This window comes from Streptomyces sp. NPDC001604 (genome assembly GCF_042893475.1).
GTDB lineage: Bacteria > Actinomycetota > Actinomycetes > Streptomycetales > Streptomycetaceae > Streptomyces.
In genome coordinates this window covers 266,285-377,480 of record NZ_JBIAUY010000001.1, presented here as the reverse complement: position 1 = coordinate 377,480, position 111,196 = coordinate 266,285, and the positions used below count along the sequence as shown (strand labels likewise).

Sequence of the window (111,196 nt, the reverse complement as noted above, 5' to 3'; positions counted from 1 at the left end):
GCGGCGACCGACATCCCGTGCCCGTAGATCGGGTTGAGCGCGCACAGGGCGTCCCCGACCACGGCGAAGTTCTCGGGCCAGGCCGGCATCCGCTCGTGGTGGTGGCGGCGGTTGGCGGTCGTCCGCGTGTAGGCCACGTCCGTCAACGGCTCGGCGTGCGTGAGCAGTTCGGCGATCAGGGGATGGCGCAGGTCCTCACGGGCGTACCGCAGGAAGTCCTCGGCCCCGGTGGGTGGTTCGGCGCCCCGGGAGCCGAACAGCGTGACGATCCACCGTCCGTCCTCGACGGGCAGCAGCACGCCCCCGCGTCCGGGTTCTCCGGTACGCGGGTCCGGCTGGACGTTGACGACCGGGAAGCCCTCCCGCGCCCCGGCAGGGGCCAGGAACACCCGGCTCGCGTACGCCACCCCGGAGTCGACCTCGCGCCGCTCGACCTCCGGCAGCCCGAGCCCCGTCAGCCAGTGCGCCGCGCGCGAGCCGCGTCCGGTGGCGTCGACGACGAGGCCGGCCGGCAGAGTCCGTTCGGCGGCGCCGGAGCGGTGCGGCCGGATCCGTACGCCGGTCACCGCCGCGGCGCTGCCGACCGGCCCGAGCACCTCGGTGCCGTCGACGAGTGAGATGCGCTCGTCGGCGAGGACGGCCGCCCGTACCGTCGCGTCCAGCAGGTCCCGGCTGCACAGCAGCATGTGGTGCGACTCGGCCCACCGCCGGTACCAGCCGTACGGCGACAGCGCCACCATGTCCTCGGTCACCGGCAGCCGGTGCGCTCCGGCGTCGTGCAGCCGCCCGACGATGCCCGGCAGCAGCTCCTCCAGCGCGTGCGCCCCGCCCGACCACAGCTGGTGGACGTGCCGGGCCTGGGGCAGGCCCCTGCGGGGCTCGGGGCCGGCTGGCAGCACGTCGCGTTCCACGACGGTGACGTGGTCGGCGACGTCGGCCAGCGCGCGGGCGGCGAGCATACCGGCGAGGGAGCCGCCGAGGACGACGGCGGTGGCGGGGCGTTCAGTCATGTACGGGCGTGTCCTGTGCCGGGGCGGCCGTGCGGGCACGGACCGCGTCGAGGTCGTCGGGGTTGCGGAGGGCTCGGGAGACGGCCCCGATCTCCTGCAGCAGAACGGTCGTGTCGGGGCCGCCGGCGTCGTTCTCGTCCGGGGCCCGGCTCCGACGGCCGACGGCGTCCTGGATGGTCACGGCGGCGGCCAGCGCCTTCGCCCGTCCGGGCGGGAAGCCGAGGGCGAGCGCGGCGTCGTACGAGCGCCTGCGCAGGTCCTCGTCGATGTGCCGGGCCAGCGGCAGCAGTACGTCGCGGATGAAGGTCTCGCGACGGATCAGCCGCAGATCCGGGGAGGCGCGCAGGACGAACGGCACGCCGGAGCCGTTGACGGACTTCATCAGCAGGTACAGGGGCCGCAGTTCGTGGTGGACCAGGCGCACCCGCCAGCGTTCGTGCAGAAACTGGCCGACGTGCGGGAGGATGAAGCCCACGGCGATCAGGATGGCGGACAGACAGGCGACCGGCGGTGCGAGATCGGTGCTCAGCCAGTCCAGGTCGTGGCCCGTCCAGCGGGCGCCGACGGCGGTCAGCTTGGCGGCGTCGAAGATGAGGTTGAGGGCGTAGCCGACGCCCAGGCACACCAGCCCCCAGCGCAGCCAGGCGTCCAGTCCGTCGGTGCGCACCCAGTTCCAGATCAGCCGGGACGTGATGAGGACGGCCGTGCAGTGCGCGAGGAGATAGAGCAGGGTCTCCTCGCGCATGAACGGAGTGTTGGCGTAGTACGTGTCCAGGTCACGCACCCGCTCCACCGGCGCGTGGGCGAGGGCGAACAGCACCCACAGCGCGACGATCACGCCCGAGTAGGCCCAGATGACCAGGCGCATGGCGCGGCGGGTCCCGGTGGAGCGGTCGGACAGGCCGTTGCGCCAGGCGATGATCAGCAGCAGACAGGAGCCGCAGAACGCGGTGAGCAGGGAGTACACCAGGGGCGCCGCGAAGTTCGGCACGCCCGTGATGCGGTTGACCCGTGCGATCGTCGCCGGAGCCGCGAAGACGAACACGGCGCAGGCGAGCAGCAGCAGCCCGCCGACCGAGCGCAGCAGCGGGTCCCGCCAGAGCCGGATGATGGTGGGCAGCTTGATCGCAAGGGCGGCGGTCAGGACGACGGTGGGGATCCAGAACGAGATGTACAGCTGGCCGAGGAGGCCGGAGGGGTCGAGCGCCAGCAGAGTGCTCACCCCGTCCTCCGGCCGCTGCGGTAGCCCAGCGAACGCTGCACGGGGCCGGGCTGCGGGTCCTGGCCGTGCCCCGTCAGCAGTGGCCGGAAGGCGCCCGCGAGCCGATGCCCGAAGTCGTCGGCCTCCGCCTCGTCGGCGACGCGGGAACCGTCGCGCGCGGCCACCGACATGGCCGCGTCCTTGAAGGCGCTCCACTTGCGGCGGTCGGCCAGCGCCGCCCCCGCCACATGGTGATGGCTGTGCCCGGCGTGCAGATGCCACAACTCATGGCCGAGGATGACCAGTTGCTGCACCGCCTCGGCCCGCTCCTCGACGATCACCAGGTCGAAGTCGGAGAACTCCACCCACAGCCCGGTGACTTCGATCTCGTCGGGAAACCGCTCGAAGCGCAGCTCCACCGGCCGGCCGCCGCGCAGCACGCTCATCTCCTCGCACAGCGCCCGGCACAGCTCCCGCGCATCGGCCGGCGGGCGCGGTCTGGCCCGCACCGCCGCCCCGAGGCGGTCCGTCAGCTTCCGCATCCCGGACACCCTCCGCGAGCGCCGCAGCCAGGCGGCGATGTCCATTGCTCCCCCTTCTGACGCCTACACGACAGGCCGTTCGAGCCTACGCCGTCGTTCAACCCCGAACCGTCGCCCTGGCCGAAAGTCCTGTCCAAACCATTGACTGGCAAACGCTTCCTCTCTACGGTCCCGTTCGAAGTTACGAGCGAATGCCGAAATACCGAACAGAGATACCACCCTTTGGAAAGGCGCACAGTGCAGAACACGGCCCGTTTCACACTCGACCCCGCCTTCACCGTCGGCAAGGTCAACCCCCGTCTCTTCGGCTCGTTCGTGGAACACCTCGGGCGCTGCGTCTACACCGGCATCTTGGAACCGGGCCACCCCGCGGCGGACGAGGCCGGGCTCCGCCAGGACGTCCTGGACCTCGTCCGGGAACTCGGCGTCACCGCCATCCGCTACCCCGGCGGCAACTTCGTCTCCGGCTACAAGTGGGAGGACTCGGTCGGCCCCGCCGAGGACCGCCCCCGCCGACTCGACCTCGCCTGGCGCTCCACGGAGACCAACCGCTTCGGCCTCTCCGAGTACATCGCCTTCCTGAGGAAGATCGGCCCCCAGGCCGAGCCCATGATGGCCCTCAACCTCGGCACCCGGGGCGTCGCCGAGGCCCTCGAACTCCAGGAGTACGCCAACCACCCCGCCGGCACGGCCCTGTCCGACCTCCGTGTCGCGCACGGCGACAAGGATCCCTTCGGCATCAGGCTCTGGTGCCTGGGCAACGAGATGGACGGCCCCTGGCAGACCGGCCACAAGACCGCCCAGGAGTACGGCCGGACCGCCGCCGAGACCGCCCGCGCGATGCGCCAGATCGACCCGGGTGTCGAACTCGTCGCCTGCGGCTCCTCCAGCCAGTCCATGCCGACCTTCGCCGCCTGGGAGGCGACGGTCCTGGAGGAGACGTACGACCTCGTCGACTACATCTCCCTGCACGCCTACTACCAGCCCGAGGACGGTGACGTCGACTCCTTCCTGGCCTCCGCCGTCGACATGGAGTCCTTCATCGAGAACGTGGTCGCCACCGCCGACCACATCGGTGCGAAGCTGAAGTCGAAGAAGAAGATCAACCTCTCCTTCGACGAGTGGAACGTCTGGTACATCTCGAAGTGGCACGAGATCGAGAACTCCGGCGCGCGGGACTGGGCGGAGGCCCCCCGCCTGCTGGAGGACAACTACAGCGTCCTGGACGCCGTCGTCTTCGGCTCGCTCCTCATCGCACTCCTCCGGCACGCGGACCGCGTCACCGTCGCCTGTCTCGCCCAGCTCGTCAACGTCATCGCGCCGATCATGACCGAGCCCGGCGGCCCGGCCTGGCGCCAGACGACCTTCTTCCCCTTCGCGCAGGCCTCGAAGTACGGCCGCGGCCAGGTCCTCGACGTCCGGGTCGACTCGCCGACGTACGAGACGAAGAAGTACGGCGAGACGGACCTCCTGCACGCCACCGCCGTGCGCGCGGAGGACGGCACCGTCACCGTCTTCGCCGTCAACCGCAGCCGCACCGGGGCGCTGCCCCTCGAAGCCGCCCTGAACGGCCTGGACCTGACGGAGGTCGTCGAGCACAGCGCCCTCGCCGACGCCGATCCGGACGCCCGCAACACCCTCGACGACCCCGAGCGGGTCGCCCCGCACACGGTCGAGGGCACCGTCCTGCGGGACGGCACCCTCACCGCCGTACTGGAACCGCTGTCCTGGAACGTGATCAGGCTGGCCTAGCACCTCATGTCGACCGGCCGGGGGAGGGCACAGGGATCACCGGTACTCCTCCGGCCGCCGCGCCCAGCAGCGTCAGCCGTACGTCCGACGGACCCGACGGTGTGGTGCCGTCGGACAGGACGGCCAGGGCGAGTGTGTTGGCGCCACGTGTGCGCAGGATCCCGTTCGGGAGCGGGAAAGTGTGCTGGGGGCCCACGTCGTTGATGTACTGGCCCATGTTCCAGCCGTTCAGGAAGATCTGGACACGGTAGGCGCGGGCCGGGTCGTCGTCGAGGACCAGACCGACGGAGGCGTCCGTGCCGGCGTCGACCGCGAGCCGGAAGGACGTCCGGTACCAGGTCACCCCCTGCCGCCGGTCCGCCCGCGGCAGCTGCACCGGCTCCCAGCCGCCGTCGCCGTACCCCGGCAGATGCCAGCCGTTGCGCTCCCCGTACAGCCCGCCGTTGTTCTGCGGACCGCGCACGGGGTCCGGTGCCGCCTCGCCCTGTAGCCGCCAGCTGATCTGCGGGGCGGCCCCCGCGAAGGTGACCGCGGTCAGCCCGCGCGCCACCTTGTGCGTGTCCTGCGACTTGCCGTCCTGGTCGTGCTGCATACGGCGGACGAGGACCGACAGCACATGCGGCTCGTCCGTGCGCAGCTCCTGCGGTACGGAGAAGACGGCCCTGGCGGTCCAACTGCCCTTCCGCACCGTCTTGTCGTTCGGGACGGGCATCCGGTGCGTGCCCAGCGGCCGCCCGTCCAGCCAGGCCATCAGCAGCCCCTGCGTGCCCGTGCTGTAGGCCAGCGACACGGACTCGGCGCCGGTCGCGTCGGTGAAGCGCCCGCGGTACCAGACGTCGCCGTAGTGGAAGGAGTAGTCGTCGGCGAAGAGGACCGGCTGCCCGGCGGGGACCGGTGTGGTGCTGTGAGTGGTCGTCTTGTCGGCGGGTGTCCAGGAGGAGTCGTCGAAGGCGGGCGCCGACTCGGGGTTCTCCGTCTTCCGCAGCCAGCCGTTGCTCAGCGCGGGCAGCGCCACAGCCCCGACACCGGCCAGCGGCTGCGCGGCGCGCAGGCTGCCGGAGGAGGTCACGTGGGCCTTCAACGCCCTTTCGTTCCAGGTGAGTTCGTGAATGCCGCGCGGCCCCCACGCCTCCAGGTCCGCGGCTTCGATGGTGTCCCCGGTCAGCCGGACCGTCGTTCCGTCGACGGCCGCGGTCCGCAGCAGGGCGGGCCCGTACACGAGGACCGGGCCGGACGGGGTGTCGTGCGGCCACAGGCGTACGGAGGTCTCGTCGTCGGCGAGGAGCACGAGGAGGGGGGTGGAGGTCCCGCCGCCGCTCACCAACACCCTTGTCAGGCCGTCCAGTTGGGCTTCGACCCGCAACAGCCCGTCCGCGTACGAGTGCTCGGCCTCCCCTTCCAGCACGGTGACCGCCGGCTCGCTCGCGCACTCCAGTGCGGTCACCGTGCCCTCTCCCGAGCGACCGGTGAGCACGGCGATCTGCTGTCGCCCGGCGGTGAGGGCCAGCATGGGCTGGGCGTTGGAGTAGCGCAGCTTCCGCAGACCCAGCCTGATCCCGGCGGCCAGCAGCCGCGCGTCCTGCGCCGGGACCGCCACCGGGAGGGGGAGTCCGGCGCCGTGCAGCGGAAGCTCGGAGGCCACCGGCACCTCGCCGTCGTTGCGCAGGACGTACACATGGGCGCCGGTGTCGGGGTTGGTCAGGTGGTACACCTTCAGCCCGTCCGCCGCGGCGTCCGTCTCGACGTCCGCCGCGCGGTCCAGCTTGGCGAAGTCGGGGAAGTGCCGCAGCAGATGTCCGAACTGGTGCATGGGGATCAGCTTGGCGGTCGGCCGGCGGCCCTCGTCGATGGCCGCCCCGTAGTCGTACGACGTGTAGACGACCGGCGCGGGCAGCCAGCCCCACGAGGTGCCGCCGAAGGTCATGTAGACGCTGTGCAGGGTGATGCCGTTGGCGAGGTTGGTGAGGTAGAAGCGCCGCTCGTACGCCGCGTCCCGCAGCCGCCGCGACTCCTCGTACCCTTTCCCGCCGAACCAGGCACCGCCCCACGGATCGAACCAGCCACCCCCGAACTCCGGTACGAAACCAGGGGTTCGGGGGCTCGCGGTCGCGCCGCCCCTGACCCCGCCGGCCCCGAAGTGCCCCCAGTCGGGCGGGGCCAGGGTCGGCGACGGATAGCCGTCGAAGCCGTACAGCCAGCGCCCCTTCTCGCCGCCCGTGTCGAAGGAGCCGGGGATCCAGTACCCGTTGCGGCCCTTGTCGTTGTGGAAGAGCGGTACGTCGATGCCGTCGGAGCGGACCTTCCGGTACAGGTGGGCCATGTAGTCGCGGCCGGCGGGCTCGTCGACGAAGGCGTCGTACTCGTTCTCGATCTGGTAGAGCAGGACCGTCCCGCCGCCCCTGGTGTACAGATGCCGGGCGACGATCGCGTTCACCCGGGTCAGCCACTCGTCGACGTACGACAGATATGTCGGGTCGGAGGTCCGTGCCCGGCCCTCGGTGGCCGTCAGCCAGCCGGGGAAGCCGCCACCGTCGATCTCGGCGTTGATGTAGGGGCCGGGGCGCAGGATGACGTACAGGCCGGTCTCGCTCGCCGTCCGCAGGAACAGGTCCAGGTCGCGGATGCCGGTGAAGTCGTACTGCCCCGGGGCGGGGGAGTGGTAGTTCCACGACACATAGATGCTGACCGTGTTGTAGCCGTGGGCGCGCATCTTCTGCAGGACGTCGCGCCACAGGGACGGGCTCGGCAGCCGGAAGGGGTGCATCTCGCCCGACCAGACGACCAGCCGTCTGCCGTCGACGAGGAGCGAGTAGCGGTCGAAGCCGATCGTGTGCCGCCGCCCGTCCGCGCCCGGCGTGCCGGGCGGCGGGCCCGTGGGGGCGGTCTGGGCGGCGTAGGCGCAGGTCATGGCGCCGCTGCCGCCCAGGGCCAGACCGAGGGCCGTGGTGCCGGCGAGGGCGTTGAAGGTACGTCTGCTGAGCCCCAAGGGAGCCTCCCGTCGGGCCGGCCGGTCGGCGGCGCGTGTGAGGTCATTGTGCGAGGTCATTGTGTACGGCCGCACCCAGCACAATGGTCGTATGAGGATCTCGGCACGGGCGGATTACGCGGTACGGGCGGTTCTTGAACTTGCGGTCCGGCAGGACGACGGGCCCGTGAAGGCGGAGGCCATCGCCGGCACGCAGGAGATCCCGCACAAGTTCCTTGAGGGGATCCTCGGCGATCTGCGGCGCGGCGGCATCGTCGACAGCCGGCGCGGCGGAGGCGGCGGCTACCGGCTGGCCCGGGAGGCCGCGCGGATCACGGTCGCGGATGTGATCCGGGCGGTCGACGGCCCGATCGTGTCCGTGCGCGGGGAGCGGCCCACGGGCCTGGAGTACACGGGCTCCGCACAGCCGCTGCTGCCGCTGTGGATCGCGCTGCGCGCCAACGTCCGCCGCATCCTGGAGGGCGTCACCATCGCGGACATCGCGGCGGACGCCCTGCCCGAGCCGGTACGGGAACTGGCGGCGGAGCCGGCGGCCTGGGAGAACCCCTAGCAGGTCAGTTGCGTTTGATGCAGTGGGAGGTTTGCTTGACCGAGGCGACGGTCCGGGAGAGGTCGATCAGGGCCGCGTCGGTCTGGCTCGGACCGTCGAAGACGACCTGGGTCGCCGGGTCGCGGCCGTAGGTGACGATCACCTTCCTGGTGTCGGTGGACTGCGCCAGGTCCATGACCCAGTCCACGCCGTCGACCGCGAAGCACGGGTCACTGGTCACTCCCGGAGGTGTGACCCCGCAGCGCAGCACGATGTCCCTGTCCCCCCAGACGGCGATCCCGGGAAGGCTGCTGTCCCGGCGGGACAGGCCGCCGAGGGAGGCCGGGGCGCTGTCGGCGATGCGGTGGCAGTGCGGTGCGCCGGAGAACCTGGCCGGGCGTACGCCGGCGTCGGCATCGGTGCAGGCGAAGCCGTAGGCGGCGAGGGCGGCGCCGCCGGCGAGGACGCAGGCGCCCACGGCCAGGGTGAGGCGGGTCGGGCGCAGACGTATCGACGGCATGGGCAGAACGGTAGGACAGTCCGTCGCCGACCCCGGACCGGGCCCCCGCAGTGCAGGGGCGCACAATGACCTTGTGGCGGGCCGCAGTTGGGGCCCGCCGGTGAAAGGGGGAGTGACGTGACTGTCACTTGGCGGGGCGCCGTCTCGTACGCGCTCACCGTCGTTGTCCTGTCCTGGTTGGTCGGGGCAGGCGTGGACCTGGCCTGGCAGGCCGCGCCCGGCGGCAGCGTCGGGGGGTGGGCCGATTTCTGGTGGAAGAACCCGTGGCACGCGGTCTTCGTGGGCGCCGCGACCGCCTCCCTGGTGCTGGCCCGGCGGCTGCTGGCGCCCCTGCCGCGCTGGCGCGTCACGCTGGTCGACGGGGCCGTCTACCTGGCGGCGCTGCTGGTCTGCTGGGGCGTGGCGGCGTGGGCCGAAGGTGACGGCGCGCCGGCGGACTGGGCGTTCGTCATGGCGATCGTGGCGCTGTACACGCTCCAACTGCCCGCCGCGTGGCTGCTGTGCGTCTGGCGGTCGGGAAGCCTGGAGGTGGTCCTCAGCGGGACGGGGACGGACGAACTGCACGGGGGAGTGGTCGGCCGATGACGAGGACCCGACACAGGTACGCGGTGGTGGCGGCGGCTTGCGCGGTGGTCCTCGCCGGCTGCTCCTCCCCGGCGCCGATCAGCGACACCAGTCCCGGGGATCCGCTGATCAGAACCTGGAAGGAGGGCGAGCGGCCCGCTGTTCCGAACCTTTCCGGGCCCTCGCTGGAGGGTGACACGGTCAGCCTGTCCGACTACCGGGGCAAGGTCGTCCTGATCAACGCGTGGGCCTCCTACTGCGGTCCCTGCCGGGCGGAGGCACCCGAACTCAAGAAGATCCAGCAGAAGTACGGCGCCCGCGGGCTGCGCGTACTGGGTCTCGACAACGACGGCGGCCGGGGCGCCGGTCTCGCCTTCCAGAAGCAGTACCGGCTGGGATACCCCTCCCTGCACGACCCGTCGGGCAAGCAGCTCCTGAGGCTGCCGCGGGGCGTGGTGACCACGCAGGGGCTGCCGTTCACCATCGTCGTCGACTCGTCCGGGAAGGTGGCGGCGGTGCGGATGGGGGCGGTGACGGAAGCGAAGCTGGCGGACATCATCGAGCCGCTGTTGTGAAATCCCCGTCTGTGAATGGCTTGAGTTCGCCCTGACGGGTTCGCGTGCGCCTCCCTACGATGCGATCGCCTCGCGCCTTCACAGGATCCCCACGGTTTCTTCAAAGGGCTCCGGGCCGGCCGGGGTGAGCCACCCCCCACTCACAGAACCGGAGAAGACCATGCCTGGTGCACTCCTTCTGGGCGGCGCGGTAGCCGCTCTGCTCACCACCGCGATACCCGCGCACAACTCGTCCGGAGTGTTCGACAACCCGCCCCCGGACAAGATCGTCATCGACGTGGCGACGGTGAACGGCTCCGGCTGTCCCCAGGGCACGGCGGCCGTCGCCGTCTCCCCGGACAACACCGCCTTCACGGTGACCTACAGCCAGTACCTCGCCCAGGCCGGCGGCAACTCGGACCCCACGGCGTTCCGCAAGAACTGCCAGCTCAACCTGATCGTGCACGTCCCTCAGGGCTTCACCTACGCGATCGCCAGCGCCGACTACCGGGGCTTCCTCTCGCTCCAGCCCGGCGCGTCCGCGACGCAGAAGGCCTCGTACTACTTCCAGGGCTCCTCCAGCACGGTGCCCAAGACCCACCCGTTCAGCGGCTCGTACAACGACGACTGGCAGGCCACCGACTCCACCGACTGGGCCCAACTGGTCTGGGCGCCCTGCGGAGTTGAGCGCAACTTCAACATCAACACCGAACTCAGAGTGAACGCGGGGACCGCGAACCCGGGCAAGGTCAGCTTCATGACCATGGACTCGACCGACGGCAACATCAGCACGACTTACCACATGGCGTGGAAGGAGTGCCCGGCGTCCTGACGCGAGGGGACAGGGGCGGCCCGCTCGCTCCGCGGGCCACCCCTGTCCACATGGGTTGGCGACGGCACGATCATCCAGTGGCGTGCATCATCGGTCGCGGGAGGCGAGACCATCGATAGCTTCCCCGTCACAGGCAAGGGAAAGAAGGTGCACCTGCCGTCATGAGCACGGAGTTCATCATCGGCGAGCTGCTGGAGGAAGGGCTGGACGACTGGGTGCCCATCGACCGCCTGATCGGGCTCGCACAGGAGACGGCCGAACAGTCCGGCCGCGACTTCCGGGTCGTGGCCGTGGAAGTACTCACCGAGTTGCTGAGCGATGGGCTGATGGCCGTGGGAGACCTGGGCCACAGCGGTTTCGAGGCGTGGAGCGGGAGCCCCGAGGCTCTGGTGCGGCGGGTCGTCGCCATGCTCGACGGATTCGACTGGCGACCCCAGGGCGGTGCCTGCTGGCTCGCCGCCACCAGACACGGCACCAGCGAAGGGCCCGCCGGCGCGTGTCACCTTGACGGGCCGGCCAGTTGACCGCATGTGCCTGTCCGAGCGCGCGGAGGTCGATCTGCCCCTGCGGGTGAGTCGTGGCTTGTCGCGCAGTTCCCCGCGCCCCTGTGGGGGCTGTTGCTGACCACGGTGATCTGCGCCCCTTCAGCGGTGCGGGGCCGCACCCGGCCACGCACCGCACTCCTACGACGATCAGCCCGCCTGTCCCATGCCTGCAGCGTTCGGCCAGCTCTGGGCGTTCGGCCAGCCCGTTGCCGGGGCCGGGGTGAGGCCCGGGGCGGGACCGGTCGTACCCCGTACCTGGGCGGCCGTCAGGCCACCCCGGGCAGGGACGCCCGGTGGGGTCGGGCCGGGGGCCGGAGTGGGAACCGGCGTGGGCATCGGTGTCGGGGCCGGCACCGGAGCGGGCGCCGGCACCGGCTGCTGCATCGGCGCCGGGACGGGCTGCATCTGCGCCGGGACGGGTTGCATCTGCGTGGGGGCCGGGGCCGGGTAGCCGAGCGGCTGGGGCCCCGCCTGGGCCACCGCCGGCATGGGGGCCTGTGCCGCCGCCGGCATCGGCATGGGCAACGGCACCCCACCCCCCACCGAACCGCCGGAGGCCATCGCAGCGAGTGGCATGCCAGACCCGTTGGTGGCGCTGACCAGGCGGTCCACGGCCGCCGTACCAGAGCTGTAGCTGGTCCCGGTGCCCAGCTCAGGTACGGCGGCTCCCCTCCTGGTCCCGTAGAGCACCTGTTCCAGGCCGGACACCAGGCGACGCACATCCACCTGGGGGCGCACCACGAGTCGCAGGAAGCGGCTGGACGAACCGATCTTGTTGCCGCACTCGCGGACCAGGATCCGGTGCTCGGTGAGCATCCGGTCCCGGACCACGGTGCCCTCGGCGCCCACGGGGAGGCGCACGAAGAGGAAGTTGCCCTGCGAGGGGTAGACCGTGAGACCGGGAAGGGCCGAGAGCTGGCTGGCCATGTCGAGGCGGTCGCGCCGCACCTGGTGGAGGCTCTGCGCGTACTCGGCGCCGTGCTCCTTGAGCATGAACACCACGTACTCGGCGAAGGAGTTGAGGTTCCACTTCGGGAGCATGGCGCGGACCCGGCCGGCCAGCGCAGGGTTGGCGACCAGGTAGCCGAAACGTATGCCGTGCAGACCGAAGTTCTTGCCGAGGCTGCGCAGCACGACGACATTCGGGCGGATCATCGCCTCCTGGACGACCGACGGTTCGGCCTCGGCGTCCGCGAACTCCAGGAACGACTCGTCGATGACGATCAGGTCCAGGTCGGCCATCGTGTCCATGAACTGCACGAGGGACTGCCGGGGCAGAAAGCCGCCGTCGGGGTTGTTCGGGTTGCAGACGACCGCGACGCGGGTGCCGCGCTTGCGTATGAACTCGGCGTACTGGGCGAGGTCGAGCGCGAAGCCGCTGGACTCCTGCAGCGGGAACATGTCGACCCGCTTGCCGGTCTCCATCGGCTGGTCGGTCCAGCGGCCGAAGGTGGGGACGGGGATGGCGAGGGACTCGCGGACCATCAGATGGTCGATCCAGGTGATCAGCTCGGTCGAGCCGTTGCCCATCGCCACGCACTGCGGCGGGAGCTGCAGCAGGTTGCACAGCTCTGCGGTGATCGTGTCGGCGCTGCTCGGGTAGTACGTGACGATGTCGCGCAGCCGCGCCGACATCTCCTCGAACATGGCCGGGGTGGGGAAGTACGGATTGCAGGGGATGCAGAAGTCCACGGGGCCGGTCCCGTCGCCGCCCTGCCGCGTCAGCGCCGCCATCGACGGGCTGTGTGCCGCGTCGCTGCGGAACAGCGAGGTGACGTTGTCGGCCATGGAACCTCCGTATGAGGCGGGCCCGGCAGGGACGACCGGGCCCGTCGCGTTTGGGTGGCCCGCGCGGGGGAGCACGGGCCGCCCTTAGATACGGAGGTAGGGGTGGCGTCGTTCAACGCATGTGAAAGGAGTGTGAGTTCGGGAACCAAGCCCACACCATGCACGTCCCGGGCGCCGGTCGCGCCCCAAAGGGGCGCGAGGAACTGCGCGACCAGCCACGACCGGCCCGCAGCTCCCCACGGCCTCAGAAGCTCACAAGCGGAGCGCTACGCGCTGAACGTGTGCACCGTCCGGGTGCGATACGTCTGCCCCGGCCGCAGCACCGTCGACGGGAAGTCCGCATGGTTCGGCGAGTCCGGGAAGTGCTGTGTCTCCAGGCACAGCGCGTCACCCTGGCGGTAGGTCCTGCCGCCGGTGCCGGTGAGCGTGCCGTCGAGGAAGTTGCCGGAGTAGAACTGCAGACCCGGCTGGTCGGTGGCGATCTTCAGGGTGCGGCCGGAGCGCGGGTCGCGCAGGGTGGCGACGTGCTCGGGCTCGGACGTGACGCCCTTGTCCAGGACCCAGTTGTGGTCGTAGCCCTTGGCCTGCACCTGCTGGACGTGGCCGTCGCGGATGCCGCGGCCGATCGGCTTGGCCTTGCGGAAGTCGAAGGGGGTGCCGGCCACCGTCGCCAGTTCGCCCGTGGGGATCAGGCCCGAGTCGGTGGGCGTGTAGCGGGACGCCTCGATCGTGAGCTCGTGGTCCTCGATGGTGCCGCTGCCCTCGCCGGCCAGGTTCCAGTAGACGTGGCTGGTCAGGTTGACGACCGTGGCCTTGTCGGTGGTGGCCTCGTAGTCGATGATCCAGTCGCCGTGCTCGGTGAGGGTGTACGTCACCTTCGCCTCGAGGGTGCCCGGGTAGCCCAGCTCGCCGTCGACGCTGGTGTGGTGCAGCACCAGGCCGACGTCGGAGCCCTCGGCGAACGGCTCGACGTCCCAGATGTGCTTGTCGAAGCCCTGCTCGCCGCCGTGCAGGCTGTTGACGCCGTCGTTCACGGACAGCTGGTAGGTCCTGCCGTCCAGGGTGAACCGGCCCTTGGCCACCCGGTTGCCGTAACGGCCGATCAGGGCGCCGAAGTACGGGCTCTCGGCGACGTAGTCGTCGATGTTGTCGAAGCCCAGGGAGACGTTGGCGTACTGGCCGTGGCGGTCCGGGATCTCCAGGCCCTGGACCACTCCGCCCCAGTTCAGGACCTTCAGCCGGGTGCCGCCGTTCTCCAGCGACCAGCGGTGGACCTTCCTGCCGTCGGCGAGCTTGCCGAAGAGCGATTTCACCGGTCGTGCCTCTCCTCCCATGGGAAGGGCCCCGCCGTGCGGCGGGGCCCGATCCGGTCACTCCGGTCTACGAGCCGGACTTGCGCTTGTTCCACACGTCGAAGCCGACCGCGGCCAGCAGGGCGAGGCCCTTGATGACCTGCTGCCAGTCGGTGCCGACGCTGAGGAGGTTCATGCCGTTGTTCAGCACGCCGAGGACGAGACCACCGATGATCGCGCCGAGGACGGTACCGACACCGCCGCTCATCGATGCGCCACCGATGAACGACGAGGCGATCGCCTCCAGTTCGAAGTTCAGGCCCGCCTTCGGAGACGCCGCGTTCAGACGGGCGGCGACCACCAGACCCGCCAGGGCCGCGAGCACGCCCATGTTCAGGAAGACGAGGAAGGTGACCTTCTTGTCCTTGACGCCGGACAGCTTCGCCGCCGGCAGGTTGCCGCCGATCGCGTAGATGTGCCGGCCGAAGACCGCGTTGCGCATGACATAGCCGTAGCCGACCACCAGCACACCGAGGACGATCAGGATGATCGGCGCGCCCTGGTAGCTGGCGAGCAGCATCGTCACCGCGAGAACCGCGGCGGCGATCGCGACCAGCTTCAGCAGGAAGGCGTTGCGCGGCAGCACCTCCAGGGAGAACTCCTGCTCGCGCTTGCGGTCACGGACCTCCTGGAAGACCACGAAGGCCAGCAGGACGAAGCCCAGCAGCAGCGTGAGGTTGTGGTAGTTGGTGTTCGGGCCGACCTCGGGCAGGAAGCCGTTGCCGATCTTCTGCAGACCGTTCGGGAACGGGCCGAGGGTCTGGCCCTGCAGGAAGATCTCCGTCAGACCGCGGAAGAGCAGCATGCCCGCGAGGGTGACGATGAACGACGGTATGCCGAAGTACGCGATCAGGAACCCCTGCACCGCTCCCGCGGCGGCGCCCACCAGCAGGCACAGCACCAGGGCGAGGGGCCACGCCACATGATGGTTGACCGTCAGCACGGCCGCGAACGCGCCCACGAACGCCGTCAGCGAGCCGACCGAAAGGTCGATGTGGCCCGCGATGATCACCAGCATCATGCCGATCGCGAGGATCAGGATGTAGCTGTTCTGCAGCACCAGGTTGGAGACGTTGCGCGGCAGCAGCAGGTCGCCGCCGGTCCACACCTGGAACAGCACCACGATCAGACCGAGCGCGATCAGCATGCCGTACTGGCGCATGTTGCGGCGCAGGCCGCCCAGCATCAGCTGCAGCAGGTTCTCGCCGGAGCCCGACCCCCCGCTCTTCCCGGGCGGCGCCGAGGCCGGGACCTTGTCCGTCACATCCGTGCTCATCGGGTTACCTCTTTGTCCTTCGTCATCTGGCGCATCAGCACTTCCTGCGTGGCCTCGGCCCGCGGGACCTCACCCGTGAGCCGCCCGGCGGCCATGGTGTAGATGCGGTCGCACATCCCGAGCAGCTCCGGCAGCTCGGAGGAGATGAAGACGACCGCCTTGCCCTCCGCGGCCAGCTGGTCGATGACCGTGTAGATCTCGTACTTGGCGCCCACGTCGATGCCGCGCGTCGGCTCGTCCAGGATCAGCACCTCGGGACCCGCGAAGATCCACTTGCTGAGGACGACCTTCTGCTGGTTGCCGCCGGAGAGCCTGCCCACCGTCTCGAAGACGGTCGGCGCCTTGATGTTCATGGACTTGCGGAAGCGCTCGGAGACCTTCCGCTCCTCGTGCTCGTCGACCACACCGCGCCTCGCGACCTTGCCCAGGGCGGTCAGCGAGATGTTCCGGTTGATGTTGTCGATGAGGTTGAGGCCGTAGTGCTTGCGGTCCTCGGTGACGTACGCGATGCCGTGCTCGACCGCCTCGGCGACGGTCTTCGTACGGATCTCCTTGCCGTCCTTGAGGACCGTGCCGCCCGCGTACCGGCCGTAGGAGCGTCCGAAGACGCTCATGGCCAGCTCCGTGCGGCCCGCGCCCATCAGACCCGCGATGCCGACGATCTCCCCGCGCCGCACGCTGATCGACACGTCGTCGACCACCTTGCGCTGCTGGTCGATCGGGTGGTGCACCGTCCAGTTGCGGATCTCCAGCGCCGGTGCCGCGTCCACCTCGCCCTCGTACGCGGTGCGTTCGGGGAAGCGGTGGTCGAGGTCGCGGCCGACCATGCCGGAGATGATGCGGTCCTCGGTGGTCTCCGCCGACTTCACATCGAGGGTCTCGATCGACCTGCCGTCACGGATGATCGTCACCGAGTCGGCGACCCGGCGGATCTCGTTCAGCTTGTGGGAGATGATGATCGAGGTGATGCCCTGCTTCTTCAACTCCAGGATGAGATCCAGGAGTTTGCCGCTGTCCTCGTCGTTGAGAGCCGCGGTCGGCTCGTCGAGGATCAGCAGCTTCACCTTCTTGGACAGCGCCTTGGCGATCTCCACCAGCTGCTGCTTGCCCACGCCGATGTCGGCGATCCGGGTCTCCGGGTGGTCGGTCAGACCCACCCGGCGCAGCAGCTCCGTGGCGTGCTTGAGCGTCTCGTTCCAGTCGATGAACCCGCCCGAGGCGTGTTCGTTGCCGAGGAAGATGTTCTCCGCGATCGACAGGAACGGCACGAGCGCCAGCTCCTGATGGATGATCACGATGCCGCGCTGCTCGCTCGCCCGGATGTCCTTGAACTCACAGGGCTCACCCTCGAAGAGGATGTCGCCCTCGTAGCTGCCGTGCGGATGGACGCCGGAGAGCACCTTCATCAAGGTGGACTTGCCGGCGCCGTTCTCACCGCAGATGGCGTGGACCTCGCCCTGACGGACGGTCAGCGTGACGTCCGACAGCGCTTTGACCCCGGGAAAGGTCTTGACGATCGAGCGCATTTCCAGGACGGGTCCCGCCATGGTGTGCCCTTTCAATCCGTAGGAATGGCCGGTCCGTGTGTCGGCATGCGGCTCCGCCGCGTGGCCGACTCCACCGACAGGGGGACTACTTCAGCTGGTCAGCCGTGTAGTAGCCGGTGTCGACCAGTTCCTTGGTGTAGTTGGTCTTGTCGACGCTCACCGGCTGCAGCAGGTAGGCCGGGACGGTCTTGACACCGTTGCCGTACGACTTGGTGTCGTTGATCTCGGGCTTCTTGCCGTTGAGGACGTCGTCGATCATGTTCGAGGCGACCTTGGCCAGCTTGCGGATGTCCTTGTAGACGGTCTGCGTCTGCTGGCCCGCGATGATCGACTTCACCGAGGCGAGCTCGGCGTCCTGGCCGGTGATGACGGGCAGCGGCTTGCTGGCCGAGCCGTAACCGTCCGACTTCAGGGCGGCGATGATGCCGATGGAGATGCCGTCGTACGGCGACAGGACCGCGTCGACCTTGCCGCTGGTGTACGTGGAGGTGAGGATGTCCTCCATGCGCTTCTGCGCGGTGGCACCGTCCCAGCGCAGCGTGGTGACCTTGTTGAGCGCCGTCTGCTTGGACTTGACGACCAGCTGCTTCTTGTCGATGTACGGCTGGAGCACGCTCATCGCGCCGTTGAAGAAGTACTTGGTGTTGTTGTCGTCGTTGGAGCCGGCGAACAGCTCGATGTTGAACGGGCCCTTCTTGCCGCTGTCCAGGCCGAGCTTGTGCACGATGTACGAGCCCTGGAGCTTGCCGACCTTCTCGTTGTCGAACGAGGCGTAGTAGTCGACGTTCTTCGTGCCGAGGATCAGGCGGTCGTAGGAGATCACCGGGATCTTGGCGTCCGCGGCCTGCTGCAGCACGTTGTTCAGCGACTTGTTGTCGATGGCCGCGATGATCAGGCCCTTGACGCCCTGCGTGATCAGGTTCTCGATCTGCGACACCTGCTGGTCGGGGTCGTCCTCGCCGTAGACCAGCTTGGTCTTGTAGCCCTTGGCCTGCAGGTCCTTGACGACGTTCTTGCCGTCGGCGATCCAGCGCTCGGAGGACTTGGTGGGCATCGCGATACCGATGGTGCCCCCCTTGGCGCTGCCCTTGTCCTCCTTGCTGCCGCCCTCGCTGCTCTGACCGCAGGCGGACAGGGTCAGGGCGAGGGAAGCGGCTCCGGCGACGGCGGCGAGTGCGGCTCTGCGAGTGCGCATGATCATCATCCTTGATGTCTGTGGGGCAGGCTCGGTCTGGTGGTGCAAGGACGCTTGGACGGCGGGTGCGGAGACCGAGTGGTATGTGGGATTCTGTTTGAGCCCGTCTTCTTCTGTGAAGGGGCGTTGTTTGAACGTTATACGGACGTGCCGAACCGCTTGAGCGTGCCGGGCAGGCGCGACCCGAGGGGTGCCATGTCGCCGTCGGCTCCGTGCCGTGCGAGCAGGTCGAGGGCCAGGCGGCCGCGCCGGACGCGCTCCTTGGCGGTGGCCAGCGTCAGGTCCCGCATGTGGTTGCCGTACGGGTAGATGCCGGGCGCCTTGGACAGCCCGAACTTCAGGTACAGCGGCGCCCCGCGTCTGATCAGCTCGGCGACCTCATACATCCGGACATATCCCCCCAGGTCGTCGGGGGCCTCGATGTACATGTCCATGGGAGCGGCGGAGACCCGCCGGATCTCGGTGAGGTGATCCAGTGTCAGGTCGCTGGGCACGTTGATGGAGTCGCCGCCCAGCTGCTCGTACACCGCGTACGCGGCCGGGTTGACCGGACCGATCAGCGCCGAGACCTTCAGGGTCGTGTCGGCCGGGATGATCCCGGCGACGCGTGCGCGGTGCAGCGTCCACAGCACGCCCTCGTCGGCGACCAGGAGGCACTTGACGCCCAACTCCGTGGCGCGGACGGCGTCTTCCACGCACCCCGCGACGGCGTCGTACCCGCGGGCACGCAGACCGGCCCCCCGAGAGTCGGTGCGCGTGGAACCGCCGATGTCCCAGGTGCCGCGCGGCCCGGTGAACAGGCAGAGTTCGATGTCGCGTTCGCCGGTCGCCTCGACCATCTCGGTGATCTCGGCATCGGTCAGCATCCATACGCCGCTGCCCTGGCTGATCCGGTGGATCGGCACATCGAGCCGCGAGGCCTCCTTCAGGACGACGGCCAGCGCTTCGGGACCCTCGCACGAGGGGATCTCGGTGCGCCAGCGGCCGCCACCCGGGAAGGTGTGGGGCGAGGCGTCGGCGGGGGAGAGGTCGGGCGCGCCCAGACCGAGGGCGGCGAGCGCCTGCTCGCCGGGTCGACGGGCTGCCGGGGCGGAAGCGTCGGTCACAAGGTGTCCTTAGTGTTCGAAATTTCGGACGAAGTTCGCGGCTCAAACCGTGCGGGGCTTGGGTGTACGCCGGTGCGGGTCGTCAGGTCCCCCCGCACCGGCGTACTGCTAGGGGCGAAGGAGGACCTTGCCGACCTTCGGATCACCGGACCCGACGAGCTCGATGGCCTGCGGGAACTCGGCGAGCGGCAGCTCGTGCGTGACCAGCGGCAGCGGGTCGAGCAACCCGGCCCCGAACACCCGCACGGTGTGCGCCCACGCGTCCGGCGGCGCCCCGAAGACGGAGTGCACCTCCAGCTGCCGTACGACGAGATCCGTGGGGTCGAGCCCGTTCGCGCCCGGCGCCGGGATCCCCGTGAGGACCAGGCGCCCGCCACGCCGCAGCAGAGCGGCGGAGGTCCGCGCGGCGTCGGCGGACCCGGCGGTCTCGATGACGACGTCGAAGTCGTCCGGGAGCGGCTCGTCCTTCGTACGGAAGTCGGTCGCGCCGTACTGCCGCGACAGCGTCTCGCGGTCCCGGCGGGTGCCGACGACCAGCAGCTCCACCGGCGAGACGGCCTTGAGGAACTGCACCGCGAACATCCCGAGGGTGCCGGTGCCGACCACGGCGACCTTCTCGCCGGGCTGCGCGTTCGCCTTGAGAGCGGCGGCCGCGATGCAGGCGGCCGGCTCCAGCAGGGCCGCCGCCGTCAGGTCGGCGTCGTCGGGCAGCACGTGCAGCAGCCGCGCCGGGAGGGTCAGCGTGGGCGCCATCGCGCCCGGCTGGGTGAACCCGGTCTCCTCGTACCCGGCGCTGCACAGCGTGGTCTCACCCGCGTGGCAGCGGTCGCACACCTGGCAGTTCCGGAAGCCCTCGCCGACCACCTTGCGGCCGACCAGCGTCCCGGTGACCCCGGCGCCGACCTGCTCCACCGTTCCGGACCACTCGTGGCCGGGCGTGAGCGGATAGCGCACGTATCCCTCGGGCCGGTTGCCCTGGAACAGCTCCCGGTCGCTGCCGCAGATCCCGCTCGCGTGCACCCGTACCAGCGCCTCGCCCGGACCGGGGTCACGGGGGGTGTGCTCGGCCAGGTGGAAGGTGCCCGGGGCGTCGACGACGACAGCGGCGGAGCTCACTGGTCGCCCTTCGGGTTCCGCTTCTCCCAGCCCTCGGCCCACAGATCGAAGTGTGCCCGCTGCTGGGGGAACTCGGCAGCGGCGTCCACGTCCAGCTCCACGCCCAGACCGGGCGCGTCGGAGATGTGGAAGCAGCCGTCCTCCGGGTTCACCTGCGGCGCGCCCTTGATCACCTTCTTGATCTCGGCGTCCGCGAAGTCGTTGAAGTGCTCGAGGATCTTGAAGTTCGGGGAGGTGAAGCCGACCTGGAGGGAGGCGGCGGTGAGCACGGAGCCACCGACGTTGTGCGGGGCGACCAGCATGTAGTGGGTCTCGGCGGTCGCGGCCAGCTTGCGCGTCTCCCAGATGCCGCCGATGTGGCCGACGTCGGGCTGGATGATGTCGACGGCCTGGCTCTCGAAGAGCTCCCGGAACTCGATCCGGTCGTGGATGCGCTCACCCGTGGCCACCGGCATGTCCACCTTCGCGGCGACCTTCTCCAGCGCCTTGAGGTTCTCCGGCGGCACCGGCTCCTCCAGCCAGGCGGGCTTGAAGGGCGCGAGCTCCTTGGCCAGGCGGACGGCGGTGGCGGGGGAGAAGCGGCCGTGCATCTCCAGCATCAGCTCGGACTCGGGGCCGATGGCGTCCCGGACGGCCTCGATCAGCGAGACCGCGTACATGGTCTGCTCGTGGTCGAGCTCGAAGTGCCCGGTGCCGAAGGGGTCGATCTTCAGCGCCCGGTAACCGCGCTCCATGACGCCCTGAGCGGCCTTGTGGTACGCCTCGGGCGTCCGCTCGGTGGTGTACCAGCCGTTGGCGTAGGCCTTGACCTTGTCGGTCACCTTGCCGCCGAGCAGCTGCCACACCGGCACGCCGAGGGCCTTGCCCTTGATGTCCCAGCAGGCCATCTCGACGACGGCGATGCCCGACATCACGATCTCGCCGGCGCGGCCGTAGTCGCCGTACTTCATACGGCGGGTCAGGTCCTCGACGGCGAACGGGTCCGAGCCGAGAATATGGTTCTGTTCGGCCTCTCTCAGGTATCCGATCAGCGCGTCGGTGTGACCCAGCATGCGGGTCTCGCCCACACCCGTGATGCCTTCGTCGGTGTGCACCAGGACGTAGGTCAGGTTGCGCCACGGTGTCCCGACCACGTGCGTGCTGATTCCGGTGATGCGCACGGAAGTTACCCTTCGGCTGTTCGAGATTTCGGCTCATGTTCGAAATGCTGGGCAGACAGTAAGGACGGTGTGAGCGGGGTGTCAATGGGTAGGACGCCCAACGGTTTCGCCAGTTTCGACGCCTCTTGCCCAGGTGGCCCCTCCCCGGTGTGTGCCAGTTCACTCGGACGGTCGCGTCGATTTGGCCGGTTTCCCACACAACCTTCACAGCCGTGCCTAGGAACGTGACCCTCCGGGAACTTAATCTTCCCGCGTCATGGACTACTGCCACCCGTGCCAACGGCACCTCAACGGCGCCCTCGCCTGTCCGGGGTGCGGGACGCGCGTCGAGCAGATGCGCGGGTACTGGGATGCCGATGCCTATGAGCCGGAGCCCTACGAATCCGCCGTCGCTCCCGTCGATCATGAAGCACCGGTGGCTCCCGACGACCCGGCCGCCCACCCCGACGACGAGGGGCACGGCGGTCACGAAGGCGAGAGCGACGAGCCGCACGGGCGCGCCGCGCGCCGCCGCGAGCAGGGCCGTGGCGGCCGTCGGGGTCCTGCCGGCGCGGACGGCGTGACGGACGCGAGCCGTCGCGACCGCAAGGCCGCACTCCACCGCCGGCGCCGCAAGCGCACGCTGCTCGTCGCCGCGGGTTTCGTCCTGGCGGCGGGTGGGTTGAGTCTGGCCGAAGTCGGCATGGACGCGCCGGTGTTCTCCTCGTCCCCGGATCCGTCCGCGGCCGGGGACGCGTCGTCCGAGGTCGACCACTCGAAGGCGGAGCCGAGCGAGGCCGCAGGGCAGCGGGGCGGCGGGAGGGGTGCCTCCGACGGCAAGCCCTCGGCCTCCCCGGACACCTCCGCCTCGCCGTCGGCGTCCAAGTCAGCCGATGGCAAAGCCGACGCGTCCCCGACCCCCGGCAAGCCGACCCGGTCGGCAGCCGTCACCGGTTCCTCCGGCTCGACGCCGCCGCCCGCCTCGGGCTCGACCCCGACCTCGGACCCGACGACCTCCAACCCGTCCCCGCAGCCGTCGCCGTCGGAGACGTGCAAACGCTTCCTGTGGTGGTGTACGTAAGACTGCTGGTCGGCGTCAACTTGGCCTGATGCGGCGGCGGTTGAGGAGCGGCCTGAGCGGCCGCGCGACCGGGCCTTTCCTGGCCTCCTCCGGTTGACGCCCCGCCGGCCCCGGACTCGACGACCTCCGATCCGTCCCCGTCGGCGTCTCCGCCTTCGTGGCCGGCGTGCGGGGGTTTCCGGCGGTGGTGGTGTGTGCAGGACTGCTGGTCGGCGTCAACTGCGTGTGATGTGGTGGCGGTTGAGGCGCCCCTGGGTGGCCGCTCGGCGGGGCGTTTCCGGTGTCCTGCGGCTCGACGTGGCCGCCTTGTTCGGGCTGGATCCCCTGCCCGGCTCGGGCGTGTCTTCGCGGCCGTCTCCGTCGCTGTCGCGGGCGTGCGCGGGTTTCCGGTGGTGGTGTGGGCAGTGCTGCGGTCGGCGTCAACTGCGGGTGATGGGTGGCGGTTGAGGCATGGCTTGAGCGGGCGCTCGGCGGGGCGTTTCCCGTGTCCTGCGGCTCGACGTGGCCGCCTTGTTCGGGCTGGATCCCCTGCCCGGCTCGGGCGTGTCTTCGTGGCCGTCTCCGTCGCTGTCGCGGGTGTGCGCGGGTTTCCGGTGGTGGTGTGGGTAGCGCCGCGGTCGGCCTCAACTGTGCCTGATGTGATGGCGGTTGAGGCACCCCCTCGGTGGCCGTTCGGCCAGGCCTTTTCCGGCCGCGTTATTCAACCGTGACGGCCTTCCGCCTGCAGCCCTCTTGACCGCCGTGATTTGTTAGCGCTCACAATGACCTCCGCATTCACCGGTCAGCGTCCAACGTCAGCGTGGGAGATATGAGCGTCGTGCCCGCAGTGTCCCGACCAGTCGATCCCGCCAGTGCTGTTGGGTCTTCCCGGTGACCTGGGTGGAGCCGCAGGGCGGGACCGTCCGCCCACAACCCGGGCTTTGCCGGCAGACGAGCGCCAAGGAGGTGCGGCCGTGACCAACGCGCAGCTTCGGCCGCCCACCATGGCCGATGTGGCACGCCTGGCAGGCGTGTCCCACCAGACGGTGTCCCGCGTGCTGGGGAACCATCCCAACGTGCGGGACGAGACACGGGCCAGGGTGCTGCGTGTGATCGAGGAGACGGGCTACCGCCGCAACTCCTCCGCACGGGCCCTGGTGACCCGGCGCACCCGGACGCTGGGGGTGGTGGCCTCCGACACCACCCTCTACGGTCCGGCCAGCACCTTGTTCGCGCTGGAGGAGGCGGCACGGGCCGAGGGGTACCTCGTCTCGACGGTCACGTTGCGCAAGCTGACCGTGGAGACGCTGTCCGAGGCCCTGGACCACCTCAGTGAGGGCGGGGTGGAAGGCGTGGTCGCGATCGCCCCGCAGCGGTCCGCCGTGGTCGCACTGGCCGAACTGCGCTGCCCCTTCCCGGTGGTGGTCGTGGGCAGCGGTCCGGGCGTGGAGATTCCCAGCGTCAGCGTGGACCAGCACCTCGGTGCCGCGCTGGCCACCGGCCACCTGCTGGCCGCCGGCCACCGCAACGTCTGGCACCTCGCCGGGCCCGAGGAGTGGCAGGAGGCGGCCGACCGGGCGGCCGGCTGGCGGGCGACCCTCGAAGCGGCGGGGGCGGAGCCGCCCGTGCTGCTGCGCGGGGACTGGAGTCCGCTGTCGGGTTACCGCGCCGGCCAGGAACTGGCCGGCTGGGTGGGCCGGGGGCTGACCGCCGTCTTCGTCGCCAACGACCAGATGGCGCTGGGGGTGTTGCGGGCGCTGCGCGAGGCCGGGGTCCGGACGCCCCAGGACGTGGCGGTGGTGGGCTTCGACGACATCCCGGAGTCGGAGTACTTCGCACCTCCCCTCACCACCGTCCGGCAGGACTTCTCGACGGTGGGAAAGCGCGGCATCGCGATGCTCCTGGAGCTGATCGAGGGGCGGCCACCCGCCACCGCGCGCAGGATCGCCATCGAACCCCAACTGGTCGTCCGGGCCAGTACCTTCCCGCACGCCGTCCAACCGGAGGGCGTACCTCTCTGACGTACCGACCAACCACACACGCGGTTGTGTGTGGCCGAAATTCCGAACAATGATCGACAGGCTGGACGTAGTGCGGCCGGTCCCATCGAGTACCAGCGGGTCCGTCCACGGGCCGGCTCTTCAAAGGAGAAGAACATGCTCAACAGAAGGAACTTCCTCACCGCGGCGGTCGGCGTGGCAGCCGCGGGTGGCCTGGCCGCCTGCGCCAAGAAGGACGACTCCGGCTCCGGCTCCGGCTCCGGAGGCGGCGGCAAGGCGATCACGCTCGGCTTCTCCCAGGTCGGCGCGGAGAGCGGCTGGCGCGCCGCCAACACCACCTCGGTGAAGTCCGCGGCCAAGGATGCGGGCATCAACCTCAAGTTCTCCGACGCCCAGCAGAAGCAGGAGAACCAGATCTCCGCGATCCGCAGCTACATCGCGCAGAAGGTGGACGTCATCGCCTTCTCGCCGGTGGTCGTCACCGGCTGGGACGCGGTGCTCAAGGAGGCCAAGGCCGCGAAGATCCCGGTGGTCCTCACCGACCGCTCGGTGGAGACCTCCGACAGCTCCCTGTACGTCACGCTGGTCGGCTCCGACTTCACCGACGAGGGCCGGCGTGCCGCCCGGATGCTGGAGAAGGTCATCGCCAAGGCCGGCCTCAAGGGCCCGGTGAAGATCGCCCAGCTGGAGGGCACCACCGGCGCCGCTCCCGCGATCGAGCGCGGCAAGGGCTTCAAGGAGATCATGGACGCGGAGCACAAGTCCGACTGGAAGATCGTCGTCAGCCAGAGCGGTGACTTCACCCGGGCCGGTGGCAAGCAGGTCATGGCGGCCTTCCTGCAGTCCCACTCGGACATCAACGTGCTCTTCGCGCACAACGACGACATGGCCATCGGCGCCATCCAGTCGATCGAGGCGGCCGGCAAGAAGCCCGGCAAGGACATCCTGATCGTCTCGGTCGACGGCGTCCACGACGGCTTCGTCGCCATGTCCCAGGGCAAGATCAACGGCATCGTCGAGTGCAACCCGCTGCTCGGCCCCCAGCTGATGGAGGTCGTGAAGAAGGTCCACGAAGGCCAGAAGGTCGAGCGCTGGATCAAGACCAAGGAGGGCGACTACACGCAGGACCAGGCCAAGGCCGCGCTCCCGACCCGGAAGTACTGACCCACCGCACCCACCGGCAGGGAGCCTCCGGCCGACCGAGCCCTCGGTCCGACGGGGCTCCCTGCGGGAGTGAACCGATCCCACAAGGAGCGCTGCCATGGCAGAGCCGCGGCCCGTGCTGCAGATGACGGGCATAGTCAAAGAGTTCCCGGGGGTACGGGCTCTGTCGGACGTCGACTTCCGGCTCTTCCCCGGCGAGATCCACGCCCTGATGGGCGAGAACGGCGCGGGCAAGTCCACCCTGATCAAGGTGCTGACGGGGGTCTACTCCCTGGACGGCGGCACCATCACCCTGGACGGCAGGTCCGTGCGGTTCGGCAGCCCGCTGCAGGCGCAGCAGGCCGGCATCAGCACGGTGTACCAGGAGGTGAACCTCTGCCCCAACCTGTCGGTGGCGGAGAACATCTTCATCGGGCGTGAGCCCACCCGCATGGGCCGCATCCAGTGGAAGCGGATGCGCAAGGAGGCGGCGGAGCTGGTGGACCGGCTCGGCCTCGACATCGACGTGACCGCGCCCCTGTCCTCGTACCCGCTGGCCGTGCAGCAACTGGTCGCGATCGTACGGTCGGTGGGCACGGGCGACAGCGACGGCCAGGGATCGGGCACCAAGGTGCTGGTCCTGGACGAGCCGACCTCCAGCCTCGACCGCGACGAGGTCCAGGAGCTGTTCCGCCTGATGCGGCGGCTCAAGGACGAGGGCGTGGCGATCCTGTTCGTCTCGCACTTCCTCGACCAGATCTACGAGATCTGCGACCGGATGACCGTCCTGCGCAACGGCACCCTCGTCGGCGAGCACATGGTCGCCGACCTCGACCAGGTCGGGCTGATCCAGCTGATGATCGGCAAGGCCCTGGACCAGCTGGAGGAGCTGCACGACCAGCAGCTGCACTCCGACGTCGGCGAGACACTGCTGAAGGCGGAGGGCCTCGGCAGGACCGGCGGTATCGCCCCCTTCGATCTGGAGATCAAGAAGGGCGAGGTGCTCGGACTCGCCGGCCTGCTGGGATCGGGCCGGACCGAACTCGCCCGGCTGCTCTTCGGCGCCGACCAGCCGGACAGCGGCAAGGTGACCATCGGCGGCAAGCAGGTGTCGATGAGCGCCCCGAACGCCGCGATCGGCGCCGGAGTCGCCTTCTGCTCCGAGAACCGCAAGACCGAGGGCCTGGTGCCCGATCTGACGGTGCGGGAGAACATCATCCTGGCCCTGCAGGCCTCCCGCGGCTGGACGCGGCCCATCCCGGTCGCCCAGCGCGACGAACTCGTCGCCAAGTACATCAAGGCGCTGGACATCCGGCCCGCCAACCCCGAGGCAAGGGTCGGCCGGCTCAGCGGCGGCAACCAGCAGAAGGTGCTGCTGGCCCGCTGGCTGATCACCCAGCCGAAGCTGCTGATCCTGGACGAGCCGACGCGCGGCATCGACGTCGGCGCCAAGGCGGAGATCCAGAAACTCGTGGTCTCGCTCTCCGAGGAGGGCATGTCCGTGCTGTACATCGCGGCCGAGCTGGAGGAGGTACTCCGGCTCAGTCACACCATCGGAGTGCTGCGCGACCGTCGGCTGGTGGCGCAGCTCGCCAACGGACCTGAGATCACCAGCAGCCGGATCATGGAGACCATCGCGAGCGGAGAACACCAGTGAGCACCAACTCCCGATGGCGAGCACTGACACACCACCACCTGTTCTGGCCGGTCGCGGTCCTTGTCTTCCTGCTGCTCGTCAACGTGCCTTTCACCCCTGACTTCTTCTCGGTCAAGATGACGGACGGTCACCTCTACGGCAGCCTCGTCTCGATCGTGCTGTTCGGATCGCCCCTCATCCTGGTGGCGGTCGGCATGACCGTGGTCATCGCCACCGGCGGCATCGACCTCTCCGTCGGCGCCGTGGTCGCCATCACCGGGGCACTCGCCTGCTCGTACATCAGCCACCAGGCCGACCAGAACGCCCTGTCCGGGGTGCTGCTCGCCATGGGCCTGGGGCTGCTGGCCGCGGTCGTCTGCGGTCTGTGGAACGGCTTCCTGGTCGCCAGGATGGGCATTCAGCCGATCATCGCCACGCTGATCATCATGGTCGCCGGACGCGGTGTCGCCCAGCTGATCACCAACGGCCAGATCATCACCATCGACAGCGACCCGTACAAGCTCATCGGCGGCGGCTACTGGCTGACGCTGCCGTTCTCCATCTTCGTGGTGGCCGTGGTCGTCGCCGCCACCGTGGTGCTGACCCGCCGCACGGCGCTCGGCCTGCTGATCGAGTCGGTCGGCGGCAACGCCGAGGCCAGCCGCCTGGTGGGCATCAGGTCCCGGCGCATCAAGATCATGGTCTATGTGTTCTGCGCGCTGTGCGCCGCCATCGCGGGCCTGATGATCAGTTCCAACACCTCGGCGGCGGACGGCAACAACGCCGGTCTGTGGATCGAGCTCGACGCGATCCTCGCGGTGGTGATCGGCGGCACCTCGCTGCTGGGCGGCCGGTTCTCCATCGGCGGCACGGTGGTCGGCGCCCTCGTCATCCAGACCCTGACGACCACGATCTACACCATCGGTGTGCCGACCCAGACCACCCTGGTCTTCAAGGCCGTCGTCGTCATCGTCGTCTGCCTGCTCCAGTCCCCGAAGTTCCGCGCCAAGGTCTTCGGTGCCAAGCTCGGCGCCCGGTTCGGCGCGAAGGGCGGCGCCAAGCCGGCCGCGGCCGGGGCGGGCACCGCCGCGGCGACCGACGCCGCTCCGAAGATGGAGGTGTCGTGATGAGCGCGACCACCCAGAGCCCCACGGCCGTGGACAGCCGCACCCCGTCCAAGGCCCAGCGTCTGCTGGGCGACCGGCGTCTGCCCGTCGCGGCGACCGCCCTGCTCTTCCTCGTGATGTACGGGGTGGGCCTGGGCCGGTACCAGTACTACGGGTTCGACGACCCGCAGGTCTTCCTGAATCTGTTCATCGACAACAGCTACCTGCTGGTCGCCGCGGTCGGTGCCACCTTCGTCATCCTGTCCGGCGGCATCGACCTGTCCGTCGGCTCGGTGATCGGCTTCACCACGATGCTGACGGCCTGGCTGGTGGAGCGCGAGGGGCTGCCCCTCCTGGTGGTGATCCCCATCGCGCTGGCGGTGGGCGCCTTCGGCGGCTTCCTGATGGGCTATGTGATCCACAACTTCGAGATCCAGCCCTTCATCGTGACCCTCGCCGGCCTCTTCCTCTTCCGCGGTCTGTGCCTGGTCATCAGCAAGGAGTCGATCTCCATCAGCGACTCCTCGGTGAGCAGCATGGCCTCGGCGCAGGTGTCGCTGGGGATGGGGTTCCTGTCGATCGGCGCGGTCGTCTCGCTGGTCGTCCTCGCCGTGGCGTTCTACGTCCTGCACTACACCCGCTTCGGGCGGCGCGTGTACGCCATCGGCGGCAACGAGCAGTCGGCCCTGCTGATGGGTCTCCCGCAGGGCGGCACCAAGATCGCCGTGTACACCGTGAGCGGCTTCTGCTCGGCGCTCGCCGGCCTGTTGTTCACCCTCTACATCCAGTCCGGTGACCCGCTGCACGCGACCGGCATGGAACTGGACGCGATCGCCGCGGTCGTCATCGGCGGCACGCTCCTGACGGGCGGGTCAGGCTATGTGGTGGGCACCCTGTTCGGTGTGCTGGTGCTGGGCCTGATCAAGAGCATCATCCAGTTCGAGGGCACGCTCAGCTCCTGGTGGACGAAGATCGCCACCGGCGTGCTGCTGTGCGCCTTCATCCTGGTCCAGCGCGTCATGACGGCCCGCAGGAAGACATGACGCCCCGTGGCAGGAGCTGAGCCGCCCGGCCCGCTCCCTGTTCGTAGAGGTCCGGCGTACGCATCCCGTGCGCCGGACCTCTGGCATGTCGGGCCCTGCCGGCCTCAGCTCTCGGGCTGGCCCAGCATCCGCTGCAGCAGGCCCCTCAGTGCCAGCCGTTCCTCCCTGCCGAGCCCCGCCAGCGGTTCGCGCGCGAAACGCAGGGACTCGCGCAGGTCCTTGGCCACCCGTCGGCCCTCCTGCGTCGCCGCGGCCAGCTTCACGCGCCGGTCGGCCGGGTCGGGGCGGCGTTCCACCAGGCCACGGGACTCCAGGCGGTCGACGATGCCGGTCACGTTGGACGGCTCGCACTTCAGTTTCTGGGCCAGCTTGCGCATGGGCAGCGGTTCCAGGGAGAGCAGACTCAGCAGACGGGCCTGGGCGCCGGTCAGCGAGTGCTCGGCGGCGGCGTTCTCGTAGTCCTCGTGATAGCGGGCCACGATGTCGCCGATGAGCTCGACGACCTCCAGGGTCAGTTCATCGGGACGACGGGTGTGCGGTGGAGTGGCCATGGGTTCAGGGTACCCCGTTACTTGACAACCTGAAATATTCAGGAGCATGGTTGTTTCAGGTACTGAAGTATTTGGTACCGGCAGCATCTGGAGTACTTCCCGCACGCTTGAAAGGCACTCGTCATGATCAACCGCGAATGGCACCTGCTCAGCCGTCCCGTCGGCTGGCCGAAGCCCGAGGACTTCGCCCTGGTCGAGACGGAGGTCGGGGCCCCGGGTGAGGGTCAGGTGCTGGTCCGCAACAAGTACCTCTCGGTCGATCCGTACATGCGCGGCCGCATGAGCGACGCGAAGTCGTACGTCGCGCCGTACGAGCTGGGCAAGGTCATGCAGGGCGGAGCGGTCGGCGAGGTCCTCGAGTCCAACGCCGAGGGCATCGCCGTCGGCGACCACGTTTTGCACTTCCTCGGCTGGCGCGAGTACGCGGTCGTGGACGCGAAGACCGCGGTCAAGGTCGACCCCGAGGCCGCGCCGCTGAGCACGTACCTCGGTGTGCTCGGAATGACGGGTCTGACGGCGTACGCGGGCCTGCTGCGGGTCGGCGCGTTCAAGGAGGGCGATGCGGTCTTCGTGTCCGGCGCCGCGGGTGCCGTCGGCAGCCAGGTCGGCCAGATCGCCAAGCTCAAGGGGGCCTCGCGGGTCATCGGGTCCGCCGGCTCCGACGAGAAGGTCAAGCTCCTCGTCGAGGAGTACGGCTTCGACGCCGCCTTCAACTACAAGAACGGCCCGGTCTGGGAGCAGCTCAAGGAGGCCGCCCCGGACGGCATCGACGTCTACTTCGACAACGTCGGCGGCGAGCACCTCGAGGCCGCGATCGGCGCGCTCAACCTCAAGGGCCGGGCCGTGATCTGCGGCATGATCTCGCAGTACAACTCGACCGAGCCGACCCCCGGCCCGCGCAACATGGTCAAGATCCTGCAGAACCGGCTCCGCGTCGAGGGCGTCCTGGTCGGCGACCACTACGACCTGCAGCCCGAGTTCGTCCGGGAGGTCGGCCCCTGGGTCGCCTCGGGGCAGCTGAAGTACCGCGAGACGGTCGTCGAGGGCATCGAGAACAACCTGGAGGCCTTCCTCGGGGTCCTGCGCGGCGACAACACCGGAAAGATGATCGTCAAGCTGTAGGCCTTCCGGCCTTTCCCGCTGTTTCCGGCATGCGGTAACTTCTTTCCGAAACCGTCGTCGATCGTGGGCGCGAGTCGCGGCGGACCGAGGAGGAAGACAACCGCATGTCCATCCAGCAGACCGACGTCCTCTACACCGCCGTCGCCACCGCCGAGAACGGTCGCGACGGCCGGGTCGCCACCGACGACGGCAAGCTCGACGTCGTCGTGAACCCGCCCGAGGAGCTGGGCGGCAGCGGCGCCGGCACCAACCCGGAGCAGCTGTTCGCGGCCGGCTACAGCGCCTGCTTCCAGGGCGCGCTGGGCGTAGTGGCCCGCCAGGAGAAGGCCGACATCTCCGGCTCGACGGTCACCGCGAAGGTCGGCATCGGCAAGAACGACGACGGCTTCGGGATCATCGTCGAGATCTCGGCCCACATCCCGAACGTCGACGCGGGAACGGCCGCGGCCCTCCTGGAGAAGGCCCACCAGGTCTGCCCGTACTCGAAGGCAACCCGCGGCAATATCACCGTGACGCTGGTCTGACGCACTCGTTGCTACGACGGAGGCCGCACCCTTGGACGTGGGGTGCGGCCTCCATCTTTTGGCTTCGTTCGCCTCCGGGGGCGCTTTGTGTCGGTGTCGAGAGACCGATCGTGCTCAGCGCTTCGCGCCTCCGCGCGTTCGGCCTCTCGACACCGACGCGCCCCCTACGGCTCTCTTCGCGGCCGGTGTCCGGCGGTGCAGTGGGCGTCAGAGGGCCTGTGCCCCTTGGTGCAGCGCCGTCAGCTTGCCAGGGCGGCGGTGTGCACCGCTTTGACCAGCCGCTCGTTCTCCGGCGCCGCCCCGCCCGGGAAGGCGATGCGCCGCCGGGTGTAGCCGTACGCCAGCCCGCTGCGCGGGTCCGCGAAGGCCTGGGAGCCGCCCGCTCCGGCGTGCCCGAAGGCCCCGGCGCCCAGGAACAGGTACCAGGCCTCGCCCGTCGCCTGGAAGCCGAGGCCGAACGCGCGGTGGCCGCGGGCCACCAGGTCGTATCCGACGGAGTGGACCTGCCCGACCTCGGCGACCGTGTCCGGCTTCAGCAACGGCGGCCGGCCCGCCACCTCGCTGATCGCCGCCGCGTACATCCCGGCGAGCCCGCGCGCCGCGGCCACGCCGCCCGCCGACGCAGGGCCCTTGGCCCGCACAGTACGGGAGTTGGCGTGGGCGATCAGGTCCCCCGCCCCGGGCACATGGGAGTTGGACGCGATCGAGCCGAGCGTGTGCGGCCCCCTCGGTGCCGCGTCCAGCACGGCCTGCTCCTTCGCCGTCGGGGTCATCGGCTGCACGGACCGGAAACGGGGCTCCAGCGCCTCGGGCAGCCCCAGGAAGAAGTCCAGCCCGTACGGGGCCCGCACCCGTTCCTCGTAGATCTCCTGGAGGGTGTGGCCCGTGGCCCGCCGCACCACCTCTCCGGTGAGCGCGCCGATGACCAGCGCGTGGTAGCCGAACGCCGTGCCCGGGCGCCAGAACGGCCGTTGGTCGGCGAGCCGTTCGGCGATCACGCGGTCGTCGGCCAGCTCGTCCTCGCTGAACCCGGCGTCGAGCCCGATCAGCCCGGCGCGATGCGTGACCAGGTCCCGCAGGGTCAGCCCCGCCTTGCCCTCGGTCCCGAACTCCGGCCAGTAGTACGTCACCTTGCGGTCCAGCTCCAGCGTGCCGTCCTGCACCAGGAGCGCGACGACCAGATGGGCGGCGCCCTTGGTCGACGAGAACACGCCGTAGAGGGACCCGGCGTCATTGCCGTCCCCGGCCCACAGGTCGACCACCTTCCGGCCGTGCACATACGCGCACAACTGGCCCTCGTAGTCGGGCCGTTCCCCCGCCACGAACGCGGCGAACTCCTCACGCACTGCCTCGAAGCCGTCCGCGACGATGCCGTGGATCTGCTGCTGCACGCGTACCTCCTCCTGGGCTTCCTGAGATCGATACGGCGAGATGTACCTGTCCGACTCAACCCCGACAACAGGCGGTTCATGCCATGGATACCCCCTATGGCGTAGCGCGGGTGGGCCGGAGGGGGCGACGGCGTCCGTCGGATGGAGGCATGCTGAGGGGCGACCGTCGGCACCGAGGCTCCATCCGAGGAGAGCCCATGGCAACGATCCCTTCGCTCCCCAGCAGGGACGACGTGCTGCGCATGGCACGCAACACCACCGACATCACCGGCCAGCTCCTGGACACGGCCGGGAACATCACCCGGATCGCGATCAACACCTTCGACCCGCGGGACGGCTCGGGCGCGGAGGTGCTGCGCGTGCTGCGCGAGACCACCGCGGAACTGGCCGAGGCGAGCGCGTCTCCGCAGGCGCAGGAGGCGTTCTACAGGATCGTCGACACCCTGACCCGGCTGGGCACGAGCGGGGCGCCGCTCGCCGTGCACCCCGTGAGCGAACCGGCGCAGGCCCTGCTGACGGCGATCGGCGACAGCCTCCTGCCGGTGCTGGACGCGGTCGAGCCGGCCGTGGAGGAGTTCGCGGACGCCCTCGGCGACCTGGTCGAGGCGACGTCCCCCGTGCTGCCCGCGGCGGCGGGCGTGGCCGCGGGAGCGCTTCTCGCGGTGACACCGGTACTCCGGGCGGCAGCGGACGTCCTGCGCGAGTCGTCCCCCGAACTCCGCCGCGTCGCCGACGCACTGACCGCCGCCCTCGCCCCCCTGATGCCACTCCAGGTCGCCCTCGCAGCACGCGCCGCGGCCGCCGGAGCAGGCGTCGTCCGGGCAACCCTGCCCCCGCTGGCCGACCTCGCGGAGGCGGCGGCGGCCACGACGAAGGCGGCCCGACCGGTGCTGGTCGCGAGCGAGGAGCTGCTGGTGACCGGTCTGGAACAACTCCAGCCCCTGCTGCTGTCCGCGGCTTCCCGAGCGGGACGGGTGGCCCGGGCGGCGGCGACAAGGGTGTCGGCGGCGGTGTCACCGGCGGCGGAGAAGGGGGTCGTGGTGGCCGTCACCCCGGTGTAGTGCCAGGTGTTCGGCGGTGCCGTCGGAGAAATCGGGGCCCGATAGGGTTCCCATATGCGCGATCTAGGGGCGGGCTTCACCTACCTACTCAAGGGCCAGCGATGGGTGGCCAGGCACGGCAAGCAGTACGGCTTCGGCCTGCTGCCAGGCCTGATCACCCTCGTCCTCTACACGGCGGCGCTGGCCGGCCTGGCCCTCTGGGGCGAAGACGCCGTGACCTGGGCGACGCCCTTCGCCGGCGCCTGGTCCAGCCCCTGGCGAGGCCTCTTCCGCGGCTTCCTCACGGTAGTGCTCTTCGCCCTCGCCCTGCTCCTCGCCGTCCTCACCTTCACGGCCGTAACGCTCCTCATAGGCCAGCCCTTCTACGAGAACCTCTCCGAAAAGGTCGACGCCGACGTCGACCCGAACGGCACGGTCCCCGAGTCCGGCCTCCCCCTCTGGCGCGAGCTGTGGATCTCGGCCCGCGACAGCCTCCGTATCCTCGTGCGCGCACTGCTCTGGGGCGTCCTGCTCTTCGCCCTCGGCTTCCTCCCGCTCGTCGGCCAGACCGTCGTCCCGGTGATCGGCTTCTTCGTCACCGGCTTCTTCCTCACGGAGGAACTCACCGCGGTGGCCCTCCAGCGCCGCGGTGTCGAACTGCGCGACCGCCTCACCCTGCTCCGCGCCCGCAAGACCCTGGTGTGGGGCTTCGGCACCCCGCTGGGCCTGGCCTTCCTGGTGCCGTTCGTCGCGGTGTTCCTGATGCCGGGCGCGGTCGCGGGCGCGACGCTGCTGGCGCGGGAGCTGCTGGGCGAGGAGAGCGACGACGGTGCCGACGACACCGCCGAGGACCCCGACGGGGAGGACGTCACCCAGCGGTCGTGGCGTTGACCGCCACGGTCAGGATCGCCCGTACCTGCCTGATGATGTCCTGCCGGTTCTGCAGGAACTGCGGGTCCGTGACCGTCCCGGTCGCCGGGTCGGTGTTGCCCGTGCCGAACTGCAGCACCGGCGTGTGCACATGGCCGCCGGGCAGGGTGTCGTGCAGCCCGAGACGGTCCCGCAGCAGGGTGGCCCGGTAGGCGATCTCGTTGGAGAGGTAGTCGCCACCGCCGCCTGCCCGCGCGGTCGAGCCGGGAGTGGGCCCGTCCGGCCGTACCACCGCATCCGTGCCGCCCGCCGGGATCTCGGTCACCTCCGTGTGGTCGTACACCGGGAAGCGTCCCGTGTCCGCGGCCACGATCTCCTTGTACGGCAGGGTGGTCGTCGTCCACTGCGGCTGCGAGGCGGGATCGGTGACGGGGATGGTCTCCGTCCGGCTGATGTTGTCGTTGTCGGGGAACCCGCCCCGCCAGGCCCCGTTGGTCCGCTCCACGTCGAACCGCCCGACCCGCCCCTGGCTCACGGTCGTGAACATGTCCACCTGCTTCAGATACGGCCGCAGCGTCCGCTCCACCGTCCCCTCCGCGAAGTCCTGCCAGCGCACCGGGAACACGACCGTCTCGACCCGCGCGGGCCCCTTCGCCGTCTGGATCACCGTTCCGTCGAGCGCGAGCGCGGTGGCCCCGGAGGGATTGGAGATCCGGATGTCCCGGTCCAGCGTGAACGGGTCGAAGCCGGTGACGAGCACGCGCTTGAGGCCCTTGCCGTGCTGCGGGTAGCGGACGTCGGTCTGACCGCGCGAGGTGCGCTCCAAGGCATCGACCAGCGCGGCCCGTTGCTGGTCGCTCAGCCCGAACTCCGGCTCCCAGGTGCGCACTTCACGGGTCATCCCGAGCCGCGCCCAGTACAGCGGCCGGTCGTCGTCCCGGGCCAGGTCCCCGCCCACCGGACCACGCCCCTGCGCCCGGTCCACGGCCCGCCGCCACAGCGCCGACCCCTCGTGTACGACGATGCGGTGGGCCTGCGCATAGGAACGGGCCTTCTCCAGCGCGCGGGTGAGCCGTGGGGCCACGTCGTCGAAACCGGACCGTTCGAGGATCTCCTGTGGTATGGCCTTGTCGAGCCGCTGCTCCTCCACAGTGGGGGAGGGGACGGTCGCGGCGGCGGTCGCCGTGGTGGGGGCGGCGAACCCGGCCAGCAGTGCCAGTCCGAATACGCCGATCCGAACGCGTATGGAGTTCAAGGGAGTTCAGGTCCTTCCGTCGCCGTCGTGGGGGAGCGTGGTGCGGACGGCCGCAGTATCGCCCGACGGAAGTGGTCTACGCCATGGTGCGGGTGTTTCGGGTGTGCATCGAGTACACGCACCTACCCGGGGACGGGGATACGAGCCACCGCCTCCCGCAGTGCCCCGACGAACGCCTCCACGGCCGGCGTCAGCTCCCGCCCCCGCGCCGTCGCCGCGTAGACCGCGCGGGCCGGGGCTCCTTCGTCGAGGACCGGCAGCAGTGCGATGTCCGGGCGTACGGACTCGGCGGCCAGGGCGGGGACCAGAGTGACTCCGAGCCCTGCGGCGACGTACCCCTGCTTGGCGGTCCACTCGCCGACGACGTGCGTCACGCGCGGGCGGAATCCCTGGCGCAGGGCGGCGTCCAGCAGGGTGCCCTCGGGGCGGGAGCTGCCGGAGATCCAGTCGGCGTCGGCGAGCTGACCGAGCCGTACCGGGCCCGCGCGGCCGGCCAGCGGGTGGTCGGCCGGGACGGCGACGTACAGCGACTCGTCGAGGAGGTGGCGGAGTTCGTACGACTCCAGGGGCGCACGGCCGGTCGTCGAGACGACCGCCAGGTCCAGGTGGCCCGCGGCCAGCCGGTCCAGGAGGCCGGGCGTGAGGCCCTCCTCGCGGGAGAGCCGGACCCTCGGGTGGCGGACCCGGAACGCGGCCAGGGCGTGCGGCACCAGCGCCGCGTCGGCCGTCGCGAACGCCCCGAACCGCAGCCGTCCGCCCGCCACTTCACGCAGGTCCGCCAGTGCGCGCGCGGCACCGTGCAGCGTCTCGGCGACCGTCTCCGCGTGCGGGACGAGCAGCCGTCCGGCCTCCGTGAGCCGTACGCCGCGCGGCAGCCGGTCGAAGAGCGCGGCCCCGCCCAGCGCCGCCTCCAGCGAGGAGATCTGCCGCGACACCGCCGACTGCGTCCACCCGAGCGCCCGCGCGGCCACGGTGAACGAGCCGTGCCGGGCGACCACCAGGAACACCCGCAGCCAGACGGTGGAGAGGTCCGGTACGGGTGTGCCTGCTGAGGGATGCTGTTTCGGCATGGCAGCCATGCTAGACATTCGCTTGTCGCATCACAGGTGGCGGACCTAGCGTCGACGGCATGCCGCAGATGGATCAGATCGCCTTCCTGGGCCTGGGGCACATGGGCGCCCCCATGGCCCGCCGACTCCTCGCCGCCGGGCACCCGTTGACGGTCTGGAACCGCACCGCCGCCAAGGCCGCACCGCTGGTCGCCGAGGGAGCCGTGCTCGCCGCGTCCCCCGCCGACGCCGTGCGGGACGCGGACGTGGTGATCACGATGGTCGCCGACCCGGCCGCGCTCGACGCGGTGGCCGACGAGATCGTGCCCGCACTGCGCCCCGGCACCCGGTGGATCGAGATGTCGACCGTCGGCCCGGACGCCGTGCACGAACTCGCCGCCAGGGCAGGGGAGTCGGCCACCGTCATCGACGCCCCCGCCATGGGCAGCACCGACCGGGCCTCGGCCGGTGAGCTCGGCATCCTTGCCGGCGGCGACACGGCAGGCGTCGAGCACGTTCTGGCCCACCTGGGCACCGTGACCCGCACCGGCGGCCCCGGCTCCGCCGCCGCCCTCAAACTCGTCCTCAACTCGGCCGTCATCGGCGGTGTCGCCCTGGTCGCCGAGGCACTGCGCCTGGCCGACGCCCTGGGCGTGGACGGCGACACCGCCCGCACCGCCCTTGCGGGGAGCCCGCTCGGCGGAGCCGTCACCCGCGCCTTCGCCGAAGACGTGCACTTCGGTACCACCCTGGCGGTGAAGGATCTGGCTCTGGCGACAAAGGCGGCCGAACTGCCCATCACGGAAGCCGTGTTGGGGCAGTACCGCCGGGCCGCCGCCGACCCCGCCCTCGCGGACGCGGACCTCTCCCGCGCCGCCGCCCGCATCCGCACCTCCTGAAGGAGCCCCATGAAGGTCATCCTCGACAACCCGGCCGGCGCCCCGCGGCCCGCCAGCCCCTACTACTCCCAGGTCGCCCGAGTCGAACACGCCGATGGCAGCGCCCTGTTGTTCGTCTCCGGGCAGATCGCCGAGGGTGCCACCCTCGCAGATCAGACGCGCGGCATCTTCGAGGGGCTGGACGCGCTGCTGAGGGCGCACGGGGCGACCCTGGCCGACGTCATCAACATCCGTTCGTATCTGACCGACATCGGCAAGCTGCAGGAATACGGCGCTGTACGGCGGGAGTTCCTCACCGGGACACCGCCGACGAGCATGACCTTCGAGGCTTCGCGGCTGTTCCGGCCCGAGGCACAGATCGAGATCGAGGTCGTCGCCGCCGTACCCGCACCGGAGTGATCGCTTCCGGGTGATACTGCCGCCCATGAAGGCAATCAAGGCAGTGAACCTCGGCGTCCTGTTCCTCATCGAACTCGGCGCCCTCGCTGCCGTCTCCTACTGGGGCTTCACCAGGGATGTGGCGACCCCGCTCGCCTGGCTGCTCGGACTCGGTGCCCCGGCCGTACTGATCGTGCTGTGGGCGCTGTTCGGCTCCCAGAAGGCGTCGTACAAGACGCGCGGCGCGGTCCGCGTCGGATTCGAACTGCTCTGGTTCGGGGCCGGCGTGGCCGCGCTGGTCGCCGCCGGGGCAGTGGGCTGGGCAATCGCCTTCGCCGCCGTGTGCGCGGTGAGCAAGGCGCTCGCCGTGATCTGGCGTCAGTAGAGGGGGAGTTCAGACCTTCTCGCCCAGCAGCGCCAGAAAATCCCGGAACGCCCCCGGCATGTCCACCGACTCGGGGTCCAGCAGCCACTGGTACTGCAGACCGTCCATCACGGCCACCAGCAGCGGAGCCGTCCGCTCCGGGGTCAGTCCGTTCGGCAACCGCTCCCCGTACTCCGCCCGCAGCACCGCCGCCATGCTCTCCCGCACCTGCCGGTACCGCCCGGTGAAGTACCCCCGCGCCGGATGCCCCTCCGTCACGCTCTCGCCCAGCAGCGCCGAGAAGGTCTGGATGATGCCGGGCCGCATCGCGTTGTACTCGACCAGCGAGGCCAGCAGATCCACCCGCCACTGCGTGGCCGGTACGGCATCCCACTGGTCCCGGTCCTTCAACACCGCGACCAGCAGCGCGTCCTTGGTCGGGAAGTAGTGCAGCAGCCCCTGCTGGGTGAGTCCGACGCGCTCGGCCACCGCGGCCAGGGACGCGCCCCGGTACCCGCGCTCGGCGATCACCTCCAGCGCCGCCCGCACGATCTCCGCGCGCCGCTCCTCGCTTCTGACCCTGGCGTTCATGGCGTCACCGTACGACATCCCCGTACAGTCAATGTTACGGCACGATAACGAAACCTACCGCGTTACAGGGAGCGGGTGCACGATGGGGCCCACGACGACATGACTCGATGAGGAGGCACCGCCATGGCGGGAACCCCTGGAACCTCTCCGGCCGACCGGGCGCGCGAGGCCGCCGTCGACGCGGCGCTCGGCAAGCTGGACCTGGACGCCAAGGCCCGGCTGCTGTCCGGCCAGGACATGTGGTCCCTGCCCGCCCTGCCGGAGATCGGCCTGAAGTCCCTCGTCATGTCCGACGGACCGATCGGCGTCCGGGGTGTGCGCTGGACCGCCGACGACCCCTCCATCGCCCTGCCGTCCCCGACCGCCCTGGCCGCCACCTGGGACCCGGAACTCGCCCGCCGCGCCGGCACCCTGCTCGCGCAGGAGGCCCGCCGCAAGGGCGTGCACGTGCTGCTCGCCCCCACGGTCAATCTCCACCGCTCCCCGCTCGGCGGACGGCACTTCGAGGCCTACAGCGAGGACCCGTACCTGACCGGGCTGATCGGTGCGGGCTATGTGCAGGGCGTCCAGTCGGGCGGCGTCGGCACCACCGTCAAGCACTTCGTCGCCAACGACGCCGAGACCGACCGCTTCACCGTCGACAACCTGGTCTCCCCGCGCGCCCTGCGCGAGCTCTACCTGGCGCCCTTCGAGCTCATCGTCGAGAACGCCCACCCCTGGGGCATCATGACCGCCTACAACACGGTCAACGGCACGACGATGACCGAGCACCGCCACCTGGTGAACGAGGTCCTGCGCGGTGAGTGGGGCTTCGACGGCTACAACGTCTCCGACTGGATGGCAGCCCGCTCGACGGTCGGCGCCATCGAGGGCGGCCTGGACGTCGCCATGCCCGGCCCGCAGACCGTGTACGGCGCCCCGCTCGCCCAGGCGGTGCGCGACGGCAAGGTCGAGGAGGCCGTCGTCGACGAGGCCGTACGCAACGTCCTGCGGCTCGCCGCCCGCGTCGGCGCCCTGGAGAGCGCCGAGCCGGCCGTCACCGCGCTGCCCGAGCCCGTCGACGGCATCGCACTGGCCCGTGAGATCGCCCGCCGCGCCTTCGTCCTGGTGAAGAACGACAACGACGCCCTGCCCCTCAAGCCCGGCAGGGTGGCGCTGATCGGCGCCGCCGCCCGCGACGCCCGCGTCCTCGGCGGGGGCTCGGCCACGGTCTTCCCGGCCCGGATCGTCTCCCCGCTCGACGGCCTCACCGCCGCCCTCCCCGAGGGCTCTCTCGGCTACGCCGTCGGCGCCGACCCCACCACCGAACTCGCCGTCGCCGACAAGGGCTTCGAGCTGCGGGCGGTGTGCCGGGACGCGGACGGGAACGTCATCGGGACGGGCTCCGCACCCAATGGCCAGATCCAGTGGATGGGTTCCGACCTCCCCGAGGGCGTCACCCACGACCGCCTGCACACCGTCGAGCTGACCGGCACCTTCACCCCGCGCGAGACCGGCCTGCACACCTTCGGCGCCAAGGGCACCGGCCACTTCACCCTCACCGTCGACGGCACGACGTACTACGACGACGTCCAGCGCCCCGCCGACGACAGCGACCCCTTCGAGGCGTTCTTCGGCGCCCCGGTGCCCCGCGCCCAGGCCGAACTGACCGCGGGCCGACCGGTCGAGGTCTCGCTCACCTACGTCTACGCCCTCCCCGAGGAGATCCCCTTCAAGGTCGTCGCCTTCGCGCTCGCCCACCAGGAGCCGCAGCGCGACGCCGACGAGCTGATCGCCGAGGCCGTCGAGGCCGCCCGCGCCGCCGACACCGCCGTCGTCGTGGTCGCCACCACCGACCGCGTCGAGTCCGAGGGCTTCGACCGCAAGGACCTCGACCTCCCCGGCCGCCAGGACGACCTGGTCCGCGCCGTCGCCGCCGCCAACCCGAACACCGTCGTGGTCGTCAACTCCGGCTCCCCGGTCGAGCTGCCCTGGCGGGACGAGGTCGCCGCGGTGCTGCTCAGCTGGTTCCCCGGCCAGGAGGGCGGTGCGGCCCTCGCCGACGTGCTGACCGGCGCGTACGAGCCGGGCGGCCGCCTGCCCACCACCTGGGGCTCCCTGTCCGACGCCCCGGTCACCCAGGTGGTGCCCGAGGGCGGCGAACTCGCGTACACGGAGGACGTCTTCATCGGCTACCGGGCCTGGGAGAAGCAGGGCCGCACCCCCTCGTACCCCTTCGGTCACGGCCTCGGCTACACCGACTGGACCTACGAGTCCGTCGAGGTCGACGGCACCACCGCCACGATCCGCGTCCGCAACTCCGGCGAGCGCCCGGGCCGGGAGGTCGTGCAGGTCTACCTGGCGCCGGCCGAGCCCGGCCCCGACCGCCCCGCACGCCGGCTGGCGGGCTTCGCGGGCGTCGAGGCGGCCCCCGGCGAGACGGTGGAAGCCGTCGTCGAGATCCCCCGCCGCGCCTTCGAGGTCTGGGACGAGGAAACGGATTCATGGTCACTTGTGAAGGGTTCGTACGAGATCCAGGTGAGCCGCTCGATCGCCGACTGTCGCCTCACCGCGACGATTAACGTCTGATCCGGGACAAGTCTCCCCACGAACAGCCCCGGCCCGGGACCTGACCCCTGGGCCGGGGCTCGTGCGTTCCGCTGCCGCTAGCGGGTGGTGAAGCCGTACACCGTCTCCGACCGGAACACCCCGCCCGGCCGCAGCACCGTGCTCGGGAAGTCCGGGTGGTTCGGGGAGTCGGGGAAGTGCTGGGTCTCCAGTGCGATGCCGTCGCCGGGGGCGAAGGGCGCGGACAGGTGGTCCGCCGTGTAGAGCTGGAGGCCGGGCTCGGTGGTGGCCACGGTCAGCACCCTGCCGGTCGCCGGGTCGTGCAGTTCGGCCACCTCACGGGCCCTCTCGGTCACTCCGCCGTCGAGCACGAAGTTGTGGTCGTATCCGGCGCCGACCTTCCGCGCCTGACGGAAGTCGAAGCGCGTGCCCGTCACGTCGGCGAGCTCGCCGGTCGGGATCAGGTCGGCGTCGACCGGGGTGTAGCGGGAGGCGGCGAGCCGCAGTTCGTGGCCGCCCGCGCTGCCCGAGCCGCCGAGGTTGAAGTAGCTGTGGTTCGTCAGGTTCACCACGGTCGGCGCGTCCGTCACCGCCTCGTACCCGATGCGCAGGGCGCCGGACTCGTCGAGCGTGAACGTCGCCGAGACCTCAAGCCGCCCCGGGAAGCCCTCCTCGCCATGCGCACTGACCCGGCTCAGCCGCACCCCGTACTCGCCGGCCGGCGTCACCTCCCACACCCGCTTGTCGAAGCCGCGCTCGCCGCCGTGCAGGGAGTTGGGCGGCGTGTTCTGCTCCAGCGCGCACGTCACCCCGTCCAGCGGGAAGCGGCCGCCCGCGATCCGGTTGGCGTACCGGCCGATCAGCGCGCCGAGGTACGGCTCCGGGTGCGTGAGATAGCCGTCCAGGTCCGCGAACCCCAGCACCACGTTCCCGGCGCGCCCGTCCCGGTCCGGGACCTCCAGGGTCTGCACGATCCCGCCGTACGACAGGATCCGCACCCGCACGCCGGCCCGCTCCAGGGTCCAGCGGTGAACCGGGGTGCCGTCGGGAAGTGTGCCGAAGAGTTCGTTCATGTGCGGAACTTTAAAACACGGCCCTCCGACCCCGGATCACAGCACCTCACGCCTGCTTCCCCGTCACCTTCCGGTAGGCGATCTCCGCGAGCCGCGCCTGCCCGTTCACACTCGGATGGAACCAGTCCCACTGGCTCAACTGGGCCGTGCCGAACCGGTAGTCGTACACCGCGCCCCCGTCGAACCGGCACCGCCGGTCCTTCGCGCAGACCTCCTCCAGCACCTTGTTGTACGCCTCCACGCGCTTCTGCACGGTGTCCCGCCGCAGCGTCGCCGCCGAGTCCAGGGCGTCCGCGTCGCCCAGCATGGAGGGGCAGATGCCGAGCTTCCACACCTGCTTGCCCAGCGGGTTGGTGCGCCCCTCGGACCACAGCCGCTTCAGGTTCGGCACGCTCGCCACGTACACCTGCGTCTTCGGCAGCGACCTGCGCAGGGTGCTCAGCGCGTCCTCGAAGTCGGCGCGGAAGCTCTCCACCGAGGTCATGGCGGCGGTGCTGGCCCGGCAGGCGTCGTTCGCCCCCGCCATCACCGTCACCAACTGGGGCCTGCGCGTCACCGCCTGCGCCATCTGACCCGGCAGGTCCGCCATCCGCGCCCCGGTCACCGCGTAGTTCCAGCTGCGCTCGGCGGCCTGCGCCTTCCCCAGCAGCCGTACGGCGAGGCTGTCGACCTTGGCGCTGCTGCCGGTCGCCCAGGACACCTCGGGGCAGTCCGACAGGACCGTACAGGCGTCGAAGCCGCGGGTGATGGAGTCACCGACCGCGGCGATCGAACGGGGGCTCACGTCCCACGCCGGCGCGGGCTTCGCGCTGTGCGCCTTCGTGCCCGTCGGCCCGGCGGAGTTGCCACCGACGGCGTCACACCCGGCGACGCCCAGGACGGTCACCGCCACGGCGGCGAGAACGGTCCGTGAACGGTGGCTTGGCTTCCGCATACGCCGGTGATCCCCTCGGTGCGTCCGTCTGTGTACGGATGTGTCACCCCATAACAACGCGCGAGAGTTCCCGATCCACGCACCCTGCAACGGTTCACACCCGTACAAGCGTCCTGCCGGGTGAATGGCGGACGTTTCAGCGCATCGGGACCGACGGTACGTCACACTCCTTGCGCCGCCGCACGGTAGCCTCGCCATCAACGTGGCCGTCCGGCCACGGCCGTCCGCCCGTTCGCCAGATTGTCCTGCTCTGCCCGGAGGTCCCGGTGACGACACGTGGGGTTCTGTACGTGCACTCCGCGCCGCGCGCGCTGTGCCCGCACGTCGAGTGGGCCGTCGCCGGCGTGCTCGGCACACGCGTCAACCTCGACTGGATCCGGCAGCCCGCGGCGCCGGGCACCTGGCGCTCGGAGTTCTCCTGGCAGGGCGAGGTCGGCACGGCGTCCAAGCTCGCCTCCGCGCTGCGCGGCTGGCAACTCCTGCGCTTCGAGGTCACCGCCGAACCCTGCCCCACGGCGGAGGGCGAACGCTACAGCTGCACCCCCGACCTCGGCATCTTCCACGCCGTCACGGGCATCCACGGCGACATCCTCATCCCCGAGGACCGCCTCCGCGCCGCCCTGACCCGCTCACAGCAGGACGAAACGGACCTGGAGTCCGAAATCACCAAGCTGCTCGGAAAGCCCTGGGACGACGAGTTGGAGCCATTCCGTTATGCGGGAGAAGGAGCACCGGTTCGTTGGCTCCACCAGGTGGTGTAGGTCTTTTAGGGGCGCGGGGAACTGCGCGATCAGCCACAGACGGCCCGCAGTAGGCCGACAACAGACGTCAGACGGCGAATGGCCCGCCCCCACCCCGGGGACGGGCCATTCGCCGTTCACGGCAATCAGACCGTACGGAACGCCAGCACCACGTTGTGCCCACCGAACCCGAAGGAGTCGTTGAGGGCCGCAATACGGCCCTCAACGGGCAGCTTCCGCGCCTCACCGCGAACGATGTCCGCAGCCGCCTCCGCCTCGGGGTCGAGGTTCTCGACATTGATGGTCGGCGGAGCAACCCGGTGGTACAGCGCCAGGATCGTGGCGACGGACTCGACACCACCCGCACCACCCAGCAGATGACCGGTCATCGACTTGGTGGCCGAGACCGCCATGTGGTCGGCGTCGTCGCCGAACACCTTCCGCAGCGCCTTCAGCTCGGCCACGTCACCGGCAGGCGTCGAGGTGGCGTGCGCGTTGACGTGCACGATCTCCGCCGGATCCAGGTCGGTGCGCTCCAGCAGGTTCTGCAGGGCGTGCGAGATGCCGCGGCCCTCGGGCTCCGGCTGCACGATGTCGTGGCTGTCGGCGGAGATGCCCTGGCCGACCGCCTCCGCGTAGACGCGGGCGCCGCGCTTGGCGGCGTGCTCGGCGGACTCCAGGACGAGGACGCCGGCGCCCTCACCGAGGACGAAGCCGTCACGGGCGACGTCGTAGGGACGCGAGGCGCCCTGCGGGTCGTCGTTGTTCTTGGACATCGCCATCATGTTGCCGAACGCGGCGATGGGCAGCGGGTGGATGGCCGCCTCCGTGCCACCCGCGACGACGACGTCGGCGCGGCCGGTGCGGATCATCTCGATGGCGTAGCCGATGGCCTCGGCGCCCGAGGCGCAGGCGGAGACCGGGGTGTGCACGCCCGCCCGGGCGCCCACGAGCAGGCCCACGTTGGCGGAGGGGCTGTTCGGCATCAGCATGGGGACGGTGTGCGGGGAGACGCGGCGTACGCCCTTCTCCTTGAGCACGTCGTACTGGTCGAGCAGGGTCGTCACACCGCCGATGCCGGAGGCGATGACGGCACCGAGACGGTCCGGGTCGATGCTCGCATCGTCACCGGCCTTCTCGGTGAAACCGGCGTCCGCCCAGGCCTCCTTGGCCGCGATCAGCGCGAACTGCGCCGAGCGGTCCAGGCGGCGGGCCTGCGGACGGGGGATGACCTCGGTGGGCTCCACGGCGACCGGCGCGGCGATACGGACCGCCTGCTCGGCGGCCCACTCCTGCTCCAGGGGCTTCACGCCGGACTTGCCGGCGATCAGGCCCTCCCAGGTAGAGGCTGCGTCGCCACCCAGCGGTGTGGTTGCGCCGATACCGGTGACGACCACGGTGCGATTGGTCGGGCTCACGGGAATTCTTTCTCCAACGGATCGGGATTCAGCGGCGCCACCGCCGGGTGGCGGGGCAAAGCAGCCGGGCCTAAAAGGCTCAGGCCTGGTGCTTGAGGATGTAGTCGGTCGCGTCGCCGACCGTCTTGAGGTTCTTGACGTCCTCGTCCGGGATCTTGACGTCGAAGCGCTCTTCGGCGGCGACGACGACCTCGACCATGGACAGCGAGTCGACGTCCAGGTCGTCGGTGAAGGACTTGTCCAGCTGGACGTCCTCAACCGGGATGCCGGCGATCTCGTTCACGATGTCGGCGAGACCGGCGACGATCTCTTCCTGAGTGGCGGCCATGTCAGGCGCTCCTTCGTAGTAATCCAGAGGGTGTGGCGCCCGCCGCGTCAGCGGCAGGTGTTGCTGTGCTTTCCGCACCGGATCCGATGATGATCCGGCACGGAGTGCCTAGGGGAGGGTAACGACCGTCGCGGCGTACACGAGACCCGCCCCGAAGCCGATGACGAGCGCGGTGTCGCCGCTCTTCGCCTCGCCGGTCGCCAGAAGCCGCTCCATGGCGAGCGGAATCGAGGCGGCCGAGGTGTTGCCGGTGGTGCGTACGTCACGCGCGACCGTGACGTGCTCCGGCAGTTTCAGCGTCTTCACCATCGAGTCGATGATCCGCTCGTTGGCCTGGTGGGGAATGAAGACGTCCAGGTCGTCCGGGGTGATCCCGGCCGCGTCCAGCGCCTGCTGGGCGACCTTCGCCATCTCGAACACGGCCCAGCGGAACACCGCCTGGCCCTCCTGCGTGATCGCAGGGAACTTGGCGACCGAGCCTTCGCGGTAGTCCGTCCACGGCACGGTCTGCTTGATCGTCTCGGACTTGTCGCCCTCCGAGCCCCACACCGTCGGGCCGATCGCCGGCTCCGCGGACGGGCCGACCACGACCGCGCCCGCACCGTCGCCGAACAGGAAGGCCGTCGCCCGGTCCTCCAGGTCGGTGAGGTCGGACAGCCGCTCCACGCCGATGACCAGGACGTACTCCGCGGAGCCCTCGATGATCATGCCCTTGGCGAGGGTGAGCCCGTAGCCGAAGCCCGCGCAGCCCGCCGAGATGTCGAAGGCGGCGGCCTTGTTCGTGCCGAGCTTGTCGGCGATCTCCGTCGCGACCGCGGGGGTCTGCTTGAAGTGCGAGACCGTCGAGACGATCACGCCGCCGATCTGCTCGGCGGAGATCCCCGCGTCGGCGATCGCCTTGCCGGACGCCTCGATCGACATCGCGGCGACGGTCTCCTCGTCGGAGGCCCAGTGCCGGGTCTCGATGCCGGAGCGCGAACGGATCCACTCGTCCGAGGAGTCGATCGTCTCGAGGATCACCTCGTTCGGCACGACCCGGGTCGGGCGGTAGCCGCCCACACCGAGGATGCGCGCGTACGGGGCGCCCTTGCTGGGCTTGATCTTCGACATGTTCGTACGGCTCCTTAGGCGTCAGGCTTGGGTGCCCGCTGCGTCAGCAGCAGAATCGGACACAGCGGAGATGAGCTCGCGGGCCGCGTCGAGGTCGTCGGGGGTCTTCAGCGCGAGTGTCTTCACGCCCGGCAGCGCGCGCTTGGCGAGGCCGACCAGCGTGCCGCCGGGGGAGACCTCGATCAGGGCGGTCGCGCCGAGCTCCTTGAAGGTCTCCATGCACAGGTCCCAGCGGACCGGGTTGGCGACCTGGCCGACCAGGCGCTCCAGCACCTCGGCGCCGGTCGCGACCGTCTGCCCGTCCTTGTTGGACACGTACGTGAACTTCGGGTCGGCGGGCGCCAGCTCGGCGGCGGCCTTCGCCAGCGCGTCGACGGCGGGCGCCATGTGGTGCGTGTGGAAGGCGCCGGCGACCTTCAGCGGGACGACCTTGCGGACGCCCTCGGGCTTGTCCTCGTTCAGCACGGCGAGTTGCTCCAGCGTGCCCGCGGCGACGATCTGGCCCGCGCCGTTCACGTTCGCCGGGGTCAGGCCCAGCTTCTCCAGATGCGCGACCGACACCTCGGGGTCGCCGCCGAGCAGCGCCGACATCCCGGTCTCGGTGATCGCGGCGGCGTCGGCCATGGCCAGCCCCCGCTTGCGTACGAGGGTGAGCGCGGAGGTGTCGTCGAGGACGCCCGCGAAGGCGGCGGCGGTGATCTCGCCGACGCTGTGGCCCGCGACGGCGCCCGGCGTGATGGCACCGAGTGCCGCGGCGGACAGGATGCCGGCGGCGACGAGCAGGGGCTGCGCCACGGCGGTGTCGCGGATCTCCTCCGCGTCGGCCTTCGTGCCGTAGTGGGCGAGGTCCAGTCCGATGGCGTCCGACCAGGCGGCGACGCGGTCAGCGGCACCGGGCAGTTCGAGCCAGGGAGTCAGGAAGCCGGGCGTCTGGGCGCCCTGGCCGGGAGCGACGAGTACGAGCACTCTCACACTCTCTCTTGTGGACGGCCAAGGCCGCCCGTGGGGACAGGGACGAAGAACACGAGGGGGTTTTGTGGACCCCCGACAAAAGACTAGGCGGGGAGATCCCCGTCGGCCAGACGCCCCAGGATCAGGGCGATCCGCAGTGTGAAGGCGGAGCGTACATCGGAAGGCGACCAACCGGTGACGTCAGTCACACGTCGGAGCCGGTAGCGCACGGTGTTCGGGTGAACGAAGAGCATCCGGGCGGCGCCTTCCAGACTGCTCGCCTGCTCGAGATAGACGGAGAGCGTCTCCAGGAGCGCCGACCCGGCCTCCTCCAGCGGTCTGTAGATCTCCTCCACCAGCTGTTCGCGCGCGCTCGGGTCACCGGCGATCGCGCGCTCCGGAAGCAGATCGTCCGCCAGTACCGGCCGCGGGGCGTCCTGCCAGGCGGAACACGCTTTGAGACCGGCGGCCGCGGCCTGCGCGGACCGCGTCGCGGCCAGCAGGTCGGCCACCACCGGCCCGGCCACCACGGGCCCTGCGGCATACGGCCCGATCAGCGACTTCGCGACACCGATCGGATTGTCGCTGCCACCGGCGATGACGACGAGCCGGTCCCCGAGCACCCCGGTGAGGACCTGCAGCTTGGCGTGCCGGGCGGCCCGCCGGATCGCCTCCACCGTCAACTCGGAGTCCCCGTCGGGGGCGGTCCCGAGGACGACACACACATGCTCGGGCGCGTTCCACCCCAGGGCGGCGGCCCGGCTGACGGCGCCCTCGTCGGCCTCCCCGCTGAGCACCGCATTGACGACGAGGGACTCCAGGCGGGCGTCCCAGGCACCGCGTGCCTCGGCGGCCTGGGCGTACACCTGGGCGGTGGCGAAGGCGATCTCCCGGGCGTACACGAGCAGCGCCTCGCGCAGCACGCTCTCGTCGCCGGGCGCCGCCACCTCGTCGATCGCGGACTCCATGACCTCGATGGTGGTGCGCACCATCTCCACGGTCTGCCGCAGCGTGATCGCCCTGGTCAGCTCGCGGGGCGCGGTCCCGAACACATCCGTCGAGATGGCCTGCGGGGCGTCGGGGTGCCGGAACCACTCGGTGAACGCGGCGATACCGGCCTGGGCGACCAACCCGATCCAGGAACGGTTCTCCGGGGGCATCGCCCGGTACCACGGCAGCGTCTCGTCCATGCGCGCAATGGCCTGCTGGGCGAGAGAGCCGGAGGACTTCTCCAGTCGCTTCAGGGTCGCTGCATGCGGGTGGACGCGGGGCGCGGCGGCTTCGGGCTTGCTCGTTTCGGGTTCGGGCACGGGGACAAGACTGCCTTATCCGGACGGGAGCGTGCGTCGCCGGGTGCGGACCGAGGGCTACCGTGGAGTACGTGATGGACGTACGGCGCGCTGCGGAGCGCTATCCAGGGGGCGACCCGGCAGCCGGCATCGAGTCGTGGCACGCCTTCTCCTTCGGCCCGCACTACGACCCCGACAACCTCCGCTTCGGTGCGGTGATCGCCTGCAACGAGGAGCGGCTCGCGCCCGGCGCTGGCTTCGACGAACACCCGCACAGCCACACCGAGATCGTGACGTGGGTGGTCGAGGGCGAGCTGACCCACCGTGACTCCTTCGGCCACGAGACGACGGTCCGGCCCGGCGACGTCCAGCGGCTGAGCTCGGCCGCGGGCGTACGGCACGTGGAGCGCAACGACGGCGACGGCCCCCTGACCTTCGTCCAGATGTGGCTGGCCCCCCGCGACCCCGGCGGCGACCCCGCCTACGAGATCGTCCACGGCATCGCGGACTCGACCCCGTACGCGGTCCCGGAGGCGGGCGCGATGCTCCATGTACGGCGCCTGGGGGCGGGGGAGCGGACGGCGGTGCCGGACGCGGCGTACGTGTACGCGCACGTGGTGCGGGGTGAAGTGGACCTGGACGGGGAGCATTTGGGCCCCGGTGACGCGGCTCGGATCACGGACGCGAAGGACATGGAGGCGCTGGCTGCGACGGACGCGGAGCTGCTGATCTGGGCACTTGAGAACGAGCCGGGACGGTGGTGACCGCGGGCCAGGGTGTTCGCCCCCGCCGCCCCTACCCGTCCCGTCCCGGGGGCCGGCCCCCGGACCCCCGCTCCTCAAACGCCGGAGGGGCTGATTTTTCACCGGCCGGGGTTTGATCTTTTCAGCCCGTCCGGCGTTTGAGGACGAGGTCGTTCAGGCCGAAGCGGGGGTCTGGGGGCGGCAGCCCCCAGGTACGGGACGGGTAGGGGCGGCGGGGGCGAAAAAACCCGGGGCCCGCGACCTCAGCCCCGCAACTCCGCCAGCACCGCATCCGTGAACGCCGGCCAAGCCTCCACCGCCCACGGCCCGAAGGCCCGGTCGGTCAGGGCCACGCCCGCCACCCCCGCGTCCGGGTCGATCCACAGGAACGTACCCGCCTGCCCGAAGTGCCCGAAGGTCCGCGCAGAGGACGAAGACCCCGTCCAGTGCGGCGACTTGGAGTCACGGATCTCGAACCCGAGACCCCAGTCGTTCGGATTCTGGTGCCCGTACCCCGGCAGGACCCCCTTCGTCCCCGGGTACTGCACCGTCATCGCCTCCGCCACCGTCCGCGGATCCAGCAGCCGCGGCGCCTGCACCTCGGCCGCGAACCGCAGCAGGTCCTCGACGGTCGAGACGCCGTCCTTGGCGGGGGAGCCCTCCAGGGAGGTGCCGTTCATCCCCAGCGGCTCCAGCACCGCCTGCCGCAGATACTCCCCGAACGGGATGTCGGTCGCCTTGGCGATGTGGTCGCCGAGCTGCTCGAACCCTGCGTTGGAGTACAGCCGCCGCTCCCCGGCCGGCGCGGTCACCCGGTGCTCGTCGAACGCGAGCCCCGAGGTGTGGGCCAGCAGATGGCGGACCGTCGAGCCGGGCGGCCCCGCCGGTTCGTCGAGCTCGATCGCGCCCTCCTCGTACGCGACGAGGGCGGCGTACGCGGCGAGCGGCTTGGTGACCGAGGCGAGCGGGAAGCGGTGGCCGACCGGGCCATGGGTGCCGAGGACCGTGCCGTCGCCCCGCACCACACCCGCCGCAGCGGTGGGAACCGGCCAGTTTTCGATCAACGCAAGGCTCTTCAGCGACATGCCGTCGAGCCTAAGCGCTCACAGCGTGAGCTCCAGCAACGGGTCGGGCTTGGGCTTGAACCCGAGCGAGACATAGAGCGGCTCGGCCTCCGGGGAGGCGGTCAGATGCACGCGCGCGGCACCGCGCTCCCGGAACCAGTCCAGCAGTACGTCCATGCACGCGCGCGCGTACCCGCGACGGCGTGCGTCCGGATCGGTCGCCACGCTGAAGACGAAGCCGACTCGCCCGTGCGGATCGCCCGCCTTCCCGATCCGGTAGTCCACCGTCCCGGCCACCAGCGCGGCCAACGCCCCCGGCCGCTCCGGATGGTCGACGACGAACGCGGCGAAGTTCCCCTCCGTCTCGCCCAGCCTCTCCCGCAGCCCCGGCAGCGACTGCTCGTGCCAGTCCGTGGCAGGATCCGACCCCGGCAGCGCATCGATCATCACCTGGCGCAGCCGCAGCACTTCCTGCGCGTCCTCGGGCACGGCCCGGCGTACAAGACCCATGCCCCGCACGCTAGTCACCGCCCCAGCCCCATGTCCCGCCGATTTCTGCTGTGCTTATTTCTGCTGTGCTTATTTCTTACGGGTTCCGCTTGCTTGGAGTGCACTCGAAGGTCATAGCGTTGAGGCCATGACGGTGATGGAGACCACGCCCACCCGGACCGACAGCTGCGGTGCCCCGCCCCACCCCCATCGGCGCCCCGAAGGCCAGGACAGTTACACGATCAGCGAGGTCGTCGCGTTCACCGGCCTCACCGCGCACACCCTGCGCTGGTACGAGCGCATCGGCCTGATGCCGCACGTGGACCGCTCGCACACGGGCCAGCGCCGCTACAGCAACCGCGACCTCGACTGGCTGGACCTCGTCGGCAAGCTCCGGCTCACCGGTATGCCGGTCGCCGACATGGTGCGGTACGCGGAACTGGTGCGCGAGGGCGACCACACGTTCGGCGAGCGCTTCGAACTGCTCGAGCAGACCCGCCGGGACGTGCTGTCCCGGATGGCGGAGCTCCAGGACACCCTCGCGGTGCTCGACCGGAAGATCAGTTTCTACGCGGAGAAGGTGCGATGACGGACAGCAGGATCCCGACCGTACGACTGGGCGCCGACGGCCCCGAGGTCGGCGTACAGGGCCTCGGCTGCATGGGCATGAGCTGGGCGTACGGCCCCTCGGACGCGGAGGAGTCGCGGGCCACCCTGGAGCGGGCACTGGAGCTGGGCGTCACCCTGTACGACACGGCGGAGGGCTACGGCGACGGCGACAACGAGCGTTTCCTCTCGCCCTTCTTCAAGGCGCACCGCGACGAGGTCGTCATCGCGACCAAGTTCGGCGTACGCGTTCCGGCGGGCGACCGCACCAAGCGGGTCATCCGCGGCGACGCCGCGTACGTCCGCCAGGCCGCCGAGGGCAGCCTGCGCCGCCTGGACGTCGACGTCATCGACCTCTACTACATGCACCGGCGCGATGTGAACGTCCCGATCGAGGAGACCGTCGGCGCCATGGCCGAGCTGGTCCGCGAGGGCAAGGTCAGGCACCTCGGCCTCAGCGAGGTCACCGCCGACGAACTGCGCGCCGCGCAGGCCGTGCACCCGATCGCCGCCGTGCAGTCGGAGTGGTCCCTGTTCAGCCGGGACATCGAGACCAACGTGGTGCCCGCTGCCCGCGAACTGGGCGTGGCCCTGGTTCCGTACTCCCCGCTCGGCCGCGGTTTCCTCGCCGGCTCCTTCTCCAACGCGGACAAGGACCTCACCGACGGCGACGTCCGCCGCACGATGCCCCGCTTCCAGGGCGACAACGCGGCCACCAACGCAACGCTCCTGGAGCCGATCCGAGCGGTGGCCGAGGCCCACGGAGCCTCCCCGGCCCAGATCGCCCTGGCCTGGGTCCAGCAACGAGCGGACGTGCACGGCCTCGCGGTGGCCCAGATCCCGGGCACGACAAAGGTCAAAAGGGTGGAGGAGAACGCAGCGGCAACGGCAATCGTCCTGACGGAAGACGAGCTGGCCGCACTGGAACCGATCGCGTCGAAGGTGGCAGGGACGCGTTACCCGGACATGAGCTTCGCTTCAGCAGGCAGGGAGTAAGCCGGGGCCGGTTTAGCGGGGCGCCGGGGAGCAGCTTGTCGCAAGGGCTGCGGGCAGCGGCTTTTGAGGGGCGCGGGGCTGAGTCGATTTGCGGCTCCGCCGCGTGGGCGCGACAAGCCACAACGAACCCGCACCAGCCAACAAGCCGAACCCCGCACCCCCTAAAGCTCCGCCAACAGCTCCGCCTTCTTGACGGAGAACTCCTCATCCGTCACCAGCCCCGCCTGATGCAGCTCCCCCAGGTGACGAATGCGCTCAGCGATGTCGGCCGGATCGCGCCTCGGCGCACCGGCCGACACCACGGCCGCCGGTCCGGCATCCCGCACCGCGGCAAGCACAGCCGCCGCAAACGGCAACGACTCATGCACAGGGCCATACCCCAGCCCGAACACCACAGCCGCCGGATCCTGGTCCACCTGCTCAGCCTGCGCAGCATTCCGCCGCAACAACCGCAGATGCCCCTCGAACACCTCCGGCGACCGCCACTCCACCCCGCTCAGCTCCCCGACGGGAAAGCTCTGGTCGCCCGCCTTCCACTTCGCCGACGACGCCCCCGTCCAGAACCACCGGAAGTGCACGGCCTTCCCGTCGAAGGACGCCTTGGCGTCATAGGCCTTGAACTGCCGGGGCGCCTCGGGCGCAGCCACCAGAAACCGCTCGGCGGGCTCTCCGTCCGCGGTCAGCAGCCCCCGCAGCTCATCGGCGTAGTACTCGGCGAGAGCGTCCCGCTCCGCAGGCAGCACCAGCCGGTACGGATCGCACCCTTCCTTGAGCTGCCCCGCAGCCGCCTCCAGCAGCGGATCGGCCCCGGGCCGCAGCTCGGCGCGCAGGACGACGGTGCCGCGCTTGCCGGGGGACAGCGTCACCCCGGAGATCGCCTCCAGCGGCACACGGCGTTCCCCCAGCGCCTGGAAGAGCTTGGGTGTTCGAATCCCGCGTTCGTAACGGATGAGCACGGAGTCGGACTCGAACTCCCAGGCGGCATGAAATCCGGCCAGTACGTCACCCATGCGGCTCATCGTATGCATGACCCGCTCCTTCGTCTCCACCCCGCGCAGACCGCAGTTTCTGCGCCTCTACGCGCGTCCGGACGTGGACGCGCCGGACAAACCCTCCCGGCACACGTTCTCCTCGCGTGCGCAGTGCACCGACCGATACGCGCCAACGCCGATCTCCGCGAAGTTCCGCACGCTCTCCGTGCCCGGCTCGAAATAACCGGCATGCCCCTTCGCGCCCTGCGCGGACAGCACCCGCGCCCCGAACGCGGCCGACACCGGGTCTGCCCCGTGGCCCAGCCCGCCGAGTTCCAGGTACGGCACGTCCTGGACCCAGTCGGTGGCGTCCCGCATCGCCCACACCTGGGCGGTGGTGCGCAGGTGGGAGGCGTTCGACACGCGCATGCCGGGGCTGGCGGCCACCGCTATGTCGGCGACCCGGCGCGGCAGCCCGGGGGCGGCGATGCCGCACACCACGGAGCCGTAGCTGTGGCAGAACAGCGAGACGGGCGCCGTGCCGGGCAGCCCGCGCAGCATGGCGTTCAGCCGCAGCGAGCCCTCCGCCGCGCGCATCGCCGTCGCCGAGTCGATGCCGAGCCCGGCGGGCGCCGTGTAGTCGGCCCAGGCGATCACGGCCGTACGCGTCGTCGGGCTCGCCGCCTGCTCCGCCGCATACAGCGACTGGGCCATGCCGAGGGCAGCCGAGTACGGGCGGTTGGTCTTCTGGAAGGTGAGCAGGTTGGTGTCCACACCGGGGACGACGACCGACACACGCTCGGCGCGCTGCAGGTCCCCGATCACCTGCGCGACCCGCCCCGAGCCCTCGGGGTCGAACGCGAGGACCTGCCGGCCCTTCTGCAGCAGCGACTCGTAGCGGTGCATACGGCGACCGGCGTCGTGCTGTCCGAGCAGCGAGAGCCGGTTGTCGTGCATACGCCTGAGCTCGACCTTGCGCTGCTCGGTGAGCGCCAGACGGTTGGCGCGGTAGCGCAGGGCGAGGGGAGCACCGTTCATGTTGCCGACCGCGAGGGGATAGCGGTGGGCGAGATGGGTGCGCTCCTGGGCGGTGAGCGAGGCGAAGAAGCGGGCGAGGCGCGCGGGGGACGCGTCGGGGTCCGGCAGATGGTGTCCGTGGATGCGGCCGTGCTCCCAGGAGGAGATCGAGGCCTGCAGCGGAGTCACCGCGCGATGGCTGCGCAGGGCGGTCCATCCGGTGGTCGCCAGCATCACGAACACGACGGCCAGCGCGAGCAGGGCGCGCCAGACGTTCAGTTGCGGGGAGGTGTCGAAGGAAGTCACTGGGAGGACACACTAGGAGAACGAGAGGGTCTCGCGTGAGCTGAGTGACGGGTATCACGTTTCGATAAACGCGGCGATGACCTCAGTGTCTGTCAATGTCCTCGCGATGTGCCTCAGCGTGTTCGCCAGCTCTCCGTGAGTGCGGGCCCCACCTGTTCGAGGTACGAGATCGTCAACGCGCGCATCGCCTCGACGCTGAAGTCCTCACCGGTGGACCACTGCCGTTCCGTCACCCGCATCACCCCGCTGAAGATCGCCACGGCAAGACGGGGCCGCGGGTCGGCGTCCACGTCCAGGCCCTCCCGCTCGGCGAGCACCCGCGCGATGGCGTCCTCGGTCTCCTCGTTGCGCCGCAGATGCGCGGCGAGCAGGACCGGCGTCGACTCGATCACCCGGTACATCCGCAGATACAGCTCGACCGGTACGACGGCCTCGATGATCTCGTGGAGCGTGTCCCAGCCCTCCAGGACCGCCTGGCGCAGCGCGGCCAGCGGCGCCTCGTCCGCCGGCCGTTCGCGTACGGCCTCGACGAACCGCGCCACCGCCAGCTCCTGCAGGGCGAGCGCGGCCTCCTCCTTGCCGGCGAAGTAGCGGAAGAAGGTGCGCTGCGAGACGTCGACGGCCTCGGCGATGTCGTCGACGGTCGTCTGCTCGTACCCGCGGGTGGTGAACAGTTCGACGGCGGCCCGCAGCAGCGCGTCCCGGGTGCGCTGCTTCTTGCGTTCGCGGAGTGTTTCCATATGCGTCAGTTACTGACTTGTGAATTGGTTTGTCAATTGTCAGCGGCTGTCACTAGCCTCGAACACATGACTAGTCAGACCACCATCGACACGACGGGGCCGGGGGACGAGGCACCGGCAGCCCCGTCGGACGCGCCGGGGGCCTCCGGGCTGCGCGGCCACCCGTGGTTCACCCTCATCACCGTCGCCGTCGGGGTCATGATGGTGGCCCTCGACGGCACCATCGTGGCCATCGCCAACCCGGCCATCCAGAAGGACCTGGGGGCGAGCTTCGCCGACGTCCAGTGGATCACCAACGGGTACTTCCTGGCTCTCGCTGTCTCCCTGATCACCGCGGGCAAGCTCGGCGACCGCTTCGGGCACCGCCAGACCTTCCTGATCGGCGTGACCGGCTTCGCCGCCGCCTCCGGTGCCATCGGCCTGTCGAACAGCATCGCCGCGGTCGTCACCTTCCGCGTCTTCCAGGGCCTGTTCGGCGCGCTGCTGATGCCGGCCGCGCTCGGCCTGCTGCGGGCGACCTTCCCGGCCGAGAAGCTCAACATGGCCATCGGCATCTGGGGCATGGTCATCGGCGCCTCCACCGCCGGCGGCCCGATCCTCGGCGGCGTCCTGGTCGAGCACGTCAACTGGCAGTCGGTGTTCTTCATCAACGTGCCGGTCGGCGCGATCGCCCTGGTCCTGGGCCTGCTGATCCTGCGCGACCACCGAGCCGAGAACGCGCCGCGCTCCTTCGACCTGCTGGGTATCGCCCTGCTCTCGGGCGCGATGTTCTCCCTGGTCTGGGCCCTGATCAAGGCCCCGGCCTGGGGCTGGGGCGACGGCAGGACCTGGACGTTCATAGCCGCCTCGATCGTCGGCTTCGTCCTCTTCTCCTTCTGGGAGACGAAGGTCAAGGAGCCGCTGATCCCGCTGACCCTCTTCCGCTCGGTTCCGCTGTCCGCGGGCGTGGTGCTGATGGTGCTGATGGCCATCGCCTTCATGGGCGGCCTGTTCTTCGTGACGTTCTACCTGCAGAACGTGCATGGGATGAAGCCGATCGAGGCCGGCGAGCATCTGCTCCCGCTCACCGGCATGATGATCGTCGGCTCCCCGCTCGCGGGCGCGCTGATCACCAAGCTGGGCCCGCGCATCCCGCTGGCCGGCGGCATGGCGGCCACCGCGATCGCCATGTACGGCATGTCGACGCTGAAGGCGGACACCGGCAGCGCCGTGATGTCCCTCTGGTTCGCCCTGCTCGGCCTCGGCCTCGCGCCGGTCATGGTCGGTGCCACGGAGGTCATCGTCGGCAACGCGCCCATGGAGCTCTCAGGCGTCGCCGGCGGCCTCCAGCAGGCGGCGATGCAGATCGGCGGCAGCCTCGGTACGGCCGTCCTCGGCGCCGTGATGGCGTCCAAGGTCGACAGCGACCTCGCCGGCAACTGGAAGGACGCCGGCCTCCCTCCGCTCACCCCGACCCAGCTGGGCCAGGCCTCCGAGGCCGTCCAGGTCGGTGTGGCCCCGGTGGTCAAGGGCACCCCGGAGGCGGTCGCTGCGAAGATCGCGGGCGTCGCGCACGACACGTTCATCTCCGGCATGAGCCTGGCGTCCCTGGTCGCGTGCGGAGTCGCGGTCGTGGCCGTCTTCGTCGCCCTGCTCACCAAGCGCGGCGAGAACGCGGAGGCGGGCGCGGGAGCGGGAGCGGCGCACATCTGACGCGGGGAAGCCCGGCGAACTTGACGGGTTTTCAACGGACTTCGCCTATCAGGGTGAAGAAGCTAAAGATTCCTCGCATCCGGTGCGCACCGCAGGCCACAGTGGTCACGCCCTCCCGCACGGCATGTTCCTCGGGCAAGTTCGTACGGTGTGGAGGGCGACCGGTGCTGCGGCGCGCTGCCGGAGGGGGTCAGCGCGCCGGCAGCTCCGAGGATTAGGAAGCGCAACGGGGGTACCCGCTCGTTGAACCCCGAACAGACCCCGGGGTTCAGGGAGTTGATGATGGCGGGCTTCGGACACGGAACGCGCAGGTACCCCCGCTCACGTGGCCGCACGTGGTCACGGACCGGGCCGGATCGCGCAACGCTCGGAATCATCGGAACCATCTGCGCGGTCGCGGGGTTCTTCGTGCTGGGGATCATCCTCGGCCCCGCCGCGATCGTCTGCGGCTGGCTCGCAATGGGCCGCACCTGGGCGGGCAGCCGCTCGGTTCCGGCCCTGGTCGCCTTCGTACTGGGCGCCATCGACACGCTCCTGGCGATCGTGTGGCTCGCAGGAGCGGCAACCCCGGGCAACGGTTTGTTCTGACCCGGGGCGAGTGAGGGACAGGGCCCCCGGCTGATGGACCGGGGGCCCGCCCGCATGGCAGTCGTGCCTCCGGGGCGGCGCCCGTCCCAAAGACAGCGGCACCCCGCAAGCGCGGGCAAGCACACCCACCCCCGCAGCAACCCCGTTCACGGCGCACCCGACGGCTCCCGCAACGCCGCCACCTCGGCCCGGAGGGCCCGCACCTCCTCCGTGAGCGCCTCGATGGCCTCGGTCTGCCGACGCTCCTCCACGTCGTCCTTCTCGAACCGCGCGATGAACCACGCGGCGATGTTCGCGGTCACCACACCCAGCAGGGCTATCCCGGCCAGCATCAGCCCGACGGCGATCATCCGCCCCAGCCCGGTCGTCGGCGCATGATCGCCGTACCCCACGGTCGTCATCGTCGTGAATGACCACCACACCGCGTCACCCAGCGTCCGGATGTTCCCGTTCGGCGAGTCGCGCTCCACCGAGAGCACGGCCAGCGAACCGAACATCAGCAATCCGATGACGGCACCCGCGACATACGTCGTCAGCTGGATCTGCGAGGCCATCCGCGCCCGTCGCCCGACGAGTATCAGCGTGGACACCATCCGCAGCAGCCGCAACGGCTGAAGCATCGGCAGCACGACCGCACACAGGTCGAGCCAGTGCGTGCGCACAAATTCCTTGCGCCGCGGGGAGAGCCCCACCCGTACCAGGTAGTCCGTGGCGAACGCTCCCCAGACCACCCACTCCACCACCGTGCACGCGGACGTCAGCGAGTGCCCCGCGGAGTGGTCCACGATCGGCACGGCATACGCGACGGCGAAGGCCACCGCGAGCGCCAGCAGGGGCCGCTGGGTGTGCTGCTCCCAACGCCCCTGCGCCGTCTGTTGCTTCATGCCCGCATCGTAAAGAACGAGTAAGGGCGGCGAGACCATCTGGTCCCGCCGCCCTCAAATCGACCTTGGTGTTACGCGTCCCCGCCCGCGGCCCCGGGATCCGCCGCCGCAACGTCCAGCAACTGATACCGGTCAATGGCCTGCTTGAGCACCGAGCGGTCCACCTTCCCCTCCTTGGCCAACTCGGTGAGCACCGCCACCACGATCGACTGCGCGTCGATGTGGAAGAACCGCCGAGCCGCCCCCCGGGTATCGGCGAAGCCGAACCCATCGGCACCCAGGGACTGGTAGGACCCCGGCACCCACCGGGCGATCTGGTCCGGAACCGCCCGCATCCAGTCGGAAACGGCCACGAAGGGTCCCTGCGCGCCCGACAGCTTCTGCGTCACATAAGGCACGCGCTGCTCCTCCTCGGGGTGCAGCAGGTTGTGCCGCTCGACCTCCACCGCCTCGCGCCGCAGCTCGTTCCAGGAGGTCGCCGACCAGACGTCGGCCTTGACGTTCCACTCCTCGGCGAGGATCTTCTGCGCCTCGACGGCCCACGGGACCGCCACACCGGAGGCCATGATCTGCGCCGGGATCGACCCCGAAGTGCCCTCGGAGAGCCGGTGGATGCCCTTGAGGATGCCCTCGACGTCCACGTTCTCCGGCTCGGCGGGGTGCTGGATGGGCTCGTTGTAGACGGTGAGGTAGTAGAAGACGTCCTCGCCGTGCGGGTGCTCCGCGTCCCCGCCGTACATCCGTCGCAGACCGTCCTGCACGATGTGCGCGATCTCGTACGAGTACGCCGGGTCGTAGGCGACACAGCCCGGGTTGGTCGAGGCGAGCAGCTGCGAGTGGCCGTCCGCGTGCTGCAGCCCCTCACCGGTCAGCGTCGTGCGGCCGGCGGTCGCACCCAGTACGAAACCGCGCGCCAGCTGGTCGGACATCTGCCAGAACTGGTCACCGGTGCGCTGGAAACCGAACATCGAGTAGAAGACGTAGACCGGGATCAGCGGTTCGCCGTGCGTGGCGTACGCCGAGCCCGCCGCGATCAGCGAGGCGGTGCAGCCCGCCTCGGAGATGCCGTCGTGCAGCATCTGGCCGGTCGGCGACTCCTTGTACGCGAGCAGCAGATCGCGGTCGACGGCCTCGTACTGCTGGCCGAGCGGGTTGTAGATCTTCGCGCTCGGGAAGAAGGAGTCCATGCCGAACGTGCGGTACTCGTCCGGCGCGATCAGCACGAACCGCTTGCCGAGCTCCTTGTCCCGCATGAGGTCCTTGAGTAGCCGTACGAAAGCCATGGTCGTGGCGATCGACTGCTGACCGGAGCCCTTCTTCACAGTCGCGTACGTCTTGTCGTCCGGCAGGGCGAGCGGCTTGGAGCGCACGACGCGCGTCGGGACGTACCCGCCGCACTGCTTGCGGTGGTCGTGCATGTACTGGATCTCTTCCGAGTTCCGCCCCGGGTGGTAGTAGGGCGGAAGCCCGCTCTCCAGGTCCTTGTCGGAGATCGGCAGGTGCAGCCGGTCGCGGAAGCGCTTGAGGTCGTCGACCGTCAGCTTCTTCATCTGGTGCGTGGCGTTGCGGCCCTCGAAGTTCGGGCCGAGGGTCCAGCCCTTGATCGTCTTGGCCAGGATCACCGTCGGCTGGCCCTTGTGCGCCTTGGCCGCCGAGAACGCCGCGAAGATCTTCTTGTGGTCGTGGCCGCCACGGCCCAGGTGCAGGATCTGGTCGTCGGTCATGCCCTCGACCATCGCGCGCAGCCGCTGGTCGTCGCCGAAGAAGTTCTCGCGGATGTAGGCGCCGGACTCGGTGGCGTACGTCTGGAACTGGCCGTCCGGCGTCGTGTTCATCTTGTTGACGAGGATGCCGTCGCGGTCCTGCGCGAGCAGCGGGTCCCAGGAGCGGTCCCAGATCAGCTTGATCACGTTCCAGCCGGCGCCGCGGAAGACCGACTCCAGCTCCTGGATGACCTTGCCGTTGCCGCGCACCGGGCCGTCCAGGCGCTGCAGATTGCAGTTGACGACGAAGGTCAGGTTGTCCAGGCCCTCGCGGGCGGCGATGGTCAGCTGGCCGAGCGACTCCGGCTCGTCCATCTCGCCGTCGCCGAGGAACGCCCACACATGGGACTTCGACGTGTCGGCGATCCCGCGCGCGTGCATGTAGCGGTTCATCCGGGCCTGGTAGATCGCACCGATCGGGCCGAGGCCCATCGACACGGTCGGGAACTCCCAGAAGTCCGGCATCGAGCGCGGGTGCGGGTAGGAGGACAGGCCGTTGGGGGCCTTCGACTTCTCCTGGCGGAAGCCGTCCAGCTGCTGCTCACTGAGCCGGTCGAGCAGGAACGCCCGGGCGTAGATGCCCGGGGAGGCGTGGCCCTGGAAGAAGACCTGGTCGCCGCCGTCCCCCTCGTCCTTGCCGCGGAAGAAGTGGTTGAAGCCGACGTCGTAGAGCGATGCGGAGGAGGCGAAGGTGGCGATGTGGCCGCCGACGCCGATGCCGGGGCGCTGGGCCCGTGAGACCATGACCGCGGCGTTCCAGCGGGTCGCGTTCAGGACCTTGCGCTCGATCTCCTCGTTGCCGGGGAAGAACGGCTCGTCCTTGGTCGCGATCGTGTTGACGTAGTCCGTGCTGCGCATCTCGGGGACGGCCACGCGCTTCTCGCGGGCCCGCTCGATCAGCCGCAGCATCAGGTAGCGGGCTCGCTCACGGCCGCGCTCGTCGACGGCGGCGTCCAGGGAGTCGAGCCACTCCTGGGTCTCCTCGGGATCGAAGTCAGGAACCTGACTCGGAAGGCCGCCAATGATGATCGGGTTGCGATCGGATCCGGAAGCCACGCTGTTCCTTACCTGTCAGAGGGCTGCAATGAGCTGCTTTTCGGTACGCCTGCACCGTTCCCCATCGTGTACCTCGGGAAAGCAAACGTCATCTCTACTGAGAGGTAACCGAGATCTACGTCAGCTCCGGCTGGTTCCCAATGCCGCAAAGGGGGCAGAAAGGTGTGGTGTAGGTCACTTGTGGCGGCGGTTGCATGCCTGGAGTTGCGGTGACACGGCCAGGATCGTCACCGTTTCGGCGGTCTGAACGGCCGGGTACTTGCGCGATCCGCCCCGCCCGTGTGGACTACGGCCAATGCTTCGCGCACGCGCGTGGCTGAGATACTCACCAAGACATGATCAGGAGGCAACCCGTGAGCGCGACCGCGGACCACGCGGAGACGAGCCCTGCCGTCAGGCTGGGGTTCCAGCCCGAGCAGGTGGTCCAGGAGATCGGCTACGACGACGACGTAGACCAGGAACTCCGCGAGGCAATCGAGCAGGTCATCGGCAGCGACCTTGTGGACGAGGACTACGACGACGTCGCCGATGCCGTGGTGCTCTGGTTCCGCGACGAGGACGGCGACCTGACCGATGTGCTGGTGGACGCCACCACCTACATCGAGGAGGGCGGCTCCATCCTGCTGCTGACGCCGAAGACCGGCCGCGACGGCTACGTGGAGCCGAGCGACATCTCCGAAGCCGCGACGACGGCGGGGCTGTCCGCCTCCAAGAGCGTCAGCGTGGGCAAGGACTGGAGCGGCAGCCGGCTGGTGACCCCGAAGGCCGCGAAGTCCAAGCGGTGACCGGCGGCCGCAGCGGCCGTGGCTGGGGGCTGCGCCCCCAGACCCCCCTTTCGGCCTGAACGGCCTCGTCCTCGAACGACGGACGGGCTGAATTCACTCAGCCCGTCCGTCGGCTTTCGGTGATCTCTGCGTAGGGTGGTGCCACCCGAACAGCCCCACCGAAAGGGACGTATCCCGATGGCGATCCAGGTCGGCGACAAGGCCCCCGACTTCGAGCTCAAGGACAACCACGGCGCCACCGTGAAGCTCTCCGAGTTCCGTGGCAGCAAGAACGTGGTGCTGCTCTTCTACCCCTTCGCCTTCACCGGTGTGTGCACCGGCGAGCTGTGCGAGGTGCGGGACAACCTGCCGCAGTTCTCCGACCGCGACACCCAGGTGCTCGCCGTCTCCAACGACTCCATCCACACCCTGCGGGTCTTCGCCGAGCAGGAGGGCCTCGAGTACCCGCTGCTGAGCGACTTCTGGCCGCACGGCGAGGTCTCCCGCGCCTACGGCGTCTTCGCCGAGGACAAGGGCTGCGCGGTGCGCGGCACCTTCGTCATCGACAAGGAGGGCGTGGTGCGCTGGACCGTCGTCAACGCGCTGCCGGACGCCCGCGACCTGAACGAGTACGTGAAGGCGCTCGACACCCTGTGATTCTTCGGCTCCAAGCCATGCGTGGGGCGGGAACCCGTCACTAGGATCGACTCGTTGATCCGGTATCAAACGCACGGCGGGGCTCCCCGCCCCTGGACACCAATGGAGGACTCGTGGGAGTCAGCCTCAGCAAGGGCGGCAACGTATCGCTGACCAAGGAGGCCCCGGGCCTGACCGCGGTCATCGTCGGTCTGGGGTGGGACGTCCGCACCACGACCGGTACCGACTTCGACCTGGACGCCAGCGCACTCCTGCTGAACTCCTCGGGCAAGGTCAGCAGCGACGCCAACTTCGTCTTCTTCAACAACCTCAAGAGCCCGGACGGCTCGGTCGAGCACACCGGTGACAACATCACCGGTGAGGGCGAGGGTGACGACGAGCAGATCAAGATCAACCTCGCTGCCGTCCCGGCCGACGTCGAGAAGATCGTGTTCCCGGTCTCCATCTACGACGCCGAGAACCGCCAGCAGTCGTTCGGCCAGGTGCGCAACGCTTTCATCCGCGTGGTGAACCAGGCGGGCGAGGCGGAGATCGCACGCTACGACCTCTCCGAGGACGCCTCGACGGAGACCGCCATGGTCTTCGGCGAGCTGTACCGGCACGGCGCGGAGTGGAAGTTCCGCGCCATCGGCCAGGGGTACGCGTCGGGCCTGCGCGGCATCGCGCAGGACTTCGGCGTGAACGTCTGAGACCCGTCACCGGGTCTCGAAGCGTCCGGCGCCGCACCGTTCGCGTGCGGCGCCCGGGGGTGCCCCCTCTGGGGGAGTGCAGGACAACCAAAGAAGCACCATCTCGGGGAGGACCAGCATCATGGGCGTCACGCTCGCCAAGGGGGGCAATGTCTCCCTGTCCAAGGCCGCACCCAACCTGACCCAGGTGATGGTCGGGCTCGGCTGGGACGCGCGCTCCACCACCGGAGCCCCGTTCGACCTGGACGCCAGCGCCCTGCTGTGCGGCGCCGGCAACCGGGTCCTGGGCGACGAGTACTTCGTCTTCTACAACCAGCTCAAGAGCCCGGAGGGCTCGGTGGAGCACACGGGCGACAACCTCACCGGTGAGGGCGAGGGCGACGACGAGTCGATCCTGGTCGACCTGACCCGGGTGCCGGCCCACTGCGAGAAGGTCGTCTTCCCGGTCTCGATCCATATGGCCGACGAGCGCGCCCAGACCTTCGGACAGGTCAGCAACGCCTTCATCCGCGTCGTCAACCAGGCCGACGGCCAGGAGCTCGCGCGCTACGACCTCAGCGAGGACGCCTCCACCGAAACCGCGATGATCTTCGGTGAGCTCTACCGCTACCAGGGCGAATGGAAGTTCAGGGCGGTGGGACAGGGGTACGCGTCGGGGCTGCGTGGCATCGCTCTAGACTTTGGGGTCAACGTTTCGTAAAGGCGAGTACGGCGCGGGGGAGAGACCCGTACCGATACGGATTGGGTAGCCAGTGCTTCTGAAAACCTTCGGCTGGTCGTTCGCGATTACCGCGGTCGGCCTGGCCGTCGCCGTCCTCTACGGGGGGTGGGAGGCCTTCGGTATCGTGGCGATCCTCTCCATCCTCGAGATCTCGCTGTCGTTCGACAACGCGGTGGTCAACGCCGGAATCCTGAAGAAGATGAACGCCTTCTGGCAGAAGATCTTCCTCACCGTCGGCGTCCTCATCGCGGTCTTCGGCATGCGGCTGGTCTTCCCGGTCGTCATCGTCGCGGTCACCGCCAAGAAGAGCCCCATCGAGGCCGTCAACCTGGCCCTGACCGACAAGGACCAGTACCAGCAGCTCGTCACCGACGCCCACCCGGCGATCGCCGCCTTCGGCGGCATGTTCCTGCTGATGATCTTCCTCGACTTCATCTTCGAGGACCGGGACATCCAGTGGCTGCGCTGGATCGAGCGCCCGCTGGCCAAGCTCGGCAAGGTCGACATGCTGTCGGTCTGCATCGCCCTGGTCGTCCTGCTGATCACGTCCTTCACCTTCGCCACCCACGCCCACCAGCACGGCGGCGCGCACGTCGACAAGGCGCAGACGGTGCTGATCTCCGGCATCGCCGGTCTGATCACGTACATGGTCGTCGGCGGACTCTCCGGCTACTTCGAGGACAGGCTCGAGGAAGAGGAGGAGCGGGAGCACGAGGAGGAGGAAGAGGCCGCGCGCACCGGCAAGAAGCGCTCGGCGGTCGCCCTCGCCGGGCAGGCAGCGTTCTTCATGTTCCTCTACCTCGAGGTCCTCGACGCGTCCTTCTCCTTCGACGGCGTGATCGGCGCGTTCGCCATCACCAACGACATCGTGCTGATGGCGCTGGGCCTCGGCATCGGCGCCATGTACGTCCGTTCGCTGACCGTGTACCTGGTCCGCCAGGGCACCCTCGACGACTACGTCTACCTGGAGCACGGCGCGCACTACGCGATCGGTGCGCTGGCCGTGATCCTCATGGTCACCATCCAGTACCAGATCAACGAGGTCATCACCGGCCTCGTCGGTGTCGTCCTGATCGGCTGGTCCTTCTGGTCCTCGGTGCGCCGCAACAGGGCGCTTGCGGAAGCCGAGGGAAAAGCGGCGGGCTCGGACGAGAAGACTGAGATCTCGTCCGGGGTGTGACGCACCTGCGGGTGAGGGAACGCTCTGTGCGGGGCGGCCGGCCTCCGGCCGCCCCGCCGGTGTTTCAAGGGATGACCGGGGCAAGCGGGACCCGGATGAATCTGGTGAATCTGGGGGCGGGAATGGGCTTCTTGGACGGACTGTGGCGCGGACGCGAGTTCGACTTCGACTCGGGCAGCGCCGCCACCAACTCCATCGAGCTGACCAAACGGCACCACCAGGTCTCCCTCACCAAGCAGGGCGCCGCCACCGGGCATCTGCGCATCAACCTGAGCTGGCGGATGCGGACGTCCGACATCGGCGGCTCCCAGCGGGAGTCCCTGCTGCGACACCCCTTCAAGGCGCTCAGGCCCCCGGAGGTCATGGGGCACAGCCAGAGCATGGTCAACGTCGACCTCGACCTGGCGTGCCTGTACGAACTCCAGGACGGCACCAAGGGTGTCGTGCAGCCGCTCGGCAACTACTTCGGGGACGTCAACACACCGCCGTACGTCAAGCTCAGCGGCGACGACCGGTTCGGGTCGGCGTCCGGCGAGACGATGTACGTCAACCTCGACCACCGGGACGAGATCAAGCGGCTGCTGGTGTTCGTGTACATCTACGACCAGACGCCGGCGTTCGACCGTACGCACGCGATCGTGACGCTGTATCCGAGCAATGGGCCCCGTATCGAGATCCATCTTGACGAGCGGCATCCGCAGGCTCGGTCGTGTGCGGTGGTGATGATCGAGAACGTGAAGGGGGAGCTGGTGGTGCGGCGTGAGGTGAAGTTCGTCTACGGGTTCCAGGCGGAGCTCGACCGGTTGTACGGGTGGGGGTTGCAGTGGGGGCGGGGGTACAAGTCCGCGGTGGAGCGGTAGGCACCTGATGGCTCGGGGAGCTGTGCGCGGGTGCGGCGGAGCCGCCCGTCGATACGGCCCCGCGCCCCTTGAGGGGCGCTCCCTTACCGCCCGATGAACTGCGGGCCCTGCGGCGGCAGGCGGAAGTCCGGGTTCGGGGGCGGGTAGCCGTAGCCGGCGGAGGCTGCTGCCGGCTGGGGGTAGCCGTAGGCGGGCTGGGTCGCGGGGGGCTGCTGGGGGTAGCCGTAGGCCGGTTGCGTGGGGACCGCGGTGGGCTGCTCCGGGGGGAGGGGCTGGGAGGGCTCGGGCGCCGGGTCCGTGGCTTCCGACTCGTCCACCGAGATGCCGAACTCCGTGGCCAGGCCCTTCAGGCCGTCCGAGTAGCCCTCGCCGAGGGCGCGGAACTTCCAGCGGTCGTCACGGCGGTACAACTCGCCGCAGATCAGGGCGGTCTCCTGGCCCGTCTGGGGCTTGATGTCGAAGAGGATCAGCGGCTCGTCGGCCGCGCTCGCCGCGTCGTACAGCAGGATGCGCAGTCCCTGTACGCGGTCGAAGGTGACGTCGTCCGCCGAAGCGACCAGGAGAATCCGGCTGACATCGGCCTCGACTCCGGCCAGATCTGTCTGGATCGTGTCGGTGAGGCCATCGGCGACTCGTTTCTTGCCGAGCCACCTCGCCTTCCCGGAGGGGTGCCGGGGCTGGTTGTAGAAGACGAAGTCCTCGTCGGAGCGCACACGACCGTCGGGGCCGAGGAGCAGCGCCGAGGCGTCGACGTCCGGGACCCCCTGCCCGGGCGTCCAGCGCAGCACCGCGCGCACCGTGGTGGCCTCGAGCGGGACGTTCGACCCCTTCAGCATCGCGTGCGTCATGCGGTCATCCTGCCCTCTCGGTCCTGGTCACGACAACGCGGGGGTAGGAGCCCGCAGCCGGGTCGACGGCTTGTCGAATCGGCGTCGACATGGCCGAGTTACCAGAAATTCATGCCCCGCGGGAACCCCTGACATGACTTTCTACGTACTATTACCGGCCACCCATTACCCAATCCATAGCCTTACCTGGCGTCACGGGGGAGTTCTATGCGTCATTTCGGGCACATCGCCCCGGAGGTGCGGCAGCGCCTCTTCCATCAGGAGCCGTGCGAGTTCGGCACGGGCTCCCCGGCCCGGCTGCTCTCCGCGGCCCTGGGCGCCACGCTCTACAGTCCGGCCACCAGGCCGCGGCTCGCCGACGACATCGTCAAGCAGGCCGGACTCGGCGTGGTCTCGATGGTGCTGTGCCTGGAGGACTCGATCGACGACGCGGACGTGGTCGCGGGCGAGGAGAACCTCGTCCGCCAGTTCGCCGACCTGGCCGGGCGGGACGGAGCCGAGCTGCCGCTGCTGTTCGTCCGGGTCCGTACGCCCGAGCAGATCCCCGACCTCGTTCAGCGGCTCGGGGTGAGCGTGCGGCTGCTGTCCGGGTTCGTGATGCCCAAGTTCACCGAGGAGCGCGGGATCCCCTTCCTGGAGGCCCTGGCGAGCGCGGAGGCCGCGAGCGGGCACCGGCTGTTCGCCATGCCGGTGCTGGAGTCGCCGGAGCTGCTCTACCGCGAGTCGCGGGTGGAGACCCTGGAGGGCATCGCCCGCGCCGTCGACAAGTACCGCGACCGCGTGCTGGCACTGCGCCTCGGCGTCACCGACTTCTGTTCCTCGTACGGTCTGCGCAGAGCCCCCGACATGACGGCGTACGACGTCCATGTCGTCGCCTCCGTGATCTCCGACGTGGTGAACCTGCTGGGGCGGGCCGACGGCACCGGGTTCACGGTGACCGGGCCGGTGTGGGAGTACTTCCGGGTCCCGGAGCGCATGTTCAAGCCGATGCTGCGGACCAGCCCGTTCCTCGAGGGGCAGGCAGTCGAACTGCGCGAGAAACTGATTGAGCACGCCATGGACGGGCTGCTGCGGGAGATCTCCCTGGACCAGGCCAACGGCCTGCTGGGCAAGACCTGCATCCACCCCTCCCACGTACTGCCCGTGCACGCGCTGTCCGTGGTCAGTCACGAAGAGTTCGGCGATGCCGCGGACATCCTGCGGCCCGAGCGGGGCGGCGGGGGTGTACTGAGGTCGGCGTACACCAACAAGATGAACGAGGTGAAGCCGCACCGCGCATGGGCCGAGCGGACCATGCTGCGGGCCGAGGTGTTCGGCGTCGCCCGCGAGGACGTCAGCTTTGTGGATCTGCTCGCCGCGGGCATTCCCGGCTGAGCCGGACGATCTAGGTATTCAGGAGCCAGTGATCAACGCAGTGAACAACCCGGTCTGGTCCGGCACATGGGTCGCCGAGCGGCTCGGTGTCGAACTCGTGGGCGACGACAAGCTGACCGACCTGTTGGGGCTGGCCCTGCGGCGCAATCCCAAGCGGGCGCATCTGCTGGTCTCCAACGTGCTCGGCAAGCATGTGCCGCAGTCGCCGTCCGTGGTGTACGGATACGGGTTCGCGCTCGGCCGCCGGGTGCGGGAGCTGCTGGGCGCGGAGGAGGCCGCCCGTGCGGTCGTCCTCGGGTACGCGGAGACGGCGACGGGCCTTGGCCACTCGGTCGCCGACGGCGTCGGGCTCGCCCCGTATCTGCACTCCACGCGGCGTCCGGTCGCCTCGGTGGCCCCGGCGGGCGGCTTCGAGGAGTCGCACTCGCATGCCACCTCCCATCTGTTGCTGCCGGAGGATCCGGCGCTGCTGGTGGGGGACGGGCCGTTGGTACTGGTCGACGACGAGTTCTCGACGGGCAACACGGTCCTGAACACCATCCGGGACCTGCACGGGCGGTATCCGCGGCGGCGGTACGTGGTGGTTGCCCTGGTCGACATGCGGTCGGCGGCGGATCTGGGGCGGCTGGAGGGCTTTGCGCGGGAGATCGGTGCGAGGGTCGACCTCGTGGCGGCCGCTTCCGGGACGGTGCGGTTGCCCTCCGGGGTGCTGGAGAGGGGGCAGGCTTTGGTGGCGCGGTACGAGGCAGAGAGTGCCGCGCAGGGTGCTCTGTCGTCTGACGGTGCATCGTGGCCGGTCGCGCAGTTCCCCGCGCCCCTTGAGGGCGGTGCTGTCGAAGCCGAGTTCAGCCGCAACCCCCCAGGGACGCGGGGAACTGCGCGACCAGCCCCCACCGGCCTGCACTCCGAAGGCATCCGCAACCACCCCATAGCCACCCGGGTAGAGCTGTTCTGGCCCCCGGGCCTGCCCGACGGCGGCCGTCACGGCTTCACGCCGAGCCACCGCGCCCGCCTCGAAAACGCGCTGCCCGCGATGGCCGCCCGCCTCGCAGAGGCGCTCCCCGCCGACGCGCGCCGCGTCCTCGTGCTCGGGTTCGAGGAGCTGATGTACGCCCCGCTGCGCCTCGCCCGCGAGCTGGAGCAGGTCGCCGACGCCGAGGTGCGGTACTCCACGACCACCCGCTCACCCGTCCTCGCGGTCGACGACCCCGGTTACGCGATACGCAGCCGCATGGTCTTCCCCGCCCACGACGACCCCGCCGACGGCCCCGGCGAGCGCTACGCCTACAACGTCGCCGGCGCCGGCTTCGACGCGGTGGTCGCCGTCGTCGACTCGGCCGCCGACACCCCCCAACTGCACGCGCCGGAGGGCCTGTTGGCCCAGCTGGCCGCCCACACCCCGCACGTCCTGCTGGCGGTCGTCCCCTCCTATGTGCCAGAGCCCCTGTACGTTCCCGAAAGGCCCGCCATGCTGCCCGAGCCCCTCCGCGGCCCCGCCTTCTCCTCGTATCCGCCCGAGGAGGTCGGCTGGCTGCTGCAGGACCTCTCGGACGTGACGCTGGAGGCGCCGACCGAGGAGCGCGAGGAGGCCATCCAGAGCGGCGGAGCGCACTACGCGGAGTCGCTGCCGGTGGAGTACCAGCCGAGCGAGCAGTACCAGGAGCTGTTCCACGCCGCGCTCGAGGAGTCCGCCGCGCGTCTCGCCCTGGCGGTCGGCGCGGTGACGGAGATCGTGCTCGCCGAGCGGTCGCCCCGCCCGGTGCTCGTCTCGCTGGCCCGCGCCGGTACGCCCGTCGGGGTGCTGATGCGGCGCTGGGCGCAGTTCCGGCACGGCCTCGACCTGCCGCACTACGCCGTCTCGATCGTGCGCGGCCGCGGTATCGACGCCAACGCGCTGCGCTGGCTGGCCGCCCACCACGACCCCTCCGACGTCGTCTTCGTCGACGGCTGGACCGGCAAGGGCGCCATCACCCGCGAACTCGCCGACGCCATCAAGGAGTTCGAGGCGTCCGACGGCATCACCGGCTTCGACCCGGAGATCGCGGTGCTGGCCGACCCGGGCTCCTGCGTACGGACGTACGGCACGAGGGAGGACTTCCTCATACCCTCGGCCTGCCTCAACTCGACCGTCTCGGGCCTGATCTCGCGGACCGTGCTACGCGCGGACCTGGTCGGCCCGCACGACTTCCACGGCGCCAAGTTCTACCGCGAACTCGCCGGCGCCGATGTCTCGGTGGACTTTCTGGACGCCGTAGCCGCCCGCTTCCCGGAGGTTGCGGACGCCGTCGCCACGCAGGTCAAGGAGCTGCTGTCCGGCGACCGCGAGCCGACCTGGGAGGGCTGGGCCGCCGTCGAGCGGATCAGCGAGGAGTACGGCATCCACGACGTGAACCTCGTCAAGCCCGGCGTCGGCGAGACCACCCGCGTGCTGCTGCGCCGGGTGCCGTGGAAGATCCTGGCGCGGGCCGGGGCGGGCGCCGACCTGGACCATGTACGGCTGCTGGCCGAGCAGAGAGGCGTGCCGGTGGAAGAGGTGGCCGAACTGCCGTACACCTGCGTGGGGTTGATCCACCCCAAGTACACGCGGGGCGCCACGGGCGCCGACGGCAAGGCGGTGAACGTCTGATGCCGGTGCTGGTGGCGAGCGACCTCGACCGTACGCTCATCTACTCCTCCGCGGCCCTCGCGCTGACCATGCCGGACGCGCGGGCGCCCCGGCTGCTCTGCGTCGAGGTGCACGAGAGCAAGCCGTTGTCGTTCATGACGGAGACCGCGGCCGGCCTGCTGACCGACCTGGGCGACGCGGCGGTCTTCGTACCGACGACGACCCGGACCCGCAAGCAGTACCAGCGCATCAACCTGCCGGGCCCGGCGCCGAAGTACGCGATCTGCGCCAACGGCGGCCATCTGATGGTGGACGGCGTCTCCGACCTCGACTGGCATGCCCAGGTGACGCAGCGGCTCTCGGAGCAGTGCGCACCGCTGGACGAGGTGCGGGAACAGCTGCTGGCCACCGCGGACCCGGCGTGGGTGCGCAAGCACCGGGTGGCCGAGGACCTCTTCGCCTATCTCGTCGTCGAACGCGAACTGCTGCCCGAGGAGTGGGTCAAGGAACTCGCGGTGTGGGCGGAGAACCGCGGCTGGACGGTGTCACTGCAGGGCCGCAAGATCTACGCCGTCCCGAAGCCGCTCACCAAGAGCGCGGCCATGCACGAGGTCGCCCGCCGCACGGGCGCGTCCCTCACCCTGGCCGCGGGCGACTCCCTCCTCGACGCCGACCTGCTGCTGGCCGCGGACCGCGGCTGGCGCCCCGGGCACGGCGAACTGGCCGACGCGGAGTGGACGGCCCCGCTGGTCAGCGCGCTGCCGGAGCGGGGGGTCCTGGCAGGGGAGCGGATCCTACGGGAGTTCCTGAAGGCAACGCACACAGCAACGCCGTAAAGGGGCGCGGGGCTGTGTCTGACATGCGGTCACCGCCGCATGGCGCGAGCAGCCACAAACAAACCCGCGGTCAGCAACGCGCCGTGTACGGCTAGCCGCAGCACCCTCCACCACAGCAACCGCCCCCGCCGCCCCCGCCTCGCGGAGCCGCCGCGGGGGCGGACGCAGTCCCACCCACCGCCACCGTGGACAACAGCTTCACCGTGTCCCCATGCCCGGCAGGGCACACCGCAGGGTCGGAGGACTGAGCCATCGGCCGGCTCAGTTCGAACGTGTCGCCGCAACTCCGGCAGCGGTACTCATAGCGAGGCATGAGACCAGGTTAGCGGCGTCGCGACGCGGCGAGTGTGATCCAAGTCACGCGTCCATCATGTTATCCACTGCTCGGTATGTGATCGTTCCTGTTGGATTCTTATGTGGAGAACTCGCAAAGATCGTTGGTAGTTTCCCGGGCGTGACCGGGACAGCACAACGACGCGGCCGGCCTGCCGGCCACCGCCGTCGACGAGCGGCACGGAAGTGGTTTCCGTCTGCTTCTGGTCCGACGGCACCCCCATGGCCCGTACCGGCTGGGTGCGGCGGCAGGCGATGCCGCTGAAGGACATACCCGAGGACGTGCGCCGGGCCGTGCTCGCGGCGGAGGCGGCTCAACCATCACCCAGCAGTGCCGCGCGACCGGCGCCGAGGCGGTCGTCGTCCACCGCATGGACCTGGCCGGCTCCCTGGCCCCGCTGCCGCTGAAGGAAATCGCAGGAACGCCCGCCGACAGCGTGCCGTACGCCGTGTGGTCGGGCGCCATGGGCCTCGACTGACCGCCGGCACCCGCACCACACCCCCCACCCCCCTCGCAGAATGAGCACCGCATGCCCCAGGAACGCCGCATGCCCGGCATGAAACCGCCCACCGGCCGACGCCGAGGAGGACCCGACCCCCGCACCCCCCGGTTGGGGTTCACGACCCTGGCACCCTTCCTGATGGTGGCCTCGCTGGTCGCCGCCTCCCTGATACTGACCCGCCAGGACCACACCCAGCCCGCCGCCGAGACCGACAAGAGCCCCAAGGCCGCCGCCCCGAGAGCCACCCCGTTACCCGCCTGGGACGGAAAGACCAAGATCCTCGGCGACGGATCGACCTCCGACACCGGCCCGCAGCCCGGCGAGCTGAAGGCCGAACCCCTCAAGCCGGGCCAGAAACCACCCCAGTTCGTCGTCTTCTCCTGGGACGGCGCACAGGAGGGCAGCGACCACCTCTTCTCCCACTACCGGGAACTGGCGAAGAAGTACGACGCCCACATGACCTTCTTCCTCACCGGCATCTACCTGCTGCCCAAGAACAAGGCGAAGCTCTACCACCCGCCCCAGCACCCGGCAGGCTCCGCCGCCATCGCCTACGCCACCGACGACCACATCCGCACCACCCTGGAACAGCTGCGCCTCGCCTACCAGGACGGCAACGAGATCGGCACCCACTTCAACGGCCACTTCTGCGGCAAGAACGGCGGTGGCGACTGGAGCGTCGACGAGTGGAAGAGCGAGATCGACCAGTTCTACGCCTTCACCGAGAAGTGGAAGACCAACACCGGCTTCGCCGACGTCCCCGCCCTGCCTTTCGACTTCGAGCAGGAGGTCACCGGCGGCCGCGCCCCCTGCCTCGAGGGCCAGGAGAACCTGCTCAAGGCCATCAAGAGCTACGGCTGGCGCTACGACGCCTCCTCCACCGGCGACTTCCAGATCTGGCCCACCAAGAAGAACGGCGTCTGGGACTTCCCCCTGCAACTGCTCCCGTACGCAGGCACCGACTACCAGGGCCTCTCGATGGACTTCAACTTCCTCTCCAACCAGTCCGACGGCGCGACCCACGGCAACCCCGCCGACTACCCCCAGTGGGAGAAGCAGACCGTCGCCTCCTACATGAACGGCTTCAACCGCGTCTACCACGGCAGCCGTGCCCCGCTGTTCATCGGCAACCACTTCGAGGACTGGAACGGCGGCATCTACATGAAAGCCGTCGACCGGATCATCAAGAACGTCTGCACCAAGAAGGACGTCACATGCGTGTCCTTCAAGGAACTGGCCGACTGGCTGGACGTGCAGAAGCCACAGACCCTGGCACGACTGCGCGGCCTGGCCCCCGCACAGTCGCCCGCCTGGTCGACGGTCGTGCGGTAACCAGCGACCGGCGGCGTGCAACTGACGGCACTCGGCGTCCTACGCCTACCGCAGCCGGCAGGCAGATCCAAGGGGGCGGCGGCTCAGTGGACGCCGCCGCGCTCCTCCCGGATCTGCGAGACGACCCGCGCCACCGTCTCGCGTACCGCCTCCGTCTCCGTCAGGAAGCGCCAGTAGTCCGGGTGGCGGCCCTCCAGGCCGGCGATCGCGCGCTCCAGCCGGGCCACCGAGTCGTCCAGCGGGCGCGCGTGCCGCGGATCCGGCGTCGACCGGCCCGTCATCGCCAGCCGTTGGGCGTCCCGGATTGCGAACCGCGTCCGGTCGATCTCCTGCTGCGGGTCCTTCTGCACGGCGTTCAGCCGCTGCAGCCGGTCCCGCGCCGCCGACACGGACTCGTCCGTCGTGTTCAGCAGCGCCCGCACCGTCGACAGCAACGAGGTCGCGTCCGGCCAGCGCTGGGCGTCCCGCGCGGCCTGCGCCTCCTTCAGCTTCAGCTCCGCCTGGCGCACGTTCTCCGCGGCCTGCTCCGGCACATGCTGCAGGTCCTGCCAGCAATCCGCCACGAACCGCCGCCGCAGCTCGCTCAGCACCGGATCGACCTGCCCGGCACGCGTGGTGAGCGCCTGCGCGCGCGTCCGCAGCGAGACCAGCCGGTGGTCGATCTCGGCCGCCTTCTGCGGCAGCCGCTCGGCCTCCACCCGGATCGCCTCGGCCTCCCGCGCCACCCGCTCGGCCCGCTCCAGCGTCTGCGGCACCCCGTGCTGCCCGGCACCCTGGTTGAGCTTCGTCAGCTCGGGGCCGAGGGCGGCAAGCCGGGCCGCGAGATCGTCCGCCCTGAGCTTCGTCTCCCGTACGGCATCCAACGCGTTCGAAGCGGCGAGCAGCCCCTGCCGCGCCCGCTCCACCGCCGGAGCAAGCCGGGCCAGCTGCGTCTCCGCCTTGCCGAGCAGCGGCCCGAGACTGTCACCGAAACGATCCAGCTCCCGCTTGACGTTCGCCAGCTCGTCCTTGGCCCTGGTCAGCTCGGTACGCGCATGTGCCGCGACCGAGGCCTCCAGATCGTCCCGGTCGAGATCATGCGCGTCGACGGCCTCGATATAGCGATGACTGGCCTCGTCGATCCGCCGCCCCAGCGCCTCGAAGTCCGACACCGCCCGCCGGGCGGCCGGAGTGTCGTCCACGGCCCTGATCGTCTCGATCGAGATCCGCAGCTCACGCTGGGCGGTGTCCAGCTCGTAGAACGCGGCCGCCGCGGCGTCCTTCGCGGCCTGCGCCTCCGCCCGCTGACTCTCGGCCCGCCCCCCGAACCAGCGCCGGGTGCCCCCGCCGGCGAACGCGGCGGGCAGCGCCAGCGCGGCGACCAGGGGCAGGGCGAGGAGGGTGAGGACATCCCTCGTCGCCTGACGGTGTGCACCCGGCATCGACGGCGAGTACGGCTGCGAAGGTGTCGCCGTCACATCCCTCTCCCGTGCTGTCATCCGTCCAGGCCGGTGCCTCGGTTCATTCTCCCACCGGTTAAGGACGAACACACGGGCCGGTTAGTTCGCGGTCTTCACCGTGACTTTGCCGTCACCGCTGCGCGCGGACACCACGTGCGAGCTGGAGTCGGACCGCGGCACGGACACATCCACCGAGCCGTCGCCCGTCTGCGTCGTCACCCGGTACGTGGCCTTCGGCAGCGCGACGGTGACCGAACCGTCATGACTGCGGGAGTCCACCAGGTCCGGCACCGCACCCAGTTCGAGGTCCACGGAACCGTCGCCCGTCTCGGCACGCACCCGCCGCGAGGAGACATCGGCATGCACGGACCCGTCCCCGGTGCGCACCTCCAGCGGCCCGCTGGAGTCCGTGACATGCACGGACCCGTCCCCCGTACGAATACTCAACGCATCCTCGAACCCCCGAGCCCGCACGCTCCCGTCCCCGTCCTCCACCTTCACGGTGACCCCGCGCGGCACCTCGATCCGATGCCTGGCCGAACAGTCGGCGACCACACCGGAGCACTTCATCCGCAGCGTCAGCGTGTCGCCCTCCATCGCCCAGCTCACCTTCGGGCCCTTCCCGAGAGCGACGGACCCCTGGAACCACCGGGTGACCTCGACCTTCCCCGCCGGATTCTGGTCCGCGGCGACGATCTCCAGCGCCGAGTCGTCGGAATCCACGGTGAGGGTCCGCCCCACCAGCGCGAACGCCCGATGATCAGGCTCCTTGTCGTCCCCCGCGGAAGCCCCGCAGGCGGTGACACCGCCGACAAGAACCCCTACGGCCCCGGCAGCTAGACCGGCACGGACGACAACGGGACGGACACGGACGCGGGCCATGACGATCTCCCCCTGGACGGATGCTCAAGTGCTTCGACCGTACGGAGCGGGGGACGGCGGCGGGATCCGGGGGGCTCCCGGATCCGGGGTGGGGGTAGCCCCCGTACGGGTCGGCGGCGCGATACGGGTTTGCAGGGCACTGCCTCGGGCAAGGTAGGCTGTCGACTCGTCTCGGGTGCGTAGCTCAGGGGTAGAGCGCCTGCCTTACAAGCAGGATGTCGGCGGTTCGAAACCGTCCGCGCCCACACGGGAAGAAGACCCCGGCCGATCACGGCCGGGGTCTTCTTGTGTCATGTCGTTCCTGCCTCGTGGGCGTGCTTCAGCTTGGTGCGGGCGTCCACCCGTTGTTCGGTTTCGATCTCCGACCAGAAGCGGTGGGTGCTGACGAAGACCGCGAGTTCGTGTTCGCGTCGGCGGAGCTTCTCCACCTCCGCCTGTTCGTCGGCCGTCCAGCCGGGGGAGGCGGGGCGTTCCACCTTGCGCCAGCCGCCCGTGTCGCTGAAGCCGTCCAGGGGCTCGACCGACCAGGGCAGCCGCTTGAGCAGGGCCGACAGCTCCGAACGGACCTGATGCAGCTCCTCCTGACCGGCGAGGAGGTCACTCGGAAAGTCGTAGGTCGTTGCCACGGACCAATGCTACGCCTGTTCGAATTTGGGATGCGAGTTCCTTCCCGGGGTTCATGTGGAGCCGGGGCGTTGTCAGACCCGGCTCCTATGGTGGGCGGCATGGACTTCGTGGGCGTGGAGAAGGTGCGGCTGGAACCCTGGGGCGAGGGTGACTTCTGGCTGCTGCAGCGGACCAACAGCCCTGAGATGACGGAGCACTTGGGCGGACCCGAGAGCGAGGAGAGGCTTGCCGGCCGGCATCGGCGGTATCTGGAGCCGGGTGCCGGGCAGATGTACCGGGTCGTGCTGGCGGGCAGTGGGGAGAGCGTGGGCTCGGTCGGGTTCTGGCCCCGGGAGTGGCGGGGCGGCACGGTGTGGGAGGCGGGCTGGGGGGTGCTGCCCGAGTTCCAGGGTCGGGGACTGGCCGTACGGGCGGCGCGGGCCGTTGCCGAGGCCGGCCGCACGGGACGCCGGGGAGCACCGGTATCTGCACGCCTTCCCGAAGGAGGACAACGGCCCGTCGAACTCCGTCTGCCGACGGGCCGGGTTCACCCTGCTCGGGCCCGTCGACATCGAGTACCCGAAGGGGCATCCGATCAGGTCCAACGACTGGCGGGTGGACCTGGAGTCCATACGGCAGCCCGTATGACGGGACCCGCTCCGACCCTGCTGCCCCGGCGTCAGTGGACGGTGTCTGCCAACTCCCGTACCACCCGCGCCGTCACCGGCACACTCACCCCGTGCCGCTCGGCCGCGCGCAGCAGCGCCCCGCCGATCGCGTCCAGTTCGAGCGGGCGGCCCGCTTCGGCGTCGCGCTGCATCGAGGACTTGGTCCGGGGCGGGAAGGCGTCGTAGCGGGCCAGCGCCTGGGCCGGGTCCGCGGGGCCTCCGCTGGCGCGGCTGACCGCGGCCGTCTCCGCCACCAGGGCCGTCAGCTCGTCGCGGTGCCGGGTGCGGACGTCGCCGAGCGGGAGGCCGTACCGGGTGGTGAGGAGGGCGAACGGCGCCAGGAACGACATCTTCGCCCACAGGGCGGCCGTCTCGTCGTCGAGCACGCGGGTGGCCGGACCGGCGGTGTCGAGGGTCTGGGCCAGGGAGTCCAGTCGGTCGCGGTCCACTCCCTCGCCGGTCAGGTCGATCTCGGCGAAGGGGCTGCCGTGCTCGATCACTCCCGCCGCGACCCGGGTCGACTCGACGCGGATGACCGCCGGGGCGATCAGGTCGGGGCGGTAGCGGGCGCGCAGGATTGCCGGGTGTTCGACGCCGTTCAGGAACGGTACGAGGAGGGCGTCGCCGAGGGCCGTGGGCGGGACGCGGTCGAGGGCGGCGTCCAGGGAGGTGTGCTTGACGGCGACCAGGCAGGCGTCGACCGGTTCGCGCAGGGCGGTGTCCGCGTCCACGCGGGCCGTGAAGTCGCCGAACAGGCCGCTGCGGACGCGGATCCCGTCCGTGCGCAGCGTGGCGGCGGTGGTCTCGCCGGCCAGGCAGATCACGCGGTGGCCGGTGCGGGAGAGCAGCCCGGCGAGCAGGCCGCCGATGCCGCCGGGACCGAGGACGGCCACCGTGAGTGCCTTGTTCGCCATGATTCTTTTGTCCTTCCGTCGGTCGGCCCCGTGGTGGTGGCCGCCTCGCGAAGGATCATCGCAGGAGCCCCGGAGTTGGGCGAGACTGGTCTCATGTGCCGGAGCATCAAGACACTTCGCCCGCCTGTGTTGCCCGAAGAGGCGACGGAGGAAGAGATCAGGGCTGCGGCCCTGCAGTTCGTGCGGAAGGTGTCCGGCTTTCGGGCGCCGGCCGCGCACAACCGGGAGGTTTTCGACCAGGCCGTCGAGGCGATCGCCGCTGCTACGGCCGAGCTGTTGGACGGGCTTGAGGTGCGGGGGCAGAAGGCTTCTGCCTAGCTTTGGCGGCTGCGGCTCCGCCGCGGGGGTGCGATGCCGTTGGCGTCTGCGGGTTCGTCGTGGCTGGTCGCGCCCGCGCGGCGGAGCCGCAAACCGACACAGCCCCGCGCCCCTTCAGGGCGCTACCCGACCCGGCGTGCATTTCGTCCGCCCGGCGTCAGTCCCAGGGGCTACGACGCCTTCGCCGGGCGGCGCATCACGTACGCCGCCCCCGCCCCCGCCCCGAACAGTGCCAGTACCGAGACCGCGGTGGCGACCCAGGTGGTGCCCAGCCACTGGCCGCCGTAGTAGCCGAGCGCCACGCTGTAGGTCGCCCAGGTCAGGCCGGCGAGGGCGGACCAGGGGAGGAAGTCGCGGGCGCGGCGGTGGGCGGCGCCTGCGCCGAGGGAGACGACCGAGCGGCCGGCCGGGGCGAAACGGGCGAGGATGACCAGGGCGCCGCCGCCGCGGGCCAGGGCTGCGCCGAGACGTTCCTGCGCGGTGGTCAGCCGACGGGAGCGGGCGATGGCGCGGTCGAGGCGTTCGCCGCCGCGCCAGGCCAGTCGGTAGGCCACCAGGTCGCCGAGGACGGAGGCGACGGCGGCGCAGAGGGTCAGGCCCAGGATGTCGGGGACCGCGTGCGGTACCTGGCCGCTCGCCGAGCCCGCGGCCGCCGCGGTGGCGGCCGTGATCACCAGCACCCCGCTCGGCAGGACGGGCACGAACACGTCGAGCAGGACCGACAGCGCCACCATGGCGTAGATCCATGGGCTGCCGGTCAGCAGCTCCACACTCTCCAGCACCGCGTACTCCCCGTTGACTCCCCCGTGGACCGAACCGTGCCGCGAACGTCGCGAGGGAGCGGCAAGGGCGGCCATGACAGCCATACAGCGTACGCCGGGGCTGTGACGGGAGTTTCATGGGGGGCGCTTGGGATCGACACAGGACGTTCACCGGTCGAGGCCCGCCCTGAACGCACAGGTCTTTGCACGCACAGGTCTTTGCGCGCACAGGTCTTTGCACGCACAGGGCCTTCCCCCACCGGCAGGGGAAGGCCCTGGATCAGCGCACGGGATCAGGCAGCGACCGGCGTCTGCTCCGCCGCGGTCCTGTCCTGCGCCGTGGCGCGCTTGGCGAGCAGCCGGTCCAGGCCGAAGGCGCCGGAGCCGGTGAAGACCAGCAGCAGAAAGGCCCAGCTGAACATCGCGGCGGCCTCGCCGCCGTTCTCCATCGGCCACAGGGCGTTCGGCTGGTGCACCTTGAAGTAGGCGTACGCCATCGCGCCCGAGGCTATGAAGGCGGCTGCGCGGGTGGCGAGCCCGAGCAGCACGAGGATGCCGCCGACCAGCTGGATGACGGCCGCGTACCAGAAGGGCCAGGCGCCGGTCTGGACGGTGCCGCCGTTGGTGCCGGCCGCGCCGCCGAGGACGCCGAAGAGCGAGGCGGCGCCGTGGCAGGCGAAGAGCAGGCCGACGACGATGCGGAACAGTCCGAGGGCGTACGGCTGGGCGCTGTTGAGGCGAGCGGTCATGTGGGGGGTACTCCTTCGGTCGGGCCGGTCCGGGGCGGGCCGGTCTGGGGACGAGCCGAGCGAGTAATTCACCGTAGGTCTGCCCGATCGATGCTTGCAAGTTCAACATTCGGCCATCGGTCCGGTTCCGTTTCCGGCTCCGTTTCGCCCGTAGCCGCACGTAGCAGCGCCCTGGCCACCGCGTCCGCGTCCGAAAGCGTGACCGAATCCACTCCCGGCCGGGCCCCGGCCGCCGTCACCCAGTGCACGCCTTCCGTGGGCACCCCGAACGCGAACCGCCTTGGATGCGGCCGCCCTTGACTGTCCATCAGGCGATACGGCCGCTCCGTCACGTCCAGCCCGCCGGTCTCGTAACCGTCGACGGAATGCGGTCTGCACTGTCCCGTCCTCAGCAGCCGGGCGAGGAGTTCGTCGGCGGTGCGTCGCAGATCCGGTTCCGGTAGGCGGGCCTCTATGAGGGTCGTCACCCGCACCGCCGACCCCGGCACCTCGGGAGAGCGTGCCACCCACGCCCCCTGCTCGGGCCGCACTTCGAGGCGTGGCCCGAGCACCTCCACCACCCCCGCCTCCACCAGCGCGGCCAGTTCCTCGATGCGCCGCCGGGGCGGGCCGATGGACAGGAAGGCGTTGAGCGGGGTGTACCAGCGGTCCAGGTGCTCGCGGCGGGAGGCACCGGTCAGACCGCCGTGGTCGACGATCAGCCGCAGTTCGTTGCGCAGGTCGCGCAGCACGTCAAGGGCCGCCTTGAGCGGGCCGTCCACATTGCCGAGGGTGGCCTGCGCCGCGTCCTCGCGCAGATATGCCAGCAGCCACGCCCGCCACTCCCGCGGATGCGCGAACTGTCCTTCCGTGTACGGCCGGGAGATCCGGTCCCAGTTCCAGCGGTCGGCCGCCGGTACCCCGAACTCGTCGAGTACGTACGCCTCTTGGGGATCGCGGTGGGGCACGGGGAGGAAGCGGTCCGCGAAGTCCGCCCGGCCGGTGAGCGCCGCGTAGTAGACCGTCTCCACCTCCTTCGCCACCAGCGGCCATATCTCGGCGAGGAAGTCGGGCGCCTCACCGGAGTCCGCGCGCTTGCGGAAGCCCGCGATCACCTCCGGGGTGAGGACCAGCGGGGTATGTCTGCCGTACGGCCCCTTGGCGTTGTCGCCGCGGGCCTGGTACGGGATGCCGCGCCGGGAGCCGGCGTACAGGCGCGGTTCGCGGCCGGAGGGGAGGTAGCGCAGACCGCGGCGGCCGGGGACGAACCGGCCGCCGCGGCCCGTGGTCAACAGGGCCGTGTGGTCGAAGAAGTTGAGGCCCAGGCCGCGCAGCAGCACCGGTTCGCCTGGGGCTATGGGGGAGAGGTCGACGTCGGCCGGGTTGGCGGGCGGGTGGTGGAGCAGGCCGCGGCGGTCGGCGTAGTCGGCAAGGCGGCGCTGCTCCGCGTCCGCGGCGGCCGGGAGGTGGCCCTGGGCGAGGACGACGGCGGACAGGCCGGTCAGGGTGCGGCCGTCGTCGAGGGTGAGGGTCTGGTGGCCGTCGGGTGCGTCGTCCAGCCGTACGGCTAGCGCCCGGTGCGTCTCGACGCGCACGGCGGGCGGCGCCTCGCGCACCACCTTCGCGAACACCCACCCCAGATAGCGGCCGTAGCGGGCGCGGGTCGGGTACTCGTCCGCGCCCAGCTCGCCGTCCGCCCACTCGTACAGGCTGGGGCCCGGCCGGACCGGTCCCGAGCAGTCCACGCTGTCGTCGGTGAACAGGGTCACCTGGCAGGCCACGGTGTTCATCAGCAGCTCGGGGGACTGGGTGGTGCGCCACACGCTGCCGGGGCCGGGCGGTGCGGGATCGACGACGTGGACGGTCAGTCGTACGTCCCGCGGGAGGAGTTCCGGCACGGAGGCGCAGAGGCGTTCCAGGACGCTGGTGCCGCGCGGTCCGGCGCCGACCACGGCAAGGGAGACGGTCGGATGTTCCGGGAGCGTTGCAGACAAGGGGGTGACTCCGGGCGTGGGGGGCGCGTGGCAGCAGAGCCGCCGGAACGGAAGCGGACGGTCCGCCTCATCATTGCCGTCGCGCGCCACGGAAGCCAACGCGAGTCTCAGACACCCCGCTTGCCGCTCATATGTCCCTCATGTGCTGCTTCATGTGGGCGTGAGAACGGACTCCTCCACGGTCTTCAGCACCCGGTTCGGCTGTGCCTGCTCCAGCCGCAGCCGCGCCGAACGGCCGTTCAGCGTCAGCGTCATCAGCTGGTTGCCGAACCAGGGCCCGCCCTTCTTGCGCCAGCCGACCGGCGGCCGTTCGCACCGCCCGTGCCGGGCGAACCGTCTGCCGAGGGCGCGGGCCGCCGCACTCCAGCCGAAGCGGAAGCCGATCCGGATCGACAGCGGGACGGAGTTGTGGACGGGTGAGCAGGTCAGCTGCAGGACGCGGGCGTCCGGAGCGGCGGAGGGCCAGACCGGCTCGGCCACATACGCGTGGTGCACGTCCCCCGACAGGACGAGCACCGTCGCCGGCGCCTCCGCCCCCGAACCGGCCTGGGCGATCAGCCCGGTCAGCGCGGCGAAGGAGGCCGGAAAGGCCGCCCAGTGCTCCAGGTCCGCCCGCCGCCGCAGATCCTCCCCGAACCGCGCCCAGCGCGCCCCGCGCTCGCCCCGGCACAGCGCCGCGTTCCACGCCTCGGCGTCGTGCACCAGATGCGGCAGCAGCCAGGGCAGGGAGGTGCCGATCAGGAGGTGGTCGTACGACCCGCGGTCCGTCAGGGCCTGCTCGCGCAGCCACTCGCTCTCCCCGGGGTCGAGCATCGCCCGGTCGTCCTCGTCCAGGACGCGGGCCGCCCGGGTGTCCACCATCAGTAGGCGTACGCGGCCGAAGTCGCGCCGGTAGCTCCAGCGCACGGCGCTCGGGTCGGCGTCGGCCTTGCAGGCGAAGGCGCGCAACTCGTCCGTGCCGTCGGGCAGTTCGCGTACGGCCGCATACAGTGGGTCGGCCGCCAGCTCGGCCGGGGAGAGGTTCCCCAGATGCTGGTGCACCCAGTACGACATCAGGCCGCTCAGCAGCCGCTCCCGCCACCAGGGGGTGGCCCGCATGTCCTCCAGCCAGGCGGCGGAGGTGTTCCAGTCGTCGATGACGTCGTGGTCGTCGAAGATCATGCAGCTGGGCACGGTGGACAGCAGCCAGCGCACCTCGGGGTCGAGCCAGGACTCGTGGTAGAGGCGGGTGTACTCCTCGTAGTCCGCGACCTCGTTGCCCGGCGGGTCGCCCAGGTCGCGGCGGGCGGCCAGCCAGCGGCGGGTCGCTTCGGAGGTCTCGTCGGCGTACACCTGGTCGCCCAACAGCAGCAGCACGTCCGGCCGTTCGCCGTCCGGGTCGGCCGCGATGCGCGCGGCGAGGGCGTCCAGGGCGTCGGGTCCCACCGGATCGTGCTCGTCCGGCGGCGGGGCGGCCCAGCGGCAGGAGCCGAAGGCGACGCGGACACCGTCGCCCTCGTGCGGGGTGCGGATGACGGAGGGCGGGAACCTCCGCGGGGAGCCGGCCGCGTCGGGCGGCGGCCACACGCGGGTGCCGTCGAGGAGGACGTCGTACGACGTGGTGGTGCCCGGTGTGAGGCCGGTGACCGGCACGAGGGCGTAGTGATGGCCGGCGACCTGGAAGGTGCGGGCCGCGCCGCGGGCGCCGTCCGCGCAGCGCACCTCGGCGGTGCACGGACGGCTCGCCTCCACCCAGACGGTCGCGGACGAGCCGTCGGCATACCTCAGCAGTGGACCCAGGCGCAGTTCGGCCACGCGGCACCCTCCTCCGTCGCCCCGTACGGTACGGAACGACGGGGGTCGACGGGGAGGTTCCTCTACAGAATCCGCCGCAACATCCGCGGGATCAGCAGCCGGAGAGGTAGCTGGTCAGCGCGGACTTCTCGGCGGAGTCGACGGAGAGGTCGTAGTAGTACTTCACCTGGACCCAGGCGCGGACGTAGGTGCAGACGTAGGCGGAGCGGGTGGGCACCCATTCGGCCGGGTCGTCGTCGCCCTTGGAGCGGTTGGAACTGGCGGAGACCGCGATCAGCTGCGGGCGGGTGACGTCGTTGGCGAAGGCCTGGCGCTGGGCGGTGGTCCACGCCGAGGCGCCGGAGTCCCAGGCCTCGGCGAGCGGCACGACGTGGTCGATGTCGAAGGTGCTCGGGTCGGTGGTGGTGACCCCGTCGTACTGCGAGTACCAGGAGCCGCTGGTGGCGGTGCAGGCGGAGTTGGTGACGACGTTGCTGCCGTCCCGCTTGATGACGTACTCGCGGGTGTTGCAGGTGCCGGAGATCGTGATCCAGGTCGGGAAGAGATCGCGGGCGTAGCCGGTGCGGTTCTCGGTCGCCACGGTGAGGGAGGCGAGGTAGGTGCGGGCGGTGGCGGCGCTGACCGGGGTGGGCAGCGCAGCGGAGGCGGTCGGACTGTTGAAGAGCCCGGCGGAGGCTATGAGCCCGGTAAGAGCCGCGAGTATGCTGAGCCGTCGACGCGCGTAGAACTTCGGCATGCGAACTCCCTTGGAGGGCGGGGGTGTTGGGGTGCGAGCAGGGGAATGCTCGCCGCGCCGTGTTGCGGAGAGGTGAGCTTTCGGTAAGAAGCTAATGTCGCGTACATGACACGACAAGGTTTACGGCCGAACTTTCGTCCGCGCGGCGGTCGCGTACGATGGGCGGTGCAGAAGGGGAGTAGCTCTTCGCCGGACCGTCGACATACTGCTCAGCTCGTCTGAGCCGGCGCCCGGAGGCAGGCCTCGCACACGAGGCCGGCCAGCGAGACCTTCGGCAAAGCAGTGCACAACTGTGTCTTCCGCTGTGTGCTGCCGTGCCGAGGTGTCGTATCGCAGTCACAGCACTCTCGGCGGGGCGGCCCCGACCGATTGAGGAACCTTGATCAGTTTCACCGTCACGGCGCTGGTGTTCGGCGTCGTCTTCCTTGCCGAACTCCCGGACAAGACCGCGCTCGCCGGGCTGGTGCTCGGCACCCGCTACCGCGCCTCGTACGTCTTCGCCGGCGTGGCCGCGGCCTTCGCGCTGCATGTCGCGCTGGCCGTGGCGGCCGGAAGCGTGCTCACCCTGCTGCCCCAGCAGATCGTCCACGCGCTGACCGGCGTCCTGTTCCTGGGCGGTGCGGCGGTCCTGCTGATGAGGAAGGACGAGGACGAGGAGGAGATCCGCAAGCCCGGGAACCAGTCCTTCTGGAAGGTCGCGGGCGCCGGTTTCATGCTCATCCTGGTCGCCGAGTTCGGGGACCTGACCCAGATCATGACGGCGAACCTCGCGGCCCGTTACGACGACCCGCTCTCCGTCGGCCTCGGGGCCGTACTGGCGCTGTGGGCGGTGGCCGGGCTCGGCATCGTCGGCGGAAAGGCCCTGATGAAGCGGGTGCCGCTGGCCCTCATCACCAAGGTTGCGGCGCTGCTGATGCTGGCGCTCGGCGTGTGGAGCCTGTGGGAGGCCGTCGCCGGGTGAGCCGGACGCCGGGTGAGCTGAACAGCGGGTGAACTGTCTCCGGGGGTACTGGCGGATGCCGGACGTGTTTTGTACCGTAGAGAAACAAAGTGGCTCCCGCCCGTTTTCCCTGACCGGCGGGCGGGGCCGCCTTGTTTCCCTCCTCGCGCCCTGGAGCTGCCGATGACGGTCACCGCCGTGCCCACCGTCCTCACCGCCCGCGCCCTCCTGCTGGACATGGACGGCACCCTCGTGAACTCCGACGCCGTCGTCGAGCGCATCTGGCGCCGCTGGGCCGAGCGGCACGGGCTGGACGCCGACGAGGTCATGAAGGTGGTGCACGGGCGCCAGGGCCACGCCTCCATGGCGCTGTTGCTGCCCGACCGGCCGATGGAGCAGAACCTCGCCGACAACGCGCGCATGCTCGCCGAGGAGACGGCGGACGTGGACGGTGTCGTGGCGATTCCCGGCGCACCGGAGTTCCTCGCCTCGCTGCGGGGGCTTCCGCATGCCCTGGTGACGTCGGCCGACCTTGCTCTCGCCACGGCGCGGATGGGGGCGGCGGGGCTTGCGCTTCCCGAGGTGAGGGTGACTGCTGAGTCGGTGGGGGCGAGCAAGCCGGATCCCGAGGGGTTCTTGAAGGGGGCGGCTGAATTGGGGGTCGAGCCGGGCGAGTGCGTTGTGTTTGAGGATTCCGCTGCCGGGATTGAGGCGGGGCGGGCTGCGGGGATGCGGGTTGTGGGGGTGGGGGCCCGGGCGGATCTGTATGAGCCGGATGTGGTGGTGCGGGATTTGACGCGGGTGCGGGTTGAGGGTGTGCCGGGTGGGGGGATTCGGCTGTACGTCGGGTGAAGGGTGCCCGTCAGGGGGCGCAGCCCGGCGGTGCGGGGTGCCGCCTCTCTTTGGGTCGGGAGCCGCCCTTAGGCGGCACGATTGCCCGCAGGCTACGGCGGCTCAACGGCAGCCCCCAGCCGGGGGCGCGCGGCCTCACGGCTGCGTCGTCTCCGACTCCAGCCGCGCACGTGTCGCCGCCCCGTAGACCCCCAGCTCGTCCTCCGTGATCCCCCGCGCCCACTGGTACCGGCCGACCGCGTCCTCGACGCCCTCGTCGTAGTGGCCGGTCGGCGGTCCCGTGTAGAGGCCGAGCTGCTTCAGGCGCAGTTCGAGTTCGACGACCTCGGGGCCCTCGGAGCCGCGGCGCAGTACGGGGGGTGCCTTCTGGCGGCTGTCGGTCGGTCCGATGCTGCCGCTTGCGGTGGCCGTCGGCGCGGTCGGGGCCGGCCGGGGCGAGCGGGACGGACTCGGTGAGGCGCTCGTCGCCGACGGGGACGGTGAGGGCGACGGGCTCGCGCTGACCACCGGCGCCGGCGGTGCGGGCCGTACGGGGCTGGCGCTGTGCGACGGCGACGCCGGCTCCGGGCTCGGCGACACGTCCGGCACGCTCGCCCGTACGTCGTCGGGCAGCGCCGTGTCCCGCGTCGGCGCCTCGTAGGAGAACAGCCCGCTCGCCATCCCGGCCGCCGTCATCACCGCGACGACCGCCCCGCCGACACCGAGCAGCACCATGCGGCGTCTGCGGCGCCCCCCGCCTGCCGCGTCGTCCTCGGCGTACGGCTCCTCACCGCTCTCCATCTGCGCGCCCTCGAACAGGCGCAGGGCGTCGGCGCTCGGCACCTCGGCGCCCACCGCCCGTGACGGCATGGTCGCCTCGACCGCAGGTACCGGAGGAGGCGCCGCGGGCTCGCTCCCCACACCCTCCAGCTCGACATACGGCCGTATCCGCAGCGGGTCGAAGTCCTCCGCCGCGGCCTGTTCGGCCGTACGGGCGGCGCGCAGGGCGTCGGACGCCCGTTGGGTGCAGCCGCAGGACGGGGTGTTGTCCGCCCCTCTGGGCGCTCCGCACTCCGGGCACTGGTGACCTTTCGGGTCTGTCACGCGTTCGTCCCTCCCTTCACGCTCCCCTCGCGAACTTCAGAGGTTATCCAGATCATCTTCACGCTGCGGCCGTAGCCCCCGGAATATCGGGTTCCAACAGGACTCAACAGGCCATAACCGGTCACACCGATCACCATGGACGTGTAGCGAGAGCGGCAGGAGGTCTTCATGGCCGGGGATGCGCACGGTATGACGGGGCATGTGCGAGACGCACAGGCATCCGCGAAGCCCCCGCAGCGGGGCAGCGCCACCCAGGAGCACGTGTCCGGGAACGTACTCGTGTCGATCGGCGCGCTGCTCCTCGGGATGCTGCTCGCCGCCCTCGACCAGACCATCGTGTCGACCGCGCTGCCCACCATCGTCAGCGACCTCGGCGGCCTCGACCATCTGTCCTGGGTGGTCACCGCGTATCTGCTGGCCTCGACAGCCGCGACCCCGCTGTGGGGCAAGCTCGGTGACCAGTACGGGCGCAAGCGGCTGTTCCAGACCGCGATCGTGATTTTCCTCGTCGGTTCCGCGCTCTGTGGAATGGCGCAGAACATGCCCCAGTTGATCGCGTTCCGGGCGGTGCAGGGCCTGGGCGGCGGCGGGTTGATGGTGCTGTCGATGGCGATCGTCGGGGATGTCGTCTCGCCACGTGAACGCGGCCGCTACCAGGGCCTGTTCGGGGCCGTCTTCGGCGCGACGAGCGTGCTGGGGCCGCTGCTCGGCGGGCTGTTCACCGAACACCTCAGCTGGCGCTGGGTCTTCTACGTCAACCTTCCCGTCGGCGTCGTCGCACTCGCCGTGATCGCGACCGCCCTGCGCATCCCGCGCCGGACCGCGCAGCACGTCATCGACTACCTCGGCACCTTCCTCATCGCCGCGGTCGCCACCTGTCTGATCCTGGTCGCCTCCCTCGGCGGCACCACCTGGGGCTGGGGTTCGACGCAGATCGTCGGGCTGATCCTGCTGGGCGTCGGACTGGCCGTCGCCTTCGTGGCCGTGGAGCGCAGGGCCGCCGAACCCGTCCTGCCGCTCAAGCTGTTCCGCATCCGCACCTTCGCCCTGTCCGCGGTCATCAGCTTCATCGTCGGCTTCGCCATGTTCGGCGCGATGACCTATCTGCCGACCTTCCTCCAGGTCGTCCAGGGCGTGACGCCCACCATGTCCGGCGTGCACATGCTGCCCATGGTGTTCGGCATGCTGCTGTCGTCCACCGCGTCCGGCCAGATCGTCAGCCGCACCGGCCGCTGGAAGGTCTTCCCGATCGCGGGCACGGGCGTCACCACCCTCGGCCTGCTGCTCCTGCACCAGCTCGACGAGAACAGCTCCACGGCCGTGATGAGCGTCGACTTCTTCGTCTTCGGCCTCGGACTCGGCCTGGTCATGCAGGTGCTGGTCCTCATCGTGCAGAACGCCGTCTCGTACGAGGATCTCGGCGTCGCCACCTCAGGCGCGACCTTCTTCCGCTCGATCGGGGCCTCCTTCGGCGTGGCCATCTTCGGCACGGTCTTCGCGAGCCGCCTCGGCGACAAGCTGACGGACGCCTTCCGCGGCACGCGGCTCCCCGCGGGTCTCTCCGCGGACGCCCTCAAGTCCGACCCGCGCGGCATCGGCTCACTGCCGCCGGCCCTGCGCGGGCCCGCCCTGCACGCGTACGCGGCGGCCATCACCGACGTCTTCCTGTACGCCGCGCCCGTCGCCCTCCTCGGCTTCGTCCTGGCCTGGTTCCTCAAGGAGGACAAGCTGCGCGGGTCCGTCACCGCACCCGACGTCACGGAGACCCTGGCCAGCAATCCGGTCGAGCGGTCCTCGTACGACGAGGTGTGCCGGGCGCTGTCCCTGCTGGGCACGCGGGACGGCCGACGTGAGGTCTACCGGAAGATCACCGAACGGGCGGGCTACGACCTGCTGCCCGCGGCGAGCTGGCTGCTGCTGCGGATCAAGAAGCAGGGCTGGGCGGAACCGGCCGTGCTCGCCGAGCGCAGCACGGTGCCGCTCCAGGTCGTCATGGATGCGGCCCGGCAGGTCGAGGAGCGGCGCCTTGCCGTCCGGGAGGGCCTCGACATGGTCCTCACCGACCAGGGCCTCGTGGTGGCCGAACGGCTCGCGCAGGCCCGTGAGGAGTCCCTCGCGGAACTGCTCGGCGACTGGTGGGGACCGGACCGGCCGACCGATCTGAACCGGCTGGTCAAGGAGCTGAACGAAGAGATGTGCGGCTCGGACCGGGAGCAGCCGCACAAGGAGTCGGCGGCGAAGGTCAGTTGAGGGCCTTGCGGAACCAGTGCTCGGCGTACGTGTCGTCGTTGTGCGGCCCGGTCTCCTCGTATCCCAGGCGGGCGTACAGAGCGCGGGCCTCCGTGAGGTCGGCCCGGGTGTCGAGGACCAGATGGCCGGCGCCCAGGGCGCGGGCGGCCTCCTCGGCGGCCCGCACCAGCAGCGCGGCCCCGCCCCTGCCGCGCAGCTCCTCGACGACGAACACCCGGGTCAGCTCGGCGGTCGCCGCGTCGAGCAGTCGTACGCCCGCCGAACCGGCCGGCTCACCCCCGTACCGTCCGACGAGCAACTGACCGGTGGGCGGGGCGAGTTCGGCACCGGTGCGGGCCGTGACCTCTCGCTCCAGCTCGGCCGGATCGGTCCGCCGCCCCTCGTGCAGGAGGTAGTAGCGGTCGCTGACCTCCGTGTAGTACGCACGCCAGAGGGCCGCCGCCACGGGGGAGTCGTAGGGCTCGGGGGCGATGGTCCAGGTCGTCGTCATCCGGCCATTCTGCGGAACCGGCGTGTCGCCCACGCAAGCGAATATGCGGATCAGTCCTCCTGCGCGGCGACCGTCTGGGGGCGGGCGCCGAGGGTGGCGCGCGGGCGCCGCGCCGGCCCGGTCAGCTGATCGCGGCCCCGCTCGCCCTGGTCGTGGCCGGGGAGCCGGCGGTGACGCTGGGACGGTGCGCCGCGGCCGGCTGCGGGAACTACTTCGTCGACCGGTCCCACAACCGCACCCGCCGCTTCTGTTCCGACGCGTGCGCGAGCCGCACGACGGTCGAGGCGCATCGGGCCCGGGCGGCGAAGAAGCCGTAGTCCCCGAAGAGGCGTCCGGGTGCCCGCGTCGTTTGAGCGGGGGCTTCCGGGTGACCCGTCCGGAGAACCGGCCCGAGGGGCCGACACACCGGAAGGCACCCATGTCCACTGGCATGATCATCGCTCTGATCGTGATCGTGGCGGCCGTGGTCGTTGTCGCGGCCGCCCTCATCCTGCGTGCCCGGGGCGGGTACGGCGGCCGGGACCTGAAGCGGCGCTTCGGGCCCGAGTACGACCGGACGCTGGCCCGGCACGACGGGGACGCCAAGGCCGCCGAACGTGAGCTCACGGAGCGCGTGCAGCGGCACGGATCGCTGCGCGAGAAGCCGCTGGAGCCGGCGAGGCGTGAGGAGTTCACGGCCCGCTGGACGGCGGCACAGGAGCGTTTCGTCGACGCGCCGCGGGAAGCGGTCGCCGAGGCGGACCGGCTGCTCGCGGAGCTCGCCGCCCTGCGTGGCTTCCCCGACGACAGCCGCTACGAGGAACAGCTCGACGCCCTCTCCGTCCACCACGCCGACCACGTCCACGGCTACCGGCACGTCCACCGTGTCGCCCGCGACGGCGTGAGCGGGCAGGACGGCGACCGGGCCGACACGGAGGAGATGCGCGAGGCCATGGTCGAGGCCCGGGCCCTCTTCGAGGACCTGACCGCCCCGCCCCGCCGCACCGAGAAGGCTCCGGCGTTCACCGCCGGCCGCACCAAGGCCCACAAGCACGAGAGCAGCGGCCATCTGCCCTGGGCCCTCAACCGACGTCACGCCAAGGGGAGTTGAGCGACATGACGGACGCGACGACCGGCCCCGCAGCCAAAGGCACCGAGGCCGACGACAGGACCCACCGCACCGAGGCCGACGACAGGACCAACCGCACCACGGTGACGCCCACCCCGCACGAGGTGTCGGAGGAGGCAGGCCGCGGTGAGGCCGACGAGGGCACCGCTCCCGGCAGGCCCACCGGCACTCCCGGCACCACTGCCACCACCACGCCCACCAGCGGCCGCCTCCTCCCGCAGGACGAGTGCGACAAGCTGGATCTCCGTCTTCGCCAGGCGGTCTCCGGGTTCGTGGACGGACCCCGGGACTCCGTCGAGGAGGCCGACCACGTGGTCGAGGAGATCGCCGGGCGGTTCACCGAGGCCCTGACCCGGCGCCGCCGCACCCTGCGCATGTCGTGGCAGGACGGCGAGGACACCGAGCAGCTCCGGCTGGCCCTGCGGGACTACCGCAACCTGGCGGAACGGCTCCTACACGGGTGACCCGTTCGAAGGACCCGTGTCCCTCGAAGTACCCGTACCCCTCTCAGGGGCCCCAGCCGTCGCCCGGCGCTCCCGCCACTCCCGTGCGACCTCCTCGACGTCGTACGGCTTCATCCCGAGCGGGGGGCCGGGCGGCGGCTTGAACATCATGTCGCGGATCTTGACGTTGACGTCGGTGACGATCTTCCGCGCGATCCGCTCCGAGGGCGCCGCATACGCCGCCGCCAGCGCATCCTCGGCCTCCTTGCGCAGGGCGAGCGTGGGCGGCAGCACCGACAGGCCCTCGCGGGCCATCTTCTGCTTGACCCACCACAGTTCGTCGTACGAGGTGTCGGTTCCGGCGGGCAACGGCTTGCCCGCGCCCGGCAGTTGGGCGAAGTCGCCGCGTCGGACGGCATCACGGATCTGTTTGTCGACCCAGGACTCGAACGGCACGCCCGGTGGCTTTCGCTCGGTCATGACTCCATTGTGCCGGACGCGGCATGCCCGGGCGATTTATCATGCGGCCGCCGTGTTAGGACACTTCAAGAGGAGCAGCGCGTGCTCGAACTGACCATGGCCACCGTCTCCGGGGCGGAAGAGGGGGCCACGGCCGGCATGCTCATGGCCGACGCACCCAGTGAGCCCGGCGCCGTGCTGCGGGTGGGGCGGGACACCTCCGTGTGCCGCCTTGCGACGCCCGACGACTGGCTGTTCATCTCCCGGGTCCACCTGGAGTTCCTGTGCGGCCCCGAGGGGACCTGGCAGCTGACCTGGCTGCGCGGCTCACAGCCCGAACCGTCCTCCGAGGTCCGGCTGATCGTCGGCGAGTACGCGCAGCCGCTCGTCTACGGCGGGACCGTGGCGCTGCCCCGGGGCGGCAGCGGCGAGATCGTCGTCCAGGACCGCACGGCTCCGCGCAGCGTCAACGTCGGCTTCTACCACGAGTTCTGAGCAACGGCCGAGGACAACAAGGGCTACGCCAGCACGCGCGCCAGCGCGAAGCCGTCGTAGCCCTTGCTGCCCACCGTCTGGATCGCCGTGCCGCTCAACCGCGGGTGCGAGCCGATCAGTTCGACGGCGGCGCGGCTGCCCAGCACGTCGGGCGCCTTGCTGTCCGCGTCGGCGACCCGGCCGCCGCGTACGACGTTGTCCACGACGATGAGGCTGCCCGCGCTGGTGAGTCTGAGGGCCCACTCCACGTAGTTCGGGTTGTTGACCTTGTCGGCGTCGATGAAGACCAGGTCGAAGGGGGGCGGGTTCTCGTCGGCCAGCTTGGGCAGCGACTCCAGGGCGGGGCCGACCCGCACCTCGACGATCCGTTCGAGGCCCGCGCGGGCGATGTTGCGGGAGGCGACCTCGGCGTGCTTGGGGTCGTACTCGAGCGAGATCAGCCGGCCGTCGTCGGGCAGTGCGCGGGCCAGCCAGATGGTGCTGTAGCCGCCGAGGGTGCCGATCTCCAGGATGCTGCGGGCGCCCTGGATCTGGGCGAGGAGCTGCAGGAACTTGCCCTGGAGCGGAGTGACCGCGATCTGCGGGAGCTCGGCGGCGTCGCTGTCGCGGAGGGCCGCTTCGAGGACGTCGTCGTTCCGTGAGAGGTGGGTGGTGAAGTACTCGTCCACGTCGTCCCAGAGCTGCGACTCGCTCATTCGCTGTGCCTTCCGTGTGACTGCTTAGCGCTTCTAACTAGCTGCCCTAATGAATATATCCGCGGGTCGTTGCCCCGTCAGGGAGATCATGGCGGCCGGGTTCAGCTGATCGGTGGAGGCGCGTGCACCGGCGGCGGAGGCGGCACCGGGCGCCGGGAACGCCGTACGGCGAACACCGTCACGGCCGTGACGGCGAGGGCGAAGGAGCCGGCGACCGTCAGCAGCCACGCCGGAATCCCGGCCACCGTGCGCAGCCGGTCCTCGTAGATCACCTGCTGGAACGGGGTGTCCGCGGTCGCCCGGCGCAGTACGTGGTCGCCGGAGATCGACGGCGGGAAGGGGAACTCCTGGCCGATCGCGGTCAGGAACGGTGTGCCCGCGGCCAGCGCGGCCAGCGGGCCCGACCTCGCGGTGACGCGTCCGGCGTAGGTGACGCGGGGGCGCTCGCCGCCGATCGCGGAGCTGGTCTCCATGCGGTGCGCGGCGAGGACGTACAGGCCCAGGGACTGCGGGGTGCGGGCGAGGCGGGACAGACGCATCGGGTAGACGGGCTGCCCGGACGCGAAGGTGAGGTGCAACGGGTCGAGCCGGCCGTTCAGCGGGGTGTTCGCGGTGTCGGGGGCGAGGCGCACGGCGACGTACTCCCAACGGTGGCTCACATACGGCTGGAGGGCGTCCTGCAGCCGGGGCGGCATGGCGAAGCCGTTGGTGTCGAGCCAGGTGTTCAGGGCGGCCGGGTCGGTGGCGGTCAGGCGGGCCACATCGAAGGGGCCGAGCTTCTGACGGCCGACCACGCCCACGCCGGGCGCGGCGGCACCGGCCCCGGGCGGCCCGGCCGCGCTGCTGCCGTCGCCGGTGACCAGCGGCCAGTCGCCGTCCTGCGGCCAGAAGTGGTAGCGGTCGCGGTGCACGGGGGCGGTGGTGGCCGCGAGCTGGGTGAACAGCGCCGGGTCGCCGAGCTCGACCGTCGCCCGGTGCGGGACCGGCATGATCCAGGCGGCCCGGTCGGCGTCCCCGCCCACCGTCAGGCTCATCACTATCTGCTCCCGGCCGCCGTCCCAGCGCACGACGGACTCCTCGCGGCCCACGCTCACCCGCCGCTGCCCGTCGGGGATCATCGCGCCGCAGCCGCACGCGTACGCCGGTGCGATCAATGACCCCAGCTGTGTCGCAAGCAGGCTCACCACGATCGCCAGTAACCGCGCGGGTGTGCATTTCCGCAGGAAACAGGCCATTTCCCCAAGCCTCCGTGCTGCCGTGGACAGGGTTTCAAACGGTACGGGGCCACGGCGGTTCCGGAGGCGATCTCGCATCGGGCGAACTATTGTCATTCAGACAAATCGGGCGCGCGCAGGGTGCGAAAAGGAGCGAAGCGGCGGGAGGCCGACCAGGCGTGGCGAACGTGGAGCACAGCGGGCGACCGGCGGAGACCTTCGGAGCGACAGCCGTCGGAGGAGCTCCCAGACGTCTGCATGCGGTCCGCCTCGGCCTGTGGCTCGTCGCGGCCGTGCTCGCCGTACGCCAGGTGGCCGTCGTCCTCAGTACCCCCCGTGGTGAACGGCTGACGGATCTGGAGACCTGGGTCGGCCCCCACGGCGTCCTGCATGTGGAGGGTTCCCTGTACGACTCGACGCGGTTCACCGGCACACCGTTCGGCGGACTGGTCCTCAAGCCCCTCACCCGGGCGGCCGAACAGGCCCTCGGCTGGGGCTGGACCTTCGGCACCCTGCTGCTGGTGGTCGCGCTCGGCCTGATCGCGGCCCGGGCGCTGCCGCAGCCGGTGAGCCGGCGGACCTCCCTGTTCGCAGCGCCGCTCGCGATCAGCCTGCTGATGCTGTCGCTGCCGGTCCGCAACACGCTGTGGCTCGGACAGACCAGCATCATCCCGGTCCTGCTGGTCCTGGTCGGCTGCTTCGTCGTCCGCGGCGAACGCAGCAGCGGTCTGCTGATCGGGCTCGCGGCCGCCCTCCAGCCGATCGTGCTGCTCTTCGCCCCGCTGCTGTGGTGCACCGGGCGCCGCCGTGCCGCGGCCGCCACCGGGACCACGTTCGCCGCCTGCACGGTGCTCGCGTGGGCCGCGATGCCGCACGACTCGTCCGCCTACTGGGTGCACCACATCGCGGGCGCCGGTCTCGGAGGCAGGGCCGACGACCTCGCCAACCAGTCCCTGCACGGCGCGCTGCTCCGGCTCGGGTTCTCCGGCCCCGTGGAGATCGTCCTGTTCCTCGCCCTGGGCACGGCGGTCGCCGTGTTCGGGGTGCGCCGCGCCGTGCGCTACGCGCGCGACGGACAGCTGCTCCTCGCGGTCGCCGTCACCGGCTGCGCGGCGATCGCCGTGTCGCCGACGGCCTGGCAGCACCAGCTGCTGTGGGTGCTGCTCGCGGTGGTCGGACGGGTCGGCAGGCGGGCCTCCGACCGGTATGTGTGGCCGGTCGTGGTGGTCCTGGTGATGACACTGCCGGCGAAGATGCTGCTGCCGCACATGGATCGGCTGAACTCGCTGCGGGACAACACGGTGCTGATCGCCGCCCTCGCCGCGGCCGTCTTCGTGCCGTTCCTGTCCCGCACGTCCCCGTACTACCGCTCACCGGTCCCGCCCGAGTACGCCGCCCCGGTCCCGGCCCGCTTCCGGCACGTGCCCGTCGTCCCGTTCCTGCGCCGGGTCCTTACCCGCCCGAACCTGCTCCTCGAACTGCTCCTGATGCGCGTCACCTACGCCGCCTACCAGCAGATCCGGCTCGGGGTGACCGCCGACCGGGCCACCGCGGAACACCACGGACACCAGATCCACCGGATCGAGCAGTGGCTGTCCGTCGACTTCGAGCACTGGGTCAACCACACCGTGGCCGAGGTCGGCTGGCTGCGCGGTTTCCTCGACTACTACTACCTGTCGTTCCACTTCGGGGTCCCGCTGACCATCCTCGCCGTGCTCTATGTGCGGCGCCCCGTGGACTACCGCTGGGCGCGCTCGGCACTCGGCCTGGCCACCGGGTTCGGGCTGATGGGCTTCTGGCTGTACCCGCTGGCACCGCCGCGCCTGATGCCGGGGCTCGGCTTCATCGACACGGTGCACGGCGTCCAGGACTTCTCCAAGCCGAACTACGGCACGCTGACGGAGTTCACCAACGAGTACGCGGCCATGCCGTCCCTGCACTTCGGGTGGGCGCTGTGGTGCGGCGTCGTGATCGCGGTCCTCGCGCCGTGGTGGATGAAGCCCGTGGGGCTGCTGCATCCGCTGTTCACGCTGTCCTCGATCATCGCGACCGGCAACCACTGGTTCCTGGACGCGGTCGGCGGTGCCACCGTGGTCGGGGCGGGTTTCGGGCTGCAGTACCTGCTGTCGGGTCCTCGGGCCGCCACCGGGGCACGGACGGGCCGGCGGCGCCGGGAGGCCGCCGGCCCGAGACCATCGTCAGCCGAGCACGGTCAACGGACCTCCACCTGAAGGTGCTTCACGCCGTTGATCCACGCCGAGCGCAGCCGGGACGGGTCCCCGGCCAGGGTGAGGCCCGGCAGGGCGTCGGCGATCGCGTTGAAGATCAGGTCGATCTCCAGGACGGCCAGGGACTTGCCCAGGCAGTAGTGCGGGCCTCCGCCGCCGAACCCGAGATGGGGGTTGGGGTCGCGCAGGATGTCGAAGGCGTCGGGGTCGGTGAAGACCTCCGGGTCGTGGTTGGCGGAGGCGTAGAAGATCCCGACCCGGTCCCCCTTCCTGATCAGCTTCCCGCCCAGTTCGGTGTCCTGGGTGGCAGTCCGCTGGAAGGAGTTGACCGGGGTCGCCCAGCGCACGATCTCCTCGGCGGCGGTCTCGGGGCGCTCCCGCTTGTACAGCTCCCACTGCTCGGGATGGGTCAGGAACGCGTGCATCCCGTGGGTGATGGCGTTACGGGTCGTCTCGTTGCCCGCGACGGCCAGCATCAGCACGAAGAACCCGAACTCGTCGGAGTTGAGGTTGCCCTCGTCCTCGGCCGCGACCAGCGTGGTCACGATGTCCTTCGCCGGGCACTGCTTGCGGTCGGCGGCCATGTTCATGGCGTAGGCGATCAGCTCGGTGGCCGACTCGGCGCCGACCTCCTCGGTGATCGCGTACTCCGGGTCGTCGTACGAGATCATCTTGTTGGACCAGTCGAAGATCTTGGCCCGGTCGTCCTGCGGGATGCCGATGAGCTCGGCGATCGCCTGCAGGGGCAGTTCGCAGGCGACCTCGGTGACGAAGTCGAAGGGGCCCGTCTGCGCACAGGCGCTCTGCGCGATGATGTGGGCGCGCTCGCGCAGGCGGTCCTCCAGCGCCCGTATGGCACGCGGGGTGAAGACGCGCTGCACGATCTGGCGGACCCGGGTGTGCTCCGGCGGATCCATGTTGAGCAGGATCAGCCGCTGGGCGTCGATGGCGTCGCGCTGGATGTGCTCGTTGAAGCGGATGATCGCCGTGTTGAGGTACGAGGAGAACAGCTCCGGGTGGGTGGAGACGTACTTGACGTCCGCGTGCCGGGTGACGGCCCAGTACCCCTCGTCCTGGAAGCCGGCGATGTTGCCCGACTGCGGGATCCAGCGGACCGGTTCGGCCCGCCGCAGCTCGGCGAACTCCGGCAGGGGCACACGGTGGTGCAGCAGGTCGGGGTCGGTGAAGTCGAACCCGTCGGGGAGAGCTGGACAGGACATGGGCGACTCCGGCTCGAATTCTGACGGACCATCAGGTTCTGGTTTGCCGTGAAGGTAGTAACGGGTTCTACAAGAGGCAAGGGGTGCGGCAATCCGAATTGGAGCCGTATTGCATGCACGACTCTTGCGGTTGTGGACGGGCTGTCAGCAGACTGCTGCCAGAACTAGAACACGTACTAGTTCAGCGTGGCGGGGCCGGTCGGGACGCCCCCGCGCCGCGCGGGTACCGGAGGAGAGGATCCCCCACCATGGCCGCGGAACCCGTGATCGTAGAAGCCGTACGCACGCCCATCGGCAAGCGCGGCGGCGCGCTCGCCAACCTCCACCCCGCCTACCTCCTGGGCGAGACCTACCGCGAACTCCTCGGCCGCACCGGTATGCCGGCCGACGCGGTCGAACAGATCGTCGGCGGTACGGTGACGCACGCCGGCGAGCAGTCCATGAACCCCGCGCGCACGGCCTGGCTGACCATGGGGCTGCCCTACGAGACGGCGGCGACGACGGTCGACTGCCAGTGCGGCTCCTCGCAGCAGGCCTCGCACATGGTGGCCAACATGGTCGCCGCGGGCGTGATCGACGTCGGCATCTCGTGCGGTGTCGAGGCGATGTCGCGGGTGCCGCTGGGCTCGGGTTCGAAGCACGGCCCCGGAAAGCCGTTCCCCGACGAGTGGAACGTCGACCTGCCGAACCAGTTCGAGGCGGCGGAGCGGATCGCCCGCCATCGCGGCCTGACGCGCGAGAACGTCGACTCGCTGGGCCTGATCTCGCAGGAGCGGGCCGCCGCGGCCTGGGCCGAGGAGCGCTTCAAGCGGGAGACGTTCGCGGTCCAGGTCCCCACCACCGAGCAGGAGCAGCGGGCCGGACAGGGCATGTGGCGGCTCGTCGACCGGGACGAGGGGCTGCGCGACACGACCATGGAGGCGCTCGCGGGCCTGAAGCCGGTCATGCCGACGGCCATCCACACGGCGGGCAACTCCTCGCAGATCAGCGACGGCGCGGCGGCGATCATGTGGGCGTCCAAGCGGATGGCCCGCGCGCTGAAGCTGAAGCCGCGGGCGCGGATCGTGGCCCAGGCGCTGGTCGGCGCCGACCCGCACTTCCACCTCGACGGACCGATCGACGCGACACGGGCCGTGCTGGGCAAGGCGGGCATGTCCCTCAGGGACATCGACGTCGTCGAGATCAACGAGGCGTTCGCGTCGGTGGTGTTGAGCTGGGCGCAGGCTTTCGAGCAGGACCTGGAGAAGGTCAACGTCAACGGCGGTGCGATCGCGCTGGGGCATCCGGTGGGGGCGACGGGGGCGCGGCTCATCACCACGGCTCTTCATGAACTGGAGCGGACGGACAAGGAGTTCGCGCTCATCACCATGTGTGCGGGGGGTGGGCTGGCCACGGGCACGATCATTCAGCGCCTGTAGGCGTAAGTGAGTGGCGCAGATTGACGCGGACTGGTCAACTTACCCAATGCTGATCAACGTAATCCTCCGCGTCCTGCCCTTCTACCTCCGCGAACCCATCATCATCGCCGTCTGTCTGTCCTTCGCCGGACTGGCCCTCTACTACTTCGTGCAGGTAGGGGGCTGGGGGCGGGGCGGCTTCGGGCTGCTGTTCCTGGCGATCGCGGTGCTGCGCGCCTACTTCTTCCGCAAGGAGTGGAGAGCCCACCGGGCGGCGAAGGCAGGGGGTGCGGTCAGACCTCAGGCGTAGTGCCGGTCCAGGAGACGAAACGGCGGAACGCGTCGGGCCGGAGGGTCAGGACCGGCCCGGCGGGGTTCTTGGAGTCGCGGATGGCGATGGTGGCGGAGGGGGATTCGGCTACTTCGAGGCACTGGCCGCCTTGGTCGCCGCTGTAGCTGGACTTACGCCACTGAGTCGCCTGGTTCTCCATAGCGTTCCTCCATCACTCGCCGGATCAGCTCCGCCGAATCCCTGAGGGACAGTGCGGCGGCCCGGAGATGATCGTAACGGAGTGAACAGTCCTTGACGGTGTCCGGGCTGGCGGTCGGATGTCCGCTGCCGTACCCCTCGGTGTAGAGAATCGTGGGGTCGCTCGCAAAGCGGTAGATGTCGAACGAGCCTTGAAGTCCCGCGTGCACTCCAGCAGAGAAGGGCAGGATCTGAACGTTGATGCGGGGGTTGCCCTCGAAGGACAACAGGTGCGCCAGTTGGGCGCGCATTGTTTCCCGGCCGCCGATCTCTTGGTAAAGCGCAGCCTCACTGAGAACCGCCCAGAAGACCGGAGGTTCCGCATTCTCGAAGACGCGTTGACGTGCGAGCCGTACGGCGGTTCGGCCGTCGAGGTCATTCTGATCCAATGCACCGAGAACGGCACGCGCGTACGCGGGGGTCTGCAGCAGACCGAGGATCATGTGCGACTGGAAGGAGCAGATCTCGACGGCCTTGGTCTCCAGCTCGCCCACTTGCCTGAACCAAGCTGGCAGTTGACTCCGCATCACCAGCTCGACAAGCCGCGACAACGCCCCGCCCGTCCCCAGCGCCGCGTCCGCACGCTCGCTGAAGTCCTGTGTCGGCAGTTTCCTGGCCGTCTCGATCTGGCCGATCATCGAACCCGTGTAGTTGACGATGTCCCCGAGCTGCCGCTGTGTCAGTCCCGCGGCATCGCGATAGCGACGCAACTCGTAGCCGTAGTAATCGAGCGGCGAGGCGCCCGGGTCGAGGGTGTTGATCTGGGTCACGTGTTCGGCCCCCTACTTGTGCAACCGCTCCGCCCACTGCGGGACTTGTTGTGCTCGTCCCGTAGCCCAGAGTAGTTGCGCAAGGTCAAACTCGTCCTGTGAATCAATTCATTCCCCCCACCTACCGCATGAGCCTCACCGTCGGCGCCCACTCGGCCCGCCACATCCGCCGGATCGTCCGCTCGCTGCTCGACGAGTGGGAGCTGGCGGAGCTGTCCGACGCCGTGGAGCTCGGCGTGACCGAGCTGGTCGCCAATGTCGTACGGCATGTTCCGGGCAGGCGCTGTGTGCTGCTGATGTTGCGGTCGGCGGCCGGGGTCCGGGTGGAGGTGGCGGACGGGTGTCCTCAACTGCCATGCATTCCGGCCCAGGCGTCGCCGGAGGCGGAGGGCGGGCGAGGGCTCGTGCTGCTCGACGCCGTGGTCGACAAATGGGGCGTGGGTCCGGCGGTCGGCGGTGGTAAGACGGTGTGGTTCGAGTGCGTGAGATGAGGTGGTGGGACCGTGGACGATGTGACGGTGCGTGAGCTGCGGCCGGAGGACGAGCCCGCCGTGGCCGCCCTCTTCGCGGCCTGCGAGGACTACTTCGTCGCCGCGACCGGAAATCCGGCCCTCCCGGCGGACGTACAGAGCCTGTACTACGCGCTTCCCGAGGGCGCCGACTTCGACCAGAAGCGGCTGCTGTTGATGTGCCGGGGCGCGGATGTCGTCGGGCTGGTCGATGTCGTCGACCGGCATCCCGATGCGGAGAGCTGCGCGGTGGGGGTGTTCCTCGTCGCTCCCGGGGCGCGGCGCGAGGGAGTCGGTACGGGGGTCGCCCGTCGCTTGCTGGAGGAGGTCGCCGGGCGGGGGATGCGGAGAGTGACCGCCACGTGTCCGGCGGGGTGGGAGGCGGGGCTGGGCTTCCTGCGGAGCCTGGGCTTCGAGGTCGGGGTGGCGCAGGACGGGGCGGGCGCGACGGTGGGCAACCGGACGCGCGGTCGTGGGGAGACGGGCCTGTGCGCGGCGACGCTGAGTCTCGCGGACCGATGAGTTTTCCTCGCGGCCGCCGTCTGCCTCTGTGAGAAGGAGGTGTTCGCGATGGACGCGACGGCACGGCAGGAAGCTCTGAAGCGGCTGGAGGTGCTGGTCGGGGAGTGGGTGGTGGAGGCCGAGTTCCCGGGGCCGGCGGTGCCGCCCGGGCGCAGTGTGTTCGAGTGGAGTCTGGACGGGCAGTTCCTGGTCCAGCGCTCCGAGGCCCCCCATCCCGTTCCGCACAGCATGTCGATCATCGCCGTCGACCCGGAGACGGGCGGGTACACGCAGCACTACTTCGACTCGCGGGGAGTCGTACGGACGTATGCCATGACCTTCGACGGCGAGGTCTGGCAGCTGCTGCGCGAGTCGCCCGACTTCTCGCCGCTGAGCTTCCGGCAGCGGTTCGTCGGGCGGATCGGTGACGACGGCGACACCATCCGTGGCGCCTGGGAGAAGCGGACGGACGCATCGGCCGACTGGGAGCTGGACTTCCCGCTCACATACCGCAGGAGCAGCGCGGGAGCCGTCGATGAACCGCGGTGAGATCGCCCGCGCGGTCGTCGATGCCGGCCTGTACATGGTGCTCGCGACCGCCGACGGCGACGGACGGCCCTGGAGCTCCCCGGTCTACTTCGCCCATGAGGGCTACCGCGCGTTCTTCTGGGTCTCCTCGCCGAACGTGCGGCACTCCCGCAACATCGCCGTGCGGCCCGAGGTGGGGATCTCGGTCTTCGACTCGTCGGCGGCCATCGGCACCGGTCAGGGGGTGTACATGTCCGCCGTCGCCGCGCGCGTGGCGGGGGAGGGCCTCGCGCACGGGCTGGATGTCTTCTCCCGGCGGTCCGTACGGCACGGCGGGCGGGTCTGGACCGCCGAGGACGTCCGGGGCGAGTCCGGCATACGGCTGTACCGTGCCCTCGCCGTCGACCACTCGATCCTGGCCAAGGACGGGCAGCCGGATCATCGGGTGGCGGTCGACCCGGGGTGACGGGCGGCGTCGGCAGGGCGGGTCCGCTCGACCGCGGCCGCCGTCTCCGCGGCGGAGGCCGTGTTGCCGAGCGCGGTGTACAGGGCGTGGGCCCGGGTGTAGTGGGTGTGGGCCTCTGCCAGGTCGCCGCAGTGTTCCAGGGCGGTGGCCAGACCGGAGAGGGCGCGGGCCTGGAGGTGGTCGATGCCCTTGTGGGTGGCGGGGACGGTGACGGCCCGGTAGGCCTCGGCGGCTTCGGGCCAGCGGCGCAGGGCGAGCAGGTCCAGGGCCGTCTCGTGCTGGAGGATGGCCCGCATGTAGTTGTCGAGGCCGGGCACGTCACCGGTCCGGGCGCCGAGCAGGGCGCGGTGGATGGCCAGGGCCTCCTCCGGGCGGCCGGCCTCGCGCAGGGCGCTGCCGCGGGTGCGCTGGGCGACCGCCTTTCCGGTGGTGTCGCCGGTGGCCTCGAAGAGCCGTATGGCGTTCTCGGCCGCCTGCTCCGCCTCCGCGGGGCGTTTCAGGCTCATGCGGGCCCCGGTGAGGTAGGCCCACGCCCAGGCCTGCTGCCCGACGTCGCCGGCCTCGGTCGCCAACGCCAGGGCGCGTTCGGCGAGTTGCTCGGCCTGCTCGTGCCGGAAGCTGTACGAGTGGGCCCAGGCGAGACAGTTGAACTGGTGGGCCTCGGCCGCCCGGTCCCCGAGCGCCGCCGCGCTCCGGGCGCCGTACGAGAACAGGCTCCGCCACTCGGGCCACTTGTCCCAGCGGTCGGAGAACCAGTACAGGGTGCGTGAGGTGTGGAGGATCTCCCGGTGCCGGCCCGCCTCGAACATGAGGGGCAACGCGCCGACCCAGTGGGGCCGTTCGGCCGTCAGCCACGCCTCCGCCTCGTCGGCCGAGGCGGGCGCGAAGGCCGGGACCTCACCGGGCCACGGCTGAGGCGCACCCGGCGCCTCGAACCAGCGGCCCGCCGCGGATGCCGAGCGCAGCAGCCAGTCCGCCATGCGGAGGCCCACCGACTGGGTCTCCGCCTCGTCGAGTTGCTCCCGGGCGAAGAGGCGCACCAGGTCGTGCAGTCCGTACCGGCCCGGCGCCGGCTCCTCCAGCAGGCCGCGGTCGACCAGGACGTCGAGGGAGTCCTCGGTCGTCCGCGCGTCCTCGCCGGTCAGGACGGCCGCGAGGCCGGGGCCGGTGTCGGGCCCGGGCAGCAGCGCGAGCCTGCGCAGCAGCAGCCGGTGCGGGGCGGTGAGCTGGCCGTAGGAGAGGGCGAGGGCGCTGCGCACGGCGAGGTCACCTGCGACCAGGCCGCTCAAACGCCGCTCCTCGTCGCCGAGTTGGTCTGCCAGATGGGACGGGGTCCAGCCCGGGCGGCTGGAGAGGCGGTTGCCGACGATCCGCAGAGCCAGCGGCAGGTGCCCGCACAGTTCGGTCAGCCGGGCGATCGCCTCGGACTGGCCGCCGGTGCGCGGGGCGCCGAGGATGCGTTCCAGCAGCGTCGCCGACTCCCGGCCGCTGAGTCCGCCGAGCCTGATGCGCCGTACGCCTTCCAGCCCGGCCAGCGGCCGCCTGCTGGTGACCAGCACGAAGCTGCCCTCGGCGTCCGGCAGCAGCGGTCTGGTCCGTTCCTCGTCGGCCGCGTCGTCGAGGACGATCAGCGCTCGGCGGGAGGCCAGGGTGGCGCGGTAGACGGCCTCCCGGGCGGCCGGGTCCACCGGGATCCGGTCGGGCGGATGACCGAGCGCCGTCAGCACCAGCACCAGTGCCTCGGTGGCGGGCAGCGGTGCCTCGCTCATGCCGTGCAGCCGCACACAGACGCAGCCGTCCGGGAAGTGCCCGGCCAGCCGCCGCGCGGCCTCCGCGGCGAGCGTCGTCTTGCCCTGCCCGCCCGGCCCGAAGAGCACCGCGGCCCGGGAGCCGGCGGTGGTGGCGAGTGCCTCCAGATCGGCCAGTTCCCGCTCGCGGCCGGTGAAGTCGGCGACCGTGCGCAGGAGATAGGGCGGTGTGGTCGGGCCGCCGCGTCCGCGGCCGGCGTCGGCCAGCCGCTGCAGGCGCTCGCGCTGTCCGCCGTCCAGTTCGAGGGCGTCGGCGAGCGCGTCGACGGTACGGCGCTGCGGTCCGCGGCTGCGGCCGCGCTCCAGGTCGCCGAGCGCGCGGACGCTCACCCCTGACACCTCGGACAGCCCTTCCAGGGTCAGCCGGGCGGTCCGCCGCAGGGAGCGCAGCGTGACACCGAAAGCCGTACCGCTCTGGGAAACATCCGGATCATTTCTGGTCATCACGGCAATTAGAACAAGCATCCAGCCGTCGTGGAGCCGGAATGTCGGACGCCGTTTGGCCGATCGACCGTACTTCCGCCTGTGCTTCTGCCTGGTGCCCCCGAATCACCGGTGGTGTGCTGGTGGCCGTTGGCAACGTCCCGCCCATGGAAGGGGAACCGACATGCCGTACATCACCGTCGGCGAGGAGAACAGCGCGCCCGTCGAGCTCTACTACGAGGACCACGGCACCGGCCAGCCGGTCGTGCTCATCCACGGCTACCCGCTCGACGGCCACTCCTGGGAGCGGCAGGTGCCCGCCCTGCTGGAGGCCGGCCACCGGGTCATCACCTACGACCGCCGCGGCTTCGGCCGCTCCTCGCAGCCGACCAAGGGCTACGACTACGACACCTTCGCCGCCGACCTGAACAAGGTGCTCACCACGCTGGACCTGACCGATGCCGTCCTGGTCGGCTTCTCGATGGGCACCGGCGAGGTGGGCCGCTACCTGGGCACTTACGGTTCGGGCCGGGTGGCGAAGGCCGCCTTCCTGGCCTCGCTCGAGCCCTTCCTGCTCAAGACCGACGACAACCCCACCGGCGTCGACCAGCAGGTCTTCGACGGCATCCTGGAGGCCGTCAGCAAGGACCGGTACGCCTACTTCACCGCGTTCTACCAGGACTTCTACAACCTGGACGAGACGCTCGGCAGCCGTATCAGCGAGGAGGCCGTGCGCAACAGTTGGAACGTGGCGGCCGGTTCCTCCGCGCACGCCTCGGTGGCCTGTGTGCCGACCTGGATCACCGACTTCCGCGCGGACGTGGCGAAGGTCGACGTGCCGACGCTGATCCTGCACGGCACCGGCGACCGCATCCTGCCGATCGACTCGACCGGACGGCCCTTCCGCGCCCTGCTGCCCTCCGCCGAGTACGTGGAGATCGAGGGCGCCCCGCACGGGCTGCTGTGGACGCACGCGGAGGAGGTCAACACGGCACTGCTGAGCTTCCTCAGCAAGTAGTCGGTACCGGGGCGGGGGGTCACTCCCGCCCCGACGCCACCACCGCGAGCACGCCCGCCGTCACCGCCGCGACCAGCAGCGGAATGCCCAAGCCGTGGTGGAGCACCAGCCAGCCGCCGAGGCAGGCACCGGCCGCCATCGCGACGACCGAGGCCGAGCGCCGTGGGGAGCGGCGGCCCGAGCCGCCGCCGGCCCGGGAGTCGGAGGCCAGGCCGGTGAGGGTCATCGTCAGGACCGTCGTGGTCAGGTCGGCGATGCCGAGCTTGCGGACCGTGGCGTTGCGCAGGCCCATGGCGAAGGCCGTGAGGGCGATGAGGGCGTACACGGTGGCGGCGGCGTGCGGGGCGGCGAAGGCGGCCGCGGCGGACCCGCCCACCAGCACCGCCTCGGCGGCGAGCGTGAGCCGCGCCCAGGTGCGCCGCGAGCCGTCGCCGAGCCACCGCGCGCCCCGCCCTCCGGCCACCGCGCCGAGCAGGAAGCAGACCAGTGAGGTCGCGGTGTGCGGTACGGAGAACCCGGGCGCTCCGGCGGCGGCGAAGCCAAGCACCACCACGTTGCCGGTCATGTTCGCGGTGAAGACGTGCCCAAGCCCCAGATAACTGACGGCGTCGATCAGCCCGCTGACCACGGTCATCCCCAACAGCACGAACACCAGGCGCAGTCCGCGCGCCTCTCGCTCGCTCTCACTCACGCTCATCGACTCTCCGGGTGGCCGGACGGGCAGGGTGCACCCAAGTCCACCACGGACGCGGGGGACTCTCGGATGCCGACATCCGATGCACGTCCGTAGCGTCGACGCCATGACCGATCAGACGTGCAAATCCTATGAAAAACCGGCCAGTTGGCGGGCCCGGAGGGCTCTTGCCGCAGCGGCGGCCCTGTTGCTCGCGGGCCTCGCCGCGGCGCCCGTGGCCACCGCCGCCGAGCAGACGCACCGCGAGACTCGCCGCGGAGACCTGGTCTCCGTCACCCCGGTCGCCGACCGAGACGCCGGGCAGGTCAGGAAGTTCGTGACCGGCAGGGGCGTCGCCGCCGACCCCGTGCGGTACGGCGTACGGGCGTACCGGCTGACCTACCGGACCGTGGACCCGTACGGCAGGCCCACGACCGCGACCGGCCTGCTGACCCTCCCCAAGGGCGGTGCCCACCGGCTCGACCTGGTGTCCGACACCCACGGCACGATGGTCAAGCGCAGCTACGCGCCCTCCGCGAGCGAGGACTACGGCCGTATCCCCTCGTATCTGAACGCGGGCGCCGGGCGTGCGGTGGCCGCCCCCGACTACCTGGGCCTGGGGGAGGGCCCTGGCCTGCACCCCTACATGGACACCCGCTCCTCCGTCACGGCTTCCGTCGACATGCTGCGCGCCGCCCGCACGGCGGCGCAGCGGCTGGGCCGCCCGCTCACCGGCGACGTCTACGCGACCGGCTTCTCACAGGGCGGCCAGGTCGCGATGGCACTGGGCAAGGCGCTGGAACACGGCGTCGACGGCCACTTCCGGCTGAAGGCCCTCGCGCCGATCAGCGGCCCGTACGACCTGGAGGGCCAGGAACTCCCCGCGCTGTTCGACGGCCGGGTCAACGACACCAGCGGGGTGCTCTACATCTCGTACTGGCTGGTCGCGCAGAACCGTCTCCACCCGATCTACAAGGACCCGGCGGAGGTCTTCCGTGCCCCGTACGCGAGCCGGGTCGAGGGCCTCTACGACGGAAACCACGAGGAGGACGATGTCGTCAAGGGCCTTGCCCCCACGGTGAAGGACCTGCTCACGCCCGCCTTCCAGGAGCGGCTGCGACACCTGTCGGGCGGGCTGCTGGACGCGACGCGCGCCGCCGACCACACCTGCGACTGGAAGCCGGACGTGCCGGTGCGGCTGTACGCCGGTGCCAACGACACCGACGTGCCCATCGGCAACGCCCGCACATGCGCCCGCACCCTCGCCGGTCAGGGAACGAGGGTGCGGGTGGTCGATCAGGGAGCCGTGGACCACTTCGGCTCCTTCGCCGTGTCGGCCCCGCAGGTGGTGCGGTTCTTCGACGGCGTACGGGCTCGGGGATGAGCCCGGTGCGGCGGCTCAGTACCAGCCGTTGGCCTGCCAGAACGCCCAGGCGGCGGTCGGGCTGCCGTAGCGGGAGTTCATGTAGTCCAGGCCCCACTTGATCTGGGTCCTGGGGTTGGTCTTCCAGTCCGAGCCGGCGCTGGCCATCTTCGAGCCCGGGAGGGCCTGGACCAGGCCGTAGGCGCCGGAGGAGGAGTTGGTGGCGGTGACGTTCCAGCCGCTCTCACGCTCGACGATCTTGCTGAAGGCGTTGTACTGCGCCGCGTTCGGGATCATCTTGTGCGCGATCGCCTGAGCACTGGCGGCCGAGGAGGCGGTCGCGGCGTGGGCGGGAGCCGCGGTCAGCACCATGCCGGCGGTGGCGGCGGCCACGGCGGCGGAGGCGAGGGCCTTCTTCGGGGACGCGATGCGGCGGGCGATGCGGGAGACGAACACGGGGAACCTTTTTCTTCGGGGACAGGGGGTCGCACGCAGTCCGCGGGAGTCGTGAGAGAACCCGGGGGGCATACGTCGGCGCCGTGGCCCTGGGGGCACATCGGCGCCGTGCGACGTCATCCAGAGAAGCAGGCCCGGAAGGGGTCCGCAATGACCGTATTTGCTAGTTGTGGTCGTATATGGGTGGGGCGGGCTTCGTGTGACCTGGCTCTCAAAGTGCAGGTCAGGGGCGGTTATGGCGTGGACATGGCGTCCGCTTTGCACTACTAGGGCAGGTAGTGGGTGATGTGGGTCATGTGGGGTTGTTCACCGGTCAACGGGGGTCGAAAGTGACCGCGGTCTCGAACGCCGCCCTGCGGGTGGCTCTGCGTAGCGCCCTGAGCACGGCCGGGCCGAGCGTGAGCGTCAGTACGACGGTGACGACCGCCCGGCCGAGGTCCCAGCCCAGCGAGGTGGCCGCGCAGTACGCGAGGAAACGGGCCAGGTTGGCGGGGACGGCGGCCTGCGGGTCGAAGGCGATGCCCGAGGCGAGCGCGCCCATGAAGGGCCAGCCGGCCAGGTTCATGACCGTGCCGTAGGCGAAGGCGGCGAGGAAGCCGTAGCCGCCCAGGAGGGCGAGCTCGCCGCGGCCGCGCAGACGGTCGGGCCCCGGGAGCAGCCCGGCCCCCATCGTGAACCAGCCCATCGCCAGCATCTGGAACGGCATCCACGGACCCACACCGCCCGTGAGCAGCGCGGACGCGAACATGGTGAGCGAGCCGAGGGTGAAGCCGAAGCCCGGTCCGAGCACGCGTCCGCTCAGCACCATCAGGAAGAACATCGGCTCGATGCCCGCGGTCCCGGCGCCCAGCGGGC

At 70.4% G+C, this 111,196-nt stretch carries 108 protein-coding genes, 1 tRNA gene and 1 pseudogene (2 of these 110 cut by a window edge); 55 read left to right on the top strand and 55 right to left on the bottom strand.

What is annotated here, in order from left to right; translation table 11 throughout:
• The 3 genes in view from ACFY1E_RS01810 to ACFY1E_RS01800 are tightly spaced (each overlapping or abutting the next) and all read right to left on the bottom strand, a layout consistent with a single transcriptional unit that may run on beyond the window.
• On the bottom strand, window positions 1-1,010 hold the 5' portion of the coding sequence (locus ACFY1E_RS01810) for an FAD-dependent oxidoreductase (RefSeq protein ID WP_389070188.1). It extends 394 nt beyond the left edge of the window; 1,010 of the gene's 1,404 nt are visible here — the first part of the coding sequence; its start codon is at window positions 1,008-1,010; its stop codon lies beyond the left edge, outside the window.
• On the bottom strand, window positions 1,003-2,232 hold the full coding sequence (locus ACFY1E_RS01805; RefSeq protein ID WP_389070186.1) for an MAB_1171c family putative transporter: 1,230 nt from the start codon (window positions 2,230-2,232) through the stop codon (window positions 1,003-1,005). The genes ACFY1E_RS01810 and ACFY1E_RS01805 overlap by 8 nt, the downstream gene beginning before the upstream one ends.
• On the bottom strand, window positions 2,229-2,798 hold the full coding sequence (locus tag ACFY1E_RS01800) for a toxin-antitoxin system, toxin component family protein (RefSeq protein ID WP_389070184.1): 570 nt from the start codon (window positions 2,796-2,798) through the stop codon (window positions 2,229-2,231). The genes ACFY1E_RS01805 and ACFY1E_RS01800 overlap by 4 nt, the downstream gene beginning before the upstream one ends.
• Before the next feature lie 192 nt (window positions 2,799-2,990).
• On the opposite strand from ACFY1E_RS01800, the gene ACFY1E_RS01795 reads away from it, so the two are divergent.
• The gene (locus tag ACFY1E_RS01795; protein ID WP_389070181.1) at window positions 2,991-4,505 is read left to right on the top strand and encodes an alpha-N-arabinofuranosidase; all 1,515 of its coding nucleotides are present in this window, start codon (window positions 2,991-2,993) and stop codon (window positions 4,503-4,505) included.
• A gap of 4 nt (window positions 4,506-4,509) precedes the next feature.
• On the opposite strand, the gene ACFY1E_RS01790 is transcribed toward ACFY1E_RS01795, so the two are convergent.
• Window positions 4,510-7,491: a beta-galactosidase gene (locus ACFY1E_RS01790; RefSeq protein WP_389070179.1), complete on the bottom strand. Its 2,982-nt coding sequence runs from the start codon at window positions 7,489-7,491 to the stop codon at window positions 4,510-4,512.
• A 91-nt stretch (window positions 7,492-7,582) separates the two neighbouring features.
• On the opposite strand from ACFY1E_RS01790, the gene ACFY1E_RS01785 reads away from it, so the two are divergent.
• Window positions 7,583-8,041, top strand: coding sequence for an RrF2 family transcriptional regulator (locus ACFY1E_RS01785; protein WP_389070176.1), 459 nt, complete (start codon window positions 7,583-7,585; stop codon window positions 8,039-8,041).
• Between the two features lie 4 nt (window positions 8,042-8,045).
• Here the strand turns inward: ACFY1E_RS01785 and ACFY1E_RS01780 are convergent, their stop codons facing one another.
• Window positions 8,046-8,540: a DUF3515 family protein gene (locus ACFY1E_RS01780; RefSeq protein WP_389070173.1), complete on the bottom strand. Its 495-nt coding sequence runs from the start codon at window positions 8,538-8,540 to the stop codon at window positions 8,046-8,048.
• A 117-nt stretch (window positions 8,541-8,657) separates the two neighbouring features.
• Between ACFY1E_RS01780 and ACFY1E_RS01775 the strand changes: the two genes are divergently transcribed.
• The 4 genes from ACFY1E_RS01775 (at window position 8,658) to ACFY1E_RS01760 (ending at window position 11,014) form a co-directional block, all read left to right on the top strand.
• Window positions 8,658-9,125: a hypothetical protein gene (locus ACFY1E_RS01775; protein WP_389070171.1), complete on the top strand. Its 468-nt coding sequence runs from the start codon at window positions 8,658-8,660 to the stop codon at window positions 9,123-9,125.
• Window positions 9,122-9,679, top strand: a complete 558-nt coding sequence (locus tag ACFY1E_RS01770; protein ID WP_389070169.1) for a TlpA family protein disulfide reductase — start codon at window positions 9,122-9,124, stop codon at window positions 9,677-9,679. Before ACFY1E_RS01775 ends, ACFY1E_RS01770 begins: the two co-directional genes overlap by 4 nt.
• Before the next feature lie 160 nt (window positions 9,680-9,839).
• Complete coding sequence (locus tag ACFY1E_RS01765; protein WP_389070167.1) at window positions 9,840-10,490, top strand: DUF4360 domain-containing protein; 651 nt, start codon at window positions 9,840-9,842, stop codon at window positions 10,488-10,490.
• Between the two features lie 161 nt (window positions 10,491-10,651).
• A complete protein-coding gene (locus tag ACFY1E_RS01760) occupies window positions 10,652-11,014 on the top strand; it encodes a hypothetical protein (protein WP_389070164.1) in 363 nt (120 codons plus the stop codon).
• A 168-nt stretch (window positions 11,015-11,182) separates the two neighbouring features.
• Here ACFY1E_RS01760 and ACFY1E_RS01755 read toward each other — a convergent pair whose 3' ends face one another.
• The 8 genes from ACFY1E_RS01755 to ACFY1E_RS01720 all read right to left on the bottom strand — a co-directional run bounded on the left by ACFY1E_RS01755 (window position 11,183) and on the right by ACFY1E_RS01720 (window position 21,575).
• Window positions 11,183-12,823, bottom strand: coding sequence for a pyridoxal phosphate-dependent aminotransferase (locus ACFY1E_RS01755; protein ID WP_389070162.1), 1,641 nt, complete (start codon window positions 12,821-12,823; stop codon window positions 11,183-11,185).
• Window positions 12,824-13,089: 266 nt separating this feature from the next.
• The gene (locus ACFY1E_RS01750) at window positions 13,090-14,157 is read right to left on the bottom strand and encodes an aldose epimerase family protein (RefSeq protein ID WP_389070160.1); all 1,068 of its coding nucleotides are present in this window, start codon (window positions 14,155-14,157) and stop codon (window positions 13,090-13,092) included.
• A 46-nt stretch (window positions 14,158-14,203) separates the two neighbouring features.
• On the bottom strand, window positions 14,204-15,451 hold the full coding sequence (gene mmsB, locus ACFY1E_RS01745; RefSeq protein ID WP_389070157.1) for a multiple monosaccharide ABC transporter permease: 1,248 nt from the start codon (window positions 15,449-15,451) through the stop codon (window positions 14,204-14,206).
• Window positions 15,448-16,998 (bottom strand): multiple monosaccharide ABC transporter ATP-binding protein, encoded by a 1,551-nt coding sequence (gene mmsA / locus ACFY1E_RS01740; protein ID WP_389070156.1) that lies wholly within the window; start codon window positions 16,996-16,998, stop codon window positions 15,448-15,450. Before mmsA ends, mmsB begins: the two co-directional genes overlap by 4 nt.
• Window positions 16,999-17,083: 85 nt before the next feature.
• Window positions 17,084-18,193 carry a multiple monosaccharide ABC transporter substrate-binding protein gene (gene chvE, locus ACFY1E_RS01735; RefSeq protein WP_389070153.1) on the bottom strand — a complete coding sequence of 370 codons (1,110 nt, stop codon included), beginning with the start codon at window positions 18,191-18,193 and terminating at the stop codon, window positions 17,084-17,086.
• 137 nt (window positions 18,194-18,330) lie between these two features.
• Entirely contained in the window at window positions 18,331-19,299 is a 969-nt protein-coding gene (locus tag ACFY1E_RS01730; RefSeq protein ID WP_389070151.1) for a hypothetical protein, read from the bottom strand.
• A 108-nt stretch (window positions 19,300-19,407) separates the two neighbouring features.
• Window positions 19,408-20,415, bottom strand: a complete 1,008-nt coding sequence (locus ACFY1E_RS01725) for a zinc-binding dehydrogenase (protein ID WP_389070149.1) — start codon at window positions 20,413-20,415, stop codon at window positions 19,408-19,410.
• Window positions 20,412-21,575 carry a mandelate racemase/muconate lactonizing enzyme family protein gene (locus ACFY1E_RS01720; protein ID WP_389070147.1) on the bottom strand — a complete coding sequence of 388 codons (1,164 nt, stop codon included), beginning with the start codon at window positions 21,573-21,575 and terminating at the stop codon, window positions 20,412-20,414. Before ACFY1E_RS01720 ends, ACFY1E_RS01725 begins: the two co-directional genes overlap by 4 nt.
• A 256-nt stretch (window positions 21,576-21,831) precedes the next feature.
• Between ACFY1E_RS01720 and ACFY1E_RS01715 the strand changes: the two genes are divergently transcribed.
• From ACFY1E_RS01715 to yjfF, 6 genes are all read left to right on the top strand, one after another.
• Window positions 21,832-22,635, top strand: a complete 804-nt coding sequence (locus ACFY1E_RS01715; RefSeq protein ID WP_389070144.1) for a hypothetical protein — start codon at window positions 21,832-21,834, stop codon at window positions 22,633-22,635.
• Window positions 22,636-23,588: 953 nt separating this feature from the next.
• Window positions 23,589-24,635, top strand: a complete 1,047-nt coding sequence (locus ACFY1E_RS01710) for a LacI family DNA-binding transcriptional regulator (RefSeq protein WP_389070143.1) — start codon at window positions 23,589-23,591, stop codon at window positions 24,633-24,635.
• 135 nt (window positions 24,636-24,770) lie between these two features.
• The gene (locus ACFY1E_RS01705; RefSeq protein ID WP_389070141.1) at window positions 24,771-25,778 is read left to right on the top strand and encodes an ABC transporter substrate-binding protein; all 1,008 of its coding nucleotides are present in this window, start codon (window positions 24,771-24,773) and stop codon (window positions 25,776-25,778) included.
• A gap of 97 nt (window positions 25,779-25,875) precedes the next feature.
• Window positions 25,876-27,414, top strand: coding sequence for a sugar ABC transporter ATP-binding protein (locus tag ACFY1E_RS01700; protein ID WP_389070139.1), 1,539 nt, complete (start codon window positions 25,876-25,878; stop codon window positions 27,412-27,414).
• On the top strand, window positions 27,411-28,520 hold the full coding sequence (locus ACFY1E_RS01695; RefSeq protein WP_389070137.1) for an ABC transporter permease: 1,110 nt from the start codon (window positions 27,411-27,413) through the stop codon (window positions 28,518-28,520). The genes ACFY1E_RS01700 and ACFY1E_RS01695 overlap by 4 nt, the downstream gene beginning before the upstream one ends.
• Window positions 28,520-29,542 carry a galactofuranose ABC transporter, permease protein YjfF gene (yjfF, locus tag ACFY1E_RS01690; RefSeq protein WP_389070135.1) on the top strand — a complete coding sequence of 341 codons (1,023 nt, stop codon included), beginning with the start codon at window positions 28,520-28,522 and terminating at the stop codon, window positions 29,540-29,542. Before ACFY1E_RS01695 ends, yjfF begins: the two co-directional genes overlap by 1 nt.
• A gap of 104 nt (window positions 29,543-29,646) precedes the next feature.
• On the opposite strand, the gene ACFY1E_RS01685 is transcribed toward yjfF, so the two are convergent.
• Entirely contained in the window at window positions 29,647-30,093 is a 447-nt protein-coding gene (locus tag ACFY1E_RS01685) for a MarR family winged helix-turn-helix transcriptional regulator (RefSeq protein ID WP_389070132.1), read from the bottom strand.
• Between the two features lie 123 nt (window positions 30,094-30,216).
• Here ACFY1E_RS01685 and ACFY1E_RS01680 point away from each other — a divergent pair, with 123 nt between their 5' ends.
• Window positions 30,217-31,215, top strand: coding sequence for an NADP-dependent oxidoreductase (locus ACFY1E_RS01680; RefSeq protein ID WP_389070130.1), 999 nt, complete (start codon window positions 30,217-30,219; stop codon window positions 31,213-31,215).
• Window positions 31,216-31,319: 104 nt separating this feature from the next.
• Entirely contained in the window at window positions 31,320-31,739 is a 420-nt protein-coding gene (locus tag ACFY1E_RS01675; protein ID WP_389070127.1) for an organic hydroperoxide resistance protein, read from the top strand.
• A 239-nt stretch (window positions 31,740-31,978) separates the two neighbouring features.
• Here the strand turns inward: ACFY1E_RS01675 and ACFY1E_RS01670 are convergent, their stop codons facing one another.
• Window positions 31,979-33,130 (bottom strand): serine hydrolase domain-containing protein, encoded by a 1,152-nt coding sequence (locus ACFY1E_RS01670; protein ID WP_389070125.1) that lies wholly within the window; start codon window positions 33,128-33,130, stop codon window positions 31,979-31,981.
• Window positions 33,131-33,327: 197 nt separating this feature from the next.
• On the opposite strand from ACFY1E_RS01670, the gene ACFY1E_RS01665 reads away from it, so the two are divergent.
• Window positions 33,328-34,191 (top strand): hypothetical protein, encoded by an 864-nt coding sequence (locus tag ACFY1E_RS01665; protein ID WP_389070123.1) that lies wholly within the window; start codon window positions 33,328-33,330, stop codon window positions 34,189-34,191.
• 54 nt (window positions 34,192-34,245) lie between these two features.
• Window positions 34,246-35,061, top strand: coding sequence for an EI24 domain-containing protein (locus ACFY1E_RS01660; protein WP_389070121.1), 816 nt, complete (start codon window positions 34,246-34,248; stop codon window positions 35,059-35,061).
• Here the strand turns inward: ACFY1E_RS01660 and ACFY1E_RS01655 are convergent.
• Window positions 35,039-36,295, bottom strand: coding sequence for a pyroglutamyl peptidase (locus ACFY1E_RS01655; RefSeq protein ID WP_389070118.1), 1,257 nt, complete (start codon window positions 36,293-36,295; stop codon window positions 35,039-35,041). The genes ACFY1E_RS01660 and ACFY1E_RS01655 overlap by 23 nt on opposite strands.
• Before the next feature lie 122 nt (window positions 36,296-36,417).
• Window positions 36,418-37,374: a LysR family transcriptional regulator gene (locus tag ACFY1E_RS01650; RefSeq protein WP_389070116.1), complete on the bottom strand. Its 957-nt coding sequence runs from the start codon at window positions 37,372-37,374 to the stop codon at window positions 36,418-36,420.
• A gap of 50 nt (window positions 37,375-37,424) precedes the next feature.
• Between ACFY1E_RS01650 and ACFY1E_RS01645 the strand changes: the two genes are divergently transcribed.
• Genes ACFY1E_RS01645 through ACFY1E_RS01635 form a run of 3 tightly spaced genes read left to right on the top strand, consistent with a single transcriptional unit; the run spans window position 37,425 to window position 39,006 of the window.
• Window positions 37,425-38,243, top strand: coding sequence for an NAD(P)-dependent oxidoreductase (locus ACFY1E_RS01645; RefSeq protein WP_389070113.1), 819 nt, complete (start codon window positions 37,425-37,427; stop codon window positions 38,241-38,243).
• A gap of 9 nt (window positions 38,244-38,252) precedes the next feature.
• Window positions 38,253-38,642: a RidA family protein gene (locus tag ACFY1E_RS01640; RefSeq protein WP_389070111.1), complete on the top strand. Its 390-nt coding sequence runs from the start codon at window positions 38,253-38,255 to the stop codon at window positions 38,640-38,642.
• Between the two features lie 25 nt (window positions 38,643-38,667).
• The gene (locus ACFY1E_RS01635; RefSeq protein ID WP_389070108.1) at window positions 38,668-39,006 is read left to right on the top strand and encodes a YrdB family protein; all 339 of its coding nucleotides are present in this window, start codon (window positions 38,668-38,670) and stop codon (window positions 39,004-39,006) included.
• A 9-nt stretch (window positions 39,007-39,015) separates the two neighbouring features.
• Here the strand turns inward: ACFY1E_RS01635 and ACFY1E_RS01630 are convergent, their stop codons facing one another.
• A complete protein-coding gene (locus ACFY1E_RS01630) occupies window positions 39,016-39,594 on the bottom strand; it encodes a TetR/AcrR family transcriptional regulator (protein WP_389070106.1) in 579 nt (192 codons plus the stop codon).
• A gap of 105 nt (window positions 39,595-39,699) precedes the next feature.
• Between ACFY1E_RS01630 and ACFY1E_RS01625 the strand changes: the two genes are divergently transcribed.
• Window positions 39,700-42,144 carry a glycoside hydrolase family 3 C-terminal domain-containing protein gene (locus ACFY1E_RS01625; protein WP_389070103.1) on the top strand — a complete coding sequence of 815 codons (2,445 nt, stop codon included), beginning with the start codon at window positions 39,700-39,702 and terminating at the stop codon, window positions 42,142-42,144.
• Window positions 42,145-42,221: 77 nt separating this feature from the next.
• Here the strand turns inward: ACFY1E_RS01625 and ACFY1E_RS01620 are convergent, their stop codons facing one another.
• Complete coding sequence (locus ACFY1E_RS01620) at window positions 42,222-43,196, bottom strand: aldose epimerase family protein (RefSeq protein WP_389070101.1); 975 nt, start codon at window positions 43,194-43,196, stop codon at window positions 42,222-42,224.
• Between the two features lie 46 nt (window positions 43,197-43,242).
• Complete coding sequence (locus tag ACFY1E_RS01615) at window positions 43,243-44,130, bottom strand: SGNH/GDSL hydrolase family protein (RefSeq protein ID WP_389070098.1); 888 nt, start codon at window positions 44,128-44,130, stop codon at window positions 43,243-43,245.
• 266 nt (window positions 44,131-44,396) lie between these two features.
• Here ACFY1E_RS01615 and ACFY1E_RS01610 point away from each other — a divergent pair, with 266 nt between their 5' ends.
• Window positions 44,397-44,891, top strand: a complete 495-nt coding sequence (locus ACFY1E_RS01610; RefSeq protein WP_389070096.1) for a DUF3145 domain-containing protein — start codon at window positions 44,397-44,399, stop codon at window positions 44,889-44,891.
• A gap of 125 nt (window positions 44,892-45,016) precedes the next feature.
• Here ACFY1E_RS01610 and fabF read toward each other — a convergent pair whose 3' ends face one another.
• From fabF to fasR, 5 genes are all read right to left on the bottom strand, one after another.
• Window positions 45,017-46,288, bottom strand: coding sequence for a beta-ketoacyl-ACP synthase II (gene fabF / locus ACFY1E_RS01605; protein WP_099928643.1), 1,272 nt, complete (start codon window positions 46,286-46,288; stop codon window positions 45,017-45,019).
• A gap of 79 nt (window positions 46,289-46,367) precedes the next feature.
• Complete coding sequence (locus ACFY1E_RS01600; protein ID WP_015660680.1) at window positions 46,368-46,616, bottom strand: acyl carrier protein; 249 nt, start codon at window positions 46,614-46,616, stop codon at window positions 46,368-46,370.
• Window positions 46,617-46,724: 108 nt separating this feature from the next.
• Window positions 46,725-47,726, bottom strand: coding sequence for a ketoacyl-ACP synthase III (locus ACFY1E_RS01595; RefSeq protein ID WP_389070094.1), 1,002 nt, complete (start codon window positions 47,724-47,726; stop codon window positions 46,725-46,727).
• 21 nt (window positions 47,727-47,747) lie between these two features.
• The gene (locus ACFY1E_RS01590) at window positions 47,748-48,692 is read right to left on the bottom strand and encodes an ACP S-malonyltransferase (protein ID WP_389070092.1); all 945 of its coding nucleotides are present in this window, start codon (window positions 48,690-48,692) and stop codon (window positions 47,748-47,750) included.
• Between the two features lie 89 nt (window positions 48,693-48,781).
• Window positions 48,782-49,987, bottom strand: a complete 1,206-nt coding sequence (gene fasR / locus ACFY1E_RS01585; RefSeq protein WP_389070089.1) for a fatty acid biosynthesis transcriptional regulator FasR — start codon at window positions 49,985-49,987, stop codon at window positions 48,782-48,784.
• 74 nt (window positions 49,988-50,061) lie between these two features.
• Between fasR and ACFY1E_RS01580 the strand changes: the two genes are divergently transcribed.
• Window positions 50,062-50,730: a pirin family protein gene (locus ACFY1E_RS01580; protein ID WP_389071577.1), complete on the top strand. Its 669-nt coding sequence runs from the start codon at window positions 50,062-50,064 to the stop codon at window positions 50,728-50,730.
• Window positions 50,731-50,972: 242 nt separating this feature from the next.
• Here ACFY1E_RS01580 and ACFY1E_RS01575 read toward each other — a convergent pair whose 3' ends face one another.
• Window positions 50,973-51,794, bottom strand: a complete 822-nt coding sequence (locus ACFY1E_RS01575; protein WP_389070087.1) for a serine hydrolase domain-containing protein — start codon at window positions 51,792-51,794, stop codon at window positions 50,973-50,975.
• A gap of 18 nt (window positions 51,795-51,812) precedes the next feature.
• Entirely contained in the window at window positions 51,813-52,283 is a 471-nt protein-coding gene (locus ACFY1E_RS01570; RefSeq protein ID WP_389070084.1) for a GNAT family N-acetyltransferase, read from the bottom strand.
• Between the two features lie 127 nt (window positions 52,284-52,410).
• Here ACFY1E_RS01570 and ACFY1E_RS01565 point away from each other — a divergent pair, with 127 nt between their 5' ends.
• Complete coding sequence (locus tag ACFY1E_RS01565; protein ID WP_115908394.1) at window positions 52,411-52,851, top strand: MerR family transcriptional regulator; 441 nt, start codon at window positions 52,411-52,413, stop codon at window positions 52,849-52,851.
• Entirely contained in the window at window positions 52,848-53,864 is a 1,017-nt protein-coding gene (locus tag ACFY1E_RS01560; RefSeq protein WP_389070081.1) for an aldo/keto reductase, read from the top strand. The genes ACFY1E_RS01565 and ACFY1E_RS01560 overlap by 4 nt, the downstream gene beginning before the upstream one ends.
• A 161-nt stretch (window positions 53,865-54,025) precedes the next feature.
• Here ACFY1E_RS01560 and ACFY1E_RS01555 read toward each other — a convergent pair whose 3' ends face one another.
• The 3 genes from ACFY1E_RS01555 to ACFY1E_RS01545 all read right to left on the bottom strand — a co-directional run bounded on the left by ACFY1E_RS01555 (window position 54,026) and on the right by ACFY1E_RS01545 (window position 56,898).
• The gene (locus ACFY1E_RS01555) at window positions 54,026-54,883 is read right to left on the bottom strand and encodes a DUF4429 domain-containing protein (RefSeq protein ID WP_389071574.1); all 858 of its coding nucleotides are present in this window, start codon (window positions 54,881-54,883) and stop codon (window positions 54,026-54,028) included.
• 57 nt (window positions 54,884-54,940) lie between these two features.
• Window positions 54,941-56,158, bottom strand: coding sequence for an alpha/beta hydrolase (locus ACFY1E_RS01550; RefSeq protein ID WP_389070078.1), 1,218 nt, complete (start codon window positions 56,156-56,158; stop codon window positions 54,941-54,943).
• A gap of 113 nt (window positions 56,159-56,271) precedes the next feature.
• Complete coding sequence (locus tag ACFY1E_RS01545) at window positions 56,272-56,898, bottom strand: TetR family transcriptional regulator (RefSeq protein ID WP_389070076.1); 627 nt, start codon at window positions 56,896-56,898, stop codon at window positions 56,272-56,274.
• Between the two features lie 66 nt (window positions 56,899-56,964).
• Between ACFY1E_RS01545 and ACFY1E_RS01540 the strand changes: the two genes are divergently transcribed.
• Together ACFY1E_RS01540 and ACFY1E_RS01535 are read left to right on the top strand one after the other, a co-directional pair.
• Window positions 56,965-58,590, top strand: a complete 1,626-nt coding sequence (locus ACFY1E_RS01540; protein ID WP_389070073.1) for an MFS transporter — start codon at window positions 56,965-56,967, stop codon at window positions 58,588-58,590.
• 279 nt (window positions 58,591-58,869) lie between these two features.
• Entirely contained in the window at window positions 58,870-59,178 is a 309-nt protein-coding gene (locus ACFY1E_RS01535) for a small hydrophobic protein (RefSeq protein ID WP_344406725.1), read from the top strand.
• Window positions 59,179-59,324: 146 nt separating this feature from the next.
• Here the strand turns inward: ACFY1E_RS01535 and ACFY1E_RS01530 are convergent, their stop codons facing one another.
• A complete protein-coding gene (locus ACFY1E_RS01530) occupies window positions 59,325-60,062 on the bottom strand; it encodes a potassium channel family protein (protein ID WP_389070071.1) in 738 nt (245 codons plus the stop codon).
• A gap of 71 nt (window positions 60,063-60,133) precedes the next feature.
• Window positions 60,134-62,881, bottom strand: coding sequence for a pyruvate dehydrogenase (acetyl-transferring), homodimeric type (gene aceE, locus ACFY1E_RS01525; RefSeq protein ID WP_389070069.1), 2,748 nt, complete (start codon window positions 62,879-62,881; stop codon window positions 60,134-60,136).
• 353 nt (window positions 62,882-63,234) lie between these two features.
• Between aceE and ACFY1E_RS01520 the strand changes: the two genes are divergently transcribed.
• The 6 genes from ACFY1E_RS01520 to ACFY1E_RS01495 all read left to right on the top strand — a co-directional run bounded on the left by ACFY1E_RS01520 (window position 63,235) and on the right by ACFY1E_RS01495 (window position 67,752).
• Entirely contained in the window at window positions 63,235-63,666 is a 432-nt protein-coding gene (locus tag ACFY1E_RS01520) for a DUF3052 domain-containing protein (RefSeq protein ID WP_030931848.1), read from the top strand.
• 177 nt (window positions 63,667-63,843) lie between these two features.
• Window positions 63,844-64,302 carry a peroxiredoxin gene (locus ACFY1E_RS01515; RefSeq protein ID WP_123964840.1) on the top strand — a complete coding sequence of 153 codons (459 nt, stop codon included), beginning with the start codon at window positions 63,844-63,846 and terminating at the stop codon, window positions 64,300-64,302.
• A gap of 113 nt (window positions 64,303-64,415) precedes the next feature.
• Window positions 64,416-64,991, top strand: a complete 576-nt coding sequence (locus ACFY1E_RS01510; protein ID WP_115908402.1) for a calcium homeostasis/redox stress adaptation protein — start codon at window positions 64,416-64,418, stop codon at window positions 64,989-64,991.
• Between the two features lie 121 nt (window positions 64,992-65,112).
• Window positions 65,113-65,691 (top strand): TerD family protein, encoded by a 579-nt coding sequence (locus ACFY1E_RS01505; RefSeq protein ID WP_389070065.1) that lies wholly within the window; start codon window positions 65,113-65,115, stop codon window positions 65,689-65,691.
• A 52-nt stretch (window positions 65,692-65,743) separates the two neighbouring features.
• On the top strand, window positions 65,744-66,892 hold the full coding sequence (locus tag ACFY1E_RS01500; protein ID WP_389070062.1) for a DUF475 domain-containing protein: 1,149 nt from the start codon (window positions 65,744-65,746) through the stop codon (window positions 66,890-66,892).
• Between the two features lie 122 nt (window positions 66,893-67,014).
• On the top strand, window positions 67,015-67,752 hold the full coding sequence (locus ACFY1E_RS01495; protein WP_389071572.1) for a Tellurium resistance: 738 nt from the start codon (window positions 67,015-67,017) through the stop codon (window positions 67,750-67,752).
• A gap of 83 nt (window positions 67,753-67,835) precedes the next feature.
• Here the strand turns inward: ACFY1E_RS01495 and ACFY1E_RS01490 are convergent, their stop codons facing one another.
• The gene (locus tag ACFY1E_RS01490) at window positions 67,836-68,600 is read right to left on the bottom strand and encodes a TerD family protein (RefSeq protein WP_389070060.1); all 765 of its coding nucleotides are present in this window, start codon (window positions 68,598-68,600) and stop codon (window positions 67,836-67,838) included.
• A 207-nt stretch (window positions 68,601-68,807) separates the two neighbouring features.
• Between ACFY1E_RS01490 and ACFY1E_RS01485 the strand changes: the two genes are divergently transcribed.
• Genes ACFY1E_RS01485 through ACFY1E_RS01475 form a run of 3 tightly spaced genes read left to right on the top strand, consistent with a single transcriptional unit; the run spans window position 68,808 to window position 73,415 of the window.
• Entirely contained in the window at window positions 68,808-69,974 is a 1,167-nt protein-coding gene (locus tag ACFY1E_RS01485; RefSeq protein WP_389070057.1) for an HpcH/HpaI aldolase/citrate lyase family protein, read from the top strand.
• A gap of 28 nt (window positions 69,975-70,002) precedes the next feature.
• Window positions 70,003-72,600 carry a phosphoribosyltransferase gene (locus tag ACFY1E_RS01480; RefSeq protein ID WP_389070055.1) on the top strand — a complete coding sequence of 866 codons (2,598 nt, stop codon included), beginning with the start codon at window positions 70,003-70,005 and terminating at the stop codon, window positions 72,598-72,600.
• A complete protein-coding gene (locus ACFY1E_RS01475; RefSeq protein ID WP_389070053.1) occupies window positions 72,600-73,415 on the top strand; it encodes an HAD family hydrolase in 816 nt (271 codons plus the stop codon). Before ACFY1E_RS01480 ends, ACFY1E_RS01475 begins: the two co-directional genes overlap by 1 nt.
• A gap of 91 nt (window positions 73,416-73,506) precedes the next feature.
• On the opposite strand, the gene ACFY1E_RS01470 is transcribed toward ACFY1E_RS01475, so the two are convergent.
• A complete protein-coding gene (locus ACFY1E_RS01470) occupies window positions 73,507-73,728 on the bottom strand; it encodes a zinc ribbon domain-containing protein (protein WP_389070052.1) in 222 nt (73 codons plus the stop codon).
• Window positions 73,729-74,305: 577 nt separating this feature from the next.
• On the opposite strand from ACFY1E_RS01470, the gene ACFY1E_RS01465 reads away from it, so the two are divergent.
• Entirely contained in the window at window positions 74,306-75,583 is a 1,278-nt protein-coding gene (locus ACFY1E_RS01465; protein ID WP_389071570.1) for a hypothetical protein, read from the top strand.
• Window positions 75,584-75,666: 83 nt separating this feature from the next.
• On the opposite strand, the gene ACFY1E_RS01460 is transcribed toward ACFY1E_RS01465, so the two are convergent.
• Together ACFY1E_RS01460 and ACFY1E_RS01455 are read right to left on the bottom strand one after the other, a co-directional pair.
• Window positions 75,667-77,040, bottom strand: coding sequence for a hypothetical protein (locus ACFY1E_RS01460; protein ID WP_389070049.1), 1,374 nt, complete (start codon window positions 77,038-77,040; stop codon window positions 75,667-75,669).
• An 81-nt stretch (window positions 77,041-77,121) separates the two neighbouring features.
• Window positions 77,122-77,904 carry a DUF4097 family beta strand repeat-containing protein gene (locus ACFY1E_RS01455; RefSeq protein WP_389070047.1) on the bottom strand — a complete coding sequence of 261 codons (783 nt, stop codon included), beginning with the start codon at window positions 77,902-77,904 and terminating at the stop codon, window positions 77,122-77,124.
• Between the two features lie 173 nt (window positions 77,905-78,077).
• Between ACFY1E_RS01455 and ACFY1E_RS01450 the strand changes: the two genes are divergently transcribed.
• A tRNA-Val gene (locus ACFY1E_RS01450) sits at window positions 78,078-78,149 on the top strand.
• A 45-nt stretch (window positions 78,150-78,194) separates the two neighbouring features.
• Here the strand turns inward: ACFY1E_RS01450 and ACFY1E_RS01445 are convergent.
• Complete coding sequence (locus tag ACFY1E_RS01445) at window positions 78,195-78,530, bottom strand: hypothetical protein (RefSeq protein WP_389070044.1); 336 nt, start codon at window positions 78,528-78,530, stop codon at window positions 78,195-78,197.
• A 99-nt stretch (window positions 78,531-78,629) separates the two neighbouring features.
• Here ACFY1E_RS01445 and ACFY1E_RS01440 point away from each other — a divergent pair.
• A pseudogene (locus ACFY1E_RS01440) lies at window positions 78,630-79,158 on the top strand (GNAT family N-acetyltransferase).
• 31 nt (window positions 79,159-79,189) lie between these two features.
• On the opposite strand, the gene ACFY1E_RS01435 reads toward ACFY1E_RS01440, so the two are convergent.
• Window positions 79,190-80,092 carry a ketopantoate reductase family protein gene (locus tag ACFY1E_RS01435; RefSeq protein ID WP_389070042.1) on the bottom strand — a complete coding sequence of 301 codons (903 nt, stop codon included), beginning with the start codon at window positions 80,090-80,092 and terminating at the stop codon, window positions 79,190-79,192.
• Window positions 80,093-80,185: 93 nt separating this feature from the next.
• On the opposite strand from ACFY1E_RS01435, the gene ACFY1E_RS01430 reads away from it, so the two are divergent.
• On the top strand, window positions 80,186-80,410 hold the full coding sequence (locus ACFY1E_RS01430; RefSeq protein ID WP_389070041.1) for a DUF2277 domain-containing protein: 225 nt from the start codon (window positions 80,186-80,188) through the stop codon (window positions 80,408-80,410).
• A gap of 170 nt (window positions 80,411-80,580) precedes the next feature.
• On the opposite strand, the gene ACFY1E_RS01425 is transcribed toward ACFY1E_RS01430, so the two are convergent.
• The 5 genes from ACFY1E_RS01425 to ACFY1E_RS01405 all read right to left on the bottom strand — a co-directional run bounded on the left by ACFY1E_RS01425 (window position 80,581) and on the right by ACFY1E_RS01405 (window position 86,423).
• Window positions 80,581-81,192, bottom strand: coding sequence for a DedA family protein (locus tag ACFY1E_RS01425; protein ID WP_389070039.1), 612 nt, complete (start codon window positions 81,190-81,192; stop codon window positions 80,581-80,583).
• A gap of 272 nt (window positions 81,193-81,464) precedes the next feature.
• Window positions 81,465-81,920, bottom strand: coding sequence for a DoxX family protein (locus ACFY1E_RS01420; RefSeq protein WP_389070036.1), 456 nt, complete (start codon window positions 81,918-81,920; stop codon window positions 81,465-81,467).
• A gap of 68 nt (window positions 81,921-81,988) precedes the next feature.
• Window positions 81,989-83,893 carry an FAD/NAD(P)-binding protein gene (locus ACFY1E_RS01415; RefSeq protein WP_389070033.1) on the bottom strand — a complete coding sequence of 635 codons (1,905 nt, stop codon included), beginning with the start codon at window positions 83,891-83,893 and terminating at the stop codon, window positions 81,989-81,991.
• A 150-nt stretch (window positions 83,894-84,043) separates the two neighbouring features.
• Complete coding sequence (locus tag ACFY1E_RS01410; RefSeq protein ID WP_389070031.1) at window positions 84,044-85,687, bottom strand: alkaline phosphatase D family protein; 1,644 nt, start codon at window positions 85,685-85,687, stop codon at window positions 84,044-84,046.
• Between the two features lie 91 nt (window positions 85,688-85,778).
• Window positions 85,779-86,423, bottom strand: a complete 645-nt coding sequence (locus tag ACFY1E_RS01405; RefSeq protein WP_389070029.1) for an HNH endonuclease family protein — start codon at window positions 86,421-86,423, stop codon at window positions 85,779-85,781.
• A gap of 379 nt (window positions 86,424-86,802) precedes the next feature.
• Between ACFY1E_RS01405 and ACFY1E_RS01400 the strand changes: the two genes are divergently transcribed.
• Window positions 86,803-87,384, top strand: a complete 582-nt coding sequence (locus ACFY1E_RS01400) for a TMEM165/GDT1 family protein (RefSeq protein ID WP_389070027.1) — start codon at window positions 86,803-86,805, stop codon at window positions 87,382-87,384.
• A 162-nt stretch (window positions 87,385-87,546) separates the two neighbouring features.
• A complete protein-coding gene (locus ACFY1E_RS01395; RefSeq protein ID WP_389070025.1) occupies window positions 87,547-88,215 on the top strand; it encodes an HAD family hydrolase in 669 nt (222 codons plus the stop codon).
• A gap of 135 nt (window positions 88,216-88,350) precedes the next feature.
• On the opposite strand, the gene ACFY1E_RS01390 is transcribed toward ACFY1E_RS01395, so the two are convergent.
• Window positions 88,351-89,298 carry a peptidoglycan-binding domain-containing protein gene (locus ACFY1E_RS01390; protein ID WP_389070023.1) on the bottom strand — a complete coding sequence of 316 codons (948 nt, stop codon included), beginning with the start codon at window positions 89,296-89,298 and terminating at the stop codon, window positions 88,351-88,353.
• A gap of 168 nt (window positions 89,299-89,466) precedes the next feature.
• Here ACFY1E_RS01390 and ACFY1E_RS01385 point away from each other — a divergent pair, with 168 nt between their 5' ends.
• Entirely contained in the window at window positions 89,467-91,548 is a 2,082-nt protein-coding gene (locus ACFY1E_RS01385; RefSeq protein WP_389070020.1) for an MDR family MFS transporter, read from the top strand.
• Here the strand turns inward: ACFY1E_RS01385 and ACFY1E_RS01380 are convergent.
• Entirely contained in the window at window positions 91,541-92,038 is a 498-nt protein-coding gene (locus tag ACFY1E_RS01380; RefSeq protein ID WP_389070017.1) for a GNAT family N-acetyltransferase, read from the bottom strand. The genes ACFY1E_RS01385 and ACFY1E_RS01380 overlap by 8 nt on opposite strands.
• A 170-nt stretch (window positions 92,039-92,208) precedes the next feature.
• Here ACFY1E_RS01380 and ACFY1E_RS01375 point away from each other — a divergent pair, with 170 nt between their 5' ends.
• From ACFY1E_RS01375 to ACFY1E_RS01365, 3 genes are all read left to right on the top strand, one after another.
• Entirely contained in the window at window positions 92,209-92,355 is a 147-nt protein-coding gene (locus ACFY1E_RS01375) for a CGNR zinc finger domain-containing protein (protein WP_389070015.1), read from the top strand.
• 101 nt (window positions 92,356-92,456) lie between these two features.
• Complete coding sequence (locus ACFY1E_RS01370; RefSeq protein ID WP_389070013.1) at window positions 92,457-93,128, top strand: hypothetical protein; 672 nt, start codon at window positions 92,457-92,459, stop codon at window positions 93,126-93,128.
• Between the two features lie 5 nt (window positions 93,129-93,133).
• On the top strand, window positions 93,134-93,610 hold the full coding sequence (locus ACFY1E_RS01365) for a hypothetical protein (protein WP_389070011.1): 477 nt from the start codon (window positions 93,134-93,136) through the stop codon (window positions 93,608-93,610).
• Here ACFY1E_RS01365 and ACFY1E_RS01360 read toward each other — a convergent pair.
• A complete protein-coding gene (locus ACFY1E_RS01360) occupies window positions 93,599-94,069 on the bottom strand; it encodes a DUF1992 domain-containing protein (protein ID WP_389070009.1) in 471 nt (156 codons plus the stop codon). The genes ACFY1E_RS01365 and ACFY1E_RS01360 overlap by 12 nt on opposite strands.
• Before the next feature lie 81 nt (window positions 94,070-94,150).
• Here ACFY1E_RS01360 and ACFY1E_RS01355 point away from each other — a divergent pair, with 81 nt between their 5' ends.
• Window positions 94,151-94,543, top strand: a complete 393-nt coding sequence (locus ACFY1E_RS01355) for a hypothetical protein (RefSeq protein ID WP_389070007.1) — start codon at window positions 94,151-94,153, stop codon at window positions 94,541-94,543.
• A 23-nt stretch (window positions 94,544-94,566) separates the two neighbouring features.
• Here ACFY1E_RS01355 and ACFY1E_RS01350 read toward each other — a convergent pair whose 3' ends face one another.
• Both ACFY1E_RS01350 and ACFY1E_RS01345 read right to left on the bottom strand, forming a co-directional pair.
• The gene (locus tag ACFY1E_RS01350; RefSeq protein WP_389070004.1) at window positions 94,567-95,238 is read right to left on the bottom strand and encodes an O-methyltransferase; all 672 of its coding nucleotides are present in this window, start codon (window positions 95,236-95,238) and stop codon (window positions 94,567-94,569) included.
• A gap of 101 nt (window positions 95,239-95,339) precedes the next feature.
• On the bottom strand, window positions 95,340-96,473 hold the full coding sequence (locus ACFY1E_RS01345) for a DUF2330 domain-containing protein (protein WP_389070001.1): 1,134 nt from the start codon (window positions 96,471-96,473) through the stop codon (window positions 95,340-95,342).
• A 158-nt stretch (window positions 96,474-96,631) separates the two neighbouring features.
• Here ACFY1E_RS01345 and ACFY1E_RS01340 point away from each other — a divergent pair, with 158 nt between their 5' ends.
• Window positions 96,632-98,683 carry a bifunctional glycosyltransferase 87/phosphatase PAP2 family protein gene (locus ACFY1E_RS01340; RefSeq protein ID WP_389069999.1) on the top strand — a complete coding sequence of 684 codons (2,052 nt, stop codon included), beginning with the start codon at window positions 96,632-96,634 and terminating at the stop codon, window positions 98,681-98,683.
• Here the strand turns inward: ACFY1E_RS01340 and ACFY1E_RS01335 are convergent.
• Complete coding sequence (locus ACFY1E_RS01335) at window positions 98,665-99,900, bottom strand: cytochrome P450 (RefSeq protein ID WP_389069996.1); 1,236 nt, start codon at window positions 99,898-99,900, stop codon at window positions 98,665-98,667. The two genes, ACFY1E_RS01340 and ACFY1E_RS01335, sit on opposite strands and share 19 nt — an antisense overlap.
• A 248-nt stretch (window positions 99,901-100,148) precedes the next feature.
• Between ACFY1E_RS01335 and ACFY1E_RS01330 the strand changes: the two genes are divergently transcribed.
• Both ACFY1E_RS01330 and ACFY1E_RS01325 read left to right on the top strand, forming a co-directional pair.
• A complete protein-coding gene (locus tag ACFY1E_RS01330) occupies window positions 100,149-101,318 on the top strand; it encodes a steroid 3-ketoacyl-CoA thiolase (protein WP_389069993.1) in 1,170 nt (389 codons plus the stop codon).
• 46 nt (window positions 101,319-101,364) lie between these two features.
• Window positions 101,365-101,607: a hypothetical protein gene (locus ACFY1E_RS01325; RefSeq protein ID WP_389069991.1), complete on the top strand. Its 243-nt coding sequence runs from the start codon at window positions 101,365-101,367 to the stop codon at window positions 101,605-101,607.
• Here ACFY1E_RS01325 and ACFY1E_RS01320 read toward each other — a convergent pair.
• On the bottom strand, window positions 101,591-101,788 hold the full coding sequence (locus ACFY1E_RS01320; RefSeq protein ID WP_389069988.1) for a DUF397 domain-containing protein: 198 nt from the start codon (window positions 101,786-101,788) through the stop codon (window positions 101,591-101,593). The two genes, ACFY1E_RS01325 and ACFY1E_RS01320, sit on opposite strands and share 17 nt — an antisense overlap.
• Window positions 101,760-102,596 (bottom strand): helix-turn-helix transcriptional regulator, encoded by an 837-nt coding sequence (locus ACFY1E_RS01315; RefSeq protein WP_389069986.1) that lies wholly within the window; start codon window positions 102,594-102,596, stop codon window positions 101,760-101,762. The genes ACFY1E_RS01320 and ACFY1E_RS01315 overlap by 29 nt, the downstream gene beginning before the upstream one ends.
• 98 nt (window positions 102,597-102,694) lie before the next feature.
• Here ACFY1E_RS01315 and ACFY1E_RS01310 point away from each other — a divergent pair, with 98 nt between their 5' ends.
• The 4 genes from ACFY1E_RS01310 to ACFY1E_RS01295 are packed head-to-tail and all read left to right on the top strand — an operon-like array spanning window position 102,695 to window position 104,600.
• Window positions 102,695-103,087: an ATP-binding protein gene (locus tag ACFY1E_RS01310; protein ID WP_389069984.1), complete on the top strand. Its 393-nt coding sequence runs from the start codon at window positions 102,695-102,697 to the stop codon at window positions 103,085-103,087.
• 12 nt (window positions 103,088-103,099) lie between these two features.
• Complete coding sequence (locus ACFY1E_RS01305) at window positions 103,100-103,627, top strand: GNAT family N-acetyltransferase (RefSeq protein WP_389069981.1); 528 nt, start codon at window positions 103,100-103,102, stop codon at window positions 103,625-103,627.
• A gap of 48 nt (window positions 103,628-103,675) precedes the next feature.
• On the top strand, window positions 103,676-104,155 hold the full coding sequence (locus tag ACFY1E_RS01300; protein WP_389069979.1) for a hypothetical protein: 480 nt from the start codon (window positions 103,676-103,678) through the stop codon (window positions 104,153-104,155).
• Window positions 104,142-104,600, top strand: coding sequence for a pyridoxamine 5'-phosphate oxidase family protein (locus tag ACFY1E_RS01295; protein WP_389069976.1), 459 nt, complete (start codon window positions 104,142-104,144; stop codon window positions 104,598-104,600). Before ACFY1E_RS01300 ends, ACFY1E_RS01295 begins: the two co-directional genes overlap by 14 nt.
• On the opposite strand, the gene ACFY1E_RS01290 is transcribed toward ACFY1E_RS01295, so the two are convergent.
• Complete coding sequence (locus ACFY1E_RS01290; RefSeq protein ID WP_389069974.1) at window positions 104,573-106,852, bottom strand: NB-ARC domain-containing protein; 2,280 nt, start codon at window positions 106,850-106,852, stop codon at window positions 104,573-104,575. The two genes, ACFY1E_RS01295 and ACFY1E_RS01290, sit on opposite strands and share 28 nt — an antisense overlap.
• Window positions 106,853-107,015: 163 nt before the next feature.
• Between ACFY1E_RS01290 and ACFY1E_RS01285 the strand changes: the two genes are divergently transcribed.
• On the top strand, window positions 107,016-107,849 hold the full coding sequence (locus tag ACFY1E_RS01285; protein ID WP_389069971.1) for an alpha/beta fold hydrolase: 834 nt from the start codon (window positions 107,016-107,018) through the stop codon (window positions 107,847-107,849).
• 19 nt (window positions 107,850-107,868) lie between these two features.
• Here the strand turns inward: ACFY1E_RS01285 and ACFY1E_RS01280 are convergent, their stop codons facing one another.
• Window positions 107,869-108,546 (bottom strand): YoaK family protein, encoded by a 678-nt coding sequence (locus tag ACFY1E_RS01280; protein ID WP_389069969.1) that lies wholly within the window; start codon window positions 108,544-108,546, stop codon window positions 107,869-107,871.
• Between the two features lie 103 nt (window positions 108,547-108,649).
• Here ACFY1E_RS01280 and ACFY1E_RS01275 point away from each other — a divergent pair, with 103 nt between their 5' ends.
• A complete protein-coding gene (locus ACFY1E_RS01275; protein ID WP_389069967.1) occupies window positions 108,650-109,906 on the top strand; it encodes an alpha/beta hydrolase in 1,257 nt (418 codons plus the stop codon).
• 15 nt (window positions 109,907-109,921) lie between these two features.
• Here the strand turns inward: ACFY1E_RS01275 and ACFY1E_RS01270 are convergent, their stop codons facing one another.
• On the bottom strand, window positions 109,922-110,341 hold the full coding sequence (locus ACFY1E_RS01270) for a transglycosylase SLT domain-containing protein (protein ID WP_389069964.1): 420 nt from the start codon (window positions 110,339-110,341) through the stop codon (window positions 109,922-109,924).
• A gap of 313 nt (window positions 110,342-110,654) precedes the next feature.
• Window positions 110,655-111,196: the 3' portion of an ECF transporter S component gene (locus ACFY1E_RS01265; protein ID WP_389069962.1), read on the bottom strand. It continues 271 nt past the right edge of the window; only the last 542 of its 813 coding nucleotides appear in the window; the start codon falls outside the window, past its right edge — the gene reads right to left on this strand; it ends in the stop codon at window positions 110,655-110,657.

Coding starts and splice junctions, on each gene's coding strand:
- ACFY1E_RS01495 (WP_389071572.1), top strand. CDS start 67,015: ATGGGCTTCTTGGACGGACTGTGGCGCGGACGCGAGTTCGACTTCGAC.
- ACFY1E_RS01475 (WP_389070053.1), top strand. CDS start 72,600: ATGCCGGTGCTGGTGGCGAGCGACCTCGACCGTACGCTCATCTACTCC.
- ACFY1E_RS01335 (WP_389069996.1), bottom strand. CDS start 99,900: ATGTCCTGTCCAGCTCTCCCCGACGGGTTCGACTTCACCGACCCCGAC.
- ACFY1E_RS01780 (WP_389070173.1), bottom strand. CDS start 8,540: ATGCCGTCGATACGTCTGCGCCCGACCCGCCTCACCCTGGCCGTGGGC.
- ACFY1E_RS01800 (WP_389070184.1), bottom strand. CDS start 2,798: ATGGACATCGCCGCCTGGCTGCGGCGCTCGCGGAGGGTGTCCGGGATG.
- ACFY1E_RS01370 (WP_389070013.1), top strand. CDS start 92,457: ATGTCCACTGGCATGATCATCGCTCTGATCGTGATCGTGGCGGCCGTG.
- ACFY1E_RS01420 (WP_389070036.1), bottom strand. CDS start 81,920: ATGACCGCTCGCCTCAACAGCGCCCAGCCGTACGCCCTCGGACTGTTC.
- ACFY1E_RS01405 (WP_389070029.1), bottom strand. CDS start 86,423: ATGCCGAAGTTCTACGCGCGTCGACGGCTCAGCATACTCGCGGCTCTT.
- chvE (WP_389070153.1), bottom strand. CDS start 18,193: ATGCGCACTCGCAGAGCCGCACTCGCCGCCGTCGCCGGAGCCGCTTCC.
- ACFY1E_RS01750 (WP_389070160.1), bottom strand. CDS start 14,157: ATGGGAGGAGAGGCACGACCGGTGAAATCGCTCTTCGGCAAGCTCGCC.
- ACFY1E_RS01345 (WP_389070001.1), bottom strand. CDS start 96,473: ATGGCCTGTTTCCTGCGGAAATGCACACCCGCGCGGTTACTGGCGATC.
- ACFY1E_RS01515 (WP_123964840.1), top strand. CDS start 63,844: ATGGCGATCCAGGTCGGCGACAAGGCCCCCGACTTCGAGCTCAAGGAC.
- ACFY1E_RS01275 (WP_389069967.1), top strand. CDS start 108,650: ATGACCGATCAGACGTGCAAATCCTATGAAAAACCGGCCAGTTGGCGG.
- ACFY1E_RS01555 (WP_389071574.1), bottom strand. CDS start 54,883: ATGAGCCGCATGGGTGACGTACTGGCCGGATTTCATGCCGCCTGGGAG.
- ACFY1E_RS01300 (WP_389069979.1), top strand. CDS start 103,676: ATGGACGCGACGGCACGGCAGGAAGCTCTGAAGCGGCTGGAGGTGCTG.
- ACFY1E_RS01705 (WP_389070141.1), top strand. CDS start 24,771: ATGCTCAACAGAAGGAACTTCCTCACCGCGGCGGTCGGCGTGGCAGCC.
- ACFY1E_RS01455 (WP_389070047.1), bottom strand. CDS start 77,904: ATGGCCCGCGTCCGTGTCCGTCCCGTTGTCGTCCGTGCCGGTCTAGCT.
- ACFY1E_RS01350 (WP_389070004.1), bottom strand. CDS start 95,238: ATGAGCGAGTCGCAGCTCTGGGACGACGTGGACGAGTACTTCACCACC.
- ACFY1E_RS01535 (WP_344406725.1), top strand. CDS start 58,870: ATGATGGCGGGCTTCGGACACGGAACGCGCAGGTACCCCCGCTCACGT.
- ACFY1E_RS01575 (WP_389070087.1), bottom strand. CDS start 51,794: ATGTCGCTGAAGAGCCTTGCGTTGATCGAAAACTGGCCGGTTCCCACC.
- ACFY1E_RS01630 (WP_389070106.1), bottom strand. CDS start 39,594: ATGTCGTACGGTGACGCCATGAACGCCAGGGTCAGAAGCGAGGAGCGG.
- ACFY1E_RS01660 (WP_389070121.1), top strand. CDS start 34,246: ATGCGCGATCTAGGGGCGGGCTTCACCTACCTACTCAAGGGCCAGCGA.
- ACFY1E_RS01700 (WP_389070139.1), top strand. CDS start 25,876: ATGGCAGAGCCGCGGCCCGTGCTGCAGATGACGGGCATAGTCAAAGAG.
- ACFY1E_RS01385 (WP_389070020.1), top strand. CDS start 89,467: ATGGCCGGGGATGCGCACGGTATGACGGGGCATGTGCGAGACGCACAG.
- ACFY1E_RS01470 (WP_389070052.1), bottom strand. CDS start 73,728: ATGCCTCGCTATGAGTACCGCTGCCGGAGTTGCGGCGACACGTTCGAA.
- ACFY1E_RS01600 (WP_015660680.1), bottom strand. CDS start 46,616: ATGGCCGCCACTCAGGAAGAGATCGTCGCCGGTCTCGCCGACATCGTG.
- ACFY1E_RS01625 (WP_389070103.1), top strand. CDS start 39,700: ATGGCGGGAACCCCTGGAACCTCTCCGGCCGACCGGGCGCGCGAGGCC.
- ACFY1E_RS01560 (WP_389070081.1), top strand. CDS start 52,848: ATGACGGACAGCAGGATCCCGACCGTACGACTGGGCGCCGACGGCCCC.
- ACFY1E_RS01620 (WP_389070101.1), bottom strand. CDS start 43,196: ATGAACGAACTCTTCGGCACACTTCCCGACGGCACCCCGGTTCACCGC.
- ACFY1E_RS01715 (WP_389070144.1), top strand. CDS start 21,832: ATGGACTACTGCCACCCGTGCCAACGGCACCTCAACGGCGCCCTCGCC.
- ACFY1E_RS01675 (WP_389070127.1), top strand. CDS start 31,320: ATGTCCATCCAGCAGACCGACGTCCTCTACACCGCCGTCGCCACCGCC.
- ACFY1E_RS01640 (WP_389070111.1), top strand. CDS start 38,253: ATGAAGGTCATCCTCGACAACCCGGCCGGCGCCCCGCGGCCCGCCAGC.
- ACFY1E_RS01685 (WP_389070132.1), bottom strand. CDS start 30,093: ATGGCCACTCCACCGCACACCCGTCGTCCCGATGAACTGACCCTGGAG.
- ACFY1E_RS01645 (WP_389070113.1), top strand. CDS start 37,425: ATGCCGCAGATGGATCAGATCGCCTTCCTGGGCCTGGGGCACATGGGC.
- ACFY1E_RS01530 (WP_389070071.1), bottom strand. CDS start 60,062: ATGAAGCAACAGACGGCGCAGGGGCGTTGGGAGCAGCACACCCAGCGG.
- ACFY1E_RS01505 (WP_389070065.1), top strand. CDS start 65,113: ATGGGCGTCACGCTCGCCAAGGGGGGCAATGTCTCCCTGTCCAAGGCC.
- yjfF (WP_389070135.1), top strand. CDS start 28,520: ATGAGCGCGACCACCCAGAGCCCCACGGCCGTGGACAGCCGCACCCCG.
- mmsA (WP_389070156.1), bottom strand. CDS start 16,998: ATGGCGGGACCCGTCCTGGAAATGCGCTCGATCGTCAAGACCTTTCCC.
- ACFY1E_RS01665 (WP_389070123.1), top strand. CDS start 33,328: ATGGCAACGATCCCTTCGCTCCCCAGCAGGGACGACGTGCTGCGCATG.
- ACFY1E_RS01615 (WP_389070098.1), bottom strand. CDS start 44,130: ATGCGGAAGCCAAGCCACCGTTCACGGACCGTTCTCGCCGCCGTGGCG.
- ACFY1E_RS01285 (WP_389069971.1), top strand. CDS start 107,016: ATGCCGTACATCACCGTCGGCGAGGAGAACAGCGCGCCCGTCGAGCTC.
- ACFY1E_RS01785 (WP_389070176.1), top strand. CDS start 7,583: ATGAGGATCTCGGCACGGGCGGATTACGCGGTACGGGCGGTTCTTGAA.
- ACFY1E_RS01570 (WP_389070084.1), bottom strand. CDS start 52,283: ATGGGTCTTGTACGCCGGGCCGTGCCCGAGGACGCGCAGGAAGTGCTG.
- ACFY1E_RS01760 (WP_389070164.1), top strand. CDS start 10,652: ATGAGCACGGAGTTCATCATCGGCGAGCTGCTGGAGGAAGGGCTGGAC.
- ACFY1E_RS01755 (WP_389070162.1), bottom strand. CDS start 12,823: ATGGCCGACAACGTCACCTCGCTGTTCCGCAGCGACGCGGCACACAGC.
- ACFY1E_RS01280 (WP_389069969.1), bottom strand. CDS start 108,546: ATGAGCGTGAGTGAGAGCGAGCGAGAGGCGCGCGGACTGCGCCTGGTG.
- ACFY1E_RS01465 (WP_389071570.1), top strand. CDS start 74,306: ATGAAACCGCCCACCGGCCGACGCCGAGGAGGACCCGACCCCCGCACC.
- ACFY1E_RS01485 (WP_389070057.1), top strand. CDS start 68,808: ATGCGTCATTTCGGGCACATCGCCCCGGAGGTGCGGCAGCGCCTCTTC.
- ACFY1E_RS01325 (WP_389069991.1), top strand. CDS start 101,365: ATGCTGATCAACGTAATCCTCCGCGTCCTGCCCTTCTACCTCCGCGAA.
- ACFY1E_RS01595 (WP_389070094.1), bottom strand. CDS start 47,726: ATGTCGAAGATCAAGCCCAGCAAGGGCGCCCCGTACGCGCGCATCCTC.
- ACFY1E_RS01765 (WP_389070167.1), top strand. CDS start 9,840: ATGCCTGGTGCACTCCTTCTGGGCGGCGCGGTAGCCGCTCTGCTCACC.
- mmsB (WP_389070157.1), bottom strand. CDS start 15,451: ATGAGCACGGATGTGACGGACAAGGTCCCGGCCTCGGCGCCGCCCGGG.
- ACFY1E_RS01770 (WP_389070169.1), top strand. CDS start 9,122: ATGACGAGGACCCGACACAGGTACGCGGTGGTGGCGGCGGCTTGCGCG.
- ACFY1E_RS01490 (WP_389070060.1), bottom strand. CDS start 68,600: ATGACGCACGCGATGCTGAAGGGGTCGAACGTCCCGCTCGAGGCCACC.
- ACFY1E_RS01365 (WP_389070011.1), top strand. CDS start 93,134: ATGACGGACGCGACGACCGGCCCCGCAGCCAAAGGCACCGAGGCCGAC.
- ACFY1E_RS01295 (WP_389069976.1), top strand. CDS start 104,142: ATGAACCGCGGTGAGATCGCCCGCGCGGTCGTCGATGCCGGCCTGTAC.
- ACFY1E_RS01330 (WP_389069993.1), top strand. CDS start 100,149: ATGGCCGCGGAACCCGTGATCGTAGAAGCCGTACGCACGCCCATCGGC.
- ACFY1E_RS01680 (WP_389070130.1), top strand. CDS start 30,217: ATGATCAACCGCGAATGGCACCTGCTCAGCCGTCCCGTCGGCTGGCCG.
- ACFY1E_RS01650 (WP_389070116.1), bottom strand. CDS start 37,374: ATGGCTGCCATGCCGAAACAGCATCCCTCAGCAGGCACACCCGTACCG.
- ACFY1E_RS01545 (WP_389070076.1), bottom strand. CDS start 56,898: ATGGAAACACTCCGCGAACGCAAGAAGCAGCGCACCCGGGACGCGCTG.
- ACFY1E_RS01580 (WP_389071577.1), top strand. CDS start 50,062: ATGGACGTACGGCGCGCTGCGGAGCGCTATCCAGGGGGCGACCCGGCA.
- ACFY1E_RS01635 (WP_389070108.1), top strand. CDS start 38,668: ATGAAGGCAATCAAGGCAGTGAACCTCGGCGTCCTGTTCCTCATCGAA.
- ACFY1E_RS01380 (WP_389070017.1), bottom strand. CDS start 92,038: ATGACGACGACCTGGACCATCGCCCCCGAGCCCTACGACTCCCCCGTG.
- ACFY1E_RS01290 (WP_389069974.1), bottom strand. CDS start 106,852: ATGACCAGAAATGATCCGGATGTTTCCCAGAGCGGTACGGCTTTCGGT.
- ACFY1E_RS01320 (WP_389069988.1), bottom strand. CDS start 101,788: ATGGAGAACCAGGCGACTCAGTGGCGTAAGTCCAGCTACAGCGGCGAC.
- ACFY1E_RS01360 (WP_389070009.1), bottom strand. CDS start 94,069: ATGACCGAGCGAAAGCCACCGGGCGTGCCGTTCGAGTCCTGGGTCGAC.
- ACFY1E_RS01395 (WP_389070025.1), top strand. CDS start 87,547: ATGACGGTCACCGCCGTGCCCACCGTCCTCACCGCCCGCGCCCTCCTG.
- ACFY1E_RS01435 (WP_389070042.1), bottom strand. CDS start 80,092: ATGGCGAACAAGGCACTCACGGTGGCCGTCCTCGGTCCCGGCGGCATC.
- ACFY1E_RS01540 (WP_389070073.1), top strand. CDS start 56,965: ATGACTAGTCAGACCACCATCGACACGACGGGGCCGGGGGACGAGGCA.
- ACFY1E_RS01430 (WP_389070041.1), top strand. CDS start 80,186: ATGTGCCGGAGCATCAAGACACTTCGCCCGCCTGTGTTGCCCGAAGAG.
- ACFY1E_RS01565 (WP_115908394.1), top strand. CDS start 52,411: ATGACGGTGATGGAGACCACGCCCACCCGGACCGACAGCTGCGGTGCC.